The 113184-nt window shown below is 72.5% G+C and carries 101 protein-coding genes, 1 tRNA gene, 11 pseudogenes and 1 riboswitch (2 of these 114 only partly in view); of the genes and pseudogenes, 26 read left to right on the forward strand and 87 right to left on the reverse strand.

The features are described from left to right. Both G7070_RS20065 and G7070_RS16125 read left to right on the forward strand, forming a co-directional pair. Positions 1–274, forward strand: a pseudogene (locus G7070_RS20065) (DUF998 domain-containing protein) (its annotated part extends 305 nt beyond the left edge of the window); the annotation flags it as partial. A 32-nt stretch (positions 275–306) separates the two neighbouring features. After that, the gene (locus G7070_RS16125) at positions 307–582 is read left to right on the forward strand and encodes a hypothetical protein (protein ID WP_166230695.1); all 276 of its coding nucleotides are present in this window, start codon (positions 307–309) and stop codon (positions 580–582) included. Here G7070_RS16125 and G7070_RS16130 read toward each other — a convergent pair. Continuing rightward, positions 579–1253, reverse strand: coding sequence for a CatA-like O-acetyltransferase (locus G7070_RS16130; RefSeq protein WP_166234587.1), 675 nt, complete (start codon positions 1251–1253; stop codon positions 579–581). The genes G7070_RS16125 and G7070_RS16130 overlap by 4 nt on opposite strands. A gap of 244 nt (positions 1254–1497) precedes the next feature. On the opposite strand from G7070_RS16130, the gene G7070_RS16135 reads away from it, so the two are divergent. Continuing rightward, complete coding sequence (locus G7070_RS16135; RefSeq protein WP_166234588.1) at positions 1498–2727, forward strand: pentapeptide repeat-containing protein; 1230 nt, start codon at positions 1498–1500, stop codon at positions 2725–2727. Between the two features lie 65 nt (positions 2728–2792). Here the strand turns inward: G7070_RS16135 and G7070_RS16140 are convergent, their stop codons facing one another. Genes G7070_RS16140 through G7070_RS16150 form a run of 3 tightly spaced genes read right to left on the reverse strand, consistent with a single transcriptional unit; the run spans position 2793 to position 4368 of the window. Then, the gene (locus G7070_RS16140) at positions 2793–3137 is read right to left on the reverse strand and encodes a hypothetical protein (RefSeq protein WP_166234589.1); all 345 of its coding nucleotides are present in this window, start codon (positions 3135–3137) and stop codon (positions 2793–2795) included. Continuing rightward, positions 3134–3541, reverse strand: coding sequence for a hypothetical protein (locus tag G7070_RS16145; protein WP_166234590.1), 408 nt, complete (start codon positions 3539–3541; stop codon positions 3134–3136). Before G7070_RS16145 ends, G7070_RS16140 begins: the two co-directional genes overlap by 4 nt. Positions 3542–3600: 59 nt before the next feature. After that, positions 3601–4368 (reverse strand): SDR family oxidoreductase, encoded by a 768-nt coding sequence (locus G7070_RS16150; protein ID WP_166234591.1) that lies wholly within the window; start codon positions 4366–4368, stop codon positions 3601–3603. Positions 4369–4639: 271 nt separating this feature from the next. Here G7070_RS16150 and G7070_RS16155 point away from each other — a divergent pair, with 271 nt between their 5' ends. Then, entirely contained in the window at positions 4640–5101 is a 462-nt protein-coding gene (locus G7070_RS16155; RefSeq protein ID WP_166234592.1) for a hemerythrin domain-containing protein, read from the forward strand. 233 nt (positions 5102–5334) lie between these two features. On the opposite strand, the gene G7070_RS16160 is transcribed toward G7070_RS16155, so the two are convergent. Then, positions 5335–7038, reverse strand: coding sequence for a UvrD-helicase domain-containing protein (locus tag G7070_RS16160; protein WP_348981473.1), 1704 nt, complete (start codon positions 7036–7038; stop codon positions 5335–5337). Next, on the reverse strand, positions 6954–8675 hold the full coding sequence (locus G7070_RS16165; RefSeq protein ID WP_166234594.1) for an OLD family protein: 1722 nt from the start codon (positions 8673–8675) through the stop codon (positions 6954–6956). The genes G7070_RS16160 and G7070_RS16165 overlap by 85 nt, the downstream gene beginning before the upstream one ends. Positions 8676–8906: 231 nt before the next feature. Here G7070_RS16165 and G7070_RS18110 point away from each other — a divergent pair, with 231 nt between their 5' ends. Beyond that, on the forward strand, positions 8907–9146 hold the full coding sequence (locus tag G7070_RS18110; RefSeq protein WP_206080166.1) for a hypothetical protein: 240 nt from the start codon (positions 8907–8909) through the stop codon (positions 9144–9146). A gap of 72 nt (positions 9147–9218) precedes the next feature. Here G7070_RS18110 and G7070_RS16175 read toward each other — a convergent pair. Continuing rightward, a tRNA-Pro gene (locus tag G7070_RS16175) sits at positions 9219–9292 on the reverse strand. A gap of 111 nt (positions 9293–9403) precedes the next feature. Between G7070_RS16175 and G7070_RS16180 the strand changes: the two genes are divergently transcribed. Next, complete coding sequence (locus tag G7070_RS16180; RefSeq protein ID WP_166234595.1) at positions 9404–10093, forward strand: class I SAM-dependent methyltransferase; 690 nt, start codon at positions 9404–9406, stop codon at positions 10091–10093. Here the strand turns inward: G7070_RS16180 and G7070_RS16185 are convergent. The 7 genes from G7070_RS16185 to G7070_RS16215 all read right to left on the reverse strand — a co-directional run bounded on the left by G7070_RS16185 (position 10071) and on the right by G7070_RS16215 (position 16777). Then, positions 10071–10898, reverse strand: a complete 828-nt coding sequence (locus G7070_RS16185) for a DMT family transporter (protein WP_166234596.1) — start codon at positions 10896–10898, stop codon at positions 10071–10073. The genes G7070_RS16180 and G7070_RS16185 overlap by 23 nt on opposite strands. Before the next feature lie 127 nt (positions 10899–11025). Further along, on the reverse strand, positions 11026–12078 hold the full coding sequence (locus G7070_RS16190; protein ID WP_166234597.1) for an alanine racemase: 1053 nt from the start codon (positions 12076–12078) through the stop codon (positions 11026–11028). A 53-nt stretch (positions 12079–12131) separates the two neighbouring features. After that, positions 12132–13454 carry a ribosome biogenesis GTPase Der gene (gene der / locus G7070_RS16195; protein ID WP_166234598.1) on the reverse strand — a complete coding sequence of 441 codons (1323 nt, stop codon included), beginning with the start codon at positions 13452–13454 and terminating at the stop codon, positions 12132–12134. Continuing rightward, entirely contained in the window at positions 13451–14116 is a 666-nt protein-coding gene (gene cmk / locus G7070_RS16200) for a (d)CMP kinase (protein ID WP_166234599.1), read from the reverse strand. Before cmk ends, der begins: the two co-directional genes overlap by 4 nt. 59 nt (positions 14117–14175) lie before the next feature. Beyond that, complete coding sequence (locus tag G7070_RS16205; protein WP_166234600.1) at positions 14176–15243, reverse strand: prephenate dehydrogenase; 1068 nt, start codon at positions 15241–15243, stop codon at positions 14176–14178. Further along, positions 15240–15419, reverse strand: a complete 180-nt coding sequence (locus G7070_RS16210; RefSeq protein ID WP_166234601.1) for a ubiquitin-like protein Pup — start codon at positions 15417–15419, stop codon at positions 15240–15242. Before G7070_RS16210 ends, G7070_RS16205 begins: the two co-directional genes overlap by 4 nt. Then, positions 15416–16777, reverse strand: a complete 1362-nt coding sequence (locus G7070_RS16215; protein WP_166234602.1) for a proteasome accessory factor PafA2 family protein — start codon at positions 16775–16777, stop codon at positions 15416–15418. The genes G7070_RS16210 and G7070_RS16215 overlap by 4 nt, the downstream gene beginning before the upstream one ends. Before the next feature lie 81 nt (positions 16778–16858). Between G7070_RS16215 and G7070_RS16220 the strand changes: the two genes are divergently transcribed. Further along, positions 16859–17230: a DUF3054 domain-containing protein gene (locus G7070_RS16220; RefSeq protein WP_166234603.1), complete on the forward strand. Its 372-nt coding sequence runs from the start codon at positions 16859–16861 to the stop codon at positions 17228–17230. Here G7070_RS16220 and G7070_RS16225 read toward each other — a convergent pair. From G7070_RS16225 to G7070_RS16240, 4 genes are all read right to left on the reverse strand, one after another. Further along, positions 17227–17661 carry a hypothetical protein gene (locus G7070_RS16225; protein ID WP_166234604.1) on the reverse strand — a complete coding sequence of 145 codons (435 nt, stop codon included), beginning with the start codon at positions 17659–17661 and terminating at the stop codon, positions 17227–17229. The genes G7070_RS16220 and G7070_RS16225 overlap by 4 nt on opposite strands. A 216-nt stretch (positions 17662–17877) precedes the next feature. Further along, positions 17878–19182 (reverse strand): proteasome ATPase, encoded by a 1305-nt coding sequence (gene arc, locus G7070_RS16230; RefSeq protein ID WP_166234605.1) that lies wholly within the window; start codon positions 19180–19182, stop codon positions 17878–17880. Beyond that, positions 19161–19469, reverse strand: a complete 309-nt coding sequence (locus G7070_RS16235; RefSeq protein ID WP_166234606.1) for a hypothetical protein — start codon at positions 19467–19469, stop codon at positions 19161–19163. Before G7070_RS16235 ends, arc begins: the two co-directional genes overlap by 22 nt. Next, positions 19466–19861 carry a VOC family protein gene (locus tag G7070_RS16240; RefSeq protein ID WP_166234607.1) on the reverse strand — a complete coding sequence of 132 codons (396 nt, stop codon included), beginning with the start codon at positions 19859–19861 and terminating at the stop codon, positions 19466–19468. Before G7070_RS16240 ends, G7070_RS16235 begins: the two co-directional genes overlap by 4 nt. A 51-nt stretch (positions 19862–19912) precedes the next feature. On the opposite strand from G7070_RS16240, the gene G7070_RS16245 reads away from it, so the two are divergent. Further along, entirely contained in the window at positions 19913–20635 is a 723-nt protein-coding gene (locus G7070_RS16245) for an alpha/beta fold hydrolase (protein ID WP_166234608.1), read from the forward strand. Here the strand turns inward: G7070_RS16245 and G7070_RS16250 are convergent. The 4 genes and pseudogenes from G7070_RS16250 to metH all read right to left on the reverse strand — a co-directional run. After that, positions 20614–21516: pseudogene (locus G7070_RS16250) on the reverse strand (tRNA (adenine-N1)-methyltransferase); the annotation flags it as partial. The gene G7070_RS16245 and the pseudogene G7070_RS16250 sit on opposite strands and share 22 nt — an antisense overlap. A 23-nt stretch (positions 21517–21539) precedes the next feature. Next, positions 21540–22832 (reverse strand): ABC transporter substrate-binding protein, encoded by a 1293-nt coding sequence (locus tag G7070_RS19075; protein ID WP_246227170.1) that lies wholly within the window; start codon positions 22830–22832, stop codon positions 21540–21542. Between the two features lie 174 nt (positions 22833–23006). Then, complete coding sequence (locus G7070_RS16255; RefSeq protein ID WP_431977906.1) at positions 23007–23657, reverse strand: HAD family hydrolase; 651 nt, start codon at positions 23655–23657, stop codon at positions 23007–23009. Between the two features lie 65 nt (positions 23658–23722). Further along, positions 23723–27146: pseudogene (gene metH, locus G7070_RS16260) on the reverse strand (methionine synthase). Positions 27147–27310: 164 nt separating this feature from the next. On the opposite strand from metH, the gene G7070_RS16265 reads away from it, so the two are divergent. Beyond that, on the forward strand, positions 27311–28087 hold the full coding sequence (locus G7070_RS16265; RefSeq protein WP_166234609.1) for a PAC2 family protein: 777 nt from the start codon (positions 27311–27313) through the stop codon (positions 28085–28087). A 15-nt stretch (positions 28088–28102) separates the two neighbouring features. On the opposite strand, the gene G7070_RS16270 is transcribed toward G7070_RS16265, so the two are convergent. The 3 genes from G7070_RS16270 to rpe are packed head-to-tail and all read right to left on the reverse strand — an operon-like array spanning position 28103 to position 29537. Beyond that, on the reverse strand, positions 28103–28381 hold the full coding sequence (locus tag G7070_RS16270) for a lysophospholipid acyltransferase family protein (protein ID WP_166234610.1): 279 nt from the start codon (positions 28379–28381) through the stop codon (positions 28103–28105). After that, a complete protein-coding gene (locus tag G7070_RS16275; RefSeq protein WP_166234611.1) occupies positions 28378–28881 on the reverse strand; it encodes a lysophospholipid acyltransferase family protein in 504 nt (167 codons plus the stop codon). Before G7070_RS16275 ends, G7070_RS16270 begins: the two co-directional genes overlap by 4 nt. Beyond that, a complete protein-coding gene (gene rpe / locus G7070_RS16280; RefSeq protein ID WP_211198155.1) occupies positions 28866–29537 on the reverse strand; it encodes a ribulose-phosphate 3-epimerase in 672 nt (223 codons plus the stop codon). Before rpe ends, G7070_RS16275 begins: the two co-directional genes overlap by 16 nt. A 49-nt stretch (positions 29538–29586) precedes the next feature. Between rpe and G7070_RS16285 the strand changes: the two genes are divergently transcribed. After that, positions 29587–30219 (forward strand): DUF998 domain-containing protein, encoded by a 633-nt coding sequence (locus G7070_RS16285; protein WP_166234612.1) that lies wholly within the window; start codon positions 29587–29589, stop codon positions 30217–30219. Here G7070_RS16285 and G7070_RS16290 read toward each other — a convergent pair. The 24 genes and pseudogenes from G7070_RS16290 to G7070_RS16400 form a co-directional block, all read right to left on the reverse strand. After that, complete coding sequence (locus tag G7070_RS16290) at positions 30205–31545, reverse strand: RsmB/NOP family class I SAM-dependent RNA methyltransferase (RefSeq protein ID WP_431977960.1); 1341 nt, start codon at positions 31543–31545, stop codon at positions 30205–30207. The genes G7070_RS16285 and G7070_RS16290 overlap by 15 nt on opposite strands. Further along, a complete protein-coding gene (fmt, locus tag G7070_RS16295) occupies positions 31542–32450 on the reverse strand; it encodes a methionyl-tRNA formyltransferase (protein ID WP_166234614.1) in 909 nt (302 codons plus the stop codon). The genes G7070_RS16290 and fmt overlap by 4 nt, the downstream gene beginning before the upstream one ends. A 17-nt stretch (positions 32451–32467) precedes the next feature. Beyond that, entirely contained in the window at positions 32468–33955 is a 1488-nt protein-coding gene (locus G7070_RS16300) for a hypothetical protein (protein WP_246227172.1), read from the reverse strand. Then, positions 33862–34425, reverse strand: a complete 564-nt coding sequence (locus tag G7070_RS19085; protein ID WP_246227173.1) for a primosomal protein N' family DNA-binding protein — start codon at positions 34423–34425, stop codon at positions 33862–33864. The genes G7070_RS16300 and G7070_RS19085 overlap by 94 nt, the downstream gene beginning before the upstream one ends. 30 nt (positions 34426–34455) lie before the next feature. Then, entirely contained in the window at positions 34456–35646 is a 1191-nt protein-coding gene (gene metK / locus G7070_RS16305; protein WP_166234615.1) for a methionine adenosyltransferase, read from the reverse strand. A gap of 10 nt (positions 35647–35656) precedes the next feature. Beyond that, positions 35657–36877, reverse strand: a complete 1221-nt coding sequence (gene coaBC, locus G7070_RS16310) for a bifunctional phosphopantothenoylcysteine decarboxylase/phosphopantothenate--cysteine ligase CoaBC (RefSeq protein WP_166234616.1) — start codon at positions 36875–36877, stop codon at positions 35657–35659. A 10-nt stretch (positions 36878–36887) separates the two neighbouring features. Continuing rightward, positions 36888–37226, reverse strand: a complete 339-nt coding sequence (gene rpoZ / locus G7070_RS16315; protein ID WP_166234617.1) for a DNA-directed RNA polymerase subunit omega — start codon at positions 37224–37226, stop codon at positions 36888–36890. Positions 37227–37252: 26 nt separating this feature from the next. After that, on the reverse strand, positions 37253–37804 hold the full coding sequence (gmk, locus tag G7070_RS16320) for a guanylate kinase (protein WP_246227174.1): 552 nt from the start codon (positions 37802–37804) through the stop codon (positions 37253–37255). Next, complete coding sequence (mihF, locus tag G7070_RS16325) at positions 37801–38112, reverse strand: integration host factor, actinobacterial type (RefSeq protein WP_166234618.1); 312 nt, start codon at positions 38110–38112, stop codon at positions 37801–37803. Before mihF ends, gmk begins: the two co-directional genes overlap by 4 nt. A gap of 70 nt (positions 38113–38182) precedes the next feature. After that, entirely contained in the window at positions 38183–38989 is an 807-nt protein-coding gene (pyrF, locus tag G7070_RS16330; protein ID WP_166234619.1) for an orotidine-5'-phosphate decarboxylase, read from the reverse strand. Beyond that, the gene (locus tag G7070_RS16335) at positions 38986–40050 is read right to left on the reverse strand and encodes a quinone-dependent dihydroorotate dehydrogenase (protein WP_166234620.1); all 1065 of its coding nucleotides are present in this window, start codon (positions 40048–40050) and stop codon (positions 38986–38988) included. The genes pyrF and G7070_RS16335 overlap by 4 nt, the downstream gene beginning before the upstream one ends. Further along, positions 40047–43397: a carbamoyl-phosphate synthase large subunit gene (gene carB / locus G7070_RS16340; protein WP_166234621.1), complete on the reverse strand. Its 3351-nt coding sequence runs from the start codon at positions 43395–43397 to the stop codon at positions 40047–40049. Before carB ends, G7070_RS16335 begins: the two co-directional genes overlap by 4 nt. Further along, the gene (gene carA, locus G7070_RS16345) at positions 43397–44545 is read right to left on the reverse strand and encodes a glutamine-hydrolyzing carbamoyl-phosphate synthase small subunit (protein ID WP_166234622.1); all 1149 of its coding nucleotides are present in this window, start codon (positions 44543–44545) and stop codon (positions 43397–43399) included. The genes carB and carA overlap by 1 nt, the downstream gene beginning before the upstream one ends. Before the next feature lie 14 nt (positions 44546–44559). Further along, on the reverse strand, positions 44560–45162 hold the full coding sequence (gene nusB / locus G7070_RS16350; RefSeq protein ID WP_166234623.1) for a transcription antitermination factor NusB: 603 nt from the start codon (positions 45160–45162) through the stop codon (positions 44560–44562). Further along, complete coding sequence (gene efp, locus G7070_RS16355) at positions 45159–45728, reverse strand: elongation factor P (RefSeq protein WP_166234624.1); 570 nt, start codon at positions 45726–45728, stop codon at positions 45159–45161. Before efp ends, nusB begins: the two co-directional genes overlap by 4 nt. A gap of 95 nt (positions 45729–45823) precedes the next feature. Beyond that, a pseudogene (locus G7070_RS16360) lies at positions 45824–46471 on the reverse strand (FMN-binding negative transcriptional regulator); the annotation flags it as partial. A 19-nt stretch (positions 46472–46490) separates the two neighbouring features. Further along, complete coding sequence (gene aroB / locus G7070_RS16365; RefSeq protein WP_166234626.1) at positions 46491–47579, reverse strand: 3-dehydroquinate synthase; 1089 nt, start codon at positions 47577–47579, stop codon at positions 46491–46493. Then, complete coding sequence (locus tag G7070_RS16370; RefSeq protein ID WP_166234627.1) at positions 47576–48079, reverse strand: shikimate kinase; 504 nt, start codon at positions 48077–48079, stop codon at positions 47576–47578. Before G7070_RS16370 ends, aroB begins: the two co-directional genes overlap by 4 nt. Beyond that, complete coding sequence (gene aroC / locus G7070_RS16375) at positions 48076–49266, reverse strand: chorismate synthase (protein WP_166234628.1); 1191 nt, start codon at positions 49264–49266, stop codon at positions 48076–48078. Before aroC ends, G7070_RS16370 begins: the two co-directional genes overlap by 4 nt. 73 nt (positions 49267–49339) lie before the next feature. Continuing rightward, positions 49340–50491 carry an endolytic transglycosylase MltG gene (mltG, locus tag G7070_RS16380; RefSeq protein ID WP_166234629.1) on the reverse strand — a complete coding sequence of 384 codons (1152 nt, stop codon included), beginning with the start codon at positions 50489–50491 and terminating at the stop codon, positions 49340–49342. Further along, positions 50488–50949, reverse strand: coding sequence for a Holliday junction resolvase RuvX (ruvX, locus tag G7070_RS16385; protein WP_431977961.1), 462 nt, complete (start codon positions 50947–50949; stop codon positions 50488–50490). The genes mltG and ruvX overlap by 4 nt, the downstream gene beginning before the upstream one ends. A gap of 17 nt (positions 50950–50966) precedes the next feature. After that, entirely contained in the window at positions 50967–53645 is a 2679-nt protein-coding gene (gene alaS / locus G7070_RS16390; protein WP_166234631.1) for an alanine--tRNA ligase, read from the reverse strand. Beyond that, on the reverse strand, positions 53642–53893 hold the full coding sequence (locus tag G7070_RS16395) for a DUF6167 family protein (protein ID WP_166234632.1): 252 nt from the start codon (positions 53891–53893) through the stop codon (positions 53642–53644). Before G7070_RS16395 ends, alaS begins: the two co-directional genes overlap by 4 nt. Then, on the reverse strand, positions 53890–54294 hold the full coding sequence (locus G7070_RS16400) for a DUF948 domain-containing protein (RefSeq protein ID WP_166234633.1): 405 nt from the start codon (positions 54292–54294) through the stop codon (positions 53890–53892). The genes G7070_RS16395 and G7070_RS16400 overlap by 4 nt, the downstream gene beginning before the upstream one ends. A 200-nt stretch (positions 54295–54494) precedes the next feature. Between G7070_RS16400 and G7070_RS16405 the strand changes: the two genes are divergently transcribed. Beyond that, entirely contained in the window at positions 54495–55052 is a 558-nt protein-coding gene (locus G7070_RS16405; RefSeq protein WP_166234634.1) for a hypothetical protein, read from the forward strand. Between the two features lie 107 nt (positions 55053–55159). Here G7070_RS16405 and G7070_RS16410 read toward each other — a convergent pair whose 3' ends face one another. Further along, positions 55160–56545 (reverse strand): replication-associated recombination protein A, encoded by a 1386-nt coding sequence (locus tag G7070_RS16410; protein ID WP_431977907.1) that lies wholly within the window; start codon positions 56543–56545, stop codon positions 55160–55162. 339 nt (positions 56546–56884) lie between these two features. Between G7070_RS16410 and G7070_RS16415 the strand changes: the two genes are divergently transcribed. Next, on the forward strand, positions 56885–57229 hold the full coding sequence (locus tag G7070_RS16415) for a PepSY domain-containing protein (RefSeq protein ID WP_166234635.1): 345 nt from the start codon (positions 56885–56887) through the stop codon (positions 57227–57229). 27 nt (positions 57230–57256) lie between these two features. Here the strand turns inward: G7070_RS16415 and G7070_RS16420 are convergent, their stop codons facing one another. Beyond that, entirely contained in the window at positions 57257–57574 is a 318-nt protein-coding gene (locus G7070_RS16420) for a DMT family transporter (protein ID WP_284690946.1), read from the reverse strand. A gap of 12 nt (positions 57575–57586) precedes the next feature. Then, positions 57587–57652, reverse strand: a riboswitch (guanidine-III (ykkC-III) riboswitch). A gap of 178 nt (positions 57653–57830) precedes the next feature. On the opposite strand from G7070_RS16420, the gene G7070_RS16425 reads away from it, so the two are divergent. Then, on the forward strand, positions 57831–58424 hold the full coding sequence (locus G7070_RS16425; RefSeq protein ID WP_166234636.1) for a PepSY domain-containing protein: 594 nt from the start codon (positions 57831–57833) through the stop codon (positions 58422–58424). A 60-nt stretch (positions 58425–58484) separates the two neighbouring features. Here the strand turns inward: G7070_RS16425 and aspS are convergent, their stop codons facing one another. The 7 genes and pseudogenes from aspS to G7070_RS16455 all read right to left on the reverse strand — a co-directional run bounded on the left by aspS (position 58485) and on the right by G7070_RS16455 (position 68753). After that, the gene (aspS, locus tag G7070_RS16430) at positions 58485–60308 is read right to left on the reverse strand and encodes an aspartate--tRNA ligase (protein WP_166234637.1); all 1824 of its coding nucleotides are present in this window, start codon (positions 60306–60308) and stop codon (positions 58485–58487) included. Between the two features lie 561 nt (positions 60309–60869). Then, on the reverse strand, positions 60870–63338 hold the full coding sequence (locus tag G7070_RS16435; protein WP_166234638.1) for a PfkB family carbohydrate kinase: 2469 nt from the start codon (positions 63336–63338) through the stop codon (positions 60870–60872). Positions 63339–63351: 13 nt separating this feature from the next. After that, positions 63352–65085, reverse strand: coding sequence for an ABC transporter permease (locus G7070_RS16440; protein ID WP_166234639.1), 1734 nt, complete (start codon positions 65083–65085; stop codon positions 63352–63354). Next, on the reverse strand, positions 65082–65591 hold the full coding sequence (locus G7070_RS20070; RefSeq protein WP_431977962.1) for a TOBE domain-containing protein: 510 nt from the start codon (positions 65589–65591) through the stop codon (positions 65082–65084). Before G7070_RS20070 ends, G7070_RS16440 begins: the two co-directional genes overlap by 4 nt. A gap of 168 nt (positions 65592–65759) precedes the next feature. Continuing rightward, positions 65760–66184: pseudogene (locus G7070_RS20075) on the reverse strand (ABC transporter ATP-binding protein); the annotation flags it as partial. A 143-nt stretch (positions 66185–66327) separates the two neighbouring features. Continuing rightward, the gene (locus tag G7070_RS16450; protein ID WP_166234640.1) at positions 66328–67416 is read right to left on the reverse strand and encodes a substrate-binding domain-containing protein; all 1089 of its coding nucleotides are present in this window, start codon (positions 67414–67416) and stop codon (positions 66328–66330) included. Positions 67417–67517: 101 nt separating this feature from the next. Then, positions 67518–68753, reverse strand: a complete 1236-nt coding sequence (locus tag G7070_RS16455; protein WP_166234641.1) for an ROK family transcriptional regulator — start codon at positions 68751–68753, stop codon at positions 67518–67520. A 196-nt stretch (positions 68754–68949) separates the two neighbouring features. Between G7070_RS16455 and G7070_RS16460 the strand changes: the two genes are divergently transcribed. The 3 genes from G7070_RS16460 (at position 68950) to iolB (ending at position 73543) form a co-directional block, all read left to right on the forward strand. Next, on the forward strand, positions 68950–71733 hold the full coding sequence (locus G7070_RS16460) for a PIG-L family deacetylase (protein WP_166234642.1): 2784 nt from the start codon (positions 68950–68952) through the stop codon (positions 71731–71733). Between the two features lie 105 nt (positions 71734–71838). Then, positions 71839–72588 carry an N-acetyltransferase gene (locus tag G7070_RS16465; RefSeq protein WP_166234643.1) on the forward strand — a complete coding sequence of 250 codons (750 nt, stop codon included), beginning with the start codon at positions 71839–71841 and terminating at the stop codon, positions 72586–72588. Positions 72589–72853: 265 nt separating this feature from the next. Then, positions 72854–73543 carry a 5-deoxy-glucuronate isomerase gene (gene iolB / locus G7070_RS16470; protein ID WP_246228108.1) on the forward strand — a complete coding sequence of 230 codons (690 nt, stop codon included), beginning with the start codon at positions 72854–72856 and terminating at the stop codon, positions 73541–73543. A gap of 70 nt (positions 73544–73613) precedes the next feature. Here iolB and G7070_RS16475 read toward each other — a convergent pair whose 3' ends face one another. The 5 genes from G7070_RS16475 to G7070_RS16495 all read right to left on the reverse strand — a co-directional run bounded on the left by G7070_RS16475 (position 73614) and on the right by G7070_RS16495 (position 78512). Next, positions 73614–75224, reverse strand: coding sequence for an ABC-F family ATP-binding cassette domain-containing protein (locus G7070_RS16475; RefSeq protein ID WP_166234644.1), 1611 nt, complete (start codon positions 75222–75224; stop codon positions 73614–73616). A gap of 182 nt (positions 75225–75406) precedes the next feature. Beyond that, complete coding sequence (locus tag G7070_RS16480) at positions 75407–75685, reverse strand: hypothetical protein (protein WP_166234645.1); 279 nt, start codon at positions 75683–75685, stop codon at positions 75407–75409. A gap of 54 nt (positions 75686–75739) precedes the next feature. Further along, on the reverse strand, positions 75740–76498 hold the full coding sequence (locus G7070_RS16485; RefSeq protein WP_246227177.1) for an SDR family NAD(P)-dependent oxidoreductase: 759 nt from the start codon (positions 76496–76498) through the stop codon (positions 75740–75742). Positions 76499–76503: 5 nt separating this feature from the next. Further along, positions 76504–77826: a histidine--tRNA ligase gene (gene hisS / locus G7070_RS16490; RefSeq protein ID WP_166235416.1), complete on the reverse strand. Its 1323-nt coding sequence runs from the start codon at positions 77824–77826 to the stop codon at positions 76504–76506. Positions 77827–77828: 2 nt separating this feature from the next. Then, positions 77829–78512: an MBL fold metallo-hydrolase gene (locus tag G7070_RS16495; RefSeq protein ID WP_166234646.1), complete on the reverse strand. Its 684-nt coding sequence runs from the start codon at positions 78510–78512 to the stop codon at positions 77829–77831. Between the two features lie 64 nt (positions 78513–78576). On the opposite strand from G7070_RS16495, the gene G7070_RS16500 reads away from it, so the two are divergent. Further along, a complete protein-coding gene (locus tag G7070_RS16500) occupies positions 78577–79821 on the forward strand; it encodes a DUF349 domain-containing protein (protein ID WP_166234647.1) in 1245 nt (414 codons plus the stop codon). 217 nt (positions 79822–80038) lie between these two features. Here G7070_RS16500 and G7070_RS16505 read toward each other — a convergent pair whose 3' ends face one another. Together G7070_RS16505 and G7070_RS16510 are read right to left on the reverse strand one after the other, a co-directional pair. Further along, positions 80039–80656 (reverse strand): response regulator, encoded by a 618-nt coding sequence (locus G7070_RS16505; RefSeq protein ID WP_166234648.1) that lies wholly within the window; start codon positions 80654–80656, stop codon positions 80039–80041. Beyond that, a complete protein-coding gene (locus G7070_RS16510) occupies positions 80653–81864 on the reverse strand; it encodes a sensor histidine kinase (protein WP_206079840.1) in 1212 nt (403 codons plus the stop codon). Before G7070_RS16510 ends, G7070_RS16505 begins: the two co-directional genes overlap by 4 nt. A gap of 126 nt (positions 81865–81990) precedes the next feature. Here G7070_RS16510 and G7070_RS16515 point away from each other — a divergent pair, with 126 nt between their 5' ends. Both G7070_RS16515 and G7070_RS16520 read left to right on the forward strand, forming a co-directional pair. Next, positions 81991–82386 carry an HsmA family protein gene (locus G7070_RS16515; protein WP_166234649.1) on the forward strand — a complete coding sequence of 132 codons (396 nt, stop codon included), beginning with the start codon at positions 81991–81993 and terminating at the stop codon, positions 82384–82386. 1310 nt (positions 82387–83696) lie between these two features. After that, complete coding sequence (locus tag G7070_RS16520) at positions 83697–85049, forward strand: HNH endonuclease signature motif containing protein (protein ID WP_166234650.1); 1353 nt, start codon at positions 83697–83699, stop codon at positions 85047–85049. 449 nt (positions 85050–85498) lie between these two features. Here G7070_RS16520 and G7070_RS20080 read toward each other — a convergent pair whose 3' ends face one another. Further along, positions 85499–85708 (reverse strand): WYL domain-containing protein, encoded by a 210-nt coding sequence (locus G7070_RS20080; RefSeq protein WP_206079841.1) that lies wholly within the window; start codon positions 85706–85708, stop codon positions 85499–85501. Next, positions 85609–86223 carry a helix-turn-helix transcriptional regulator gene (locus tag G7070_RS16525; protein WP_206079842.1) on the reverse strand — a complete coding sequence of 205 codons (615 nt, stop codon included), beginning with the start codon at positions 86221–86223 and terminating at the stop codon, positions 85609–85611. The genes G7070_RS20080 and G7070_RS16525 overlap by 100 nt, the downstream gene beginning before the upstream one ends. A gap of 91 nt (positions 86224–86314) precedes the next feature. On the opposite strand from G7070_RS16525, the gene G7070_RS16530 reads away from it, so the two are divergent. Then, on the forward strand, positions 86315–87100 hold the full coding sequence (locus G7070_RS16530; RefSeq protein ID WP_246227178.1) for an alpha/beta hydrolase: 786 nt from the start codon (positions 86315–86317) through the stop codon (positions 87098–87100). Positions 87101–87212: 112 nt separating this feature from the next. On the opposite strand, the gene G7070_RS16535 is transcribed toward G7070_RS16530, so the two are convergent. The 10 genes and pseudogenes from G7070_RS16535 to G7070_RS16580 form a co-directional block, all read right to left on the reverse strand. Then, positions 87213–89501 carry a RelA/SpoT family protein gene (locus G7070_RS16535; RefSeq protein WP_166234651.1) on the reverse strand — a complete coding sequence of 763 codons (2289 nt, stop codon included), beginning with the start codon at positions 89499–89501 and terminating at the stop codon, positions 87213–87215. Positions 89502–89546: 45 nt separating this feature from the next. Then, the gene (locus G7070_RS16540; protein ID WP_166234652.1) at positions 89547–90614 is read right to left on the reverse strand and encodes a potassium channel family protein; all 1068 of its coding nucleotides are present in this window, start codon (positions 90612–90614) and stop codon (positions 89547–89549) included. 2 nt (positions 90615–90616) lie between these two features. Then, positions 90617–91150, reverse strand: coding sequence for an adenine phosphoribosyltransferase (locus G7070_RS16545; RefSeq protein ID WP_166234653.1), 534 nt, complete (start codon positions 91148–91150; stop codon positions 90617–90619). Continuing rightward, entirely contained in the window at positions 91147–92325 is a 1179-nt protein-coding gene (gene secF / locus G7070_RS16550) for a protein translocase subunit SecF (protein WP_166234654.1), read from the reverse strand. The genes G7070_RS16545 and secF overlap by 4 nt, the downstream gene beginning before the upstream one ends. Continuing rightward, positions 92325–93964, reverse strand: a pseudogene (gene secD / locus G7070_RS16555) (protein translocase subunit SecD). Before secD ends, secF begins: the two are co-directional and overlap by 1 nt. Before the next feature lie 279 nt (positions 93965–94243). Beyond that, positions 94244–94495, reverse strand: a pseudogene (yajC, locus tag G7070_RS16560) (preprotein translocase subunit YajC); the annotation flags it as partial. A gap of 67 nt (positions 94496–94562) precedes the next feature. Beyond that, complete coding sequence (gene ruvB, locus G7070_RS16565; RefSeq protein WP_166234655.1) at positions 94563–95606, reverse strand: Holliday junction branch migration DNA helicase RuvB; 1044 nt, start codon at positions 95604–95606, stop codon at positions 94563–94565. Then, the gene (ruvA, locus tag G7070_RS16570) at positions 95603–96214 is read right to left on the reverse strand and encodes a Holliday junction branch migration protein RuvA (protein ID WP_166234656.1); all 612 of its coding nucleotides are present in this window, start codon (positions 96212–96214) and stop codon (positions 95603–95605) included. Before ruvA ends, ruvB begins: the two co-directional genes overlap by 4 nt. A 13-nt stretch (positions 96215–96227) precedes the next feature. Beyond that, positions 96228–96780, reverse strand: a pseudogene (gene ruvC / locus G7070_RS16575) (crossover junction endodeoxyribonuclease RuvC); the annotation flags it as partial. Positions 96781–96816: 36 nt separating this feature from the next. Beyond that, the gene (locus G7070_RS16580) at positions 96817–97584 is read right to left on the reverse strand and encodes a YebC/PmpR family DNA-binding transcriptional regulator (RefSeq protein ID WP_166234658.1); all 768 of its coding nucleotides are present in this window, start codon (positions 97582–97584) and stop codon (positions 96817–96819) included. On the opposite strand from G7070_RS16580, the gene G7070_RS20085 reads away from it, so the two are divergent. Continuing rightward, positions 97573–98439: an MBL fold metallo-hydrolase gene (locus tag G7070_RS20085; protein ID WP_166234659.1), complete on the forward strand. Its 867-nt coding sequence runs from the start codon at positions 97573–97575 to the stop codon at positions 98437–98439. The genes G7070_RS16580 and G7070_RS20085 overlap by 12 nt on opposite strands. Here G7070_RS20085 and priA read toward each other — a convergent pair whose 3' ends face one another. Both priA and G7070_RS16595 read right to left on the reverse strand, forming a co-directional pair. Continuing rightward, complete coding sequence (gene priA / locus G7070_RS16590; protein ID WP_166234660.1) at positions 98440–99177, reverse strand: bifunctional 1-(5-phosphoribosyl)-5-((5-phosphoribosylamino)methylideneamino)imidazole-4-carboxamide isomerase/phosphoribosylanthranilate isomerase PriA; 738 nt, start codon at positions 99175–99177, stop codon at positions 98440–98442. It lies immediately after the preceding gene. Next, a complete protein-coding gene (locus tag G7070_RS16595) occupies positions 99170–100423 on the reverse strand; it encodes an amidohydrolase family protein (RefSeq protein ID WP_246227180.1) in 1254 nt (417 codons plus the stop codon). Before G7070_RS16595 ends, priA begins: the two co-directional genes overlap by 8 nt. Before the next feature lie 197 nt (positions 100424–100620). On the opposite strand from G7070_RS16595, the gene G7070_RS16600 reads away from it, so the two are divergent. Continuing rightward, positions 100621–101328, forward strand: coding sequence for a helix-turn-helix domain-containing protein (locus tag G7070_RS16600; RefSeq protein WP_166234661.1), 708 nt, complete (start codon positions 100621–100623; stop codon positions 101326–101328). Between the two features lie 100 nt (positions 101329–101428). Then, positions 101429–101830, forward strand: coding sequence for a VOC family protein (locus tag G7070_RS16605; protein WP_166234662.1), 402 nt, complete (start codon positions 101429–101431; stop codon positions 101828–101830). Between the two features lie 51 nt (positions 101831–101881). Here the strand turns inward: G7070_RS16605 and hisH are convergent, their stop codons facing one another. The 4 genes and pseudogenes from hisH to hisD form a co-directional block, all read right to left on the reverse strand. Beyond that, positions 101882–102490 carry an imidazole glycerol phosphate synthase subunit HisH gene (gene hisH, locus G7070_RS16610; protein WP_206080157.1) on the reverse strand — a complete coding sequence of 203 codons (609 nt, stop codon included), beginning with the start codon at positions 102488–102490 and terminating at the stop codon, positions 101882–101884. Between the two features lie 5 nt (positions 102491–102495). Next, the gene (gene hisB / locus G7070_RS16615) at positions 102496–103107 is read right to left on the reverse strand and encodes an imidazoleglycerol-phosphate dehydratase HisB (RefSeq protein ID WP_431977908.1); all 612 of its coding nucleotides are present in this window, start codon (positions 103105–103107) and stop codon (positions 102496–102498) included. A gap of 7 nt (positions 103108–103114) precedes the next feature. Beyond that, a pseudogene (locus tag G7070_RS19105) lies at positions 103115–104203 on the reverse strand (histidinol-phosphate transaminase); the annotation flags it as partial. Beyond that, positions 104197–105515, reverse strand: a pseudogene (hisD, locus tag G7070_RS19110) (histidinol dehydrogenase). The pseudogenes G7070_RS19105 and hisD, both read right to left, overlap by 7 nt. Positions 105516–105535: 20 nt before the next feature. Here hisD and G7070_RS16625 point away from each other — a divergent pair. Next, a complete protein-coding gene (locus tag G7070_RS16625) occupies positions 105536–106273 on the forward strand; it encodes a DUF554 domain-containing protein (RefSeq protein WP_166234664.1) in 738 nt (245 codons plus the stop codon). A gap of 15 nt (positions 106274–106288) precedes the next feature. Further along, a complete protein-coding gene (ybaK, locus tag G7070_RS16630) occupies positions 106289–106783 on the forward strand; it encodes a Cys-tRNA(Pro) deacylase (protein ID WP_166234665.1) in 495 nt (164 codons plus the stop codon). Between the two features lie 17 nt (positions 106784–106800). Here ybaK and G7070_RS16635 read toward each other — a convergent pair whose 3' ends face one another. The 3 genes and pseudogenes from G7070_RS16635 to dnaE form a co-directional block, all read right to left on the reverse strand. Next, positions 106801–107655 (reverse strand): CHAD domain-containing protein, encoded by an 855-nt coding sequence (locus tag G7070_RS16635; protein WP_166234666.1) that lies wholly within the window; start codon positions 107653–107655, stop codon positions 106801–106803. A 13-nt stretch (positions 107656–107668) separates the two neighbouring features. After that, entirely contained in the window at positions 107669–108211 is a 543-nt protein-coding gene (locus tag G7070_RS16640; RefSeq protein WP_166234667.1) for a hypothetical protein, read from the reverse strand. Between the two features lie 45 nt (positions 108212–108256). Further along, a pseudogene (dnaE, locus tag G7070_RS16645) lies at positions 108257–111785 on the reverse strand (DNA polymerase III subunit alpha). A gap of 219 nt (positions 111786–112004) precedes the next feature. Here dnaE and rocF point away from each other — a divergent pair. Further along, entirely contained in the window at positions 112005–112871 is an 867-nt protein-coding gene (gene rocF, locus G7070_RS16650; protein ID WP_206079843.1) for an arginase, read from the forward strand. A 51-nt stretch (positions 112872–112922) separates the two neighbouring features. Here the strand turns inward: rocF and G7070_RS16655 are convergent, their stop codons facing one another. Next, positions 112923–113184, reverse strand: the 3' portion of a protein-coding gene (locus tag G7070_RS16655) for a DUF1697 domain-containing protein (protein WP_166234668.1). 254 nt of this gene lie beyond the right edge of the window; 262 of the gene's 516 nt are visible here — the last part of the coding sequence; its start codon lies beyond the right edge, outside the window; its stop codon occupies positions 112923–112925.

Here is a 113184-nt window from a genome sequence, read left to right on the forward strand (position 1 = left end):
CGCGGCCGCGGACTTCGTCAGCGCGCTGTCGTTGGGCCCGCGCGGCTGGGTCCAGATCGCCTCGTTCCTGCTCACCGGCGCCTGCCTGATCCTGTTCGCCGCGTGGCTGCGCGCCACCTTCCCCTCCGGGCCGTCCTCGATCGCGGGGCCGCTGCTCCTGGGCCTGATCGGGGCGGGGCTGTTCGCGTCGGGCCCCCTGGTGATGGACCCGGCCGGCACACCGCTGGACGCCGCGACCTGGCACGGAATGGCGCACAACATCCTGGGCGCGCTGGTGTTCGTGCTCATGCCCGTGGCGATGTTCGTGTGGCTGCGCCGGATCCGGCGCGAGCCGCGCCTGGGGGCTTCTGGCGCACCACGCTGTTCCTGGCCCTCGTCACCGTGGTCGCGGACCTGGTGTTCTCGCTGGCGAGCAAGGTGCCGGCGTGGGCCGAGGCGACGGCGCCCTGGGCGGGCGCGCTGCAGCGCGCGGTGCTGGTCCCGTTCCTGGTGTGGGTGGCGCTGTTCGGCGCGGTGCTGCTGGGCGCCTCGCGGCGCCGCGCCGCGCGCCCGGCGCTTGCCGGGGCGGGCGCGCGTCGCTAGAGCGGCGTTGCGCGGCTGTCGACCCAGGACGGGTCGGCCAGCAGGGCGGAGAACTCCTGGATCAGGCGCGCGGTGTGGAAACCGTCCGCTGCGGCGTGGTGGATCTGGACGGCGAGCGGCAGCACCGTGGTGTCCCCGCGGCGGGCGTAGCGCCCGAGGGTGAAGATCGGCGCCAGGTGGCGCCAGGCGTTCTCGATGGCCAGGGTGTTCGACGTGAACGACACCCAGGGGATGCTCGACACGTCGAAGGTGTTGGGCGGGGGCGACCCCTGCGGGCGGAAGGCGGTGGCGTCCGCGTGCTCGGCCAGCAGCGGCGCGGCGACGGCGTGGAAGGCCGCGAAGTCGGGGTCGTACGGCGCCCAGACGGCGGCGAAGGTCTCCCGGCGCGGGTTGAACACCGTGAACGACGGGTGCAGGACCGGCCAGACCGCCGGTCGGTCGTCCGCGAGCAGGGTCATCCTGAACTCGTCGTGTCGGTTCACGACCGTCGCCAGCGCCCAGATCTGGGCGAGGTAGGTCTTGCGCGGCGAGCGGGCCAGGGCGGCGACGAACGCGCCGGCGTCCACCTCGACGGAGAGCGCGTAGCTGCACGGCACCGCCGTCAGGTAGTGCTCGAAGTGCTCGCGCCGGGGCCAGGAGGCGACGTCGAGCGGGCGCGGGGCTGCGGTCATGCGACCGATCCTGACCAGTGCGGCCGCCCGCCGCAACCGAGGCGGTGATGGGGGATCGCCTGGCTGAACGTCAGCCGCCCGCGCCGCTGGGACGCCGACGCCCGCCGTCCCGCTCGCCCTAGGATCGCCACGTGCCCACCCTCTCCCCCACGCTGCCCGACCGGAGCGGTCGGCGCCTCGACGACACCGGTCGTGCCGACCGGCCGCGCACCGACGCGGTGGCCGCGGGACGCAGGGGCCTGCGATGACGACCGCACCCGACGCGCTGCTCGCCGCCCTGGTCCCCCGCGGGTGGTCGCTGACGCCGGCGGTGGCCGACCGCACCGCCGACCTGGCGCGGCTGTCCGCGCTGGCCATCCCGGCCGACTGGGCCGCCTGCCTGCTCCGGTTCGACGCGCTCGTTGGGCCCGACGAGGACGCCTGGTTCCTCGCCCTCGACGACTACACCGGCACCTCGGACGCGGCCTTCGCCTGGGACGAGTGGCGCACCCTGTCGCTGGACGCGGCCATGGGCCCCGACGACGCAGCACGCGTCACGCGCTTCTGGGACGACGTCCTGCCCATCCTGCTGGCCGTGGGGGCGCGTACGCGTTCTGGGGCGTCAGCCGCGCCACCGGCGTCGTGGTCGGCGGCGCCGAGCCCGACTTCGAGGACGCCGACGTGGTCGCCCCGGACGTGGCCGCGCTGCTCACCGCGCTGGCGGCGGGCACCCTGGAGGTGCCGCGATGACGGCCCCCGCGGCGCAGGTCGCCCGCTGGCGGCGCCGCTGGACGCCGGAGCGGCTCGCCGACCTCAGGGCCCAGGTGGCGGCGCAGGCCCGCGACGTGCGCGGCCCGCACCGCCTGGAGACGGACTGGTCGGCCGCGGACGGGTTCCTCGACCTGCGCGGGCTGGGGCGGGCCGCGAGCCCGTCCGCCTGTCGTTCCTCACGCTGTCCCGCGTCGACCTGAGCCACGCGCGCGGCGCCGTGTCGCTCTACCGGTGCGTGATCGAGGACGGCCGCTTCGACCACGCCGCCCTCGCCACCGGGACGCGGCTGGGCCGCCGGCTCGAGCGATGCAGTTTCCGGGCAGCCCGGCTGCGCGGCGTCACCCTGGGCACCGAGGTGGTGGGGTGCGACTTCACCGGCGCCGACGCCCGCCGGCTCATCTGCGAGCCCAACACCCGCTTCGAGGACTGCACGTTCGAGGGCGTCGACCTGTCGGACGCGGCCCTGGCCGACGCGACGTTCGTCCGCTGCAGCTTCGCCGGGGCCGTCCTCGGCCCGGGCACCAGCTTCAGCCGGTGCACGTTCGTCGACACCGACCTCGACCCGGGGCCCGCGCGCCTCACGCGCTGCCGCCGCGACGGCGCCGACCTGCCGGACCGCTGGGACGGCGCGGCGGACGCCGAGGCCGACCTGCAGCGGTTCGCGGCCCGTTACGCCGCGCGGCTCGCGGCCGGGGAGACCGACCTGCCCCTGGGCGACGACTGAGGACGCCTCGGGGACGCCGGTCGCCGATCACTGCGGCGCCGGCCCAACCACCCGGCCGCCCGTGCTCACCAGGAGCCGGCGCCACCCGCCCCGGAGCCGGTCTCGGTGGTCGGCGTCACCCCGGCCAGCCGCGCCAGCAGCTCCGAGGCCCGGGCGCGTTCCACGTCCACCAGGTCGTCCTCGACGGCCGTGGCCAGCGCCTGCTTCAACAACGGGGCGGCCTCCTCGCCGCGCCCGGCCTCGACCAGCAGGTCGGCGAGCACGACGCGTCCCCGCACCTCGGCTTCGGGGTCGGCCTCGGACTCGGCCGCCGCGATCACCGCCCGCAGGGTCTCCTCGGCGCGGGCGGGCTCGCCCGCGTCCAGCAGGTGCAGTGCCTTGTTGAACTGCTGGTTCGTCTCGTCGCTCATGCTTCCACCGTCACTTCCACGACGTCGCCGTCGTCATCGAACCGGACCGCGGGCCAGTAGCCCTGCATGAAGTGTTCCCCACAGCCGTCCTCGAGGTGAAGCACCACGGCGCCGTCGTCGCGGACCTCGACCGTCTCCAGGCGCAGGTCGGCGGCCGCCTCGTCCAGGTCGGACGCCGACGGCTCGCCCTCGCTGAACGCCCGCACCACCGCGTCGGTGGCCCGCCGCGTCCAGGCCCGGGGCGCGCGGGCGAACGCGGCCAGTCGGGCCGCCAGCTCGGGGACCCTCCCCGCGGACTGTGTCGAAACGGCCAGTTCGGGGTCGCCGCCGGCGACGAAGAGGCCCGAGGTGGCCCGGGCGAACCGGCCGTAGGGGGTGTCGACGGTCTCCGCGGGGGTGCTCACGGCGCCACCGTAGCGGCCGGGGCCGTGTCGTCCCGGTCGTCTCGCGGGGCCCGGCGGAGTCAGCGTCCCGGCTGAACCGCCGACGGGTGGTCGGGGCCGTCCAGCCAGGCGTCGAAGGTCAGGGTGCCCGGCAGCGCGTCCGGGCCGCCGCGCAGGGCACCGGATGCCATCCCGGCGCCGTACCGGCCCGGCAGCCGGACGCCCAGGACCGCGCGCCGGACGCCGCCGTGCCGCAACTGGCGGCGGGCCAGGTCGACGAGTTCCTCGTCGCGGGGGCCGACGAGGTCGCGCGCGCGACCGGCCGGGCCCGCCTCGGCGACCGCGATCAGGTGCGTGCCGACCTCCCGCGCCGCGACCGGCCGGATCAGCGCCCGCGGCAGCACCGCGAGCGGCGACCGGCCGCGTCCCAGGAACATGCCGACGAACTCGTGGAACTGCGCGGCGCGGACGATCGTGGACGGCACCGGGCCGCGTTCCACCGCGCGCTCCTGGGCGAGCTTGCCGGCGTAGTAGCCGGCGTCGATCCCGTCGATGCCCACGATCGACAGCGCAACGTGGTGCCGGACGCCGACGCGCGCCCCGGCCCCCATCAGGGCGGCGGTCACGGCCTCGAAGAAGGCGCGGGCGCGGTCCGCCGAGGGCGCCGCCCTGTTCGTGACATCGATCACGACGTCCACGCCGGCCAGCGCCTCGTCGAGCCCGTGCCCGGTCAGGACGTCGACGCCCGCGTGCCGGCTGATGACGACCATCTCGTGCCCCGCCTCGCGTCCGGCGACGACGACGTGCCGCCCCACCGTGCCGGTTCCGCCCGCCACTGCGATCCTCATGTTCTCCCCCTCGGCCCTGCCGATCGTCGGCGGGGACGCGGCACCCGCCGGTCGCGACGCCTCGGGCGCGCTCGCCCCGGTCGAAGCCGGGGCCCATGATCGGTGGGTTCGCTGCGATCCCCCATCGCCGATGCTAGGTCGAGCGGGGCCGCACACAAGGGGTTCACTAGGGGTGATCCGCCCACGTGACCGCGGTACCGTGGCCCCTGTGCGTCCCGCCGAGCGGCGGGGCCCGAGCCGGAAGGTCCGCCCATGATCCCCACCTCGCGTCGTGGCTGAGCGCGACAGGCTGGTGGCCTGGAACCGCGAACTCCTCGACGCCCACGACCGGCTCCGGCGCGCGCTGCGGCTGGCTCGGGACTCCGACGACCCGCGCGACGCGGCCGCGGCCCGCTCCGACCTGCGCCTGCACTGTCTCGGGTTCTGCGCGGCGCTCGGCGGCCACCACGCTGCGGAGGACGCGGCGCTGTTCCCCGAGCTGGTCGCCCGGCGTCCCGACCTGGCCCCCACCATCGAACGGCTCGTGCAGGACCACGCGATGGTCGCCGGCCTGCTGGCCGACCTGGACGCCGCCCTCGCCTCCGACGCCGCGCCGGCTGCGCTGCGCGGCCACCTAGACGGGCTGGCCGCGATCATGGAGTCCCACTTCCGCTACGAGGAGCGCGAACTCCTCGGCATCCTGGCCACCCTCGACCTCGACGCCGACCCGCGCGCGGTGCTCGGCCCCTTGTGAGGGACGCCGAAGAGAAACAGAAGAGGCACCCTCCGGTCTCCCGAAAAGTGCCTCCGACAACGCCTCACAGCGTCGGGACGACAGGATTTGAACCTGCGACCCCTTGACCCCGGGCGCCCAAACTGCTTCTGCGCGCCCAGATTCCGCGTGATTCCGGGCGTCAGTTCATGCAGAACACGTCTCCGGATGCATGGTTGCACGATTCTGTCCCCTTCTGGTCCCCGTGTGTAACCTCAGTTCGCGGCCAGAGCCGCGAGAGGAGCTACGGCGGCGTGGAACCTGTTGCCCACGAGCAGCACGACGATCTTGTGTCTGGCTCTGGAGAAGACCACGTAGAGGAGCCGACTTGTTGCGGGGAACGGTTCTGATTCGTAGCCCATGAAGTCTCCCTCCCGCAACACCACGACGGTCGCGTCGGCCTCGCGTCCCTTCGTCTGGTAGAGGTTCATTAGCTGAACCTCTCGCGGGCTCAGCGCCGAGTCTGTGAGCGCCGCGTAACTCGCCTCACGGGCTTCTGCACAGATCGCTGCGACCATCTGATGGTCATCGCGGGCGCTGCTCGTGCGTGCGGCTCGCGCGTACATCACCGAGAGCAGGGTGGCTGCTTGCTGCCAGGCACCCGACTTCTGCGGTAGCCCAAGCGCGTCGTGTGCCGTCGCCGCTACCTCGATTACCTCCCGAAGGGACCCGGCGTCGGAGAGTCGCTCTCGAAGAGCGTTCAAGCGAGCTTGCAGGGTCGTGGGACCGGAACCGTTCATCACCTGGTATGCGATGGGGGGCGCCTTCTGCCCACGTTGCGCACTCGTCAGGAACACGGCTATCGCTTCGAGCACGATTTCCCAGGCGCCATCGCCGATGTGGAACCCTGCCATCGCAGTCTGGGCGTCGAGGGCGGCGGCGAGCGCGTCACTAAGACCGGCCACTTCATGTTCGATCCCGTCGGCTTCAAGTGCATCGGAGAGAGCCGCGAGCATATCGTTGTGGTGCGTGAATACTGCCACGCCCAAGTCCTCCGCGGCTAGCTCGCTAACGACCCGTGCAACGTGACTGGTCTCATCGGAGAGTGGTATCCCGTCTCGGATGACCAGTCTCTCGCCCTGGATGGCCGCCGCGATGGCCTCTGAGTTGAACCGGCGTCCCCTGATGGCGTTGGCCACGGCCGGGATGATCCCGGAGGGGTCTCGGAAGGAGGTTTCTGGCAGCACGATGGTGTTCTCGGCCCCAGCGGCCGAGCAGGCTTCATCGATGCGCTCCACTCTGACACCATCTTCGGCGAGGAACGTGTAGATGCACTGGTTCGGGTCACCGAGCAGTATCACCCGGCTGTCGCGAGCGATCAGTTGAAGGAGCTCTTCCTGCGCATCGCCTGTGTCCTGAAACTCGTCGACAATTACGAGGCCCCATCGGGTACGCAGGTGTTCTGCGACAGCGGGTGTGACCTGGGCGATTTCGAGTGCGAGCGGAATGAGCCTGTTGTATCCGATCTCGTGCTCAGCCAAGCCGAGTTTCTCGCGCGCAGGGCTGACGAGAACGGCATCACCACGTCCGACCAGATTCCCGAACCTCCGAACCACGGAGAACGCGAGCGAGTGGAACGTCATGATGTCCACCTGAGAGCCTCGGCGACCGAGGATATCATTTGCACGAGAGGCGATGCGTGCCACCGAGGAACGAGAGAACGAAAGGAACAGGACACGATCGTGGGGTGCGCTTCCTGCTACTCGCTCGAGATGGGCGTGAGCCGCGGCGAGCGCGCTTGTCGTCTTTCCGACACCCGCTCCGCCGAGCACGACAGCGAGTTCGGCCTGCGTAGCTACGACTCGCTCCTGCTCCGGGTTCTGCGGGACGAAAGTCATGACAGAGCGGGAATGTCGATGCGTCCGAGCGTGTCGCCGCAGACTGCTTCGATCGTGGACGCCGCTACTGGGGGCTGGCATGTCAGCGCGTGAGCCCAGGCCGCCCCTAACCCTTGCTTCTTGATCACTTTCGTCGTGATGAGGTGTTCCGCGATGTCGTCGTCACTGAGATCGTCCGGCAGGGCGGGCATGCCGAAATCCTCCAAGGTCGTGACCGTCTTGCGGAGCTGATCTCCGGGTACACCGCGAATGAGCGCCGCCTCCACGGCGGTACGCGTAGGAAGCACGACGAGTTGTTCGACCACTCCTGCAAGGACTCCGACTGCTGGGTCTTCGTGTCCTGGCTTGTCGTTGTCAACGACCGCTCGGACGTGGAATCCGAGCTCAAGGGCGATCGCGGCGATAGCAGGGAGCCGGGTGACTCCTCCGTCTGACCCTGGCGGGGCGACCAGGCGAATGCCGTTGGCAGGAAGGCTGAAGCGCTGGTTGTTCGTCTTGCGGAAGAGCCGCGACGCGAGCGCCCCGTACCCCTCGACATCGAGCGGTCCCTCCACGAGGACGACGGTTCTCGCGCTCAGCGCTGCGAAAAGCTGCTCCAGGATGAGCCTCCGGTTGACTCGGCCCGTCTTGTCCGTGACCGCAGAGAGCCGGTGCTGTCGCCTTTCGCCGTGGCTGACCGTGAGCCGAACCAGCTCACCGGGATCGAATGCTCGTACTACCTCAGGACGGCGCGTTGTAAGGATCGCTTGCCCTGCGGTTACGTGGATGAGCCGCGCCATGTGTTCAGAAGACGATGCGTCGAGGCGATCCCCGAAGTCATCGCCAATGATGACGACGCCTGATTGTGCATCTCGCGCGGCTGCGATTGCTTCAGCGGCCGAGAGTACACTTTCAACAGTCGACCCCTGGGAACGGACGGGAAGGACTCCGGCCGCACCCATCGAGATCGCCGGTTGAAGCGCTCTGAGGAGGGCAGCCATTGAGCCGTCGTCCGCCAGGAAAGTTATGTCGGCGGCGTCATTGATACCGAAGAGAGTGTGCGGTCCAGAATCAATGACCTTATCCAGAACGCAGGTGACCACCTCAGTCCTAGAGAACGACTCGGTTGCAGCATGGACAGCCGAATCCAGATTGGCGAGGGCACTGTCCAGGCCACCAGGGTCGCCGTCGGCGAGGTGTGCTCTCAGGACTCCCTCTGCCCGCAACTGGAGTGCCGGTGCACTGTCAACGAACTGGACAGGCAGGGCCTCACGCTCGATCCGGCTCGCTCTCCTATACACCCCGGCAGCGGGATCACTTCGCGCCGGGTAATCAACCCAGTGCTCGCCGATGTCTGTATCGAGATCATATCGTGCGCGATAGCACAGACGTACGCCCAGAACCGCGTCGCCCGCATTGCTTGGCGTGGCGATCTCCCCGGTCTCTTGGTCGAATGTCTCCAGATTCTCGCTGAGGAGAGTCTCGAGGTCCTTCCCGAGGTCGAGGAGAGTCACTTCTACCTCCGTCAGGGACCCTCCGTCGCCGTCGGCAGGTCGGTAGACATCGAGCGGATTCACGCGGGAACGTGTGCTGCGGGCGTCGAGGACCCGACGCAAGGCCTCGACGATGTCAGTGCGGCCCGCCTGTGGCTCACCTGCGAGCACCATGTTCTCTGGCACGACGAGCACTACATGGCGATAGCCCCGAAACCGTCCGATACGGATCCGCGCGACCCTCATTGCTACTCCTTGCATACCCTGCGATGCAGGCTAACCGTCCGGCTCGCAACGGCACGGTAAGCGTGAATCGGTGGACGTCTACCTGCCAGGACTGGCGGCTCCCGGGTCCCAGTGTCCCATGGACTTGGTACTACCAGTGCGGCGACGTAGTTTGACGATCCCATGACCACACGCGACTACAGGTCGTTAGCAGGCGTCCGAAGTGCGCTCGTGTGTCGAGGACTTCGATTGATGCGCCTCGACGTGTGTCAGCCTGATCATCGTGCCCACGATCGACACCGCAACTTGGCGCCGGACCCTGACGCGCGCGCCCGCCGTCTTGAGCCCGGCGGTGACGGACTCGAAGCGGCCACCCTGGACGGGCTGGCCGCGATCATGGAGTCCCACTTCCGCTACGAGGAGCGCGAACTCCTCGGCATCCTGGCGACCCTCGACCTCGACGCCGACCCGCGCGGTGCTCGGCCCTTGTGAGGGACGCCGAGGAGAAACAGAAGAGGCACCCTCCGGTCTCCCGAAAAGTGCCTCCGACAACGCCTCACAGCGTCGGGACGACAGGATTTGAACCTGCGACCCCTTGACCCCCAGTCAAGTGCGCTACCAAGCTGCGCCACGTCCCGATGGTGGTTCATCGCTGAGTGCCACCGAGGGACCAAGATACACGTATCGGGGTGTGGTTGTCGCATCGACACCGACCGCGGACGCCCCGTGCGCGTGCCACCATGGTGGGCATGGCGCACCATCACCACGATCACAACGGCGGACGCGGCGGGCACGGCCACGACCACCCGCACAACGGCGTCGATCCGGCCGACTTCTTCGACGAGCGGGCCCGCGACTGGGACACCCCGGAGAAGGTCGCCTCCACGCACGCGATCGCCGAGGCGATCATCGCCGCGGTCCCCCTCGACGCGTCCTGGGACGCCCTGGAGATCGGCTGCGGCACCGGCCTGCTGTCACTGGAACTCGGGCCGCGGCTGCGCCACGTGCTGCTCACCGACGTCTCCGCCGGGATGCTGGAGGTCGCCCGCGAGCGGGCCGCGGCGGACCCGGCGCGCTACGCCGTCGAGCGGCGCGACCTGAGCGCCGCTCCCCTGGCCCGCCCGGTCGACCTGATCTTCGCGTCCATGGTGCTGCACCACGTCGCCGACCTGGATGTCCTCCTGACCAGCCTGCGCGCCTCGCTGCGGCCCGGCGGGTGGATCGCCCTGGCCGACCTGGACGCCGACCCGCAGAACACCTACCACGCCGACGACTTCGCCGGGCACCACGGGATCGACCGCGACGACCTGCAGGCTCAGCTGCGCGGCCTCGGGTTCGTCGACGTCGCCGCCCGCACCGCCACCACGATCACCAAGGCCAAGGACGGCGAGGACTTCGACCACGACGTGTTCCTGATCAGCGGGCGCCTTCCGGGCTGACATCCAGGTTCGCCAGCGCGTCCCGCTGGCTGCCGGACTGCACCGCGGCCACGCCGAGCAGCAGCACGAGCCCGCCGCCGAGCTGCACCCACCCGGGCAGTTCCCCCAGCAGCAGCCACGCCCACGCGACGGCGAAGACGACCTCGGTCAGCCCCACGAAGCCCGCGACGGTCGCCCCCAGCGCCCGCGCCGCGATGAAGCCGATCACGTAGGCGGTCACCGCGGCGACCACCACCAGTTCGGCCAGCGGGACCCACCAGGGCAGCGAGACCCCGAACAGCGGCACGTCGGCGAAGCTCACCGTCAGTGGCACCAGCCCCACCAGCCCCAGGAGCAGCAGGCCGACCGCCCCCACGCCCAGGCCGGACGCGACGAACGCGACAGGCGGGATGCCGGGCGTGCCGGCCGACGTGATGAAGTAGACGGCCATCCCCAGCGAGGCCAGCGCCGCCCAGGCCAGCCCGCGCGGGTCGACGTCGGCCAGGTCGCCGGGGTTCAGCACCACCGCGAGGCCGGCGATCGCCACCACCATGCCGAGCAGCGTCAGGCCGCCCGGACGCCGCCGCGTCCGCAGCCACACCCACAGCACGACGAGCACGACCCCCAAGTACTCGATCAGCAGCGCCAGCCCGATGTCGATGTACTGGATCGCGTAGAAGTACGCCGCCTGGACGGTGAGGCCCCCGAAGATCCCGTACATCAGGATCGGCTTCCAACGCTCCCGCAGGACGCCGCGGCGGCCCCGCAGCGCGAGCGCGGCCGGGATGGCCAGCAGCAGCGCGGCGGCCCCCAGGCGCACCGCCACGGCGGCGGCCGGCGACCAGCCCGAGGCGAGCAGCGGTTTGGCGAACGCCCCGAGGTCCCGAACGCCGCGGCGGAGATCAGAGCGGCGCCGAGGCCCGCGCCGAGCCGCCCCGAGGCGCCCCGCGCCGTCACGCGTTCATGCCGCGCGCGGCGACGCCCCACGTGCCGACCAGCGCGCCGTCGTCGAAGACGGCGTACTCGTCGACGAGGTTGACCGCGTTGCAGGCATGGTTGGGCACCACCCGCACGATCGACCCCAGGGGCGGCAGATCCGCCCCGCCCAGGTCGGCGACCGCGTGGTGCTCCGACAGGATGACCAGCCGCGCGTCGGGGTGGTCGAGCAGCCGCCCGAACCCGGACGCCCACGGCGCGCGGTCGGCGCCCAGAACCTTGGAGCCGGCGTCGAGCACGAGGCGTCCGCCGGCGTGGCTGACGACGGTGGCGTGGCAGGTCAGCGCGATCTGCTCGGGGGTGCAGGCGCCGAGTTCCCACTGCTGGGCGTCGTTGAACACGTACACCCCCGGACGCGACTCGTTGAGGCCCTCGCCGGTCGCGGCGAGGCTCGGCGTGGAGCCCCCGCTGATGACGCGCGGCGCGACCCCGGCGGCGGTCAGGGCGTCGGCGGCGGTGCGCAGCGCCCGCGCCTCGTCGGCGGCCGCGGCCTCGCGACCGTCCGGGGCGTAGCTGTGGCCGGGGAAGGTGAAGACGCCCACGACGTCGAGCCCCGCGGCGACCGCGGCGGCGACGACCTCACCGGCGCGCTCCGGGGCGACCCCCGAGCGGTGATGGCCCGAATCGACCTCCAGCATCCCCGTCACCCCCAGCCCCACCAGGCGGGCGGCGGCCTCGACCGAGTCGAAGCCGACCCGCACGTCCGCCTCGACGGCGAGCCGCCGCAGCCGTTCGCGCCGGGCGTCGTCCAGCCACAGCGGGTAGGCGATGAGGAGGTCGTCGAACCCCGACTGGGCGAAGACCTCGGCCTCGCCCAGCGTCGCCACGGTGAGCCCCTGCGCGCCGGCGTCCACCTGGCGGTGGGCGATCTCGGGGCTCTTGTGCGTCTTCACGTGCGGGCGCAGCGCCAGGCCGCGCTCGTCGGCCCAGGCGGCGACTCGCTCGATGTTCGCCTCGAGGACGGGAAGATCGATCGCCAGGAAGGGCGTGCTGGGCAACTGCTGGGCCATGGCCGCAACCTATCCCAGCGGCGGGGTCCTCGCCGCCGCCGCCCAGCGACGCCTCAGCGCTTGGCGCGCTTCTGGCGCGCCCGCACCTCGACGTGGATCGGCGTCCCGACGAAGCCGAACTCCTCGCGCAGCCGCCGCTCCACGAACCGGACGTACTGCGGGTCGAGCGGGCCCGATGTGAACAGGGCGAACGTGGGCGGGCAGTTCTGCGCCTGGGTGCCGAACAGGATGCGGGCCTGCTTGCCGCTGCGCACCGGGTGCGGGTGCGCCGCGGTGATCCGGCCCAGGAAGGCGTTGAGCTGGCCGGTGGAGACGCGGGTCTCCCAGCCCTCCAGCGCGGCGTCGATCGCCTTGCGCAGCCGGTCGACGTTGCGGCCCGTCAGCGCCGAGATGTTGACGTGCGGGGCCCACGCGAACGCCTGGACGTCGCGCTCCACCTCGCGCTCGAGGTAGCGGCGGCGCTCGTCGTCGGTGAGGTCCCACTTGTTGTAGGCCACCACCAGCGCCTTGCCGGCCTCCTCGACCATGGTGAGCAGCTTGAGGTCCTGGTCGGTGATCGACTCGGACGCGTCGATCACGACGATGCAGACCTGCGCGCGTTCGATGGCCTGCTGGGTGCGCAGCGACGCATAGTACTCGTGGCCGGACGCCTCCTTCACGCGGCGGCGGATGCCGGCGGTGTCGATGAAGCGGTACACCTCGCCGTCGAGCTCGACCAGCTCATCGACCGGGTCGACCGTGGTGCCGGCCAGGTCGCTGACGACCGCCCGCTGCCGCCCGGTGATCTTGTTCAGCAGCGAGCTCTTGCCGACGTTCGGCTTGCCGATGATGGCCACGCGGGTCGGCCCGCCGATCTCCTCCTCGGGCTCCCGCGGGGCCTCGGGCAGCGCCTCGAGGATCGCGTCCAGCAGGTCGCCCGAACCACGGCCGTGCAGCGCGGAGACCGCGAACGGCTCCCCCAGCCCGAGGTTCCACATCCCGGCGGCCTCCGGCTCCAGCCGTTGGTCGTCGACCTTGTTGGCGGCCAGCACGACGGGCTTGCCGCTGCGGCGCAGCACCTTGACGACGGCCTCGTCCTCGTCGGTGGTGCCCACGGTGGCGTCCACGACGAACAGCACGGCGTCGGCCGCGCCGATCGCCAGCTCGGCCTGCTCGGCGATCTGGGCGGCCATCCCCTTGGCGTCGGAGACCCAGCCGCCGGTGTCGACGACGACGAACTCGCGGCCGTTCCAGCTCGCGTCGTAGCTCACGCGGTCGCGGGTCACGCCGGGCAGGTCCTGCACGACGGCCTCGCGGCGCCCGAGGATCCGGTTGACGAGCTGGGACTTGCCCACGTTGGGCCGGCCGACGACGGCCAGGACGGGTTTGGCGTTCACGCGATCTCCTTCGCGAGGGCGACGACGGCGCGGATGACCTCGTCGAGACTCAGGTGGGTGGTGTCGAGCAGGTGGACGCCGTCGGCGGCGTGGGTGAAGTCGACGAGCTTGGAGTCGTCGGCGTCGCGGCGCAGCACCTGGTCGCGCAGTTGTTCGGTGTTGACGCGGGCGCCGAGCTCGCCGCCGCGGCGGGCCAGGCGCGCCTGCGGGTCCGCGGTGAGCAGGACGCGCACGTCGGCGTCGGGGTAGATGACCGTCGTGACGTCGCGGCCCTCGGCCACGCAGCCGCGCGGGTCGGCGTCCATCAGGGTGCGCTGGCGCGCGACGAGGTTCTCGCGGCAGGCCGCCAGCGTGCTGACCGCCGAGACGTGCTGGGCGACGCGGGGCTCCCGGATCTCGGTGGTGACGTCGCGGCCGTTGACCCGCACCCAGCGGTCGTCGGGGTCGAGCGAGATCTGGATGTCGGCCGCGACCGTCGCCGCGATCACGCCGGCCTCGTCCTGGGGCGCCACGCCGGCGTCCAGGAAGGCCACGGCGACCGCCCGGTACATCGCGCCGGTGTCGAGGTAGGACAGGTCGAGCGCCCGGGCCACGCCGCGCGCCGTCGACGACTTGCCGGACCCGCTGGGTCCATCGATGGCGATGACGAGGCGTGAAGGCACCCGATCATCTTAGGGGAGACGGTGTCCCCCTCCGGACCTGCGGCGCCCGACGCGCTGCGTCAGGGCTTGACGGTCCAGCCCTTGGCCGTCATGACGTTCGTCAGCGACATCGCGGCGGTCGGATCCACGTGGACGCCGAGCATGCCGACGGGGCGGCTCGGGTCGTGGTCGATGGTGATGTCCTCGACATTGACCCCGGCGTCCTCGATGTCGGTGAACAGCCGGGCGAGCGCGCCGGGGGCGTCCGGGATCTCGATGACGACCTCGGCCCACTCGCTGGGCGCCGAGCCGTGCTTGCCGGGCAGCGCCCGCGTGCCGCGCCGGCCCCGGTCCAGGAAGGATTCGACCGAGTCCGGGTCGTCGATCACCTCGATGAGGCGCCCCAGGTCGGCGTGCAGTTCCTCCAGCTCGACGCGCAGCGCGCCGCTGTTGGCCGCGATGATCTGGCGCCAGAGCTTGGGGTCGCCGCCGGCGATCCGGGTGACGTCGCGGAGGCCCTGCCCGGCGAGCTGCAGGTGCTCGGCCGGCAGGTCCAGCAGCCCGCCCGCGACCAGGGCGCTGATGAGCTGCGGCACGTGGCTGACCTGGCCGACCGCCTCGTCGTGGTGCTGCGCGGCCATCGTCACCAGCCGGGCGCCGCACAGCTCGGCGAGCTTGCGGACGCTCAGCACCGACTGCGCGGCCGAGGTGTCGTGCGGCGTGATGACCCAGGTGCGGTCCACGAACAGGTCGGGCGACGCGGTGAGCGGGCCGTCCTTCTGCGACCCCGCCATGGGGTGGGACCCGCAGTAGCGGGCCAGGTCGGCGCCGGTGGCGCGCAGCTGCGCCAGCACGACGCCCTTGACGGAGCCGACGTCGGTCACGGTCGCGTTCGGGTAGGTGGCCAGCGCCTCGGCGATCACCGAGGCCAGCGCCGCCGGGGGCACCGCGACGACGACCAGCTTGTAGGCACCCGGGTCGAGCTCGGCCAGGGTGCCGGCGCCGCGGGAGGCGGCGACGACCGCGTGGCTGTAGCGGGCGTCCGACAGGTGCACCTCGACGCCGGCGCGGGTGAGCGCCTGGGCGACGGACGCGCCGACGAGCCCGGTCCCGATCACGAGGGCGGGACTCAGGGAGACCTGGATCACTGGCCACCCTTCTGCACGAAGCTCTTCACGTACTCCTCGGCGTCGGACTCCAGCACGTCGTCGATCTGGTCCAGCAGCGCGTCGATCGCGCTGACGTCGGGACGCGTGGCCGCCATCGGCGCGTCCTCGACGCGCTGCGGGGCCCGCGTCCGGGTGCGCTGGATGCGCTCGCTCATCGTGTTCTCTCCTCGTGGCTCCGGATCAGTCTATCGACGCTCGCGCCGGGCTCCGCGCCGACCGCCGTGTGGCCGAACGGGTCGAGCAGCCCGAGGCTGTGCAGGCCGCCCGCAGGGTCGCGCACCAGCAGCCCGTCCCAGCCGGCGGCGATGACCGCCTCGGGGTGCTCGCTCACCCAGCGGCCGCGGCCGAACGCGCGGGTGTCGCGGGGCGCCTCCCGGCCGGCGCGCTCCACCTCGGCGGGGTCGGCGCCGGCGCGCAAGCGTCCGGCGTCCTGCAGGACGCCCACGATCCCACCGGGCCCGAGCTGGGCCCACTTCAGGTCGACCTGGGCCAGCTTGGGATCACCCCAGGACGCCCCGCGCGCCCGGTACCCCCGGAGCAACTGGAGCTTGGCGGCCCAGTCGAGCCGGTCGGCGGCGCGGGCCGGGTCGACGCGCAGGTCGTCCAGGGTCTGGGTCCAGGCCTCGACCAGGGCGGTGGCGCCGGGGGTCTCGACCCGGCCGGCGAGCGCCGCGGCGGCGTCCCGGAACCGCTCCTGGACGCCGAGGGCCGTCTCGGCGCCCCCGCCGGCCAGGGGCAGGGGGCGGCTCAGGCTGAGGTCGCGGCTGACCGTGCGGAACGCGACGATCGGGTCGGCCAGGCGCACCAGCGGCGCCAGGCCGGACTCGATCGCGGCGACGACCAGCGCGAGCGAGCCCAGGCCGAGCCAGGTCGCGTACGGGATCCGCGTGGCGTCGCCGGCGATCACGTGCAGCCGGCGCCAGCGGCGGGGGTCGGCGTGGGGCTCGTCGCGGGTGTTGACGATGCCGCGGCGCCGGGTGGTGTCGAGGCCCGCGACGCGCTCGAAGAAGTCCGCGCGCTGGCTGAGCTGGAACCCCGGCTCCTGCGAGGCGGTTCCGAGCCCCACGCGTCCGGCGCCGGCGATCACGACGCGGCTCACCAGGAACGCGGGCAGGACGGCCTCCAGCGCCTCCCAGGGGGTCGCCCGGCCCACCAGCAGGTTCTCGTGGTAGCCGTAGCTGTTCCCCTTGCCGTCGGTGTTGTTCTTGAAGACGGTGATCGGGATCCCCAGCCGCTGCGACGCGGCCGCGGCGGCGCGCTCGACGATCAGGTCGCCGGCCAGCTCCCACAGCGTCGCGTCCGCGGCGGACGTCGTCTCGGGCGTGGCGTACTCGGGATGGCCGTGGTCGACGTAGAAGCGCGCCCCGTTGCCCAGGACGCGGTGCGACGCGTCGCCGGTCGACGCCGTCGCGGGCACGCCGCACGCGTCCACGACGGCGGCGGACAGGTCGTGGGCGTCCAGCTCGCCACCCGCCGCGTGGATGCCGTACTCGGTCTCCGTCCCCAGCAACATGCGTCCATCATCGCAGCGCGGCTACGCTGGCCGATCAGGCGGCACCGCGCCGCCGCCGACCGTCCGACCAAGGAGACACCGGTGAACCGCACCGCCGCGATCGTCCTCGACCTCGTCCTCGTGGTGGCGTTCGCCGCCCTGGGTCGCTCCAGTCACGCCGAGGCGCTCGACGTCGCCGGGCTGAGCCGCACCGCGCTGCCCTTCGTCGCGGGCGCGCTGCTGGCCTGGATCACCCTCATCATGCGGCGCGCCGACGGCACCACCCTGCGGACCGGGGCGTTCGTATGGGCGATCACGCTGATCGGCGGGATGGTGTTCCGGGTCCTCATCGGCGACACCATCGCGGTCGCCTTCGTCATCGTGGCGGCGATCACGCTCGCGGTGTTCCTGGTCGGCTGGCGGCTGATCGCGTGGCTGGTGGCGCGCCGGCGCGGCGCCACCACCGCGCACTAGCTGGACGACGAGGCGGCGTCGCTCCCCCGCGCGGGTTCGGGCGCCGGGTCGTCGGCGAACTCGGCGGCCACGACGTGCAACTGGAGCCGGGGGTCGTCCGCCGCGCACCCCAGTTCGACGAACCGGTCGCGCACGCGCCACTGCCGCCACGGCGTGCCGGTGCCCGACCGCTCGCAGGAGGGGCCCAACCGCTCGACCAACGCAGCGTGCAGCGCGGCGCCCAGGTCAGGGGTGTCGGGGCCGCCCCACAGGAACCAGCCGATCCCCGCGAGCTCGGTGCCGTCGGCGTCGTGGTGGCACGACCAGCAGATGTGGGTGTCGCCCCAGCCCGCGATGCCCGTCCCCCAGTAGTCCCAGTCCCCGACCGGACGCGTGGGGTCAGCCCCATCGAGTCGAACCAGGTGAGGCGCTGCTGTTCGGTGGTGGGCCATGGGTCGTCGACCGCGCGCAGCGCAGCGGCCAGTACCTGCCCGGGAGTGGGTTGCACACCCCGAACGTACGCAACCGACACCTGTCCATCAGTCACCCGAACGCGTGACATTCCGTTGCGTAACATATTCCGCCGCCATGCCTTGTCGGACGGTGTTTTGCATGGCAGTTGCAGACTCGCGACACGCCGTCCCACGGAGTGGTCGGGGCGCCGAAACCTACCCCGGGGAGCCGTCCCCGGGGCGTTCGACGGTGGCCGCGCCGGCCCCCGCCAACCGGCGCAGACCCACGATCGGCTCGCCGCGGCGCCCCGAGATCAGGGCCCACTCCTCCGGCTGCGCCGCGCTGGGCAGGTCCTCGTTCTGGGCGACCTCGGCCCGCACCGCGCGCCGGATGTGCTCGGTGCCGACGCCGCGCGGGCCGCCGGCGATCAGGTCCTTGATGGCGGCCTGCTTGGCGCGGGCGGCCACGTTCGCCAGCAGCGCGCCGGAGATGAAGTCGGCCACGTACAGCACCTCGCGCCGACCCGACGCGTAGGTCACCTCCACCGACGCGTTGGCGGGACGCCGCTCGAAGAGGTCCGCGACGGCGCGCTCGATCAGGGCCGACCGGAACGCCTCCGCGCCACCGGCGGCCTCGGCCTCGGCGGCGTCGAGCGGGGTGCGCGGCGACAGCGCGAGCCCCAGGATCGCGCGGGCCGAGGCCTCGTCGGGGCGGTCCAGCCGGATCTTGACGTCGAGGCGCCCGGGCCGCAGCAGCGCCGGGTCGATCAGGTCCTCGCGGTTGGTGGCGCCGATCACGATCACGTCCGACATCGCCTCCACCCCGTCCAGCTCGGCCAGCAGCTGCGGCACGATCGTCGACTCCACGTCGGAGCTCACCCCCGAGCCGCGCGTCCGGAACAACGAGTCCATCTCGTCGAAGAAGACGATGACCGGACGGCCGGCCTCCGCCTCCGCGCGGGCGCGGGCGAACGTCTGCCGGATCTGGCGCTCGGTCTCCCCCACGTACTTGTTCAGCAGCTCGGGGCCCTTCACGTTGAGGAAGGACGAGCCCGCCGCGTTGGCGACCGCTTTGGCGATCATGGTCTTCCCGCAGCCCGGCGGCCCGTACAACAGCACGCCCTTGGGCGGCTCCAGCTCGAAGTCGCGGTAGAGGCCGCGGTGCGTGAACGGGAGCTCCACGGCGTCGCGGATCTGCTGGATCTGCTCGGTCAGCCCGCCGATGTCGGCCCACGTCACGTCGGGCACCTCGTCCAGCACGAGCTCGGCGACGTCGCTGCGCGGCACCGTCGCCCACGCCAGCAGCGCGCGGTGGTCGCCCAGCAGCGACTGCCCGATCTCGAGCGGCTCGCCGGCCAGGCCGTCGGCCAGCTCGACCACGACCTCCTCGTCGTTCGCGGCGGTGACGAGGGCCGCGCGCTCCCCCAGCCGCTCGCGCAGGTGCATCAGTTCTCCGGCGGCGCGGCGTCCGGCGGGCCCGACCACGACGAGCGCCTCGTTCACCAGGACGCGATCCCCCACGGCCAGGCCCTCGGGGCGGCGTCCGGCGCCAGGGCGGCGCGCAGGAGGCGCCCGCCCAGCGACACGTCCACGACACCGTCGGCCGGGAGCGCGGTCACCAGGCCGAACTGCAGCGGCGGCGCGCCGAGGGCGTCCACCTGCTCGCGCAGCGCGCCGAGCTGGTCGCGCGCCTCCCGCAGGGTGACGTTGAGCCGATCGTTCTGCTGCGCCAGGGCGCGCGCGTCGGCCCGCGCCTGCGCCAGCCGCCGCTCGGTCAGCTCCAGCCGGCGCGCCACCTCCTCGCTCATGCGCCCACCGCCAGGACGCAGAACGGGTGGCCGTCGGGGTCGGCGAACACGTACAGCGGCTCGTCGGGGTCGGCACCGTTGTCGCGCAGCAGCGGCGCGTCGAGCCCGGCCAGGCGGGCGCGGGTCGCCTCCAGGGCCGCCGGCGAGTCGAGCAGGAAGTCCAGGTGCGCCTGCTGCGGCACCCCGGGGCGGGGCCAGGTCGCGGCGTCGAACGGGTCGGCGAGCTGCAGCGCCAGCCGCGCCCCATCCGGGCCCTGCAGGACCGCCCAGTCGGCGTCGGGCGCCGGGTCGCCGCCGCGGCACGCCCAGCCGTCGCCCAACCAGGCGAGGTAGAACGCGGCGGAGCGGCCCACGTCGGCGGTGTCCAGGACCGGCTGCAGCAAACGGGTCATGGCCGCAGCGTAGCCACCGCGGCGGACGTCGCGGCGTGTCAGGCTGGTCGCATGCACGTCACGCGCACGGGGAACGTCGACGGACCAGCGGTCCTGCTGCTGCACGGCGCCGGGGTCGCCGGCTGGATGTGGGAGCCGGTGGTGCGCCGGCTGACGGGGCTGCGGGTGAGCGTGCCCGACCTGCCCGGGCACGGGGCGAGCGCGTCCGCCCCCTTCCACGGCGTCGACGCCACGGTCGGAGCGCTGGCGCGGCTGCTGGACCGGCCCGCGGTCGTCGTCGGGTTCTCGTGGGGCGGCCAGCTCGCGGTGGCGCTGACGGCGCGGTTCCCCGAATTGGTCGCGGCGACGGTCGTCATCAGCTCGCTGGCCCGGCCCCTGGCGCTCGCGTCGCTGGTCGACCCGCTGTTCGCCGCGACGCTGCCCCTGGCCCGCTCGGCGCGCTTCGCCCGGCTGCAGGGGCGCGCCCTCGGCGTCCCGGACGCCCTGCTGGACCGCTACGTCGCGACGTCGGTGGGCGTCGACCCGGCGGCGCTGGCCGGCATCGTGGCGGCCAACAACCGGTTCACGATCCCCGCCGGCTGGGGCGAGGGCGCCGGCCCGGCGCTGCTCATCCACGGCGACGCCGAAGGGGGCGCGGTCCGCACCTCCGCCGCCGCGCTGCGCGCCGCCCGCCCGGGGAGCCGGGCCGCGGTGGTCGCCGGCGCGGCGCACGACGTGCCGTTCCGGGCGCCGGCGTGGCTCGCCGCGCAGGTTCAGTCGCTGGCGGGCTCCTGAGCCGCCACCTGCTCGGCGGTCGGGACCCACGGCGGGCGGGGGCCGTGGTAGTCGGCGCCGTACGCGCCCGGCGCGGGACGCCGACGCTTGCGCGGCGCGACCGCGCCCGGGGCGAGCCGGCGGGCGAACAGCAGGAAGCCGGTGTGGCCGCTGGTGCTGTGCCCCGGGCGGATCGCCAGCCCCTCGGCGTGCCAGTCCCGCGCGGTGTGCTCCTTCATGGCCGGCTCGGTGAAGCCGCCGTGGGTGCGCAGCGTGTCCGCGGTGCGGCCGAGCTGCGTCGTGGTGGCCACGTAGCAGCACAGCACGCCGCCGGGCACCAGTCTGTCGGCGACCGCGTCGATGCAGTCCCACGGCGCCAGCATGTCGAGGATGACCCGGTCGACCTCCTCGGGCCCGATCGCCTCGGCCAGGTCGCCGAGGCGGACCTCCCAGCAGTCGGGCTCCTCGCCGTAGAACGCGCGGACGTTGCGCCGGGCGACGTCGGCGAACTCGGGGCGCCGCTCGTAGCTGAACAGCTTCCCGGTCGGCCCGATGGCGCGCAGCATCGCGATCGACAGGGCGCCCGAGCCGACGCCCGCCTCCAGGACGCGCGCGCCCGGGAAGATGTCGGCCTGCATCAGGATGACGGCGGCGTCCTTGGGGTAGATCACCGCGGCCTCGCGCGGCATCGACACCATGATGTCGTGCATCAGCGGCCGGAAGACCAGGAACTGATCGCCGCCGATCGACGTCGCCACCGCGCCTTCGGGCCCGCCGATCAGGTCGTCGTGGCTGATGCCGCCCTTGGTGGTGTGGAACATGCCGCCGGCGCGCAGCACCACCGAGTGGCGGCGGCCCTTGGCGTCGCTGAGCGAGACGCGCTCGCCCTCGCGCAACGGTCCGGTGGTCGTGGGATAGAAGGTGCTCACGCGCGAAGGCTCCAAAGTCCGAGTTGCCAGGCAGGCCCGAACGGCTGCCCCTGCAGGCTGACGTCGGGGCCGAGAAGCATCGTCTCGGTCCCCAGCGACTGCGGCAGCACCGTCAGGTCGACGGCCGCCTGCTGCTGAATCTCCGCCAGGAGCGCCTCCCGGGTGGCGGCGTCCCCGGTCGAGCGGGCGTTGCGCACCAGCCCGTCCACCTTGGCCTGGGTCCCGGGCAGGGTGTCGTCCACGTAGGCCTGCAGCCACCCGAAGGCCGTGTTCACCCAGGCCGACCGGTCGGTGAGCACCAGGTCGGCGTCCGGGTTGTCGGGCTGCAGCAGCACCGACAGGCCCGCGCTCTCCTCGAGCCGGTCGCGGATCAGGCCGGCGAGGTCGCGCTGGCCGGGGGCCTTGGACGTGAAGCCGAGCGTCAGCCGCGGCCGCTGCCCCCCGATGTCGGGGATGGTCGCCTCGCCGCCGACCGGGAAGGACGGCACCGAGCCGGTCACCGTCGGCGGCACGATGGACGCCGCGCTGCGGTCGGCCTGCAGCGCGGCGGAGACGGCCGACCGCACCGCCTGGTCGTCGCGGTAGGGCGAGGCCGGGTTGAACACGAGCCGCTGCAGCCGGGTCTGCGGCAGCGGCACCCGCCGGAAGCCGGACTTGGTGGCGCCGCCGCCCTCGTTCATCTCGGTGGTCAGCCGCTCCATGGCGGCGGTCGACAGGCTCCGCCAGATCACGTCGGTGGTGCCCTCGACGACGGCCTGCTCGGCGGCCGCGCTGTCGGCGGCGAAGCTCAGCCGGATCTCGTCGATGGCGCCGGTCAGCGCGCCCTTGTACGCCTCGAAGCGCTCGAACACCAGGTGATCCTCGGCGGTCGTGACCAGCGCGTAGGTGCCCGAGCCGACCGCCTGGGCGTCCCGGGGGCGGACCGCGTCGGGGTCGTAGAGCTCCTCGTCGACGATGCCGGCCGCCGGGGTGGCGAGCGCGTAGCCGAACTGGGTGTCGGCGAACTTGAGCTCGAAGCGCACGGTCCGGTCGTCCACGACGTCGATGCGGTCGAGCGAGTCGAACAGCTGGATCGAGCTGCGGGGCACGTTGAGCCGGTAGGCGCGCTCGATGCTGAACTTCACGTCCGACGCCGTGAGCGCGTGCCCGTTGTGGAACGTGAGGCCGGTGGGGAGTTGGCACTCGTAGCTGGTGGGCGACGTGTAGAGGCAGTCGGTGGCCAGGTCGGGCTTGAGGTCGGCGCCGTCGGGGTGCACGACCATCAGCCGGCTGAACACGTTGAGGGCCACGATCGCGTCGGCCGCCGTGGTCGCGGCGGCGGGGTCGAAGGTCGCGGGCGCCTCGGTGGTGGTGACGGTGAAGGGCCGCTTCTCGGTCGGGGTGGGCGTGGGCGTCGGCGAGGGGGCGGCGCGGGGGTGGTGCAGCCGGCGAGCAGGACGCCGGCCAGCGCGACCGCGAGCGGTCTAGGCATCCCGCAGCTCGCGCCACAGGGCGGACGCGTCCTCCAGGCTCAGGCCGGCCAGCGTCGGCACGATGGCGCGCCGCGGGCCGGGCACGATGTCCTGCTCGAACGGGATGCCCAGCGCCGGCATCCCGGCGTTCTGCGCCGAGAGCGTCCCGGGGAAGGAGTCCTCCAGCGCCAGGCAGTCCAGGGGCGCGACCCCCAGGGCGGCGGCGGCGCGCAGGTACGGCTCGGGGTCGGGCTTGCCGCGGGCGACCTGGTCCCCGCCGACGACCACCGCGAAGCTGCCCGGCGGCAGCGACGCGACCACCGGGGTGAGCACCGAGGTGTACGACATGGACACCAGCGCGCAGGGGATGCCGGCCAGCCTGGCCTCCTCGAGCAGCTCGGCGGCGCCGGGCCGGAACGGGACGCCGTCCTCGACCATCGCCTCGAGCGCGTAGGAGTTCAGCACCTCGGCCCAGCGGGCCGCGTCGGCGTCGTCGCGTCCGGCGCGGCGCAGCAGCACCGCGGCGGCGTCGGTGAGGGCCAGCCCCACCATCTCGGCCGTCGCCGCGGCGTCCATCGGCTCGCCCCCAGCTCGGCGAGCAGCCGGGCCTCGGCGCGGTGCCAGGACGGCTCGGAGTCGACCAGGGTGCCGTCGAAGTCCCACAGCAGCGCCGCGGGGCGGGTCGGCTCCTGGGGGACGCGGGGGCGGTGAGGTGGGCGGGCGTGGCGTCAGCGGGCATTGAAGTACTTGGCCTCCGGGTGATGCACGACGAGGGCGTCGGTGGACTGTTCGGGATGCAGCTGCAGCTCCTCGCTCAGCATGACGCCGATGCGAGCGGGCTCCAGCAGCGCCACCAGCTTCGCACGATCCTCCAGGTCGGGGCAGGCGGGATAGCCGAAGCTGTACCGGGAGCCGCGGTAGGCCTGGTCGCGGATCATGGCGTCCACGTCGGCGTCCCCGGTCAGGCCGAGGTCCTCCCGGACGCGGGCGTGCCACATCTCCGCCAGCCCCTCGGTGAGCTGCACCGACAGCCCGTGCAGTTCAAGGTAGTCGCGGTAGGCGTCCGCGGCGAACAGCTTCGCGGTCTCCTGCGCGACGCGCGACCCCATGGTGACCAACTGGAACGCGATCACGTCGGGCCCCAGCTCGGCCGCCTCCTGCTCGTCGCGGAAGAAGTCGGCCAGGCACAGCCGGCGGTCGCGCGTCTGCCGCGGGAAGGTGAACCGGTGCAGCTCGCGGGCCGGATCCTCGGGCGCGCCGACGATGAGGGTGTTGCCTTCGGAGTGCACCGGCCAGTAGCCGTACGTCACCGCGAACTCGGCCAGGCCGTCGGTGGCGATCCGGTCGAGCCAGGAGCGCAGCCGCGGGATGCCCTCGGCCTCGACCAGCTCGTCGTAGGTCGCCCCGCCGCGGGAGCCGCGCAGGCCCCACTGGCCCATGAACGTGGCGCGGTGGTCGAGCCAGCCCGCGACGTCGGCCAGGGCGATGCCCTTCACGACGCGGCTGCCCCAGAACGGCGGCGTGGGCACGTCGACGCGGCGGGCCACGTCGGAGCGGGTGGTGTCCCAGATCGCCTGCTCGTCCTCGGGGGTGCGCTCCCTGGCCTTCACGCGGCGCTCGCGCGGCGCGGGCAGCGCGGCGGCGGTGCCCTTCTTGACCGCCATCACGGCGTCCATCAGCGACAGGCCCTCGAAGGCGTCGCGGGCGTAGCGGACCTCGCCGTCGAACATGCCGTTGAGGTCCTGCTCGACGTACGCGCGGGTCAGCGCGGCGCCGCCGAGCAGCACCGGCGTGTCCACCAGACCACGGGAGTTGAGTTCGGCGAGGTTGTCCCGCATCACGACCGTGGACTTCACGAGCAGCCCGGACATGCCGATCGCGTCGGCGTTGTGCGCCACCGCCGCCTCGATGATGGTGCCGACCGGCTGCTTGATGCCCAGGTTCACCACGGTGTAGCCGTTGTTGGTGAGGATGATGTCGACCAGGTTCTTGCCGATGTCGTGCACGTCGCCCTTCACCGTGGCGAGCACGATCGTGCCCTTGCCCTCGGTGTCGGACTTCTCCATGTGCGGCTCGAGGTGGGCCACCGACTTCTTCATCACCTCGGCCGAGGCGAGCACGAACGGCAGCTGCATCTGGCCCGAGCCGAACAGCTCCCCGACGGTCTTCATGCCGGCCAGCAGGTCGTCGTTGACGATGTCCAGGGCGGGTTTGAGGGTCAGCGCCTCGTCGAGGTCCTCGACCAGGCCCTTGTCGTCGGCGTCCACGATGCGGCGCTGCAGCCGCTCCCCCAGCGGCAGGGCGGCCAGCTCGGCGGCGCGCGCCTCCTTGGTGCTGGTGGTGGTGACGCCCTCGAACAGCTCCAGGAACTTCGCCAGCGGGTCGTAGCCCTCGCGGCGCCGGTCGTAGACCATGTCGAGCGCGACCTCGCGCTGCTCGTCGGGGATGCGGGCCATCGGCACGATCTTGGACGGGTGCACGATCGCGGAGCTGAGGCCCGCCTCGACGCACTCGTGCAGGAACACCGAGTTGAGCACCATCCGGGCGGCCGGGTTGAGCCCGAAGCTGACGTTGGAGACGCCGAGCGTGGTCTGCACGTCGGGGTACTTCGCCGTGATCTGCCGGATCGCCTCGATGGTCTCGATGCCGTCGCGGCGGGTCTCCTCCTGGCCGGTGCCGATCGGGAAGGTGAGGCAGTCGACGATGATGTCGGAGGTCTTCATGCCCCAGTCGTCCGTGAGCTGGCCGATGAGCCGCTCGGCGACCCGGACCTTCCACTCGGCGGTGCGGGCCTGGCCCTCCTCGTCGATGGTGAGGGCGACGACGGCGGCGCCGTGCTCCTTGACCATCGGCATCACCCGGCGGAACCGGGAGTCGGGGCCGTCGCCGTCCTCGAAGTTGACCGAGTTGATGATGCAGCGACCGGCGAAGCTCTCCAGGCCGGCCTCGATGACGGGCGGCTCGGTCGAGTCGAGCACCACCGGCAGAGTGACGGCGGTGTTGATCCGGGTGGCGAGCTCGCGCATGTCGGCCGCCCCGTCGCGTCCCACGTAGTCGACGCACAGGTCGATCAGGTGCGCGCCCTCGCGGGACTGGCCCTTGGCGATGTCGAGGCAGGCCTCCCAGTCGCCGGCGAGCATGGCCTCGCGGAACGCCTTGGAGCCGTTGGCGTTCGTGCGCTCGCCGATGCTCAGGTACGAGGTGTCCTGCCGCAGCGGGGTCTCGGCGTACAGGCTCGCGACGGTCGCGCCGCCCGACCCGGCCGTCGGGACCTCCCGGTCGGCCACCTCCCGGCCGCGGACGGCCTCGACGAGCTGCCGGATGTGCTCGGGGTGGTGCCGCAGCAGCCGCCCACGACGCTCAGGCCGAACTCGGTGGCGTAGCCCGCCATCGCGGCGGTGAAGCCCTCGGGGCCCAGCGGGTAGCGGGCGCCGTCGGCGGTGAGCTCCGGCAGGCCCGCGTTGGGCATGCAGCCGACGCCGATGCGCGCGAACCGGCTCAGGTGGCGCAGGTGCTCGCTCATCTCGGCGGGCCCGGTCGAGCAGTTGAGGCCCAGCACGTCGATGCCCAGGGGCTCCAGAGCGGCCAGAGCGGCGCCGATCTCCGAGCCCAGCAGCATCGTGCCGTTGGTCTCGATCGAGACGTTGACGAGCACCGGGACCTCGCGGCCGACCTCGGCCATCGCGCGGCGGGAGCCCTGCACGGCCGCCTTGACCTGCAGCAGGTCCTGGCAGGTCTCGATCTGAACGGCGTCGATGCCGCCCCGCAGCATGGCCGCCACCTGCGTGCCGTAGGCGGCCCGCAGCTCGCGGAAGCCGATGTGGCCCAGGCTCGGCAGCTTCGTGCCGGGCCCGACCGAGCCGAACACCCAGCGGGGGCGGTCGGGGGTCGAGGCGGCGTCGGCGGCACGGCGGGCGATCGCGGCGCCCGCCTCGGCGAGTTCGGCGATGCGCTCGGGGATGTCGTACTCCCCAGCGCCGAGAGGTTGGCGCCGAACGTGTTGGTCTCCACGGCGTCCGCGCCGGCCTCGAGGTAGGCCGTGTGGATGGCCTCCACCACGTCGGGCCGGGTCACGTTGAGCACCTCGTTGCAGCCCTCCAGGCCGTCGAAGTCCTCCAGGCTGAGGTCGAAGCCCTGCAGCATCGTCCCCATGCCGCCGTCGGTGACGATGACTCGGTGGTTCAGGGCGCTGCGCAGGTCGGGATTCACCGGGCAAGGATAGGCGATCTGGGCGGCGGCCCCGGGCGTGTGACCGGTTACCGGGCAGCGGTCGCCGCGCGCCGGGGCCGCCGCGGCACGTGGCTAGACTCGCGGGCATGTCCGCGCTCACCGATCTCCGCCGCCCGGTGGTCGTGTTCGCCTTCAGCGGGTGGAACGACGCCGGCGACGCCGCCACGGGGGTCGTCGACCACCTCAGCGACGTGTACGACACCGACTACGGCTTCTCCCTGGACGCCGACGAGTACTACGACCTCACCCAGAACCGCCCCGTGGTCGTCCGCGAGGGCGACCACCGCACGGTGCAGTGGGCCACCACCGAAGTGCTGATCGCCCACCTGGGCGAGCGCGACGTGGTGCTCGTCAACGGGCCCGAGCCGAACTTCCGGTGGCGGGGGTTCAGCGCCGCGCTGGTCTCGGCGTTCCGCTCCATCAAGCCCGAACGGGTGATCGCGATGGGCGCGATGCTCGCCGACGCCCCGCACAGCCGCGCGGTCCCGATCTCCGAGGACGGCACCGACTACGTCGGTCCCAGCGGCATCGTGGGCCTGCTGGCCTCCGCGTGCGCCGACGCCGGGCTGAACGTCACCACGCTGTGGGCGTCCGTGCCCCACTACGTGTCCGACCCGCCCAACCCCAAGGCGACGCTGGCGCTCATCAGCCGGCTGGAGGAGTTTCTCGACGAACCCGTCGACCACGGCGACCTGGCCGCCGCCGCGGCGCTGTGGGAGACCCGCGTGGACGAACTCGTCTCCGAGGACGTCGACATCGTCGAGTACGTGCGCGAGCTCGAGTCCCGCTACGACACCGCCGAGGCGACCGGCGAGGAGATCGCCCAGCAGTTCGAGCGCTACCTGCGTCGCCGGGAATCCTGACGGCCGGGGCCCGGTTCAGCGGGCCCGCGGCACCCGCTGCTTGAGCTTGTGGTCCCACACGTCGGCCGGGGCGACCTCGCCGCGCAGCCGCTCCACCAGCACCGTCACCGCCGCCATGATGCGGTCGGTCGCGATCCGCATCGCTTCGGGGTCCTCCGCCCGGCCGTAGAGGTCGCTCAGGTCGACCGGCGGACCGCTGACGACCCGCACGGTGCGCCTGGGGCGCAGCCGCGGGAAGGTGAGCCGGCGCCCGGGCATCACCTCGTGCGTCCCCCACTGTGCCACCGGGATCACGGGGCGTGCGTCGCGAGCGCCAGCCGGGCGACGCCGGTGCGGCCACGCTGCGGCCACAGCTGCGGGTCGTGCGTCCGGCCGCCCTCGGGGTAGATCGCCACCAGCTCGCCCTGGGCGAGCGCGGCCAGGGCGTGGACGAGGGCGTCCTTGGCTCGGTCGGTGCCGCGCTCGACGGGGATCTGCCGGCAGCGCCGGGCCAGCCAGGCGATCCCGGGGATCTTCCACAGCTCGGCCTTGCCGATGTAGCGCGGCCAGCGTCCCGACCAGATCAGGTAGCGGCCCACGGCGAGCACGTCGGCGTAGCTCACGTGGTTCGACACGACGATCGCGGGGCCGGTCGCGGGGATCGAGGCGGCGTCGTCCCACTCCTCGGCGACCGCCGCCCGCATCAGCGCGCCCACGAACTGGCCCAGGTGCCGGTAGGTGGGCTTCTCGCCGGGCGGCGTCGGGGTGGTCAGCGGGGCGGCGCTGCGCTCGCGCCCGGTCAGTGCGCCGGGCACCGGGCACCCGCCTGCGCCGCCAGGCCACGGACCATGGCGTCGGGGTCCTCGGCCCGGAAGACCGCCGAGCCGGCCACGAAGACGTTCGCGCCCGCATCGATGCACTGGTCCAGCGTGGACTCCGCGACGCCGCCGTCCACCTGGATCCAGATGTCCTGGCCGGTGCGCGCCACGATCTCGCGGGTGCGCCTGATCTTGGGCAGCATGTCGGCCAGGAAGGACTGGCCGCCGAAGCCGGGGTCGACGGTCATGATCAGCACCATGTCGAACTCGGTGATGAAGTCGGCCAGCGGCTCGATCGGCGTCTGCGGCCGCAGCCCCACCGCCGCCTTCGACCCCAGGCCGCGCAGGGTGCGCGCCGTCCTGATCGGGGCGTCGGAGGCCTCGATGTGGAACGTGACGGACTCGCAGCCGAGCTCCGCGTAGGCGGGGGCGAACCGGTCCGCGTCGGTGATCATCAGGTGGATGTCGAGGAACCGGTCCGGGTGCGCGGCCCGGATGCTCTCGATCACGGGCAGCCCGATGGTCAGGTTCGGGACGAAATGGTTGTCCATCACGTCCAGGTGGACGCCGTCGGCGCTGGGGATGCGGCGGATCTCGTCGTCCAGGCGCGCCAGGTCGGCGTTCAGGATGCTCGGGTGGATGCGGTGCGACACGCCGCAGACTCTAGCCGAGCGGGGGTGTCGCCAGGCAGGGTGGATCATCATGCCCGATCACCCCGCGAGCACACCCGTCCGACTCGGCGCCCTGCTGTGGCTGCTGCTGCCCCTCACCGTCGCCGCGGAGGTCGTGGCCGCCGCGGCGTGGCCGGGCTACGACCCCTTCGCCCTGACGATCAGCGACCTCGGCGCCACCACGTGCGTGACCCTGGACTACCCGGCGGGTCCCGTCGACGTCTGCTCGCCCCGGCACGCCCTGGTCAACGCGTCCTTCGTGGCGGGCGGCCTGGCGCTGGGGACCGGCGCCCTGCTGCTGCGTCCGACGCTCGGCACCGGCGGCTCCGCCACGGCGGCGCTGGTGCTGTTCCTGCTGGCCGGCGCCTCCTGGGGCGCCGCGGGCGTCGTGCCCGTGGACGCCGACCTGACCCTGCACGCGGCGCTGGCCTTCCCCGCGTTCTGCGCCCAGTCGGCCGCGCTGGTCGTCCTGGGCCGCAGCCGCGACCGCTTCGGGTTCGGGACGCTGCGGGTCGGCCTGCTCACCCTGCTGGCGACCATCGCCACCCTGGTGTTCGCGGGCTCGGGCTACCTGGGCGGCCTCGAGCGGCTGGCGCAGTACCCCGTGCTGGCCTGGCTGGCCTGGCACGGCGTCCGGACGCTGCGGGCCTCAGCCGACGCGTAGCAGGGCGCAGAACATCGCGTCGGTGCCGTGCCGGTGCGGCCACAGCTGCAGGTAGGGCCCCAGGGTGGCGTCGGGGACCCCCGGCAGGGCGGCCGGCGCGTCCAGGACGGTCACGTCGTCGCGCCCCGCGAGCACCGCGTCCAGGACGCCGACGGTCTCGGCGCGGTGCGGCGAGCAGGTGACGTAGGCCACAACGCCCCCGGGAGCCGCGCTGTCGAGCGCGGTCCGCAGCAGTGCCTGCTGCAGCGGCACGAGGTCGGCCAGATCCTTCTCGGTGCGCCGCCAGCGCGCCTCGGGTCGCCGGCGCAGCGCGCCCAGCCCGGTGCAGGGCACGTCGGCGATCACGCGGGCGAAGGCGCCGGCGGGCCAGGCCGGCCGGGTGCCGTCCGCGGCGATGACCGCCGGGGCGAGCGGGCCGGCGTAGGCGCGCAGGGCCCGCGCCACGAGCTCGGCGCGGTGCGGTTGCCGCTCGGAGGCCAGCAGCCGCGTCCCGGCCTCGATCGCCACGCCGGCGAGCAGGGCGGCCTTGCCGCCCGGGCCGGCGCACAGGTCGAGCCACGGCCCCGCCGGCGCGTCGGGGGCCGCGAGCGCGGCGACCACGAGTTGGCTGCCCTCGTCCTGGACGCCCGCCCGGCCCTGGGCCACCGCCTCGACGTCGCCGGGGTTGCCCGCGCGGCGCGCCCCCCACGGCGAGTGCGCCGTGGGTTCGCCGCCGAGTTCGGCGCGCGCCGCCAGCCCCGGACGCACGACCAGGGTGGTCACGGGCGCCACGTTGTTGGCGGCCAGCGCGGCCTCGGCCTCCGCGCCGAGCAGGTCGCGGTAGGCGGCCGCGATCCAGCGCGGGTGGTGCGTCCGCAGCGCCAGGGCGCCGAGTTCGTCCTCGCCGCGCGCCAGCTCGGCGATCCAGCCGTCGAGGTCGCGGGCGGCGACCTTGCGCAGCACGGCGTTGGTGAGCCCGGCGACCTTCTCCCCCACCTCCGCGGCGGCGAGGTCGACGGTGGCCCCGACCGCGGCGTGGGTCGGGACGCGCATCGACAGCAGTTGGTGGGCGCCCAGGCGCAGCGCGTCGGCCAGCGGCGCCTCGAAGCCGCGGCGTCCCGAGGCGGCGGCCAGCACCCGGTCGTAGGTACCGGACAGCCGGCTGGTTCCGGCGACGAGCTCGGTCACGAACGCGGCGTCGCGCGGCTCCAGGTCCGCGCCGTCGAGCGCGCGGCCGAGTTCCAGGTTGGCGTAGGCGCCGTCCTCGGCGACCGCGCGCAGGACGCGGTAGGCGATCCGGCGCGGCTGGTCGGGGCGGCGCCGGCGCAGCCTGCGGTTCGGCATCAGCCGAGCCTGGCTTCGCCGCGCAGCCCGCGGCCCCAGTCGGGCCCCGCCATCGGCTTCCTGCCCTGCGGCTGCACCGTCAGCAGTTCCAGCGCGCCGGCGCCGGTGCCCACCAGGACGCGGCGCTTCTCGGCCCGGACCGCGCCCGGCTCGAGCGCCTCGTCGACGGCGCGGGCCAGCAGCACCTTGAGCCGCTCCTGCCCCAGCATCGTCCACGCGACGGGGTTGGGGTTCGCCCCGCGGATCAGGCGGTCGAGCTCGACCGCGGGCCGGCTCCAGTCGAGCCGCACCTCGTCGGGTTCGACCTTCGGTGCCAGGGTGACGCCGGCGTCCGGCTGGGGCGTGGGCTCGGCGGTGGCCAGGGCGTCGATGGTGCGCACGAGCAGGTCCGCCCCGGACGCGGCGAGCGTGTCCAGCACCGCCCCCGCGGTCTCGGTGCCATCCAGGGGCAGCGTCACCCGCCCGAACGTCGGCCCGGCGTCCAGTTCCCGGACGAGGCGGAAGGCCGTCGCCCCGGTCTCGGCGTCGCCGGCCATGAGGGCGCGTTGGACCGGCGCGGCCCCGCGCCAGCGCGGCAGCAGCGAGAAGTGCAGGTTGATCCAGCCGTGGCGCGGGATGTCCAGGACGCGCTGGGGCACGAGCGCCCCGTAGGCGACCACCGGGCAGGCGTCGGGGGCGAGCTCGGTCAGCGCCGCGACGAAGTCCTCCTCGCGCGGGTGGGCCGGCTTGAGCACCGGCAGCCCCGCGTCCTGGGCGAACGCGCCGACGGCGCTGGGCAGCAGCCTGCTGCTGCGGCCGCGCGCGGCGTCGGGGCGGGTGACGACGGCCACCACCTCGTGCTGGGAGGCGAGCAGCGCCTCCAGGGCGGGAAGGGCGACGGCCGGGGTTCCGGCGAAGACGAGACGCACGGGGCCACCCTAGGCGATCACCCGACGGCCTGCGGATCGACCCTCAGGCGCACCGCCCCCGGCGCCTTGCGCGCCGACCGCTCGGCCAGGAGCGTCCGCATGCCGCGCACCAGCCCGGCGCCCTCGGCGGGCGGGCAGCGGACCGTGAGCCGCCACGACTCGTCGTCCAGCGGGATGGGGCCGAAGTGCTCCGCGCCGGGCACGGGGCGCCACGCCGCCTCGGCGTCCTCCAGGGCCGCGCGGGGGCCCTCCAGCACCACCAGGCGGGCCGCCGGGGGGAACCGGGTCTGCACCCGCTCGGTGAGCTCGCGCGCCGCCGCCCCCGCCGGGTCGAGCCGGACGAGGGCCTGCACGGGACGCTCCGCCGCGTCCCCGACGACCAGGACAGTGCCGCCGGTCTCGCCGGGCCGCACCAGGGACGCGGCCTCCAGCCAGCGTCGCAGCGCCTCCTCCCCGGCGCGCAGGTCGGGTCGCGCCAGCATCACGCCGGCGTCCAGCAGCACCGCTGCGGCGTAGCCCGCCTCGGGGATCGGCTCCGCGCCCGGGGTCGCGAGCACCAGCGCCGACTCGGCGCCCACTGCGTCCACCCGGCGGCCGCCCCACGACTGCACGACCCGGGTCTGCGGGAAGGCCCGCCCGAGTTCCTCGGCGGTGCGGGTGACGCCGACCTGGGGAGCGCGCAGCCGGGTGCCGCCGCACTCCGCGCAGCGCCAGGGCCCCGGCAGTGGGCCGCACGAGGGGCAGGTCAGGCGCATCTCCCCCGCCGCGCGCTCCCCGCGCAGCGGCTGGCCGCAGCGCGGGCAGTCGGCCGGGGCGCGGCAGGCCTGGCACGCGAGCCGGGGCGCGTAGCCGGCGCGCGGCACCTGCACGAGCACGGGCCCCTGGGAGAGCCCCGCGCGGATCGTGGCGAACACCTCGTGGGGCAGCCGGGCGGCGCGGGCGTTCGGGTCCCGCTCCAGGGCGCGGTCGCTGTCCACCGCCACCTTGACGGCCGGACCGATCCGCCGCGCCTGCTGCGCGGGCAGGGCGAGCGGCACCAGCCAGCCCCGGGCCAGCAGCGCCTCCACCTCGGCCGTGCGCCCGTAGCCGGCCACCAGCAGCCCGGACGCCTCGCGCGACGCCCGCAGGGCGGCCACCTCCCGGGCGTGAGGGTAGGGCGCCCGCGGCTCGGCGTAGGCGTCGTTCCCCTCGTCCCACACCGCGATCAGGCCGAGGTCGGGCAGCGGCGCGTACACCGCCGCGCGGGTGCCCAGCACCAGGCGCACGTCGCCGCGCGCGGCCGCGAGGAAGTTGCGGTACCGGGTCGCCGGCCCCAGCTCGGCGGTGAGGGTGACGAAGCTCCCGTCCCCGAACTGCTCGGTCGCGCGGGCCTCCAGCGCGGCGAGCGCCGTGGCGTCGGGCACCATCAGGATCACCGAGCGACCGCCGCCCAGGGACGCCGCGGCGGCGTCCAGCAGGCCGCCGGCCCAATCCCCGGGGGCGCGAACACCGCCACCGGGTTCCACGCCGCCCGGACGCCCTCGCCGGCGGCCAGCGCCGCCAGGAACCGCTCGCCGCCGGGGTAGCCGGGCAGCACAGGGGCGGCCCGTTCGGTGCGGGGCGCGGGCCGCGTCGGGCGGGCGGCCTTCTCGGAGGTGGCGTGCCGCGGCGGCACCGCCAGGCGCACGACGTCGGAGAAGGTGCCGCCCCAGTGGTCGGCGACGGCGCGCACGAGCCCGGCGACCGCCGGGGTGAGGACGACCTCGGGCGAGATCACCCGCTCCAGGTCGGCCGGGGCGGCGACGTCGGTCGCGTGGTCGACGGCCATCACGTAGCCGTCGCGCAGCTTGCCCGCGAACCGCACCCGCACCCGGACGCCCGGGGCGACCTCGGCGGCCTGCGCCGGGGTCACCGCGTAGTCGAAGACCCGGTCCAGGTGCGGCAACGGCACGTCGACCGCCACGTGGGCGATCAGCGGCGCGTCCGGGGTCGTCATGGCCCCGATCCTAGGAGCCGGCTCGGACGCTCAGCCCCGGACGGCCGCGGCCAGCGCCTCGGCCCGATCCGTGCGCTCCCACGTCATGGCGGGCAGCTCGCGGCCGAAGTGGCCGTAGTTGGTGATCTGGGAGTAGATCGGGCGCAGCAGGTCCAGGTCGCGGATGATGGCGGCCGGTCGCAGATCGAACGTGGCCAGCACGGCCGCGTTGATCTGCTCCAGCGGCACCTTCTCGGTCCCGAAGCACTCGGTGTAGAAGCCGACGGGGTGCGCGCGGCCGATCGCGTAGGCGACCTGCACCTCGCACCGGTCCGCCAGGCCCGCGGCCACGACGTTCTTGGCGACCCACCGCATCGCGTAGGCGGCGGAGCGGTCCACCTTGGACGGGTCCTTGCCCGAGAACGCGCCGCCGCCGTGGCGGGCCATGCCCCCGTAGGTGTCGACGATGATCTTGCGGCCGGTCACGCCGGCGTCGCCCATGGGGCCGCCGATGACGAACTTGCCGGTGGGGTTCACGAAGGTGCGGTGGCCCTCCGAGGCGATGTCGTAGCGGGCCAGCACCGGGTCGATGACGAGCCGGGTCACGGCGTCCTTGACCAGGCCCTCGCTCCAGGCCCGCTCGGTGTGCTGCGTGGAGACCACGACGGTGTCGACGCGCACGGGGCGGTCGCCGTCGTACTCGATGGTGACCTGGGTCTTGCCGTCGGGCAGCACCCAGTCGAGCTCGCCGGTCTTGCGGACCTCGGAGAGGCGCTCCGACAGCCGGTGGGCGATGTCGATCGGCAGCGGCATCAGCGTGGGGGTGTCGGTGCAGGCGTAGCCGAACATCAGGCCCTGGTCGCCGGCGCCCTGCCGGTCGAGCGCGTCGGTGCCGCCGCCCTCGCGGACCTCCTCGGCCAGGTCGACGCCCTGGGCGATGTCGGGGCTCTGGTTGCCCAGCGACACCAGGACGCCGCAGCTCTTGCCGTCGAACGACGCGCCGGCGTGGTCGTACCCGATGGACAGGATCCGCTCGCGCGCGATCCCGGAGATGTCGGCGTACGCCTCGGTGGACACCTCGCCGGCGACGACGACGGTGCCGGTGGTCACCAGGGTCTCCACCGCGACGCGGCTGTTGACGTCCTGGGCGAGCAGGGCGTCCAGCACGGCGTCGCTGACGGAGTCGGCGACCTTGTCCGGATGTCCCTCGGTGACGGATTCCGAGGTGAACAGACGGGTCACGGATTTCCTCCTACGAATGGATGCCGACGACAGCGTCCCAGATGCGGTGCGCGATCGCGGCCTTGTCTCCGCTGGCGGTCAACACCACCTGATCAGGGGCGATGATCGTCACGGAGTTGTCGGGGCTGCCGAAGACGGCACCGCCCGACACGTTGTTGAGCACGAGCAGGTCGCAGCCCTTGCGGGCGAGCTTGGCGCGTCCCAGCTCGAGCAGGTGGGCCTCGTCGTCGGCGGTCTCGGCGGCGAAGCCGACGATGACCTGCCCGGCGGGGCCGGCGCCGGACGCCGACAGTGCGGCGAGCACGTCGGTGGTCTCGGTCAGGCGGAGCTCGAGCGTGCCCGAGCCGTCCTTCTTGATCTTGCCGTCCGCCACTCGCTCGGGGGTGAAGTCCGCGGCCGCGACGGCCATGACCAGCGCGTCCGCGGTCGGCTGCAGGGCGAGCATCGCCTCGGCCAGTTCGGCGGTGGAGCCCACGCGGACGACGTCGGCGCCGCTGGGCACCGGCTCGGTGATGTGGGCGGCCACCAGCGTGACGCGCGCGCCGCGCAGGGCGGCGGTGCGGGCCAGCGCGACGCCCTGGCGTCCGCTGCTCGCGTTGCCCAGGAAGCGCACGGGGTCCAGTTGCTCGCGGGTCCCGCCGGCGCTGATGACCACGTGCCGGCCGGCCAGATCGCGCGCGCGGACCGCGGCGACGGCGTCCTCGTCCCCCAGCAGGGAGGCGACGACCGCCTGGATGTCGTGCGGCTCGGGCAGGCGTCCTGGGCCGGAGTCGGCGCCGGTGAGGCGGCCGTCGGCCGGATCCATGACGAGCGCGCCGCGCCCCCGCAGGGTCGCGACGTTCGCCTGGGTGGCGGGGTGCAGCCACATCTCGGTGTGCATCGCCGGCACGAACAGCACCGGGCAGCGCGCCGTGAGCAGCACGTTGGTGAGCAGGTCGTCGGCCCGCCCGGACGCCGCCCGCGCGAGCAGGTCGGCGGTGGCGGGGGCCACCACGACGAGGTCGGCCTGCTGGCCGATCCGGACGTGGGGCACGTCCTCGACGCCGCCGAAGACGCCGGTGCGCACCGGGTGCCCCGAGAGGGCCTCCCAGGTGGTGGCACCGACGAACTCCAGCGCGTTCGGGGTGGGCACGACCGTGACGTCGTGCCCGGACTCGCTCAGGCGCCGCAGCAACTCGCACGCCTTGTAGGCGGCGATGCCGCCGGCGACGCCCAGGACGATGCGGCTCACGCCGGCCCGCTCAGGCCAGGTCGTCGGGGGCGAAGGGGTCGACGCCGAAGTCGGGGTCGGCCTCCGCCTCGGCGCGCGCGGCGGCCTCGGCCTCGGGGTCGATCTCGTTGCACTCCAGCACGTCGGCGGAGATCTCGCGCAGCGCGATCGTCAGGGGCTTCTCCTGCACGGTCGTCTCGACCAGGGGCCCGACGTTCTCCAGCAGGCCTTCGCCCAGCTGGCTGTAGTAGGCGTTGATCTGGCGCGCCCGCTTGGCGGCGAACAGGACCAGACGGTACTTGGAATCGACCTTGCTCAGCAGATCATCGATCGGAGGGTTGGTGATCCCCTCAGGAACATGGGTGCTCAACGTCCACCTTCTGTTGCGTCTCGAGGTTACAAACTCAAGAAGTCTACCAGTTCGGCGACGGCCCTGTTCACATCGTCGTTCACGATGATCCGATCGAACTCCTCGGCCGCCGCCAGCTCGACCTTCGCGGTCTCCAGCCGGCGCTCCACCTGGTCGGGGGTCTCGGTGCCGCGGCCCTCGAGCCGCTCGACGAGGGTGTCCCAGTCGGGCGGGGCGATGAACACGAACTGCGCCGAGGGCAGGCGGTCGCGGACCTGGCGGGCGCCCTGCAGGTCGATCTCGAGGATCGCCGGGCGGCCCGCCGCCTGGGTCGCGAACACGGGCGCCGACGGCGTCCCGTAACGGTGCTTGCCGTGGACGGTCGCCCACTCCAGCAACCCGTTCTCCGCGATGAGCTGCTCGAATTCATCCACCGAGCGGAACAGGTAGTGGACGCCGTCCACCTCGCCGGGTCGGGGCGGGCGTGTCGTCGCCGACACGCTCACCCAAACCTCGGGATGGAGCTTTCGCAATTGCCGCACCACGGTTCCCTTGCCGACGCCCGCGGGCCCCGAAATAACCGTGATGCGTGCCGTCACTTGAATTCAGCCTTCAGGCCCGCCACCTGGTGACGGCCGAGGCCGCGAATGCGACGGTTCGGGGCGATGTCGAGCTTCTCCATGACGGCCGTGGCGCGCTTCTCCCCCACACGCGGGAGCGACTTGAGAAGGTCGACGACCTTCACGTGAGCGAGCACGTCATCGCCGGCGGCCTCGTCGAGAGCCTCCGAGAGGGACAGTGCCCCGGTTCGGACCTTGGCCTTCAACTCGGCTCGGACGCGCCGCGCCTGGGTGGCGGCCGCGCGGGCGGCCTGGAGTTGTTCGGTGGTCAACTGCGGAATGGACACTTATTTCTCCAACGTTCGGAGGGACTCAATACCCACCAACCAGACGGCTGGGTCTTCGAATGGTAGCAACTCAGACGGCCGCGTAGGACTTCGCTTTTGCCCGTAGCGCCTCGGAGTCCGGCCCGGCCTGAAGAATCCCGCGTCCGACCATGGGAAGCACCTTGTCGAAGGCGGGTCCGAACAATTCGGGCAGGTCCTCGAGTCGCCCACCCTGGGCGCCGATTCCTGGGACGAGGATGGACGCGTTGAACTCGGAGACGTCGCAGGCGAGCGTCCCGTGGGTGCCGCCCACGACCAGCCCGATGGCGCGGGTGCGGGCCCGCGAATTCAGTTCCTTGGCGGCGTCGATGATCTCCTGGACCACCGAGCCCTCCCGCCCCAGCGCCAGCTGGACGCTTCCGCCCTCGGGGTTGGACGTGCGGGCGAGCACGTACACGCCGCGGTCGAAGGCGATCGCGCGCTCGAAGGCGGGCATGAGGGACTCGAACCCCAGGTAGGGCGACAAGGTGACGGCGTCGCCCGCCAGGGGCGAATCGGGGGCCAGGTAGGCCTCGGCGTAGGCGGACATGGTGGATCCGATGTCGCCGCGCTTGGCGTCGATGATGCTCAGCGCACCGGCCGCGCGGATTTCAGCGATCACGGTCTCCAGGACGGCGATCCCCGCCGAGCCGTACACCTCGAAGAAGGCCGACTGGGGTTTGAAGACCGCCACGGTCTCGCCCAGGGCGTCGATGATGGTGCGGCAGTAGCGCTCCAGTCCGGCGGCCGTCAGGGGCAGGCCCCACGCCGACAGCAGCGACGCGTGCGGGTCGATCCCCACGCACAGGTTGCCCCGTTCGGCGGTCAGGGCCTTCAGACGCTGGTTGTAGGTGCTCACCGAACCTCCTCGTTGATGTCCGCGATGAGTGCGGGGCCTGCGTAGATGAAGCCAGTGTAAAGCTGGACCAGGCTCGCGCCGGCGTCCAGCAGCGCACGGGCGTCGTCCGCGGTCATCACGCCGCCCGAGCCGATGACCGGCAGGTCGGTGTGCCCGGCGACGTACGCGACCACCTCGCGGGCCCGCGCCGTGAGCGGACGGCCGGACAGCCCGCCGGCCTCGTCGGCGAGCCGCCGGTCCGCCTCGGCCAGCCCCGTCCGGCTCAGCGTCGTGTTGGTGGCGATCAGGCCCGCGGCGCCGCCGTCGGTGACCGCCTGCAGCACCTCGTCGAGCTGGGGCCAGGTCAGGTCCGGGGCGACCTTGACGAAGACCGGCAGCGGGTCGCCGGGGGCCTGCAGCGCCGCGCGGGCGGTGAGCGCGCCCACGAGCTCCCCCAGCGCGCCGCCGTCCTGCAGCGAGCGCAGGCCGGGGGTGTTGGGGCTGGAGACGTTGATCGCGATGTAGTCGGCGTGCGGCGCCAGCCGGTCGAAGGAGGTCAGGTAGTCCCCCACCGCGTCGGCCAGCGGCGTCGCCTTGGTCTTGCCCAGGGAGATCCCCAGCGGGATGCCGGCGGCGCGGTTCCCGCGCACGATCCCGGCCACGCCGAGCCGGTTGGACACCTCGACCGAGCCGCCGTTGTTGAAGCCCATCCGGTTGACCAGGGCCCCCGACGCCGGGGCGCGGAAGACCCGCGGCCGGTCGTTGCCGGGCTGCCCCTGCGCGGTGACCGTCCCGAGTTCGGCGAAGGCGAAGCCGAGGTACTGCCAGGCGAGCGCGGCGCGCGCGTCCTTGTCCATCCCGGCGGCCAGCCCCACGCGCCCGGGGAAGTCGATCCCCGCGACCGTGACCGGGTCGCCCGACGTCCGGGTGAGCAGGCCGACCAGGTCGCGCACCCCCGGCAGCGCCCCGAGCAGCGCCAGCGCCCCGATCATGTCCTCGTGGATCGATTCAGGGTCGCCGGCGTGCGCCCGGAACAGCGCCGGGCGCACCAACCGGGTGTACCCGTCGCGCACGAGGTTCATCGCCCGGCCGCCGCCTCGGTGTCGACGCGGCCCAGTTCCTCGTCCACGGCCGCGTTCCACGACTGCAGCGAGCGGACGCCCACCTCGCCGGCCTTGGCGGCCTCGATGCCCTGCACGGCGGCCGAGAGCCCCTGCACGGTCGTGATCGAGGGGATGTCGCGCAGGATCGCCGCGGACCGGATCGACCAGCCGTCGCGGCGCGGGGCGCCGTCGCGACTGGCACCCTGGGGCGTGTTGAAGATCAGGTCGATGTCGCCGCTCATGATGGCGTCCACCACGGTCGGGGCGCCGTCGGGGCCGGTGCCCTGGTGCGCCTTGCGCAGCACCTCGACCTCGACGCCGTTGCGCCGCAGCACCTGCGCGGTGCCCGCGGTCGCCACGATCCGGAAGCCCAGGTCCGCGAGCCGCTTCACCGGGAAGATCGCGTGCCGCTTGTCGCGGTTGGCGATGGAGACGAAGGCCGTCCCGCCGGTCGGCAGGCCGCCGTAGCTGCCCGTCTGGGACTTGGCGAACGCGGTCCCGAAGGTGGCGTCCAGGCCCATCACCTCGCCGGTCGACTTCATCTCCGGGCCGAGCAGCGAGTCGACGTTCTCGCCGTCGGAGGTGCGGAACCGGTTGAACGGCATCACGGCCTCCTTGACCGCGATCGGCGAGGCGTCCACGACCGCGGCGCCGTCGCCCTCGGCGCGCAGCAGCCCGGACGCGCGCAGGTCGGCGATCGACTCGCCCAGCATGACGCGGGCGCAGGCCTTGGCCAGCTGGACGCCGGTGGCCTTCGACACGAACGGCACCGTGCGCGAGGCGCGCGGGTTGGCCTCCAGCACGTAGAGCGTGTCGCCCTGCAGCGCGTACTGGATGTTGATCAGGCCGCGGACGCCGACGCCCTTGGCGATCGCCTCGGTCGACGCGCGGATGTGCTCCACGGCGTCCGCGCCCAGCGTGATCGGGGGCAGGGTGCACGCCGAGTCGCCGGAGTGGATGCCGGCCTCCTCGATGTGCTCCATGACGCCGCCGAGGTACAGCTCGGTGCCGTCGTAGAGGGCGTCCACGTCGATCTCGATGGCGTCGTCGAGGAAGCGGTCGACCAGCACCGGCTGCTGCGGGGTGATGAAGGTCGCCCGCTCGATGTAGCCGGTCAGCGCCTCGTCGTCGTAGACGATCTCCATGCCGCGCCCGCCCAGCACGTAGCTGGGACGCACGAGCACCGGGTAGCCGATCCGGTTGGCGATCTCGATCGCCTGGGCCGCGCTCTGGGCCATGCCGTAGCGGGGCGCCGGCAGCCCGGCGGCCGCGAGCACGTCGCCGAAGGCGCCGCGCTCCTCGGCCAGGTTGATCGCCTCGGGCGAGGTGCCGACGATCGGCACGCCGTTGTCCTTCAGCGCCTGGGCGAGCTTGAGCGGGGTCTGCCCGCCGAGCTGCACGATGACGCCGGCGACGGGGCCCGCGGCCTCCTCGGCGTGGTAGATCTCCAGGACGTCCTCGAGGGTGAGCGGCTCGAAGTAGAGCCGGTCGGAGGTGTCGTAGTCGGTCGAGACGGTCTCGGGGTTGCAGTTGACCATGATGGCCTCGTACCCGGCCTCGCGCAGCGTCATGGCGGCGTGCACGCACGAGTAGTCGAACTCGATGCCCTGGCCGATGCGGTTCGGTCCGGAGCCGAGGATCAGCACCGCCTCCTTGGTGCGCGGCGCGACCTCGGTCTCCTCGTCGTAGGACGAGTAGTGGTACGGCGTCCGTGCCGCGAACTCGGCGGCGCAGGTGTCGACGGTCTTGTAGACCGGGCGGATCCCCAGCGCCCACCGGACGCCGCGCACAACGTCGGCCGTGGTGTGGCGCAGCGCCGCGATCTGGGCGTCGGACAGCCCGATCCGCTTGGCGCCGAACAACAGCTCGGGCGTCAGCGCCTCGGCGTCCCGGATGCGCTCGGCGGCCTCCTTGATCTGGCAGAGCTGGTCGACGTACCACGGGTCGATCCCGGTGGCCTCGTGGACCTGTTCGATCGAGGCGCCGGCGCGCAGGGCCAGCATCACGAGCTGCAGCCGGCCGTCGTGCGGCCGCGCGGCGCGCGCCAGCAGGTCCTCGACGCTCTCGGTGACCGGCGAGGCGAAGTCGAAGGGCGCCTTGGGGTCCTCCAGCGAGCGCAGCGCCTTGTTGAGCGCCTCGGGGAAGTTGCGGCCGATCGCCATGGCCTCGCCGACGGACTTCATGTGCGTGGTGAGGGTGGACTCGGCGGTCGGGAACTTCTCGAACGCGAACCGGGGCACCTTGACCACGACGTAGTCCAGCGCGGGCTCGAACGACGCCGGGGTCTCCTCGGTGATGTCGTTGGGGATCTCGTCCAGGGTGTAGCCCACGGCCACCTTGGCGGCGATCTTGGCGATCGGGAAGCCCGTCGCCTTGGACGCCAGCGCCGAGGACCGCGACACCCGCGGGTTCATCTCGATGACGACCATGCGGCCGTCGACGGGGTTGATGGCGAACTGGATGTTGCAGCCGCCGGTGTCCACGCCGACCTCGCGGATGATCGCGATGCCGACGTCGCGCATCGCCTGGTACTCGCGGTCGGTGAGCGTCATGGCGGGGGCCACGGTGATGGAGTCGCCGGTGTGGACGCCCATCGGGTCGAGGTTCTCGATCGAGCAGATGATGACGACGTTGTCGGCCTTGTCGCGCATCACCTCCAGCTCGTACTCCTTCCAGCCGAGGATCGACTCCTCGACCAGCACCTCGGTGACGGGCGAGGCGGCCAGGCCGATGGCGGCCATCTCGCGCAGTTCCTTCTCGTCGTGGGCGAAGCCCGACCCGACGCCGCCCATCGTGAAGGAGGGCCGCAGCACCACGGGGAAGCCGAGATCCTCGGCGGCGGCCAGCACCTCCTCCATGGTGTGGGTGACGAACGAGCGCGCCGACTCCGGCTTCGCGCCGGGGATGTCGAGGCCGTCCACGATGGTCTTGAACTTCTCGCGGTCCTCGCCGCGCTGGATCGCGTCGAAGTTGGCGCCGATCATCTCGACGCCGTAGCGCTCCAGCACGCCGGACTCGTGCAGGGCGACCGCGGTGTTCAGGGCCGTCTGCCCGCCCAGCGTCGGCAGGATCGCGTCCGGGCGCTCCGCCGCGATGACCTTCTCGACCATCTCGGGGGTGATCGGCTCGATGTAGGTCGCGTCGGCGAACTCGGGGTCGGTCATGATCGTCGCCGGGTTGCTGTTGACCAGGACGACGCGGTAGCCCTCCTCGCGCAGCACGCGGCACGCCTGGGTGCCGGAGTAGTCGAACTCGCACGCCTGGCCGATGACGATCGGCCCGGAGCCGATGACCAGGATCGTGGTGATGTCGGTGCGCTTGGGCATCAGGCGTTCTCTCCCGTCGAGCGGTGGGCGTCCATGACTTCGATGAAGCGGTCGAACAGGTAGGCCGAGTCGTGCGGGCCGGCGGCCGCCTCGGGGTGGTACTGCACCGAGAAGGCGCGGATGCGGCCGTCGGCGTCCAGCAGTTCCAGGCCCTCCACGACGTCGTCGTTGAGGCACACGTGGCTGACGATCGCGTCGCCCCACGGCGTGGCGGTGGGCCGGTCGAGCGGCGCGTCGACCGCGAAGCCGTGGTTCTGCGCGGTGATCGCCACGCGTCCGGTGCGGTGATCGCGGACCGGCACGTTCAGGCCGCGGTGGCCGTACTTGAGCTTGTAGGTGCCGAAGCCCAGCGCCCGGCCGAAGATCTGGTTGCCGAAGCAGATGCCGAAGTACGGCAGCCCGGAATCCAGCACGTCGGTGAGCAGCGCGACGGCCTCGTCGGCGGTGGCCGGGTCGCCGGGGCCGTTGGAGAAGAACACCCCGTCGACGTTCAGCGCCTCGATCTGCGCCAGGGTCGTCGTCGCGGGCAGGACGTGCACCTCGATGCCGCGCGCGGCCATGAGCTCGGGCGTCATCTCCTTGATTCCCAGGTCGATCGCCGCGACGGTGTGCGTCCGCTCCCCCACGGCGGGCACCACGACGGGCTCGCCGACCGTGACCTCCTCGACCAGGTTCGCGCCCACCATCGGCGGCTGCTGCAGGACGCGCTCGAGCAGCTTGTCGGGGTCCAGCTCGGTCGTGGACAGCCCGGCCCGCATGGAGCCGCGCTCGCGCAGGTGCCGGGTCAGGGCGCGGGTGTCGATGTCGCTGATGCCGACGATCCCCTGCTCGCGCAGCGCCTCGTCCAGGCCGCGGTTGGCCCGCCAGTTGGAGGTGACGCGCGAGGCGTCGCGGACCGCGAAGCCGGCCACCCAGATGCGGCGGGACTCGTCGTCCTCGTCGTTCCAGCCGGTGTTACCGATCTGCGGGGCGGTGGCCACCACGATCTGGCGCCGGTAGGAAGGGTCGGTGAGGGTCTCCTGGTAGCCGGTCATGCCGGTGGAGAACACCGCCTCGCCGAAGGTCTCGCCCGCCGCACCGAACGACGATCCACGGAAGAATCGACCATCCTCGAGTACGAGCAGTGCGGGGCTGTCGGTGCGTTCCATGGGTGCGTCCCTTCTCATTCCTGGGCTGCGTCCCCCGTCGGGTCCTCAGCGGTGTCGGTGGCGTCCGTGCCGGAGTCGGCGGACGGCGTGTCCTGGGTGTGGCCCGCATCAGCCGCGGCGTCGTCCGCCCCGGTCTCCGGCGCCTGGTCGGCTCCGGACGCGGGCACGGATCGTCGCAGGCGGGCGGCCGCCTGGGCCAGCACCGCGTTCACGAACGCGGGCGACTCGTCGGTCGACAGCTCGGCGGCCAGGTCGACCGCCTCCTTGATCGCCACCTGGGGCGGGGTGTCGGTGTGGGCGAGCTCGAACAGCGCGATGCGCGCCAGGTTGCGGTCCACCCGGTTCATCCGCTCCAGCGTCCACCCGGGGGTGAGGCTGGCTGCGAGCAGCGCGTCGATCTCCTCGGCGTGCGCCAGGTAGCCGTTCACCAGGTCGATCGTGAACGGGCGCACCGGCGGCTCGGCCCAGCCGACCCGGTCGGCGAGCGTCTCGGTCGTGGGGCGCTCGCGCAGGTCGCTCTCGAACAGGATGTCGAGCGCCCGCTTACGGGCCTTCGTCCGGGTGGAGTTCTCGCGGTTGCGGACCCGGCCGTGGGAAGGTGTGGCGGGCTCGGTCACCCGTTGACCCGGCCGAGGTAGCTGCCGTCGCGGGTGTCGACCTTCACCTTGGTGCCCTCGTCGATGAACAGCGGCACCTGGATCTGCTTGCCGGTCTCGAGCGTGGCCGGCTTGGTGCCGGCCGAGCTGCGGTCGCCCTGCAGGCCGGGCTCGGTGTAGGTGATCACGAGCTCGACCGAGGCCGGGAGCTCGATGTAGAGGGGGTTCTCCTCGTGCAGGGCCACCAGGGCGTTCTGGTTCTCCAGCATGTAGTCCGCGGCGTCACCGACGGTGGCGGCCGGGATGTGCACCTGGTCGTAGCTGGTGGTGTCCATGAAGACGTACGCGTCGCCGTCCTGGTACAGGTACTGCATCTCGCGACGGTCGACGTTGGCGCTCTCGACCTTGGTGTCGGAGTTGAACGTCTTGTCGACGACCTTGCCGCTCAGCACGTGCTTGAGCTTGCTCCGCACAACGGTGTTGCCCTTGCCGGGCTTGTGGTGCTGGAACCAGATGACCTGCCACAGCTGGCCGTCCAGGTCGAGGACCGTTCCGTTCTTCAGATCGTTGGTCGAGATCGTGGGCATGCGCGTCCCTTTCCACGTCGAGTTCCCGACCGTCCACTCTACCGGGGGAACCCCGCCTGGTCGAAACGGCGTCCAACGGCGGACGCCGCGGGCGTTCAGGGGCGCGGGACGCCCCTGCGGCGGCGGACGTCGTCGACCAGTTCGCTCCGCGCCGCCGCGTGCGGGACGCTCACCTGCTCCATCGCGTCGGCCAGGTCGTCGCCGCCCGCCGCGCGCAGCCCGGCGATCGCGCCGGCCACGTCCTCGGGGGTGCGGTTCTGGTTGAGCTTGTCCTTGGCCTCGACCCGGGTGATCGGCAACTCGATGCCGACGATCGCCCGCAGCAGCCGGTCGTGCGCCGCCGGGTCGACGCGGCCGTCGTCGTAGCCGTGCAGCCGCGACAGTTCGCCCACCGCGTCCCGCACCCAGGCGGGATCGTCGTGGATCACCAGCGGGCCGTACGCGTGCAGCGTCACGTAATTCCACGTCGGGACGCCGGGGGTCTCGCCGTTCGAGGCGTACCAGTCGGCGTGGATGTAGCCGTCGGGGCCCGACAGGATCGCCAGCGCGTCGCCGAGGTACGGCTCGCGCCAGACCGGGTTCACGCGCGTCACGTGGAAGATCAGCGACCCGAGCCCGCCGGCGGCGTCCGGGCGCCACGTGAGCGGCAGCAGGGTCGCGACGGGGCCGGTCTCGTGCGCGGTGACCAGTTGCGCGGTGGTGGCCGAGGCGAGCAGCCCCCGGACCCGCTCGGGCGCCATCGCGAAGTGCCGGGGGTGTACATCAGCGGGCCAGTTCGGCGTAGGTGGCGCGCAGCACGTCCTCGTCGGGGGCGGTCGCCATGAAGGGCGCGCCCACGGCGTCCAGCAGGACGAAGCGGAGCGAGGCGCCGCGGGACTTCTTGTCCAGGCTCATGGTGGCCCGCAGGTCGTCGTAGGCGTCCGCCGCGTAGCTGGTGGGCAGCCCGACCGACTCCAGGACGCGCAGGTGGCGCTCGACGAAGGCGGCGTCGGCGTGCCCGAGCGCGTGCGACAGCCGCGCGGCGAAGGCCAGGCCGACCGCGACCGCGTAGCCGTGGCGCCACGTGTAGCGCTCGCGGCGCTCGATGGCGTGCCCCAGCGTGTGGCCGTAGTTGAGCAGTTCGCGGCCCACGTCGGAGCCCGTGCTGGTGGCCTCGCGCAGGTCGCCGCTCACCACGCCGGCCTTGATCCGCATCGACCGGGTGATCGCCTCGGCGAGCGCGTCCGAGCGTGGGTCGAGCATCGCGGCCGGGTCCGCCTCGAACAGTTCCAGGGTGCGCTCGTCGGCGATGAAGCCGTGCTTGATCATCTCGGCCAGGCCGCCGCGCAGGTCGTCGGGCGCCAGCGTGACGAGGTGGTCCAGGTCCGCCAGCACCCCGGCGGGCTCCCAGAAGGCGCCGACGAGGTTCTTGCCCGCGTCCAGGTTGATGCCGGTCTTGCCGCCGACCGCGGCGTCCACCATGGCCAGCAGCGTGGTCGGGATCGACACGTATCGCACGCCGCGCAGCCAGGTGGCGGCGACGAAGCCCGCCAGGTCGGTGGTGGCGCCGCCCCCGAAGCCGACCACGGCGTCCGAGCGGGTGAACCCGGCGCCCGCCAGCGCCTCCCAGCACGCCAGCAGGAAGGCGGGCGTCTTGACGCGCTCCCCGTCGGGCACGGTGAGCAGCAGCACCTCGGCGTCCAGGGTGCCGGCCAGCGCCGCCGCGGCGTCGGCGAGCTCGGCCGGGTGCAGGAGCGCGACCTTGGCGCTGCCCTCGACCAGGCCGGGCAGCAGCGCGGTCGTGCCGCGTCCCACCACGACGTCGTAGGGATGCTCCGAGGCGACCGTGATGGTCTCCCACTGCGTGGTCATCGCTCCTCCAGGGCGGCCAGCACGGCGTCGGCGAGCGCGTCGGGCTCCCGGCCGTTGGTGTCGATCTCGATGTCGGCCAGCCGCCGGTACACCGGCGTGCGGGCGTTCAGCAGCTTGATGAGCGTCGCGCGGACGCCGCCGCCGGCCAGCAGGGGGCGGCCCTCGTCCAGGCCGATGCGCTTGACGGCGTTGCGCGCGTCCACCTGCAGCCAGACCGTCGGCACGGCGGCGAGCGCGTCGGCGATCTCGGGGGTGAGCGGCGCTCCCCCGCCCAGGCTCACGACGCCGTCGCCGGCCAGCAGTTCGAGGGTGACGTCGCGCTCGAGGACGCGGAAGGCGGGCTCGCCGTCGTCGGCGAAGATGTCACGGATCTCGCGGCCCTGCCGGGACTCGATCACGGCGTCCACGTCCACGAACGGCACCCCGAGCCGGGCGGCGAGCAGCGGCCCGACGGTGGACTTGCCGCTGCCGGGCGCGCCGATCAGGGCGAGCGCCGTCACGCCAGCCGCCGCTCGGCGAGCCGGTCGAGGTAGGCGCGGTGGTTGCGGGAGGTCTCGGCGACCGAGTCCCCGCCGAACTTGGTCAGCATCAGCTCGGCGAGCACCAGCGCCACCATCGCCTCGGCCACGACGCCGGCGGCGGGGACCGCGCACACGTCGGAGCGCTGGTGGTGGGCCTGGGCCGGCTCCAGCGTGGTGGTGTCGACGGTGCGCAGCGCGCGCGGCACGGTCGCGATGGGCTTCATCGCGGCCCGGACGCGCAGCACCTCGCCGGTGCTCATCCCGCCCTCGGTGCCCCCGGAGCGGTTGGAGACCCGGGCGACGCCCGAGGCGCCCTCGGGCACCATCTCGTCGTGGGCCAGCGAGCCGCGGGTGCGGGCCAGGGTGAAGCCGTCGCCGACTTCCACGCCCTTGATGGCCTGGATGCCCATCAGGGCGCCCGCCAGCCGGGCGTCCAGGCGGGTGTCGCCCTGGGAGTGGCTGCCGACGCCCGGCGGCAGGCCGGTGACGACGACCTCGACGACGCCGCCGACGGTGTCGCCCTCGGACTTGGCGGCCTCGATCTCGGCCAGCATCCGGGCCGAGGACTCCGGGTCGAAGCAGCGCACGGGGTCGGCGTCGATCGCGTCACGGTCGGACGCCGTGGGCAGGGCCGTGCCGGTGCTGGCGACCGGCCCGATCTCGACGACGTGGCTGACGAGCTGGACGCCGTAGGCCTGGTCGAGGAAGTTGGTCGCGACCCGGCCCAGCGCCACGCGGGCGGCGGTCTCGCGGGCGGAGGCGCGCTCCAGGATCGGGCGGGCCTCGTCCCAGTCGTACTTCTGCATGCCCGCCAGGTCGGCGTGGCCGGGACGCGGCCGCGTCAGCGCGGCGTTGCGAGCCTGCCCGGCGAGCACGTCGGGGTCGACGGCGTCCGGGTTCATGACGGTCTCCCACTTGGGCCACTCGGTGTTGCCGACCATGATCGCGATCGGGGAGCCGAGCGTCTCGCCATGGCGCACGCCGGTGAGCATCGTGACCTCGTCGGCCTCGAACTTCATCCGGGCGCCGCGGCCCACCCCGAGGCGCCGGCGGCGCAGGGCGTCGGCGATGTCGTCGGTGGACACGTGGACGTGGGACGGGATGCCCTCGATCGTGGCGACCAGCGCCCGGCCGTGGGACTCCCCCGCCGTCAAGTAACGCAGCATGCCTGAAACTCTGCCACAGGCGGCGAACCGCCCCGCACCGGAGGGTGCGGGGCGGACGTCGCGGAGGCGGGGCTCAGCACTTGTCGGAGGTCTTGCAGAACTCCCGGAACTGGTTCACCGCCTGCTGGTGCTGCTCGAAGGTGTCGCTGAAGACGGTCTCGCCCGTGTCGAGGTTCACCACGACGAAGAACATCCAGTTCCCCTCGGCCGGCGTCACGGCCGCCTCGATCGCGTCCTCCGACGGCGAGGTGATCGGGGTCGGGGGCAGCTTGCCCGCGTTCTTCTGCAGGTAGGTGTTGTACGGGGAGTCGAGCTTGCGCTCCTCGGCCGTGGTCGTGACGCGTCCGGTGACGTTGTTGGCGTACGCGACCGTGGCGTCCGACTCGAGCCGCTCGCCCTTCGCGATCCGGTTGTAGAACACCCGCGCGACCTTCTGCCGGTCCTCGCTCGTCATCGCCTCCCGCTCGACGACGCTGGCCATGATGAGCGCGGTGTAGGGGTCCTTCGCCGGCGACGCCGCGGCCTGGTTGACGAAGTCGTTGCGCTCGACGACCTTGTTGAAGTTGTCGACGGTCATCTTCATGACGCCCTCGGCGGTCGGGTTGCCGCCGAGCTCGTAGGTGTCGGGGAACAGGAAGCCGTCCACGTTGCCCTTGGCCCACTCCGGCAGCCCGAGGTTGGTCGGCGCCTTGACCAGCGCCTGGAACTCCTCCACCGGCAGCTTGGACGCCTGCGCCATCGCGGCGATCTGCTCGCTGGTGCGCTGCCCCTCGCGCAGCTGCATCATGTTGCGCACGAGGTTGGCCGGGTCGAGGAGCGCGTCGAACGCGCTGATGACCGACATCTGGGTCTTCATCTTGTACTGCCCGGCCTGGACGCGGCTGGACTCGTCGGGACGCGACTGGGCGTAGCGGCGGAACGAGTCGGCCGACTTCACGACGTCCTTCTCCTCCAGCAGCTTGCCGACCGCGGTCATGGAGGCGCCCTTGGGGATCTCGATCTGGATCGGGTCGACGCCGGTGCCGATGTAGTCGTCCTTGGTGCGGAAGCCCATCCAGGCGTCCCAGGCCTTGCCGCCGACGAACCAGACGCCGCCGACCAGCACGACGAGGGCCAGGAGGACGGCGATCCACCCCTTGCTGCGGTGCCGCACCTCCCCCATGTCCCATTCGCCGGTCTCGGGGTCGCGGAGACGGTCGGGCTCGTGCGTCCGTTGCGGGCTCATCGGGTGTTCCTTCCGTCGATACGCTCCCCGACGCGGGCGAGGGCCACCCGTTCGGCGTCGAGCGCCTGGTTCAAGATTGCCACGGCCGCCGCCTGGTCGATGACCGAGCGCTGGTGGCGCGAGGAGCGGCCGGCCTCGTGCAGGTGCCGCGACGCGGTCACCGTGGTGAGCCGCTCGTCGATCAGCCGGACGTCCAGCTCGGGGAACAGGCCGGCCACCAACGCGGCCCCCTGACGCGCCATGGCGGCCGCCTCGCCCTCGGCGCCGCGCAGGTGCCGCGGCAGCCCCAGGTAGGCCGCGACGGGCTCGTACTCGGCCACGATCGCCCGCAGCCGCTCGGTCACCACCCGCCGGTCGGACGCCGGCGCGATGGTCTCGACCGGGTAGGCCAGGACGCCGGCGGCGTCGCAGGCCGCGACACCGATCCGGGCCCTGCCCCAATCGATGCCGAGCCGCACCCCCGCCGGAACCCCGCTCATGGCAGCGCCAGCGCCGCCCGGATCGCGGCCAGCGCCTCGGTGGCCTTGGACGCGTCCGCGCCGCCGCCCTGGGCAAGGTCGTCCTTGCCGCCGCCCTTGCCGCCCAGCTGGGCCGCGCCGACGCCGACCAGCGCCCCCGCCTTGGCGCCGAGTTCGCGCGCGGCCGGGGTGGTGGCGACGATCAACGCCGGCTTGGCGTCCCCGCCGACCAGCGCGATGACCGCCGGGCCGCCCGACAACTTGTCGCGCAGCGCGGTGGCCAGGGCGCGCAGGTCGTTGCCGGCCACGCCCGGCAGCTCGTGGCCGACGAATCGGAACGGGCCGGCGTCGACCGCGTCGGCGGCCAGCGCGTCGAGGTTGCCGAGCAGCTCGCGCTGGCGGAGGTCGGCGATCTGCTTCTCCGCGGTCTTGAGCTGCGCCAGCAGCCGCTCGACGCGGTCGACCAACTGGTCGGGCTGGGTCTTCAGGGTGTCGGACAGCGTGGAGACCAGCGTCCGCTCGGCCGCGAACCTGTTGAACGCGTCGGTGCTGACCAGGGCCTCGACGCGGCGGATGCCGGAGCCGACCGAGCCCTCGCCGAGCAGGTTGACCAGGCCGATCTGCGCGGTGGTGCGGACGTGGGTGCCGCCGCACAGCTCGCGCGACCACGGCCCGTTCAGCTCGACCATCCGCACCACGTCGCCGTACTTCTCGCCGAACATCGCCTGCGCGCCCAGCTCCTTGGCGGTGGCCAGCGGCAGCTCGCGGTCGGTGACCGCGAAGTCGTCGCGGATCGCCTCGTTGACGATCCCCTCGAGCTCGCTGCGCATCGCCGGCGACAGCGCCTCGTGCGCGTTGAAGTCGAAGCGCAGGTAGCCGGGCTTGTTGTAGGAGCCCGCCTGGTGCGTGGCGTCGCCGAGCATCTGGCGCAGCGCCGCGTTCACCACGTGCGTGGCGGTGTGCGCCTGCGACGCGGCGAACCGGGCCGGCGGGTCGACGGCCGCGAGCAGCTCGTCGCCCTCGGCGACGCCGCCCTCGTTCACCATCACCTTGTGCACGACCAGGCCCTGGACCGGACGCTGCACGTCCAGCACCTCGAGCTGGACGCCGTCGGCGGTCAGCATGCCCGCGTCGGCGTCCTGGCCGCCGGCCTCGGCGTAGAACGGCGTCTCCTCCAGGACGACCTCGACCACGTCGCCGGGGGCGGCGTGCGTGACGAGCTGGCCGTCGCGGACCAGCCCGCGCACGCGGCTGGGCACCGACAGGTCGGTGAAGCCGCGGAACGGCGTCTCGCCGGCGTCGCGCAGCGTCCGGTAGGCCTCGGTGTTCGCCGCGCCGCCCTTCTTGGCGCGGGCGTCCGCCTTGGCGCGGGCCTTCTGCTCGCCCATGAGCCGGGTGAACTCGTCGCGGTCGACCGCCAGGCCGGCCTCGCCGGCCATCTCCAGGGTCAGGTCGATCGGGAAGCCGTAGGTGTCGTGGAGCTGGAACGCCTGGTCGCCGGGCAGCGTCGTGACGCCGGCGTCCTTGGCCTGCCGGACGGCGACGTCGAAGATCTGCGTGCCGGCGGCCAGCGTGCGCCGGAAGGACTCCTCCTCGGCGTAGGCCGAGGTCGAGGTCCGCGCCCACTCGGTCGCCACCTCGGGGTAGGACTCCTCCATCAGCGCCTTGGAGACCGGCAGCAGCTCGGGCAGCACCGGGTCGTGGACGCCGAGCAGCCGCATCGCCCGGACGCTGCGGCGCAGCAGGCGGCGCAGCACGTAGCCGCGCGCCTCGTTGCCCGGGGTGACGCCGTCGGTCATCAGCATCAGGCCGGACCGGACGTGGTCGGCGACCACGCGCATCCGCACGTCGTCGTCGTGGTCGGCGCCGTAGCGCTTGCCCGACAGCTCGGCCGCCTTCTCGATCACCGGGAACACCTGGTCGATCTCGTACAGGTTGTCGCGACCCTGCATCAGGTAGGCGACCCGCTCCAGGCCCATGCCGGTGTCGATGTTCGGCTTGGGCAGCGGGCGCAGCACGTCGAAGTCGTCCTTGGCGCGCACCGCGGACAGTTCCTGCTGCATGAACACGAGGTTCCAGATCTCCAGGAAGCGGTCCTCGTCCACGATCGGGCCGCCGTCGGGGCCGTACGCCGCGCCGCGGTCGATGTAGATCTCCGAGCACGGGCCGCCGGGACCGGGGATGCCCATGTTCCAGTAGTTGTCCTTCAGGTCGCGGCGCTGGATGTGCTCGTCCGGCACGCCCATCGCGCGCCACAGCGCGACCGCCTCGGTGTCGCCGTCGGGAAAGTCGGGGTGGTGACCCGGCCCGAGCACCGTCACCCAGACGCGGTCGCCGTCGAACCCGAGACCGCCGGAGGCGATCGACCCGGTGACGAGCTCCCAGGCGTGCTGGATCGCGCCTTCCTTGAAGTAGTCGCCGAAGCTGAAGTTGCCGTTCATCTGGAAGAACGTGCCGTGGCGGGTCGTCTTGCCGACCTCCTCGATGTCGAGGGTGCGCACGCACTTCTGCGAGCTGGTCGCCGTCTGGAACGGCGGGGTCTCGGCGCCGGTGAAGTACGGCTTGAACGGCACCATGCCGGCGTTGACGAAGAGCAGGGTGGGGTCGTTGTAGACCAGGGACGCCGAGGGCACCAGCGTGTGCCCGGCGCGTACGAAGTGGTCGAGGAACCGGCGCCGGATCTCAGCGGTCTTCATGACAGTTGTCTTCTTTCGTCCTTGGTCAGCAGGGCGGTCAGCTCGGACCGCTTGGCGGCCCGCGCCTGGGAGTAGTGGGTGGCGAAGTCGTCGACCCAGTCCTTGGCCTGGCCGGCCGCGTCCTCAGCCCTACGCTCCAACTCCTCGGCCATCCCCGCCGGTGTCAGTCGACGAGCATACTGCCGCCCCTTCACGACGACGAAAGCCGACGCCGCCGCCCCGGCGACGAACCACAGCGCGCGGCTCATCGCTGCCCGCCGCTCACCTTGGCGCTCAGCGCCGCCCGGAAGCCGTGGAAGGAGGACGCCAGCGCGATCAGCGGCCGCCCGAACGCGGCCAGCCAGATCTGGGAGAGCGTGGCGGTGTTCTCCACCACCGTGGACGCGTGCCCGCTGACGCGCGCGACGTCGGCGGTGACCTTCTCCACCTCGGTGGTGACGCCGCCCAGGCGCGTCAGCTCGGTGTTGGCCGCCTCGACGGTGTCCTGCAGTTCGGCCAGGATCGGCGCGGTGCTGGCGTTCACGTCCTTGACGGCGCCCGTCAGCTCGTCGAGCAGCCGTCCCAGCTTGAACAGCGGGATGGCGCACATGCCGACCAGCAGCACGAAGGCGACGGCGGCGATCAGCCCGGCGATCTCTCCGACAGTCATGGGTTCGAGCCTAGTACAGGCCACTCTGCCGCCCTCCTCTCGATCAGCAACTCCACGGACTCGCCACCGGCGGTGGCTGGCAGGCTGCGACATCCCCATCGCCCACCTCGAACCGACGACGAGATCCACGAGATCCGCGAGACGAACCCGACGGCGACCAAGGCCTGCCTGCAAGACTTCGTTCGATGAGGGAGCAATGGGTGCGCGAGCTGACCGCGGCGGCGCAATGGCTGGACGGTCAGGTGGTCGTCGACTGGTGGGCCAACGAGATGGCCCTGTGGGAGGACTACAGCGGCCGGGGCCCTCGCTATGACGCCCCGGAGTTCCCGGTGCTGCAGACAACCGGTCTGGTCGCAGGCCTGGAGTGCGGGTTGGGCTGGGGACTGAAGCCCTCCCAGACCACCGAGTCCTTCGAACTCCGACCGATCAGTGAGGTGCCCGAGGCGCAGGTGATCGAGCGCCGGGAGACTTCGGTCAACGGCATCTTCCGGAGTCGACAGTTGACGGAACTACCGGTCGGACGGGTCCGCGATGTCACGGTCGGCTTCGTCCACGACATCGTGACCCTGGACGCCCGGATCGGTGGGGAGACCCTGGTTTCCGAGATCCGGTGCACCGTCGGCGGGCAACCGCTCGTCTTCCTCTCGGGCGAGGCCGAGGAGCAGCAGAACGACAGCCTCGTCTTCAAGCGCCTCGACAATGCGGTGCTGATCTTCACCGATCCGACGGCCGTCGACACCCTGCCATGGAGTCGCTGACCAGGGCGCAGCCAACCGAGTGATCGACGCGCCGGCTCGCCTGCTGCTCAAGCAGCGTGTGCTGGTGGCGGCCCACGTCGCCTCCGTCGCCGGGGCGTGCGCGACGCTCAGCCTCGACGGGGCTCGCGGCCAAGCAGGTTCCTGATCACTTCCAGGCGCTCGCCGATCTGCGCCTCGTTGCCGTGCCCGGTGGGCTCGTAGTAGCGGGTCGCGGCCAGGTCGTCGGGGAGGTACTGCTGCTCCGCCACGCCGTGCGGGAAGTCGTGCGCGTACTTGTAGCCCTTGCCGAAGCCGTGCTGCTTCGCCCCGGCGTAGTGCGCGTCGCGCAGGTGCAGCGGGACGGGGCCGCCCTTGCCCGCCGAGATGTCGGCCTGCGCGGCGCCGATCGCGGTGGTGACCGCGTTCGACTTCGGCGCGGTGGCGGCGGCGATGGTGGCGTGGGCCAGGGTGAGCCGGCCCTCGGGCATCCCGATCAGCTGGACGGCCTGCGCGGCCGCCACGCAGGTCTGCAGCACCGACGGCGCCGCCATCCCGATGTCCTCGCTGGCGGAGATGATGAGGCGGCGCGCGATGAAGCGCGGGTCCTCCCCGCCCTCCAGCATCCGGGCGAGGTAGTGCAGGGCGGCGTCCACGTCGGAGCCGCGCACCGACTTGATGAAGGCGCTGATGACGTCGTAGTGCTGGTCGCCGTCGCGGTCGTAGCGCAGCGCGGCCCGGTCGACGGCCAGCTCGACGGCCTCGGGCGTGATGGTCGTGCCGCCCAGAGCGGACGCCGACGCTGCGGCCTCCTCCAGGTAGGTCAGGCTGCGGCGGGCGTCGCCGCCCGCCAGCCGCACGATGGTGGCGCGCGCGTCGGCGTCCAGGGTGTAGTGGCCACCCTCGGGCGTCCGCAGGCCCCGCTCGTCGGCGAGCGCGCGGTCCAGCAGGGCGTCGACGTCGGCGTCCGTGAGGGGCTTGAGGGTGAGCAGGAGCGAGCGGGACAGCAGCGGCGAAATCACCGAGAACGAGGGGTTCTCCGTCGTCGCGGCGATGAGGGTGACCAGGCGGTTCTCCACGGCGGGGAGCAGGACGTCCTGCTGGGCCTTGTTGAAGCGGTGCACCTCGTCGACGAACAGCACGGTGCCGGTGCCGCGCGCCAGCTCGCGCCGGGCGGCGTCCAGCTCCGCGCGCACCTCCTTCACCCCGGCGGTGACGCCGGAGAGCTCGACGAACCGCCGGTTGGTGGCCTGGGAGACCACCGAGGCGATCGTCGTCTTGCCGACGCCGGGCGGCCCCCACAGGAAGACCGACATCGGCTGTCCCTCGGCGAGGCGCCGCAGCGGTGAGCCGGGGCCCAGCAGGTGCTGCTGGCCGACGATCTCCTCCAGGGTGCGGGGCCGCAGCCGAACGGCCAAGGGGACGGCCTCGTGACCGGCCCCCGACAGCGATCCGCCGGTGCGCGCGGCCGGGGCCGCCAAGTCGGCGGGGTCGGGGTTGCCAAACAGGTCGGTCACCCCCGGAAGCCTAGCCGTCGGCGCCGACACACCGGGGCGTGGGGGGGCGCGCGCCTCACCGCGGTGCGCGCCCGGGTGGCCTAGGTTGGAGACCATGACGTCTCGCCCACTCGTGCCCGTCCTCGTCGCTCTCGCGTCGGGGATGGTGCTGCTCGCGGGCTGCGCGACGACACCCCCCTCGCCCAGCACGCCGACCCCTTCGCCCGCCACGACCGCCGCCTCCCCACCGACACCGCAGCGACCGACCCCACGTCGGCGACCGGCGCCGAGGACGAGTCCCGCAACACCGCCGCCCGGCAGGCGATCGAGACCGCGGAGGGCGCGGTCGGCGGTCGCGCGGTGGAGCTGGAGTGGTCGGAGCAGGGCTGGAAGGCCGACGTGGTGGTCGGGGACGTCGAGCACGAGCTCCTGATCGCGCCCGCCGGCGACACGGTGACGCGGACGGACACGTCGCCGGAGAAGCTGGACGCCGACAAGCTCGACCGGCTCACCGACGCGTTCGTCACGATGCGCCAGGCCGTCGACACCGTGCTCGATCAGATCCCGGGCGACCTGCTCAAGGCCGACCTGGAGTCCGACTCCGCCCCGCTCACGGGGATGAGGTGGGACGTCACGGTGGACTTCGACGGCGACCCGGTCACGCTGACGGTGGACGCGGGCAGCGGCGACATCCGCGAGGGGTGACGCCGCCGCCTCGGCGCGCGGACGGCGTCAGTGCAGGGCCTTCAGCCCGACGACCCCGCCGACGATGGCGACCAGGCAGATGATCTTGAGCGCCGAGACGGACTCGTCGCCGGTGACCATCGCGTAGACGACCGTCAGCGTGGCGCCGATCCCCACCCACACCGCGTAGGCGGTGCCCGTGGGGAGGTCGCGCATCGCGAACGCCAGGCCGGCCATGCTCAGGATGAGGGCCACCACGAACGTGATCGAGGGCCCGAGCCGGGTGAAGCCCTCGGCCCTGCCCAGCGCGGTGGCCCACACGGCCTCCAGCACGCCGGAAATGATGAGAACGATCCATGCCAACACGGTGACCTCCGTCAAGGGCCGTCTTGTCGCACACCGGGTACGGCACCCATCGTCCGGGAGTCTCGTGTCGAGAACCTCGTTGAGGATTCTAGCAAATCCCGCACCCGTGGTGCCGCGTCCCGCCGCCCGCCGCGGTCGCATGGTGGGGGCTGCTGTCGCCCATCGCCCGCGCGGGCGTCCACGCCGATCTCGGCGTCCTCCGCGGTCAGCGCTCGCCGCTATCGCCCCGCGTGGGCGTTCCGGCTAGCGTGGACGCATGAGAAACCCCATCATCGCCCTGACGCTCGGAGTGTGCGTGGTGGCCGCGGGCTGCACCGCCGCGCCTTCCCCGTCCGCCCCGCCCGTCGCCACCGACCCGCCCACGACACCCGCCCCGAGCAGCGCCGCGCCGTCCACGCCCGGAGGCGCGACCCCGGGGCCCGAGCCGTCTCTGGACCAGGCGGCCGAGCAGCGGCTCGCCGCCGCCAGAACGGCGGTCGCGACCGCCGAGCAGGCGGTGACGGGGACCGTGACCAAGATCGAGTGGGACGACCAGCACTGGGAGGCCGAGGTGGTCGTCGGCTACCTGCAGCACGAGCTCGATCTGTCCGCCGACGGCACGCAGGTGACCCGCACCGATAGCGACCCCGACCGGCTGTCCGCCGACGAGGTCACGCGCTACGGAGAGACGAAGATCGACGTCCTGCAGGCGATCGATCGCGGGCTGCAGCTCCACCCGGGCACCCTGGTGGAGGCCGACCTGGACACCGACCGCGCTCCCGCCACCGGGACGCACTGGGAGATCAAGGTGACCGCCGGCTCGGCCGTCACCGAGTTCGTGCTCGACGGAGCCACCGGCGAGAAGCGCTGACCCCTGGTCACGACGACGGCGCGCCGCCCCTCAGGGGACGACGCGCCGTCGCGCGCTCGGTCAGGCCTGCGCAGCCTGGGGGGCGGCCGCGGGCGGCTGCCCCGGCTCCCCCTTGACGACCGGCTTGGCGTCCACGCCGGCCTCCTTGCGCTGCTGCGCGCTGATCGGGGCCGGCGCCTCGGTGAGCGGGTCGAAGCCGCCGCCCGACTTCGGGAAGGCGATGACGTCGCGGATCGTGTCGAACCCGCCCAGCAGCATGACGAGCCGGTCTAGGCCGAAGGCGATGCCGCCGTGCGGCGGGGCACCGAAGGAGAAGGCGTCCAGCAGGAAGCCGAACTTCTCCTGCGCCTCCTCCTCGCCGATGCCCATCACCGAGAAGACGCGCTCCTGCACGTCGCGGCGGTGGATACGGATCGAGCCGCCGCCGACCTCGTTGCCGTTGGCCACGAAGTCGTAGCCGTAGGACAGCGCCGAGCCCGGATCGGTGTCGAAGGTGTCCAGCGACTCAGGCTTGGGCGAGGTGAAGGCGTGGTGGACGGCCGTCCACTTCCCCTCACCCATGGCCACGTCGCCCGAGGCGACCGCGTCGGCGGTGGACTTGAACATCGGGGCGTCCACCACCCACAGCAGCGCCCAGTCCTTCGGGTCGAACAGTTCGCAGCGCCGGCCGATCTCCAGGCGCGCCGCGCCCAGCAGCTCCTGGGAGGTCTCCCGCGCGCCGGCCGCGAAGAAGATCGCGTCGCCGGGGGCGGCATCCATGGCGGCGGCGATGCCGTCGCGCTCGGCCTCGGAGATGTTCTTGGCGACCGGGCCGCCCAGCGTGCCGTCCTCACCGACCGTGATGTAGGCCAGGCCGCGGGCGCCGCGCTGCTTGGCCCACTCCTGCCAGGCGTCGAACTGGCGCCGCGGCAGCGACGCGCCGCCCGGCATGACCACGCCGCCCACGTAGGGGGCCTGGAACACGCGGAACGGCGTGTCGGCGAAGAACGAGGTGAGCTCGCGGATCTTGTTGCCGAAGCGCAGGTCGGGCTTGTCGGAGCCGTAGTCGTCCATGGCGTCGTGCCAGGTCATCCGCGGCAGCGGCAGGGCGACGTCGACGCCGATGAGCTTCCAGCAGGCGGCGATGATCTTCTCCGCGACGGCGATCACGTCGTCCTGGTCCACGAAGCTCATCTCGATGTCGAGCTGGGTGAACTCGGGCTGCCGGTCGGCGCGGAAGTCCTCGTCGCGGTAGCAGCGGGCGATCTGGTAGTACCGCTCCATGCCGGCGACCATCAGCAACTGCTTGAACAGCTGCGGGCTCTGCGGCAGGGCGTACCACTTGCCCGGGTGGAGGCGGGCAGGCACGACGAAGTCGCGGGCGCCCTCGGGCGTGGAGCGGGTCAGCGTCGGGGTCTCGACGTCGTAGAAGTCCAGCCCGTCGAGCACGTGGCGGATGGTGTGGGTCACCTTCGAGCGCAGCACGAGCGCGTCGTGCTGGCGGGGACGCCGCAGGTCGAGGTAGCGGTACTTCAGGCGGGCGTCCTCGCCGACGCCGGAGCGCTCGTCGATCTGGAACGGCAGCGGCGCGGCCGGGTTGAGCACCTCCAACTCGCGGATCGCGACCTCCACCTCGCCGGTGGGGATGTTCGGGTTGACGTTCTCGGGCGTCCGGGCGTCGACTACGCCGGTGACCTGGATGCAGTACTCGTTGCGGAGGTCGTGGATCCCGGCGGACTCCAGGTACTCGTCGCGGACGACGACCTGACAGATCCCGGAGGCGTCCCGCAGATCGATGAAGGCGACTCCCCCGTGATCGCGGCGCTTGGAGACCCAACCCGCGAGGGTGACGGTCTGGCCGACGTCGGCGGAGCGCAGCGTGCCTGCGGTGCGCGTTCGCAGCATGGCGATGTTCCTTTCTTGCCCCGCATAGACGGTGCGGGCGCGTCCTGCTGAGTCTAGGGCGTCGGGGCGTCCGGCTCCGAACCGGCCCCGCCGCCGTCACGACGAGCCCCCTTCGCTTTTGGACGGGTCGCCCGCGTTTGCGACGAGCCGCCCCTGTTTGCGACGAGCCGCCCCTGTTTGCGACGAACCGCCCCCGCTCGCGACGAGCCGCCCCCGTTCGCGACGAACCGCCCGCGCTCGCGACGAGCCGCCCCCGTTTCGGACGAGTCGCCCGCGCTTGCGACGAGTCGCCCGCGCTTGGGTCAGTTGCCCCCGTTCCTGCGTGGGCAACTGACGCAAACGGGGGCGTCTTCAACTGGTGGGTCTGCGCGCCGGCCAGACGCCCACGTTTGCGCCGAACCGCCCACGTTTGCGACGAGACGCCCACGTTTGCGACGAGTCGCCCGCGCTTGGGTCAGTTGCCCCGTTCCTGCGTGGGCAACTGACGCAAACGGGGGCGTCTTCGCCTGGTGAGTCAGCGCGCCGGCCAAGACGCCCGCGCTTGAGGCGAGCCCAAGCGCCTCAGACCGGCAGGAACCGGGCGCCTGCGTCCCGGAGGACGGCCTCGCGGTCCTCGGCGCGCGCCGCGACCAGCGCGGACGCCGTCGCCACGGCGAACTCGGCCGCGTCGTCCAGGGCGACGCCGTGCAGCAGCGCGGACAGCAGGGCGGCGTTGAACGAGTCGCCGGCGCCGGTGGTGTCGACCGGCGTGATCCGCGGCGCGCCGAGCCTCCGGACGCCGTCGGCGTCGGCCACCAGCGCACCGGACGCGCCGAGCTTGGCCACGACGGTGCAGCCGGTGCGCGCCACCAGCGCGGCCGCGGCCGCCTCGACGTCGGCCAGTTCGGCGACGCCGCACAGCTCGGCCTCGTTCGGCAGGAACAGGTCCACGTCGGCGAGCACCGCGAGGACGTCCGCGCGGGTCGCGGGCGTCCAGCCGTCGTCGGGGTCGCCGGTGTCGAGCGCGGTGCGGGCGCCGGCGTCCTTGGCGCGCCGCAGCACGGTGGAGAGCGCGTCCCGCTGCAGGCCCGGCAGCAGGAAGTAGCCGCTGCTCAGCACCACGCCGGCGCTCAGGGCGTCGGCCGGCACGTCGTCGGGGGCCAGCTCGGCCATCGCGCCGAGCGAGGACAGGAACGAGCGGTCCCGGCCGGGCGCCTCGGCGACCACGGTGAGGCCCGAGGGCGTGCCGTCGGCGACGATCAGGTCCAGGCCGAGCGGTTCGGCGGCGAGCAGGTCGCGCACGACGCCGGCGGCCGGGTCGGCACCCACCTTGGTCACGAGCCGGGTCGGGACGCCCAACTGCGCGGCCCGCTGGGCGGCGATGGCGGCCGAGCCGCCCAGGCGCACCTCGATGTCGTCGACGATCCGCTCCGTGCCGGGGGCCGGGATCTCGGTGGCGCCGTGGACGATCACGTCGAGGTTGGCGTTGCCGATCACCGTCAGCGAGCCGGCGACCCGCTCGGGGTGCGCGGACGCCGCGAGCAGCGCCGCGCGGCTGGCGTCCAGGTGGGCGCGGCGGGCGCCGAACTCCTCGCGCAGTTCGGCGATCTGGTCGCGGATGTCGGCGACCGTCGCCAGCACCGGCGCGATCCCCGGGCTGCCCGCCTGGGGTCGCTGCAGGATGCGCTCCGGCTCGCGTCCGGACGCGAGCACCAACTCGACGAGCGAGCCGTCGGGGTCGGCGATCCCGCCTGCGGCCAGCGCCTCGGCGACCTGCTCGGGCGTCCACGTGAGCGGCTCGCCGGCGCGGAACAGGCGTCCCACCAGGCCGTGCGCGGCCCGCCACGGCACCGAGCGGGTGGCCAGCGCCTCGGCGACGGCCGTGGTGGTCGCTCCCGACCGGACGATGTCGGCGGGTGTGGGGAGCTGGTCGGGCTCCAGGGCCAGCACGACGCCGTCGTAGAGCCGCAGGAACCGGATCACCCGGTCGGTGTTGCTCCACAGCGGCTTCTGCACGTCGGTGGTGGCGTTGTTGGAGTCCTCGTACCAGCCGGCCGCGATGGTGTTGTAGACCGACGCCAGCTCGGCGTTGGACGCCCCCGCCATCGAGACCATGTGCTCCAGCACCACGGGGTTCTTCTTCTGGGGCATGATCGAGGACCCCTGCGTGAACGGGGTGGGGGTGGTGACCCAGCGCAGGTTCATCCACTCCTGCAGGACGCGGGCCCAGCGGGCGCCGGTCGCGGTGATCCGCGCCTGCACCGCAGCCAGCCGCATGAAGTGCTCCGCCCCCGCGACCGCCTCGTACGACGCGGTGAACGCGGAGTCGAAGCCGAGCAGCCGGGCCTCGAGCTCGGGGTCGATCGCGATGTCGGTGCCCGTGAAGGCGGCCGAGCCCAGCGGGGAGACGTTCATCTCGGCGTAGACCCCGGCCAGGTCGTCGGCCTGGCTGAGCAGCGTCTCGGCGAGCCCGCTCAGCACGTGGCCGATCGTGGTCGGCTGCGCGGGGCGGCGGTGCGTGTTGCCGATGATCAGCGCGTCCACGGTCGCCTCCGCGCGGTCCGCGAGGTCGGCCGCCGTCTGCAGCAGCAGGTCGGCGATGTCCAGGATGCCCCGGCGCAGGATCATCCGGAACACCGCGGCGTCCAGGTCGTTGCGGCTCCGGGCGAGCTGCACGTCCAGGTCCGCGGTCTCGATGCCGCACGCCCGGGCCAGCTGCTGCTCCAGGAAGTAGTACGGGTCCTCGACCGACCCGTCGAACGCCGGCGAGGCGAGCCGCGGCGTCCAGGACGCGCGGCCGTCCTCGGGCCCCAACTCCCGCCACAGCGTCAGGAGCCCCGACAGCAGCAGGTCGGCGCGCTCGGCCGTCAACGCGCCGGTGCGCCGCAGCACCAGGACGTGGGCCAGCGACGCCTCGACCATGGCCGGGAGGTCGTGCGCGGCGGCCTGCTCGAAGGCCACGCGCAGGTGGTTGTCCCAGAAGATCGAGAGATCCTCACGCTCGCGCAGGGGGACGCGGGGACGGTTGGGGTCGGAGTTCACGTGGGTCACGTTCCTTTCGGATTCAGACGGCGAGCGGCTGGGCGGTGATCGGGGCCGCGGGGGTGAGCGCCGCGCCCTTCCTGCGGAACCGGCGCGGGTTCTCGAGCACCTCGGAGATGATCAGCACCACCAGGATGGCAAGCATCTGCAGTGATCCGTAGGCGAACGCGGAACCCAGTTCGTTGGCGTACTGCCGGTTGTAGATCTCGACCGAGAGCGGTGCGTAGCGGGCCGGGTAGATGACGACCGACGCCACGTACTCGCCGAAGCCCTGGACGAACGCCATCAGCGCGCCGGCCAGGACGCCGCGGGCCATCAGCGGCAGGGTGACGGTGCGCAGCGTCCGCCACGGCCCGGCGCCGAGGTTCTGGGCCGCCTCCTCCACCGACGGGTCGATCTGGGCGAGCGAGGCCGCCGCGTTGCGGAACACCAGCGGCACGAACCGGATGAAGTAGGCCAGCGGCAGGATCCACAGCGAGCCGATGAACACCTGCCCGAGGTTGAACGGGGTCGGCGAGGCGAACGCGGTGACGATGTTGATGCCGACGACGGTGCCGGGCAGCGCCCACGGCAGCATGATCATGACGTCGAGGACGCCGGCGCCGCGGCCCTTCCACCGGGCGACGACCCACGCGGTGAGGACGCCGACGACGACGGAGGCCACCATGGCGAGCGCGGACATCTGGGTGGACACCAGCAGGGGTCGCAGGCTCTTGGGCTCGGTGAAGATCTCCACGAAGTTCGCGACCGTGTAGGTCGGCGGCAGGATCTGGACCGTCCAGGTGCCGTCGACGGTGAACGCGAGCAGCAGGATCGTCGCGACGGGGGCGACCAGCACGAGCACGACCAGGATCGAGCCCAGCGCGGCCAGCGTGCGGGGCAGGGCGCCCTGGACGACCTTGAGCGCCTGCGGGGTGCCCTTGGAGGCGCTGCGGGTCATCCGCCGGTTCTGGTACCAGCGCATGAGCAGCAGGAACGTGATGGAGACCACCGAGAGCACCACCGACTGTGCGGCGGCCAGCTCGTAGTTGCCCGAGGTCTTGGACGCCACGATCCGCATCGTCAGCGTGTTGACGTTGTAGAACTGCGGCGCGGTGAAGGACGCCATCGAGACCATGAAGGTCAGCAGCGCTCCCGACACGATGGCGGGGGTGAGCATCGGCAGCAGCACGGTGCGCCACATGGTGGCCCGGTCTGCGCCGAGGTTCATGGCGGCCTCCTCCAGGGAGGCGTCGCTGCCGGCCAGGCCGGCGCTCACCGACAGGTAGAAGTAGGGGTACATCGTGAGGGTGTGCACGAGCAGCACGCCGGCCACGCCGTCGAAGGCGAAGGTCTCCGCCGCGGTGCCGCTGAGCGCCGAGAGCGCGCGCGGCACGATCCCCGAGGGGCCGTAGAGGTAGTAGAAGGACAGCGCTCCGATGAGCGGCGGCAGCGCCATCGGCAGCAGCGCGAACACCCGCAGCGCGCCGCGTCCGGGGAAGTCGAAGCGGGTCAGCAGGACCGCCAGTCCCCCGCCGACGATCGCCGAGGTGAGGACCGAGACCAGCGAGATGCCCACCGACAGCAGCAGTGCGCGCTGCGAGGACCCGTCGGTGAAGTCGCCGTAGGCCGCCCCGCCCTCGCCGAACGAGGTGAAGAGCGTGGCGAACATCGGGAAGACGATGTAGATGAGCAGGACCGCCACCAGCGGCAGCGCCAGCAGGTAGACGAACCGGTCGGACGCGGTGAGCGACGCGCGGTCGCTGCGGCGGCTCATCGGGCCACCATCCAGATCTTGGCCGGGTCGGGCCGGACGGCGACGACGTCGCCCACGCGGGGCAGGTCGTCGGTGTCGGGGATCGTCATGAGGAGGGAGGTGCCGTGCTCGTCGGCCAGGTCCAGGCCGATCATGCAGTGCGAGCCGGTGAACTCGATGAGGGTCACCGTGCCGTGCAGCGTCCCCTCGGCGCGGTCGGACGCGGCGGGCGCGGCCCCCAACAGCGCCAGCGACTCCGGTCGCAGCGAGACGGCGATCTCCTGCCCGGCCGTCACGTCGCCGAGGGTGGAGTCGGCGTCGACGCGGGCGCGCAGCAGCGCCCCGTCGGCCAGTCGCACTGCGGCGACGTCGCCGTCGCGGCCCTCGACGACGCCGTCGAGCACGTTGGAGCGCCCGATGAAGCGCGCCACGAAGGCGGTCGCGGGCCGGCGGTAGATCTCGCGCGGGGCACCGAGCTGGTGCAGGACGCCCGCGTTCATCACGGCGATCCGGTCCGACATCGCCATCGCCTCGGCCTGGTCGTGCGTGACGTACACGCTGGTCGTCCCGGCCTGCTGCTGGATCTGCCGGATCTGCGTGCGGGTCTCCTCGCGCAGCTTGGCGTCCAGGTTCGACAGCGGCTCGTCCAGCAGCAGGACCGACGGCCGGATCACCAGGGCGCGGGCCAGGGCGACGCGCTGCTGCTGGCCGCCGGAGAGCTGGTCGATGCGGCGCTCGGCGTAGCCGTCGAGGCCGACGACCGACAGCGCCTCGGCGACGCGGGCCGGGCGGTCAGCGCCGGGCACCTTGCGCATCTTGAGCCCGTAGGCGACGTTCTCGGCGACGTCCATGTGCGGGAACAGCGCGTAGTTCTGGAACACCATGCCGGTGTCGCGCTTGTACGGGGCGCCTTCGTCACGTCGCGGGTGTCGAAGGAGATGGTTCCGGACGTCGGGGTGATGAAGCCGGCGATCATGCGCAGCGTCGTGGACTTCCCGCAGCCCGACGGGCCGAGCAGGGTGAAGAACTCCCCCTCGGCGATGGTCAGGCTGAGCGCGTCCACGGAGGGTGCGGCGTTGCCGTAGGTCTTGGTCACGCGGTCGAGGTCGACGGTGGTCATGGCGAGGCTTCCTTCAGGGATGGCGAGGCGGGCGGGGTGGCGACGGGCGCGTCGATGCGCACCGAGCGGGGGCGGGGCGAGCGGGGGCCGGGCGAGGGCCCCGGCCGGCGAATGGGCGCCGGCCGGGGGCACGCGGGAAAGGACTAGCCCTTGTCCTTGATGTTGGCCGCCCAGTACTTGATCCAGTCGGTCTCGTTCGTGGCGATCCGGTCCCAATCGACCTTCATCTCGGTGAGGTTGAGTTCGGCGAGCCACGACGGCTCCTTGCTGAGCTTGATCGTCGGGATCTGGTACTTCTCCTCGGCGAGCTTGCCCTGCACCTCCTCGCTCATGAGGAAGGTGATGAACAGGTCGGCGCCGGCCGAGCCGGGGCCGCCCTTGACCTTGGCCAGGCCGTCGACGAGCATCGGCGCGCCGGACGCGGGGACCTTCGGGGCGAGCATCGGGAAGTCGCCGTTCTTCTGCAGCATGATGTCCTGCAGGTTCCACAGCGACAGCGGGGCCTCCTGGCGGCTGACGCGCTGGTAGAGGTCCGTCGGGTTGGCCGCGTACACCTTGGTGTTGGCGTCCAGCTTCTTGAGCCACTCGTAGCCGGCGTCGGGGCTGTTGCCCTGGGCGTAGGCCCGGTCGATCATCGAGCAGTAGATGGAGCGCATGGTGCCGGACGCCTCGACGTCGCGGATGGCCAGCTTGTCCTTCATGTCCGCCGCGATCAGGTCGTCCCAGTCCTTGGGGGCCGACTCGAGCGGCATCATCTCGGTGTTGACCATGAACAGCTCGGCGAGCTTCATCTCGCCGATCCACAGGCCGTCCTTGTCGCGGAAGTCGGCCGGCACCGCGTCGACGACGGCCTTGGGGGCCGCCTCGAGGACGCCGTCGGCCGCGCCGCGGGACAGCTGCTGGCGGGTGCCGCCCCACCAGATGTCGCCCTGCGGGTTGGACTTCTCGGCCCGCACGCGCTCGAGCGCCTCCTGCGCGCCGAGGGTGAGGATGGTGGCCTTGCCGGCCCATTCGGGGTACTTCTTCTCGAAGTCGGCCACGACCTGCTCGGCGAGCTTCTTGTCGCGGGCGGTGTAGATCGTGAACGCGACGGGCGCCGCGGCGGTGGAGCCGGCGGAACCGCTCGGGGTGGCCGCCGGCGCGGGGCTCTGGTCGAGGCCGCAGGCGGTGAGAAGGCTGACCGATCCGGCGGCCACGGCGGTGGCTGCCAGAAGGTTGCGACGCGAGATCATGTGCTGTTTCTCCTTTGAAAGGCGCGACCGCGCGGTGCGGTCAGTCCATAGGTGGTGCGGTGTGGTGGTGCGGCGGCCCCGGGCGGCCCGTCCGCGTCCGGCTAGGAATCGCCGGGCGGTGTCCCCCCTTCCGTCGCGGCGCCCTTCCCGTCGGGGGCCTGGTCGAACGGGACGTCGAGCGCGAAGACGAGTCGCGGTCGGGTCTCGATGTGGGCGATCGCACCCTGGGCGATCGCCCCCTCGCCGAGGTGGGCGAAGCGCACCTTGATGGGCGCGGGCACGGCGGCGGTCACGCGGCCCGCGAGGGCGGCGCGCGCGGCCTTGGGCAGGTGGACCGCCTCGCCGGCGAAGACCACCAGCGCGGGGTTCATGATGTAGGCGGTGACGACGGCGGCGTACGCCCAGGCCTCGACGGCGCCCTCCAGCAGCGCCCGGGCATCGGGGTCCTCGGACGCCGCGAGCTCCGCGACGACGGTGTGGTCGGTGCAGTCGATGCCGAGCTCGGCGGCGCGTGTGACGAGCGCGCCGACCGCCCAGCGCGCCTCGAGCGGGCCGACCGCGGCGGACGCCGAGGGCATGACCTTGTCCCAGGGCAGGAAGCCGACCTCGCCGGCCGAGCCGGTGGCACCGCGGTGGATGCGGCCGTCCAGCAGCAGGGCGGAGCCGATGCCGTCGCCCACGTAGATCAGCACGACGTCGCTGTGGTCGCGGGCGGCGCCCGCGGTCGACTCGCCGAGCGCGACCAGATTCACGTCGTTCTCGACGAGCACCGGCAGGCCGATCGCCTCCCCCAGCGCGTCCCGCAGCCGCACCGTCATGGACGCGCCCAGCGCGGGGGCCAGCGACACGTCGCCCTCGGCCGACATCACGCCGGGCAGCGAGACCACCACGCAGCGCGAGGCGTGCTCGGAGGCCGCGTGCAGCGCCCGCAGCGCCTCGATGATGGTGCTCAGCGGGTCGTCGTGGTTGAGGCGGCGCCGGAGCTGGGCCTCCACGGAGCCGACCAGATCGATCTGGCTGACCAGGACGTGCACGCCCTCGATCGACACCAGCGACAGGTGGACGGCGCGTCGATCGAACTGCACGATCGTGCGGCGTCGGCCGCCCGTGGACTCCTCGTGACCGGTCTCCTTCACGAAGCCGCCGGCGATCAGCTCGCGGATCGTGGCGGTCATGGACGAGCGGGAATAGCCGGTGATCTCGGCGAGCTCCGTGCGCGACAGGGGGCCGTGCGCGAGCAGAGCGGCGGCGGCGCTCTCGAGCCGAAGGGCACGCAGCGCCGCGCTCGACGTGGGGGCCTCGTTCAGGCCACTCCCGGTGTCCGTCTCCTGCGACATGCTTTCTTTATAGTGTGAAGCAACCGGCGGCGCAAGCCCCCATCCCACGCGTCGCGGCGACAAAGTTCCGCCTCAGCCGCGGGCGCCCCGCTCAGCATCGATCCGTGGACGCGGGCGTTGACACCACTTACTTTTCTCTGTGAAATAGCCCCCAACCGTCACACGGCAGTGACGATCCTGCGAAAGGACGATCGAGATGAACGATCCTCAGCTCCATCCGCCGCACTCCCTCTCCCGCCGCACCGTGCTCAAGGCCGGCGGCGGGTTGGGCCTCGCGGCGGCCATGACGGGCCTCGACTGGGCCTCGCTCACCCCCGCCGAGCAGGCGCTCGCGGCCCCCGGTGGCGCGGTGAAGCTCAACGTGCTGTTCATCGGCGCGCACCCGGACGACGAGGCCTCCACGCTGGCCGCGCTCGGGCAGTGGAACGAGTACCACGGCATGAAGGCCGGCGTCATCACGGTGACCCGCGGCGAGGGCGGCGGCAACGCGGTCGGCCTCGAGGAGGGCCCGCCGCTCGGCATGCTGCGCGAGGCCGAGGAGCGCACCGCCGTCGGCTACGCCGGCATCGAGAACATCTTCAACCTCGACGGCCTGGACTTCTACTACACCGCGAGCGCTCCCCTGTCCTACAGCGTCTGGGGCGGCGAGGCCGTGCTCAACCGCATCGTCCGCGTGGTCCGCGCGACCCGCCCCGACGTGATCATCACCATGAACCCGTCCGCCGTCGAGGGCAACCACGGCAACCACCAGCAGGCGGCGATGTTCGCGGTCGAGGCGTACGAGGCCGCCGGCGACCCCAAGCGCTTCCCCGAGCACTTCGCCGAGGGGTTCTCGACCTGGACGCCGCGTCGCCTGCTCCGCACCGGCGCCAACGGCTCGGGCCCTGCCGGCGAGGGCAGTCTCGCGACGGGGTACACGCCCACCGTCGCGTCCGATGTGGTCTTCGGGTGCTGGAACGGCACGTTCAGCGAGCGGAACGGCAAGCGCTGGTCGCAGATGCTGGACATGTCGCGCTGGGCCTACGTCTCCCAGGGCTGGGGCTCCTTCGCCCCGGGGACGACCGACCCGACGAAGATCGCCAACACCTGGTTCACCGTCATCCACTCCCGCGGCCCCGTGGTCGACCCGAAGTCGGGCAACGACGCCGCGCTGCGCGGCGCCGCCCTGGCCATCTCGGGCGGCCTGCCGCTGGGCACGCTGATCGACGTCCGCCCCGGCCACTTCGAGGCGGTCCCGACCCAGGCGGTCCCGGTGAGCGTCACCGTGACGGCGGCGTCCAAGCTCGCCGGCGGGCAGCTCACCCTGAAGGCCCCCGCGGGCTGGACGGTGAGCGGGCCCGTGTCGGTGCCGGCGCTCAAGCAGGGGGCGTCCCACACGGCCACGTTCCAGGTGACGGCCGCGGCGAATGCGACGGTCGGCACGCAGGTCCGCGTCGAGGCGACGCTGACGAGCGGCGGGGCCTCCGGCACGTCGTTCGCCCAGATGCGGGTCGCCGGCGCCGTGGAGGCCTCCGTCAAGCCGCTGCCCGAGATCCAGGAGTTCCGCAACTGGACCGCCGCGCTCGGGTTCAAGCATCTCGACGTCCTCGTGCCCGAGCTGTTCGCCGTGGGTCAGGGCCGCACGCGGGACCTGGAGATCGTGGTGGAGAACTTCTCCAACCAGTCCCAGTCCGGCGACGTGGCGATCACGATGCCGTCCGGGTTCGCCATCACGCCGCGCTCCCTGCCCTACTCCGGGCTGGCGGCCGGCAAGACGACGTCCCTGGCGTTCAAGGCGTCCAACACCGACACGTCGATCCCGACGGCGAACCGCCCGGCCAACAAGGGCAGCTGGCCCGTCGGCGTCCACGCGACCAGCTCGCTGGGTAGCGCCGACCGCAACGTGACGATGAACCTCGTCCCCACCCACGCCGTGCAGAAGGCGGCGGTGGCGCCGGTCATCAACGGCGTCCGCGGGGCCGACGAGTACCCGGGCGAGCCGATCCTCGTCGACACGATCTGGGACGGCTCCCCGATGGGCGGCACCAACCCGACGATCAGCTGCAAGACGTGGATCACCCACGACGACGCCAACCTCTACCTGTTCCTGCAGGTGAAGGACGACATCCGCGGCACGATCCTGCCCAAGGAGGACAACAAGCGGCAGCGGCGCACCGACTCGGTCGAGATCTACGTCGACCCGCGCGGCACCGCGGGCAACACCGCGCAGACCTTCATCGGCGGCATCTTCCCGTCGATGGACTCCATGACCGGCGCTCCCGGCGTGGGGCGCGACCGCGACAACTGGCAGGGCGAGGCGCACATCACGGCCCCGGGCATGCAGGTCGCGGTCGTGATGGCGGACACCACCGAGGCCTACACGGGCTACGACATGGAGGTGAAGATCCCGTTCTCGGTGCTGCCGGACAACCTGGATCCCCAGCACGTCGGGTTCAACGTCGTCGTCAATGACTCCGACACCCAGAACAAGGCCGCGCAGAACCGCGTGGGCTGGTCGACGTTCCCGGGCATGCGGGCCGACCCGTGGCGCTGGGGCATCATCACCCTCGACGTCGCGGACAAGGGCGCCAAGCCCAAGGCGCCGACGCTGCCCGACACCGCCGCCCGCTCGGTGGAGTCGCCGCAGTCGATCCTGCAGTCGGCGGCGGACCAGGTGCCGCTGGGCGGTTTCGCGCCCGCCAAGCACGACCTGAAGATCCTGTCGAGCTCGATCTCGGGCGGCTCGGTCCGGGTCGCGCTGCAGACCCCGCGCGCGGGAACGGCGCGGGTCTACCTGTGGGACGGCTCCAAGGTGCTGGGCAGCAAGGTCGTGAAGGTGTCCTCGGGTCGGACCGACATCACGTTCCTGGCGGTCACGAACGCCACGGGCAAGGGCAAGGGCGACCTGAACGGTTCCCCGACGGCCCCCGTGCTGGCGGCGTCCTTCGAGGCCGCCGACGGCGTGACGGCGACGCGGGCCCTCCTGGGCGGCCGCTCCTGACGCACCGGTGAGCCGCGGGGGTGGGGTCGACGCTGGTCGGCCCCACCCCCGCGGTCGTCCCACCCCTGGACGCCCACCGGATCGGCGCCCGGCTAGCATCGCGGCATGGATCTGCGCATCGTGTCCACGGCGGAGCGGCCGGAGCTCTCCTCCAACTTCCCCGAGACCGACCCGTGGCCCGAGTTCATGAACCAGGACACGGTGGGCCTGCTCTACTACAGCGACAACCGGATCGCCCACCCCGAGTTCGGGCTGGTGGCCTACGACGCCGCCGAACCCGACCGGGCGATCGCGCGGGCGTACATGGTCCCGTTCGCCTGGGACGGTGACCCCGCCGCCGGCGAGCTTCCCCTGGACGGCTGGGACGGCGTCATCTGGCGGTCGGCCCGCGACCGTCAGCTCGGCCGCGAGCGCAACCTGGTCTCCGCGCTGGAGATCACGGTCTCCACCGCGCACCAGCGCCAGGGGCTCTCGGCGCGCATGCTGGACGCGATGCGGGAGCGGGCCGCCCGGCTGGGCTTCGCGGACCTGGTGGCGCCGGTGCGCCCGTCCGGCAAGCACCTCGTACCCGAGGTGCCGATGAGCGAGTACGCGGCCCGGGTGCGGCCCGACGGCCTGCCCGAGGACGCCTGGCTGCGGGTGCACGTCCGCGCGGGCGGGCGCATCGTCGGGGTCGCCCCGCGCGCGATGGCGATCCCGGGCACCCTCGCCCAGTGGCGCGAGTGGACCAGGCTGCCGTTCGATCGCACCGGCCCGGTCGTCGTGCCGGAGGCGCTGGTCCCGGTGCAGTGCGTCGTCGAGCATGACTACGCCGTCTACGTGGAGCCCAACGTGTGGGTCCACCACCCGCTCTGACCTCACGACGGACGGCCGACACCGCCGGGAGGGTATCGCCTGCGCCGCGGCGGGAGCGGCACGTATCCTGCCCGGACACGAGAGAAGGGTTTCCTGCGATGACCGAACACTTCCTGCCGGCCGGCAGCGCCGCGGACGAGGGCTTCGACGTCTTCCTGCCGCCCGAGCGGGCCGGCTGGGACCAGAGCGGCCTCCGCGTCCTGTCCCTTGACCCGGGGCCGGGGCGGAACTGGCCACCGCTGAGGAGGAGTGGCTCGCGATCCCGCTGGCCGGGGCGTTCGACATCGCCGTCGACGGCCAGGAGCATCACCTGCGCGGGCGGCGCGACGTCTTCGACGGCCCCACCGACACCCTCTACCTGCCGCCCGCCTCCACGTTCAGCATCACCGCCCCGGACGGCGGGCGCGTCGCCTTCACCTCCGCGCGGGCGAGCGGGCAGTACCCGGTCCAGTTCCTGGCCGCTGAGGACGCGCCGATCGCGCGCCGCGGCGCGGGCACCATGAGTCGGATGGCGCACGAGTACCTGATGCGCACCGGGACGCTGCGCTCGGAGAAGCTGATGGCGCTGGAGGTCTACACCCCCGGCGGGAACTGGTCCTCCTACCCGCCGCACAAGCACGACGTCGACTCCGAGGACGAGACCCAGCTCGAGGAGGTCTACTACTTCGAGCTCGAGGGCGAGGGTGAGCGTCCGGCCGCCGCCTACCAGCGGGTGTTCTCCTCCGACGACCGCCCGATCGACGTGCTGGCCGAAATCCACTCCGGCGACGTCGTGCTGGTGCCGTACGGCTGGCACGGCCCCGCGGTCGCGCCGCCCGGCAACGACCTGTACTACCTCAACGTGATGGCCGGCAACGGCGACCTGAACAACTGGAAGTTCACCGACCTGCCCTCGGCCGCCTGGGTGCGCACCTCGTGGGAGGGCATGCCGTTCGACCCGCGCATCGCCGAGTGACGCGCCCCTGACCCGGCGACGCGCCCGCTCGGGGCGCCGCCGCGGCCCTCGTGGCCGTCGGGCCCCCCGATCAGGCGGCGTCGCGGTCGGTGAGCCCGCCGTCGGCGTCCAGCTCCAGCACCCGGGTCAGCCCGAGCCGGCGCAGGAACGCCCGGTCGTGGCTGACCACCAGCAGGCCGCCGCGGTAGGCGTCCAGGGCCCCGACCAGGGCCTCGACGGTGTCCAGGTCGAGGTTGTTGGTCGGCTCGTCCAGCACCAGCAGCTGGTTGGCCGGCTCGGCGAGCAGCAGGGCGGCCAGCGCCACCCGGAACCGCTCCCCGCCCGACAGCGCCCCGATGGGCCGGGTCGCCAGCGGGCCGGGCAGGGAGAAGCTGGCCAGGGCGTTGCGCAGCTCCCGGTCGGGGACGTGCGGGGCCCGGGCGGTGAGCTCCTGCAGCGGCGTGCGGTCCGCGCGCAGGCCGTCGAGGCGCTGGGGCAGGTAGCCGATGCGGTCGGTGAGCGCGACCGCGTCCGCGGGCAGGTGCGACGGCTCCCCCGCGACCAGGGCGCGCAACAGCGTGGTCTTGCCCACCCCGTTCGGCCCGACGAGCCCGACCCGCTCGGGGCCGGCGATCACGACGCTGCGGTCGGTGCCGCGCAGTTCGGCGAGCCGTCGCCCCGAGCCGACCTGCGGGTCGGGCAGGGTGAGCGTGAGCCGGTCGTCGTCGCGGACGCGGGCCTCGGCGTCGGCCAGACCCGCCCGCGCCGCGGCCTCGCGCGCCGCGTGCATCGCCCGGTCGTCGGCCTGGGACTTCTCGGCGCGGTTCTGCCGGAAGTCCAACACGACCTTCACGTCGCCCTTGTCCCGGGCCGCTCGGCCCTGCCGGGTGGAGCGCGCCTGCCTGGTCTGGGCCTCCATCCGGCTGCGGTGCTCAGCCTTCACCCGCTGCTCGGCGGTCCGGACGGCCTGGCGCGCCGCCTCCTGCTCCACGGCCAGCGCCTCGGCGTAGGCGGAGTACGGCCCGCCGTACACGGTCAGGGCGCCGTACCGCAGTTCGGCGGTGGCGTCCAGTCGCTCCAGCAGGTCCAGGTCGTGGCTGGCGATCAGCAGGGTGCCGCGCCAGCCGTCCACGAGCGCGTACAGACGGTCGCGCGCGGCGGCGTCCAGGTTGTTGGTGGGCTCGTCCAGCAGGACGACCGGGGTGCGGGCCAGTTCCAGCCCGACCAGCGCGGTCAGGATGGTCTCGCCACCCGACAGCCTGGCGACCCTGCGGCGCAGGTCCCCGGGCTCGCCGAGGGTGCCGACGACGGCCGACAGCCGGGCCAGCGCCCGTTCGCCGGCGTCCCAGCGGTCGCCGATCGCGTCGAAGTGCGCCGGGTCGGCGTCCCCGGCCTCGAGCGCGTCGAGCGCGTCCAGGATCGGACGGATGCCGAGCAGGTCGGCGACTTGGGCGTCCGTGCGCAGGGTGAGGTTCTGCGGCAGGTATCCGACCTCGGCGTTCCCGGCCACGGTGAGGGTGCCCGACGTGGGGGTCAGTTCGCCGGCGATCAGCCGGAACAGGGTGGTCTTCCCGGTGCCGTTGGCCCCGATCAGGCCGGTGCGTCCTGCAGCGAAGGACGCGGTGAGCCCGTCCAGGACGGGCTCGTCCCCGGGGAAGGCGAAGGTGAGGCGATCGAGCACGATCGCGGACTGGATGGACATGATGCTCCCGACGGTTCAGCGGTTGGAGGCGCTGCACCGGAGCGTGGCTCGACGGTCAGCGCGGGTCAGCGGCTGGTGTCGAGATCAGTCATCTCAGGTCCGTTCGTCGGGAATGTGACTCCCCCATGCTGCCCCGGCGGGCGACAGTGGGGCAAATCGACGCCGGCAGAGGCGCCGGTCGCTCAGGCCCCGCGCAGCATCTGCTCGGCGAGGTGGCGGACGCCGCTCAGGACCAGGCCCACCCCGAGCAGCACGATCCCCAGCACCACGAGGCCGCCCCCGATCAGGAGTTGCCACTCGACCCAGGTCACTCGCCCGGGGTGGCCACCGCCTCCGGCGTACCGGCTGGCGTTGAGGAAGAGCATGCCGCCGAAGCCGGCCGTGATCGGGGCGAGCAGGTAGCAGTAAAAAGCGAGCTGGGGCAGGTGGAGCGGCCGGCGCGCGGGGGTCTGTGCGGTCACCGGACCCATGGTAGGTGAGGCACGGTCCGGTCCCCTCGGTCAGATCGTGCGTGGTCAGTGGACGCTGAAGCCACCGTCGACGGCCAGCAGCGCGCCGGTGACGTAGCCGGCCGCCCGGGACGCCAGGAACACCACGGCAGGCTCGAAGTCCTGCGGGACGCCGTTGCGTCCGACCATGCTGCGCGCGGCGAGCGCCTCGGCCCTACCCGGGATCGCGAGCGTCGCCGCCGTCATGGGCGTGGCCACGAAGCCGGGGAGGAGCGTGTTGGCGGTCACGCCGTGCGCCGACCACGCCTCGGCCTGCGATCGCGTCAGGCCCGCGAGCCCGGCCTTGCCCATCCCGTAGACCCCCGAGTTCCCGAAGGCGCTGATGCTCTGCTGGGAGCCCACGTTGATGATCCGCCCGAAACCACGCTCGGCCATGGCGGGGCCGGCTGCCTGCCCGAGCCGGAAGGGCGCGAGCAGGTTGACCGCGAGCACCTCCGCGAGTTCAGGTTCCGTCGTCTCGGCGAGCGGCGGGCGCGGGTTCACCCCGGCGCAGTTCACCAGGATGTCGGATTCGCGAGCGTCCCCGGCGACGCGGTCCAGGTCCGCCGCAACCCCCAGGTCCGCGCGCACGGTCACCGCCGGGACCCCGAGGGCGGCGAGCCGGGCCTCGGCGTCGGCGAGACGGGCCGGGTCGCGCCCGACGATCGTGACGGCCGCACCGGCCCCGCCGAGGGCGCGCGCCAGCGCGAAGCCGATGCCGGAGGAGCCGCCCGTGACCAGCGCGCGCAGGCCGGCCAGCGAGAACAGATCGTCGAGGTAGCCCACGCGCCTCAGCCCCGGGCGATGCTCGGCGTCAGGTCCTCGGCCGGCGGCGTCCAGGTGTCGGGGTCGGCCGGGCTCTGGTCGCCGGTGCGGATGTCCTTGACCGTGTCGCCGAACCACACGAACGGGATCCCGCGCCGGTCGGCGTAGCGGATCTGCTTGCCGTACTTGTCCGCCTTGGGCGCCACCTCGGTGGGGATGCCACGCGCGCGCAGCCGGGCGGCGACGTCGTTGGACGCCACGCGGGTGTCCTCGGCGTCCACGGCCACGAGGACGCACGTCGGCACCGAGCGGGACGCGACGAACTCCCCCTTGCCGATGAGCGGGGCGAGGATGCGGGAGACGCCGATCGAGATGCCCACGCCCGGCCAGGTGCGCTTGCCGTCGGTCGCGAGCGAGTCGTAGCGGCCGCCGGAGCAGATCGAGCCCAGCGACTCGAAGCCGGTCAGCTCGGTCTCGTACACGGTGCCGGTGTAGTAGTCCAGGCCCCGGGCGATCTTGAGGTCGGCGACGAGCCGGCCGGGGACGGCCTTCGCGGCGGCGTCCACCACCTCGGCGAGCGCGGCCAGGCCCTCGTCGAGCAGCGGGTTTTCGACGCCCAGGGCGCGCACCTGCTCGACGAAGGAGGTGTCGGCCGTCTGGATGGTGGCCAGTTCCAGGCACTTCGCGGCGGCCTCGGGGCTTATGCCCAGGTCGTCGACCAGGAGCTTCGCCACGGCGTCCGGACCGATCTTGTCGAGCTTGTCGACGCGCTGCAGCACGGCAAGGTGATCCTCGACGCCCAGCCCGCGGTAGAAGCCCTCGGCGAGCTTGCGGTTGTTGACGTGCATGACCACCGGCGGCAGCCCGAAGCGGGTGTGCAGCCGCTCGAAGGCCTCCAGCATCACCAGGGCGACCTCGACGTCGTGGTGCGCAGCGAGGGTGTTGTCGCCGACGATGTCGATGTCGGCCTGGGTGAACTCGCGGTAGCGCCCCTCCTGGGGCCGCTCGCCGCGCCAGACCTTCTGGATCTGGTAGCGCCGGAACGGGAACGCGAGGTGGCCGGCGAACTCCTGCACGTAGCGGGCGAACGGCACGGTCAGGTCGAAGTGCAGCCCCAGATCGTCCTTAGGCGCCTCTCCCTCGACGGCGTGCAGCCGGCGGACGGTGTAGACCTCCTTGGTGATCTCCCCCTTGCGGGTGAGCGCGTCCATGGTCTCGACGGCGCGGGTCTCGATCGGCGCGAACCCGTGGAGCTCGAACGTCTCGCGCAGGGTGTCCAGCACGGCCAGTTCGGCGATGCGACCGGCGGGGAGGAACTCGGGGAAGCCGGACAGCGGCTTGGTGCGCATGCTCACGTCAGGTACGCCTCTTGAAGGTAGGGATTGGTGGTGCGTTCGTGGTTCATGGTGGTGGTCGGGCCGTGACCGGGCAACAACGCGGCGGCGTCGGGCAGCGGCAGGACCACGTCGCGCAGCGTGGCGCGCATCACCGCGTCGTCGCCGCCGGGCAGGTCCGTGCGTCCGATGGAGCCGGCGAACACGACGTCGCCGGTGAAGATCAGCTCGTCCAGGTCGCCCTCGAGCGGCTCGTCGGGCCGGACGCGGAACAGCACGCAGCCGGGCCGATGCCCCGGCGCATGGACCACGTCGAAGTCGGCGCCCGCCGCGTGCAGCGTCTCGCCGCCCTCGATCAGGCGCAGGTCGGCGGGCTCGCGCACCTCGACGCCGAGCTGGGCGATCATCTGCTGCATCTGCTCGCGTCCCGAACTCGGGTCGGTCAGCAGTTCCCGGTCGGCGCCGTGCAGCCAGGCCGGGACGCCGAAGTGGTCGGCGACCTGCGCGGCCTCGGCGACGTGGTCGATGTGGCCGTGGGTCAGCAGGACGGCGTCCACGGTGAGGTCGTGCTCCTCGACGGCCCGCCGCACGGTTTCGGCGGCGTCCACGCCCGGATCCACGACGACCACGTGCCCGTCCGTCAGCCCGAACAGGTAGCAGTTGGCCTGCCACGGGCCTGCCGGGAACGACGCGAGGAACATGGTTCCCACCTTATCGGGGTGGGCAGCACGCGAAGTCCGCCCGTTTTCGGGCAAGATGGAGTTCATGAGTGACTCCGCAGGACCGGCGAGCTTCGGTCGCGTCGAGGAAGACGGCACCGTCTATGTGACCACCGCTGACGGCGAACGCGCCGTCGGGCAGGTGCCAGACGTGTCCACCGAGGAGGCCCTGGCCTTCTTCGTGCGCCGCTTCGAGGCCCTCGATCTCGAGATCACCCTGTTGGAACAACGGCTCGCGTCCGGGGCCGTGTCGCCCGACGACGCCCGGCACTCGATCAAGACGCTGCGGTCGTCGGTGAGCGACGCGAACGCGGTCGGCGACCTGGCGAGCCTCACGACCCGCCTCGAGGCGATGGCCCCCAAGCTGGCGGAGGCGGCCGAGGCCCGCAAGGCCGAGCGCGCCAAGCAGCACGAGGCGACCCGCGAGGCCAAGGAGGCCATGGTCGCCGAGGCGGAGAAGCTGGCGGGCGGCAACGACTGGCGCGGTGGCGTCAACCGGTTCCGGCAGCTGCTGGAGGAGTGGAAGGCGCTCCCCCGCATCGACCGCGCCACCGACGACGCGCTGTGGCACCGGTTCAGCTCGGCGCGCACCACGTACACGCGCCGTCGCAAGGCGCAGTTCGCCCAGCAGTCGGCGAAGTGGACCGAGGCCAAGGCGATCAAGGAGCAGATCATCGAGGAGGCCCGCGGCCTGGCCGACTCGACCGAGTGGGGCCCGACCTCGGGCGCGTTCCGCGACCTGATGGCGCGCTGGAAGGCGGCCGGCTCCGCCCAGCGCGACGCCGACGACAAGCTGTGGGCGGAGTTCCGCGGAATCCAGGATCAGTTCTTCAACGCCCGCTCCGAGGCGCAGAACGCGCAGGACGCGGAGTTCGGCGGCAACCTGACGGCCAAGCAGGCGCTCCTGGACAAGGCCGAGGCCGAGATCCTCCCCGTCTCCGACCCCAACGAGGGCCGGGCGGCCTACCGCTCCTTCATCGAGGAGTACAACGCCCTGGGCAAGGTGCCGCGGGACGCGATGCGGGGCCTGGACAACCGGGTGCGCGCGATCGAGAACGCGGTGAAGCAGGCCGAGGCCGAGGAGTGGAAGCGCACCGACCCCGAGGCGCGGCACCGCGCCGAGGAGACCGTGGCCATGCTCTCGGCGGAGATCGAGAAGCTGCAGACCAAGATCGAGAAGGCGGAGGCCCGCTCCGACGCCAAGGCGGTCAAGAAGGCGCAGGACTCCATCGCCACCTACACCGTCTGGCTCGACCAGGCCAAGGCGACGCTGGCGGACTTCACCCGCTGATCGGTTCATCGCGAGGCCCGTGGGACGCCGTCCCGCGGGCCTCGCGCCGTCTGGGCCCGGTCAGGGCGCGCGGCCGTCGGACCGCGGCGCGATGGGCACGGCTCGCCCTCGTGGCCCCCAGCAGCCCGCCCTGGTGGCATTCACAGTGCGGCAGGCCCTGCGTCGTCGGCAGGCAACGGCCCTCGTCGCTGACAGGGCAGCATGCCTCTGGTCGCGGTCAGCGCAGGAGGCCCTGCTCGCGGGCGGCGGCCACCGCGGCCGTCCGGTTGTCGACGTTCAGCTTGGTGAAGATGTGGACCAGGTGCGTCTTCACGGTCGCCTCGGACAGGAACAGTTGCTTGGCGATCTGCCGGTTGGTGAGGCCCTGGGCGAGCAGCGCGACCACTTCGCGCTCCCGTTCTGTGAGCTCGTCGGGCGGCGCGATCACGCGGCGGGCGAGGCGTCCGGCCACGGCGGGCGCGAACACGGTCTCGCCGCGGGCCGCCGCCTCGACGGCCGCGCCGAGGGCGTCCGGGGAGGCGTCCTTGAGCAGGTAGCCCACCGCGCCGGCCTCGATGGCGTTCACGATGTCGGCGTCGGTGTCGTAGGTGGTGAGGATGAGGACGCGGGCGTGCGGGTCGCGCTCTCGGAGCCGGCGCGTGGCGGAGACGCCGTCGTCGGCGCCGAGTTGCAGGTCCATGAGGACGACGTCGGGGCGCTCGCGTCCGAACGCCGACAGTGCCTCGGCCTGCGTGCCGGCCTGCCCGACCACCTCGATGCCGGGCCGGGTGCTCAGCAGCGCGACGAGCCCGGCGCGGACGACGGGGTGGTCGTCCACCACGAGGACGGTCGTCATCGGCCGCCGCCGTCCAGGGGGATCGAGGCGGCGACCGCCGCGCCCTCCCCGGGGCGCGACTCGACCGAGAGCCGCCCACCGAGCTGGGCGACGCGCTCGCGCAGGGCGCGCAGGCCGAAGCCCCCGGCGTCCCCGGCCAGCGGCGGGACCGCGGGGTCGAAGCCGACGCCGTCGTCCACGACGTCGATGAGCAGTTCGGTGGGCTCGTAGGCCAGCGACACGACGACGCGGTCGGCGTCCGCGTGCTGCCGGACGTTGGCCAGCGCGCCCTGGACGAGCCGGAGCACGGCGACGTCGACGCTCATGGAGGAGAGCCGCGGATCCCCGGAGACCTCGAGGTCGGCGCGGATCCCCGACTCGGCGGCGAGCCGGTCCAGGAGCCGGCGGACGGCCTGCGGCAGCGGCGCCTCGTCCAGCTGGGCCGGGCTGAGCGCGTGCACGACGCGGCGCGCCTCCACGAGGTTCTCCCCCGCCAGCTGCTCGATCTGGGCGAGCAGGGCGGCGTTGGGGGGCTCGGTGGCGAGCTCGGCGCGGCTCAGGAGCAGGATCGAGGAGTACCCCTGCGCCAGGGTGTCGTGGATGTCGCGCGCCAGGCGGGCGCGCTCGGCCAGCGCGCCGGCGTCCCGCTGGGCGGTGGCGAGTTCCTCCTGCACCGCGACCAGGTCGGCCTGGGCGGCCGAGAGTTCCTCCAGCAGTTGGCCGCGGGCCGCCGACTCCTTGAGGATCATCGAGTACCCGACCGTGATCCCCAGCGTCACGAACGCGCCGATGACGGGTCCGAGCACGGCCGAGACGGGGCTGGACGCCGTGGGCCACAGCACGATGATGGCCATGCCTGTGACCATGAATACGGTGATCACCCCGGGGACCCACGGCAGCAGGTGCAGCGCCAGCAGGCACAGGGCGAACGCGAGCCACGCCAGGGACGGCGCGTGGATCGCGGCGGCGACCCAGAGCGCGGCCAGCACCGCGAACCACAGCGGCGCGACCCAGCGCTTGGGCATCCGGGCGGCGAACACCGCGCCCAGGACGTACCAGACCGTGAAGGCGGCGACGAGCCCGATCAGCGGGCCGGTGAGGTCGCCGTTCGCCGCCGCCTGCGTCACCCCGATGAACAGCAGCAGCGCGAACAGCGCGTGCTCGCCGAACTGCAGCGCGCGGGCGGCTGCCGAGGGTGCGCCGGGCGGCACCGGGTGACGGTCGAACACGTGCGTCACGTTACCCCGCCGCGTCCTTGGCCGCCGTGCGGCGCCGGCCGGGTCAACCGAACGATGGAGCGGAGTCGCATCCGTTGGGCGATGGGCGTCGGGGCGGGCGTCCGTAGCGTCGAAGACATGCTGATCCCCGCCATTGTGCTCATCACCGCCGCGCTCCTGCTCTACACCGCGGGGGTGTGGGGCGAGCGTCGCAGCGGCACCCTGCGGCCGCTGCACGTCGCCCTGTTCGCCGGAGGTTTCCTGTGCGACGCCGGTGGGACGTGGCTGATGTCCCAGATCGCCGGCTCGGGCACGTACACCACCACCGGGGCGGCGTCCGTGCTGACCACGCTGATGGCCGTGACCGGCGGGCTGGCGCTCATCCTGATGGGCATCCACCTCGCCTGGGCGATCGGCGTTCTGGCGAAGGGTTCCCCGGCTGCGCGGGCCACCTTCCACCGGTTCTCCGTACTCGTGTGGGCGATCTGGCTGGTGCCCTACTTCACCGGCATGGCCAGCGCGATGATCCGCTGACGCGCTCCGCGTCCGCATCGATGGTGGAGGCCGATGGGGGTTCCTGCTCTCCCCCGGACTCGGCCTGAGCGGCACCTGGCAGGCCGTATCCGGAGGTTCCGGGCCCAACGTGCTCGCCGTCAGGTGCTCAGGGCCGCCGCGGGACATCGATCCTGCATCACTGACGGGGACCAGCGCCCGGTCGGTTCCAAGAGTCTGCGGATGTGCAAACTCAATTTTCGCGCAGTCACCGACTCGCGGAAGCGCATCGCCCCTAGTCGGCGTCCCCGGGCGCAGGCGCGACTGCGCGATTCTTGATTTTCCGCCGTCGGAACCCACCCGCCACGAGCGGGTCACCGATCCGCCTCTCAGACCAAGCCAAGCACTCGCTCACCACGACGGCCGATCCAGCTCTCACACCCCAGCCACGCACCCGGGTCACGCTCGCCCGATCCAGCTCTCGCACCCACGGTCCGTGTGGCCGGGGACGGTGCCGCTGGCCGGTTACGGTGCGCCCAGCATGCGATAGCTCCAACCACCGGCGCGCCGCCGAGTAGATCACCAACCCAACTCACACCGGCAACGAAGGGACCACCGCGCTGGGGAATGACCCTGAGTCCCCTCGGTGCGCTCACACGCGCGCCTGCGGCTTGGCAAGCGAGACTGCTCCGGCGATCTCCGCCGCTCGCGCGTCGACAATCGGTGAACGAGGCACTCGCGACGCTGGAGCCCGAGGATCGCTATACGTGCCGCGGGGCAGCAGCGAGCAGCGGGACGCAGGACAGGGCCGCTCCCACGCAGTTCAGAGAATGCCGGGATGGCCCGAGGACAGCGGGCGTGCGTCCAACCGAAGCCCCCATCGCCCCTGTTGGGTTGGCAGCCAGACCGTCCGTGTGGCCGGGGACGGTGCCGCTGGCCGGTTACGGTGCGCCCAGCTTGCGATCCTGGCGATCGCAGGGCTGATGGGGCGCCCCGCGCGCCGCCGATGTCGGCGCCGCCGTGCAGGTGGCAGTCGCACACGGCCAGCTTCGTCCCAGCAGTCAGATCAGCCTGAACACCGACCTCGATCGAGACCGTTCGGCTCAACGGCGAACCCGAAGCAGGTCCGCGACCGATCCCAGGGCCCTGCGACCTGGAAAACTCAATTTTCACGCAGTCACCGACTCGCGGGAGCGCATCGCCCCTAGTCGGCATCGCCGGGCCCAGATGCGATTGCGCGATTCTTGATTTTTCGCCGCCGATACCCACCCGCCCGGAACATGACAGGAGACATCAACTCTTTGGGCGCAAGTATCCCCGAGAATGTCGGAGGCGACTCGTACAGTGTTTTCATGGAGACGTTGATCCGGACGCAGAGTGAGGCATTCCTGGAGAATGTCCTCACCGGTCTGGACGACCTCGACCCCAACGGTCTGGACCGGGCGCTGCTCACCGATTCTGAGCGGGTTGGGTTGGCCGAGCAGGCGCTCGCCGCGGCGGGTCGTCTGCAGGCGTTGGCCGGGGTGTTGGTTGCTGAGGCGGATCGGGTCGCGGCCCCGCAGGCGGTGGTGGGGGTGGGGACGTTGTCGTGGCTGCACGACGCCCAGCGGATGACCCGACGCGAAGCCGGCCGACTGCTGGCCTCAGCCCAGGAACTGTCGAGCCGGCCCGTCCTGCGGGAAGCGACCCTCACCGGGGCGGCCACACCCTTGCAGGCCCGCGCGGTCACCCGCGTCCTGGCCCAACTGCCCGAGGATCTGCCCGACCAGAAGGTACGGGACGCTGAGGCGATGATGGTGGGGTTCTGTGCCCAGTTCGACTCCCACGAACTGAGCCGGCTGGCCCGGCATCTCCTCGAAGTCATCGCCCCCGAAGTCGCCGAGGAGTCGTTGGCGCGCCGCTTGGAGCGGGAGGCGCGGCACGCCCACGCGGTGCGGCACCTTTCCTTCACCCCTGATGGGATGGGGTCGGTCCTGATCAAAGGCAGCCTGCCGACGGTCGAGGCGGAACTGTTGCGGGCGCAGGTCGAGGCGATCGCGCACCTGCACCACCGCCGCGCCCTGGACTGCGCCGACCCGCTCGTCGAGAAGGCCACCCCGACCCAGCGTCGGGCTGATGCCCTGGTCGAGCTCGCCCGCGCCGCCGGGGTGCACCAGGACGCCCCCAACCACGGCGGCGACCGGCCCCGGATCATGGTGCTGATCGACCACGATCGCCTGGTCGATGACTGCCGCAAGGCGCAGTTGCTTGACTCGGGTGCGGACCTGACGCCCACGCAACTGCGGGTGCTGGCCTGCGACGCCGGCATCCTGCCCGTGGTGATGAACGGTGCCGGGGAAGTCTTGGACGTGGGGCGGGCGAACCGGCTGGTCACCCCCTCCATCCGCGCCGCACTCGTCGCCCGCGACCGGGGCTGCGTGTTCCCCGGCTGCGACCGCACCGCCGCCGCGTGCGACGCCCACCACATCACCCCCTGGCAACGCGGCGGACCGACCTCGCTTCCGAATCTGGTGCTCCTGTGCCGGCACCATCACAACACGGTCGAACCCGACCACCGCCATCCCGACACCCGCTGGCAGATCCGACTCGACCACGGCATCCCCGTCGTCATCCCACCAACCAGAGTCGACCCCCAACAACGACCCCGCCGCAACCAGCGCCACCATCACCGCCCACCACCCGCCCCGGACGACTCCGCCTCCTGACGAGCAGGGCCCACGGCCCCGGTGACCTGTCAGCCCTCGCGCGACGATTCAGCCGCAGAGATTCATACGGTCGGCTCGGCCTGACCCTCCTTAACGCCCCTAGCCCGGATCGATCGAGGGCTTCCCCGACCCAGGGACCGGATCACTGCTGCGTGCCGGACCTCCTGGTGGTGCAGCCCTGGAACGATCCTCGGGACGCCGCGGTGGGAGCGACCTGTGCAGGACGCCGCGGTGGGAGCGACCTACGGGTCCAAAACGCCGCGGAGAGAGCGACCTACGGGTCCAGAACGCCGCGGGGAGAGCGACCTCGGCGCCACCCCGACGTCCGCGTCCTGGCGGGCCAGAACGTCGCGGTGAGAGCGACCTACGGGTCCAGAACGCCGCGCTGGGAGCGACCTGCGGGTGCACAGCGCCTCGGTGGGAGCGACCTGCAGGCGCACGACACCCCCTCACCGGCCGGGGACGCCGTGGGAAGGTGGCGATGGGCGGGTCCCATGCACCGGACGCGAACCCTCGGGCGGCTCCCCCACCTCCTCGATGGTGTGCCCCGTGCACGGCGTCACCGTGACCGCGGCGCCCCGGATCCGCTCCAGGGCGAACCAGCGCATGCCCTCCCGCAGCCGGCACCACCCCACGAGGTACCAGGTCCCCGCGCGCATGCGAAGATCACGGGTTCGACGTCGCGGCTGGTCCGGGTCCCGTCCCGGGCCTCGTAGCGCAACCGCACCACACGCTGGTCCGTCATGGCCTCCTCGACCGCCGACATGACCGTCCGGTCGGTGGCGGGCACGTTCACCCAGACGCGGCCCGCGAGGTCCAGCGCCCGGGCGCGCGTCGCCGGATCCAGGACATCGACGATCTTGTTCACCCCGGCCCACGCGAGGTCGGCGTAGGGGGCCTGCGCGGCCGCCGACACCGCCGCGAGCAGCGCCACCGCCTGGGCCGGCGTCAGGCTCACCGGAGGCAGCGAACCCGACCCGGCGAGGCCGTAGCCGCCTCCCGGCCCCGGACGCGACCACACCGGTGCCCCGCTGTTCGCCAGCGCGGCCAGGTCGCGCTTGACGGTCCGCGCCGACACCCCGAACTCGGACGCCAACCGCTCGGCCGAGCACCCCCGGCTCCCCTGGCGCCGCAGCATCTCCGCCGTCGCGATCAGACGCTCGGACCGCCTCATCCCACCTCCACCGATCCCCACGCAGCACGCACAGAATCCATGCCAGAAATGGTGACACACCGCTGTCCGGTCGGGGTGTCACGGTGAAGCCATGAACGCCGACAGCGCCCACGGCACCGCCCACGTCCACAGCACGGACGCCTCCGACGCCTCCGAAACCACCGAGCCGACCATCCTCCTGATAGCCGGGCATTGGCTGGGCGCCTGGGCCTGGGACGCGGTCGCGGACGCCCTCCGCACCCTCGGGCGCCGCCCCCTGCCCCTGACGCTGCCCGGCCTCGACCCGCACGATCCGCAGCGGGCGTCGCGGACCCTGGAGGACCAGGCCTCGGCGATCGTCCTGGCTCTGCTGGACGCCGACGCGGCACAGCGTCCGGCCGTCGTCGTCGCTCACAGCGGCGCCAACGCGCCCGTCAGCATGGTGCTCGACCGGCGTCCGGACCTCGTGGGGCACGTGGTCTGGGTCGACAGCGGCCCGGTCGCCCCGGGGACGGTCTTCCTGCCGGACGCGCCCTCCGACCTGGCCGAACTGCCCCTGCCCGACTTCGAGACGCTCGGGGGCCAGGCGAGCCTCGACGGGCTCACCCCGGCGGACCTCGACCGGTTCCGGCGGTGCGCCGTCCCCGAACCGGGCCCGGTGCTGACCCGGCCGGTGCCGTTGACCGGCGACGGCCGCCGGGACGTCCCCACCACGCTCGTGTGCTGCTCGATCCCGAGCGCGCAGGTCGTCGACGCCGCCCGGGGCGGGCACCCGATGTTCGCCGAGGTGGCCGCGCTGCGTCAGGTCGGGTTCGTGGACCTGCCCACCGGGCACTGGCCGATGTGGAGCCGCCCCACCGACCTCGCCGCCGTCATCGCCGGAGTGGGCCTCGCCTGACCCGCGCGCGTCGGCCGACCTCCGTCGGCCAGGGCCGCCCAACCGCGCACCGCCCGACAGAGATGCCGCCGGTCGAGACCCGGCGAGCGCGACCTCCACGCGACCCGTCGCGTCAGCCCGGCTTGACCCGGCTGACCTCGTAGACACCCGGGACGCGCTGCAGGCCGCGCAGCACGGTCTCCAGGTGGCGCGGGTCCGGCGTCTGGAACGTGAGCCGCATGGTGAACACGTGATCCTTCGACGCGTTCGCGGACACCGAGACGATCGACATGTGCATCTCGGACAGCACCTTGGTCAGGTCGTTGAGCATCCCCGCCCGGTCGATGCCCTCCACCTGCACCGCGACGAGGAACGCCGCGTCGGCGGTGGGCGCCCACGACACCGGCACGATCCGCTCGGGCATCTGGCGCAGGGACGCGACGTTGGTGCAGTCCGTGCGGTGCACCGAGATCCCCTCGCTGCGCGTCACGAAGCCCATGATGGGGTCGCCCGGCACGGGCAGGCAGCACTTGGCGAGCTTGGTGTAGAGGTCGGGGTCGCCGTCCACGACGACGCCGGAGTGGTTGCGGGGCAGCTTGTGCGGGCCCCGCACCAGCACCGCCTCGTCGACCAGGGACGCCTCCGCGGCGGCCTCGTCGCCGCCCACCACGCTGACCAGCTGCGTGATGACGGCCTGGGCGCTGGTGCTGCCCTCGCCGATCGCGGCCCACAGGCTGGGCACGTCCGAGACGTGGAAGTGCTGGGTGAGGTGCGCCATCACCTCGGGGGTGAGAAGGCGCGCGGCCAGGTGGCTGCGGCGCATCTGCTTGGCCAGGATCTCCTTGCCCTGCTCGATCGCCTCGTCGCGGCGCTCGCGGGAGAAGTGCTGCCGGATCTTGGAACGGGCCCGCGGCGTCTTGACGAAGTTGAGCCAGTCGCGGCTGGGGCCCGCGTTCTGCGCCTTCGAGGTGAGGATGTCGATCGACATGCCCATCTCGAGGGTCGAGTCCAGCGGCACGAGGCGTCCGTTGACGCGCGCGCCGATGCAGCGGTGCCCCACCTCGGTGTGGATGGCGTAGGCGAAGTCGACCGGCGTGGAACCCGCGGGCAGCGCGATGACGTCGCCCTTGGGGCTGAACACGAAGACCTCGTTCTTGGCGATCTCCTCGGTGAAGGTGTCGAGGAACTCCCCGGAGTCCTCGGTCTCCTTCTGCCACTCCGAGATCGAGTGCACCCAGTTGATCTCGTCGCCGGCGCTCTTGCCCTCCTTGTACCGCCAGTGCGCCGCGACGCCGTACTCGGCCTGCTTGTGCATCTCGTTGGTGCGGATCTGCAGCTCGACCGGCTTGCCGCCGGGGCCCAGCACCGTCGTGTGCAGCGACTGGTACAGGTTGAACTTCGGCATCGCGATGTAGTCCTTGAAGCGCCCCGGCAGCGGACGCCACCGGGCGTGCAGGACGCCGAGCACGTCGTAACACTCGCGCTTGGTGTCGACCAGGACCCGCAACCCGACCAGATCGTAGATGTCGTAGAAGTCGCGGCCGCGGACCATCATCTTCTGGTAGATCGAGTAGTAGTGCTTGGGGCGGCCGTACACCGTCGCCTTGATCTTGTTGTCGGCCAGGTCCTGCTTCACCTGCTCGATCACGGTGCTCAGGTACTGGTCACGCAGCGGCGCGCGCTCGGCGACGAGCTTCACGATCTCGGAGTAGATCTTCGGCTCGATCACCGAGAACGACAGGTCCTCCAGCTCCCACTTGATCGCGTTCATGCCCAGGCGGTGCGCCAGCGGCGCGTAGATCTCGAGGGTGTCCTTGGCGATGCGGATCTGCTTGTCGGGACGCAGCGAGCTGATCGTGCGCATGTTGTGCAGCCGGTCGGCCAGCTTGATGATGAGGACGCGGATGTCGCGGCTCATCGCGATGACCATCTTGCGGATGGTCTCGGCCTTGGCGGACTCGCCGTAGACCATCTTGTCCAGCTTGGTGACGCCGTCGACCATCGTGGCGATCTCGTCGCCGAAGTCGTTCGTCAGCTGCGCCAGCGTGTAGCCGGTGTCCTCGACAGTGTCGTGCAGCAGCGCCGCGCAGATGGTGGGCTCGTTCAGCCCGAGGCTGGCCAGGATGGTCGCGACGGCCAGCGGGTGCGTGATGTAGGCGTCGCCGCTCTTGCGCATCTGGCCGTCGTGGAAGTGCTCCGCCGTCCGGTAGGCGCGCTCGATGAGCCCCGTGTCGACCTTCTGATGGTGCTGCCGCATCGCCGCGAACAGCGGGTCGAGCGCCGCGTTGCCCGACGTCTTCTGGCTGCCGAGCATGGCCAGCATGCGGCGCATGCTGCGCCGGGGCTGCTCGGGAACGACGACGGGGGCCGGTTGGGGCGCCTCGATCTCCGCGCCGGACTGGCGACTGGTCGTCTCGCTCATCACACACCTCCCTCACGTGGGGTCGAGTGTAGCGCCGGGGCCGCCTCAGGCCGTCGGGGGTGTCCGATCGCGCTTCTTCTCGCTCGGCCGGACGATCACGAGCTCGTCGCCGGTCTTGAGCAGGGCCACGCTGGGGTCGAAGAAGTGCCGCAGCAGCCCGCCGCGCACGACGCCCAGCACCCGCTCCCCGGCGATCTCGGAGGAGCTCTTGCCGACCTCGCTGGGCGTCACGAGCCGCTGCGCGATGTCGATGCCCTCGCCGTAGTTGAGCAGGTCCTCCATGGTCGCGCCGAGCTCCGGGCTGACGGCCGACAGGCCGATGAGCCGGCCGACGGCGTCCGAACTCGTGACGACGCCGTCGGCGCCGGACTGACGCAGCAGCGACACGTTGTCGGCCTCGCGGACCGAGACGACCAGGTGGGCGTGCGGGTTGAGCTGCCGCGCGGTGAGCGTGGTCAGGATGGCGGTGTCGTCGCGGTTGACCGTGACGATGATGTGTTTCGCCTTGGGCACCTCAGCGCGCCGCAGCAGGTCGCGGGACGTGCAGTCGCCCAGGAACGCGGCGAGCCCGTTGCGGTTCGCGGTGTCGACCGCGGCCTGGCTGGAGTCGACGACGACGATCTTGTCGCTGTCGGCGCCGTTGCGCAGCAGGGTGGTCAGGGCGCTGCGGCCCATGGTGCCGTAGCCGAGCACGACGGTGTGGTTGCGCATCTTCTTCCTCCAACGGGCGTCCGACATGGCGCGGCGCCCCTCGTTCGCCAGCACCTCGAGCGTCGTGCCGACCAGCAGGATCAGGAACGCGATGCGCAGCGGGGTCACGAGCAGCGCGTTCAGCAGCCGGGCGTGCTGCGACACCGGGGTGATGTCGCCGTAGCCGGTGGTGGTCACGGTGACGGTGGCGTAGTAGATCGCGTCGATGAGGGTCAGCCCGTCGCCGGCGACGTTGTCGCTGTAGCTGTCGCGATCCAGCCAGACGATCAGCGAGTTGACCGCGATGATGCCGAGCGCGAGCAGCGCCCGCCGGGTGAGCTCCTTGACGGGGCTCTCCGCGACGGACGGCAGGCGCACCAGCGCTTGATAACCCCACCTCGAGGTGGAGGACCCGTTGGCCATGATCAGACGGTCACCACGGCCGACAGGGTGTCGACACCGGCCTTCGCCAGGCGCTCACGCCCACCCAGGAACCCGAGCTCCATCAGGACGGCCACGTGCACGAGCTCGGCCCCCTGCCGCTTGATGAGCTCGGCGGTGGCGCCGATGGTGCCGCCGGTGGCGAGGACGTCGTCGATCACCATCACGCGGGCCCCCTGCCACAGGGCGTCGCTGTGGATCGCGAGCGTCTCGTGGCCGTACTCCAGGGCGAAGCTCTGCTCGTCGACCTGGCCGGGCAGCTTGCCCGGCTTGCGGACGGGCACGAACCCGGCGCCCAGCTTGAGCGCGACCGGCGCGGCGAAGATGAAGCCGCGCGCCTCCATGCCCACCACGATGTCGATGGGGCCCGGCGCCAGGGCGACGAGTTCCTCGATCGCGGCCGCGAACCCGGCCGGGTCGGCCAGCAGCGGCGTGATGTCCTTGAACACGACCCCGGCCTTGGGCCAGTCCGGGACGTCGCGGATCAGTTCCACGATACGACGCTGGTTGGGGTTCATCGGGCGTCCTTCTTCCGTGCGGCGCGGGTGCTGCGCTGGGGCTGGGAACGGGGCAGGTCGACGCCGCGGACCGTTCCGAGGCGGACGGGGTCCACGGGCGTCCCGCTGGCCGACAGGACCGGCTCGGACGACACGCCGCTGACCGTCGCGGCGGCCTCCTCGACGGTCTCGGCCGGCTCGTCCGCGGCGCGCTTGGTGCGCTTGGCGCCCCGCTCGATGCGGCGCCGGTGGGCGGCCAGTTCGGGCTCCCGCTCCCGCATCTGCACGTACAGCGGGGCGGCCAGGAACAGCGACGAGTAGGCGCCGGCGATCATGCCGACGAACAGCGCCAAGCCCAGATCCTTGAGCGGCCCGGTGCCCAGCACGAAGACGCCGGTGAACAGCAGCGCCGCAACCGGCAGCACGCCGATGATCGTGGTGTTGATCGAGCGGACCAGCACCTGGTTGACGGCGAGGTTCGCCGCCGCCGCGAACGTGCGGTTCTGCTGCGTGATGTCGCGGGTGTTGTCACGGATCTTGTCGAAGACCACCACCGTGTCGTACAGCGAGTAGCCCAGGATCGTCAGCATGCCGATCAGGGTCGCCGGGGTGAACGCGAACTGCAGGATCGAGTAGATGCCGGCCGTCACGATGAGGTCGTGCACGAGGGCGAGGATCGCCGCCGCGGACATCTTCCAGTTGCGGAAGTACGCCCAGATCATCAGCGACACCAGCGCCATGAACACCACCAGGGCGATCAGGCCCTGCTGGGTGATCTGCTGGCCCCAGGACGCGCCGATCAGGTTGTTGGTGACCTGCTCGGTCGGGACGCCCGCCTTCGCCGCCAGCAGCGCGGTGACGTCGTTGATCTCCTCGGCGGTCAGCGCCCGCACCTGGACGCGGACCTGGTTGTCCCCGACCGTGTTGACCTTGATCTCGCCGAGGTCGGGAACCGTGCTGTCCTGGACGACCTCGCGGTAGTCGTCCACGGTGGTCTGGGTGACCTGGGTGGGCACGACGAACTCGGAGCCGCCGGTGAAGTCGATCGACAGGTTGAGCTGCCGGAAGCCGAGGCTGGCCAGGCAGATCGCCAGGATGACGGCCGAGACGATGTAGAACCGCTTGGCGTTGCCGATGAAGTCGTAGCTGATCTCGCCGGTGTAGAGCCGGTGCGCCAGACCGTTGCGCTTGCTCATCACGCCTCCTGGGGTGCCGTCGCGCGCAGGCGGCGGATCGGGGACTTGCGGGGCGCGGCCCCCAGGTGCTCGGCGTCGAAGCCGGAGAACTTGCGGCCCTCCCCGAAGTACCGGGTGCGGCCCAGCAGGGTGACCATGGGCTTGGTGAACCAGAACACGATCGCGATGTCGATCAGCGTGGTGAGGCCCAGCGTGAACGCGAAGCCCTTCACCGACCCGATCGCCAGGATGAACAGCACCGCCGCCGACAGCAGCGACACGGCGTCCGCGATCAGGATGGTCTTCCGCGAGCCGATCCAGCCGGTCTCGATGGCCGTGCGCAGCGAGCGTCCCTCGCGCACCTCGTCGCGGATCCGCTCGAAGTAGATGATGAAGGAGTCCGCGGTCATGCCGATGGCGACGATCGCGCCGGCGATGCCGGGCAGGTTCAGCGCGAAGCCCATCGACTGCCCCAGCAGCACCATCAACTGGTAGGTGATCGTGGCCGCGAGCGCGAGCGACGCGATCACCACGATCGCCAGCGCCCGGTAGTACACGACCGAGTACAGGATCACCAGCGCGAGGCCGATCAGGCCGGCGATGATGCCCGCCTGCAACTGCTCGCCGCCCAGCGTCGGGGAGACGTTGGACACCTCCGACAGGTCGAACGCCAGCGGCAGCGAGCCGTACTTGAGCACGTTGGCCAGATCGGTGGCGCTCTGCTGGGTGAAGGTGCCGGAGATCTCGGCCTTACCGCCCGGGATCGCCGAGGTCAGTCGCGGGTAGGTCACGACCTTGCCGTCGAGCACGATCGCGAAGGTGTTCTGCGGCTCGGTCTTCTTGGCCAGTTCGCCGGTGACCTGCTCGAAGATCCGGGCGCCCTCGGGGTTGAGGTCGAGCGTCACGATCCAGTTGACCTGGTTCTGTGGCACGCCGGCCATGGCGTTGGTGAGCTGGTCGCCGCTGATGACCGCCGGGTAGAGCAGGAACTTGGTGGTCCCCTCCCGGTCACAGGTGATGAGCGGCTGGTCCGGCACGTCGGGGAACGCGTCACCGCACTGGAAGTTGGTGAACTCCTCCTGGTCCTGCTCGGTGGGCGTCCACGCCAGCGCCTGCTCGGTCGTGAGCGGGGTGCCGGGGGTGGTGGGCCGCGGCGTCGCGGGCGCCGTCGGCAGCCCGGGAGCCGGACGCCGGTTCACGGTCTCGGTCGGCGTCGCGCCGGGCGCGGGGACCGCGGTGGCCCCCTCGGTCGGCGCCGGGGTGGCGCCGGGCTCGCCCGTCGGGGTCGGCTCGGCGGTCGGGACGACCGTGGGCGGGCCGGCCTGCGCGACCGCGTACACCGGCCGGAAGTAGAGCTGGGCGGTGGTGCCGACCATCTCCTGCAATTGCGCCGGGGCCACGTTGGGCACCGACACGGTGATCTGGTTGTTCCCGACCGTGGCGACCTCGGACTCGCCGACCCGATGGAGTCGACGCGCTGCTGGATGATCGCGCGCGCCTGCTCGAGGCTGTCGGCGCTCACACCACCCTGGCCGGTCGTGTTGCGGGCTGTCAGAGTGATCGTCGTGCCGCCGCGCAGATCGAGGCCCAGCTTGGGGGCCCAGCTGTTCGACAGCGCCATGATGCCGAACAGGGCGGCGATGACGCTGAACAGGATGATCAGGGTGCGCAGGGGGTGCGACCGGTACTGGCTGGTGGTGGCCACGGGCTGGAACTCCGGGAAGGTCGGGAACGAGGGGTCAGTTGCTCTTGTGCTCGGTGTCGCCGGGTTGCTCGAAGTCGGGCGTCCCCTCGGGGCCGGCGCCGTGTCGGTGCCGTAGTCGATGACGGTGGCCTCCTCGACGGTCGGCTCGACCAGCGTGCCGTCGGTCGGGGTCACGGCGGCGCTGGAGTCGTCGTCGTACTCGAACTCCTCCTCGGCGGGCTCCACCACGCGGACGATCGCCTGCTTGAGGACGGTCATCTCGACGCCGGGCGAGACCTCGACGATGGCCTGCTTCTCGCCGCTGTGGAGGATGGTGCCGAAGACGCCGCTGCTCAGCATGACGCGCGAGCCCTCGCCGAGCTGGCTCACCATCTGTTGCTGTTGCTTCTGCTTCTTCTGGGCAGGACGGATCAGGAGCAGCCAGAAGGCCGCCACCATCAGGACCACCATGACGATGGTCGACATCAGGGAGTTGTCAGCAGGCATTTCTCACACTCTCGCGCAGGGAACGGGGACCACCGTACGGCGCCCCACCAAGGATGAAGCGTACCGGTTAGCCGTCCGCGTCGCTGAACAGGTCGGCCCGCGAGGCGGGAACCTTCAGCCCCAGATGCTGCCAGGCGCGCTGGGTGGCGACCCGGCCCCGCGGCGTCCGCATCAGGAAGCCCTGGCGGATCAGGAAGGGCTCGGCGACCTCCTCGACCGTCTCGGCCTCCTCCCCCACGCTCATCGCGAGCGTCCCGAGCCCGACGGGTCCGCCGGCGAACCGCACGCACAGCGCCTCCAGCACGGACCGGTCGAGGCGGTCCAGCCCCAGGGCGTCCACCTCGTACAGCTCCAGCGCCGCCGCCGCCACGTCGGGGTCGATCCGGCCGGACGCCTTGACCAGCGCGAAGTCCCGGACGCGGCGCAGCAGCCGGTTCGCGATGCGCGGGGTGCCACGGCTGCGGCCGGCGATCACGGACGCCGACGCGCGGTCCACGGCGATGTCGAGCAGGGACGCCGACCGCTGCACGATCCCCACCAGGTCGGCGGCGTCGTAGTAGTCGAGCTGGCCGGTGAAGCCGAACCGGTCGCGCAGCGGCCCGGGCAGCAGCCCGGCGCGCGTGGTGGCACCCACCAGGACGAACGGCGGGATCTCCAGCGGGATCTCGGTGGCGCCGGGCCCCTTGCCGACGATGACGTCGACGCGGAAGTCCTCCATCGCCATGTAGAGCATCTCCTCGGCGGGCCGGCTCATCCGGTGGATCTCGTCGAGGAAGAACACCTCGCCCTCGGTCAGGCCCGACAGGATGGCCGCGAGGTCGCCGGCGTGCTGGATCGCGGGGCCCGAGCTGATCCGCAGCGGGGCGCCGAGCTCGTGGGCGATGATCATCGCCAGCGTGGTCTTGCCCAGCCCGGGCGGCCCGGACAGCAGCACGTGGTCGGGCACCGCGTTGCGGTGCTGCGCGGCCGCGAGCACGAGGCCGAGCTGCTCGGCCACGCGGGGCTGGCCCTTGAACTCGTCCAGGCTGGGCGGGCGCAGCGCCCCGTCGACGGCGATCTCGTCGGTGCGGCCGTGCGGGTCGAGTGGGTCGTCGGCGATGCGCGGCGTCATCGGGCGAGGCTCCGCAGCGCCGCCCGCATCAGCTCGCCGATGCCGAGCGCCGGGTCCTGCTCGCGCAGCGGCGCGACGCCCTCGACCGCCGCGGCGGCGTCCTTGGCGGACCAGCCGAGCGACTCGAGCCCGGACGCCACCTGCTCGCGCCACTCGTCGGCGGCGGGGCGGGCGGCGCCGGTCGTGGACAGGGCGGGGATCGCGCCGAGCGCGTTGACCTTGTCCTTGAGCTCGATCACCATCTTCTGCGCGCCCTTGCGCCCGATGCCGGGCACCTTGCACAGCGCCACGAGGTTCTCGGTCATGATCGCGGTCCGCAGTTCGTCGGGCGGCAGCACCGACACGATCGCCTGCGCGAGTTTGGGGCCGATCCCCGAGGCGGTCTGGACGAGCTCGAAGGCGTCCCGCTCGTCGGCGTCGGTGAATCCGTAGAGGGTGAGGGAGTCCTCGCGCACGACCAGCGACGTGTGCAGGCTGGCGCTCTCCCCCACCGTCACGGCGGCGACGGTGGCGGGGGTGGCGAGGGCGCGGACGCCGAACCCGCCGAGGTCGAGCACCACCCAGGTGCCGCCGACCTGGCTGACGGTCCCGTTGACGTGGGCGATCACGCGAGCTTCCTCCTGTTCGCGGCGCGGGCGCGCGCCGCCGCTTGGGCCTGGACGAGTTCCCGGCGCACCTGCGCCTGACGGATGCGGGCGATGGCGGGGGCGCGCCACAGGTGACACACGGCCAGCGCCACCGCGTCGGCGGCGTCGGCGGGCTTGGGTGGGGCGTCCAGCTTGAGGATCCGCATCACCATCTGCCCGACCTGGGCCTTGTCCGCGCGGCCGTTCCCCGTGATGGCGGCCTTGACCTCGCTGGGGGTGTGCTGCGCGACCTGCAGGCCCGCCCGGGTGCCGACCAGCAGCACCACCCCGGACGCCTGCGCGGTCCCGATGATGGTGCTGACGTCGCGGCGGGCGAACACCCGCTCGACGGCGATCGCGTCGGGCCGGTACTCGGCCACGTACTGAACCAGGGAGCGCTCCAGGTCGGCCAGCCGCTGCCCGATGTCGGCGTCGGACGCCGTCCGCACGACGTCGGCGAGCAGCAGTCGGGGCGGGCGCCCGGGGTCGCCCTCGATGACGCCCACCCCGCACCGGGTCAGGCCGGGGTCGATCCCGAGCACGCGCATGGCATCCCTTTCCGAACGTTTGTTCGGATTCTAGGCTCAGCCCTCCAGGGACTCGAGGATTTCGTCCGGCACGTCCTCGTTGCTGTAGACGTTCTGCACGTCGTCGACGTCCTCGATCGCGTCCAGCAGCTTGAACAGCTTCTCGGCCGCGTCGGCGGAGTCGACCGCCTGCTCGTACTGCGCACGGAACTCGACGTCGGCGGAGTCGTAGTCCAGGCCCGCCGCCTGGACGGCCTTGCGGACCTCGACCAGCTGGGCCGGGTCGCACACGATCTCGAAGGTCTCGCCCAGATCGGTGATGTCCTCCGGCTCGGCGTCCAGGGTCGCCTCGAGGAGGTCGTCCTCGGAGACGTCCTTGCCGTCCTGCTTCTTGGTGACCACGACGACGCCCTTGCGGTCGTAGATCCGGCTCACCGAGCCGACGTCGGCGACCGTGCCGCCGTTGCGGGTGATCGCGACCTTGACGTCGGACGCCGAGCGGTTGCGGTTGTCGGTCAGCACCTCGATGAGGATCGCGACGCCCGCGGCGCCGTACGCCTCGTACATGATCTCGGTGTAGTCGACGGCCTCGCCGCCGACGCCGGAGCCGCGCTTGACGGCGCGGTCGATGTTGTCGTTGGGGACCGAGTTCTTCTTCGCCTTGACGATGGCGTCGTACAGCGTCGGGTTTCCGCCGGGGTCACCGCCACCCACGCGCGCCGAGACCTCGATCTTCTTGATGAGGTTGGCGAACAGCTTGCCGCGCTTCGCGTCGATCACGGCCTTCTTGTGCTTGGTGGTGGCCCACTTGGAATGACCGCTCATGGGTCTCCTTCGCTCGTTTCCGTCTCTGGTCCAGCGTTCAGCCTACCCGAGCCGACGCCGCCGCTCGGCTGTGGTCGGGGGTGGCGCTGCGCGCCCTGGCGCAGCGACCCAAGCGGGTCCCGACCCCCTTCGTCGTCGAGGGGTTGTTCCGGCCCGGGCGCAGCGCGATCGGCTACACGACGTTCGTGCTCGACCACCCCGCGCGCGCCTGCTCGTCGACCCCGCGATCAGCGCGGCGTCGGTCGCTCGGCTGGGCCTGGCCGCGCTGCGGAACCGATCCACAACGCGCTGCGGCCGCCGCCGGGGACGCTCACCACGCTGGAGGGCCTGGAACGGGCCGGGGTGGCCCCGGACATGCTCGACGCCGCGCTGGTGACGCACCTGCATTCGGACCACGTGCAGGGGCTGGAGGATCTGCCCGGCACGGAGCTGTGGGTGCACGGACCCGACCTGGCGTGGGCCCGCGCGGAGCGGCCCCGGGGCGTGGGGGCGGCGCTGCTCGACCGTCCGATCCGCGAGCTGAGCCTGCCGGGCGGCCCGGTGTTCACCTTCGAGCGGAGCCTGGACCTGCTCGGCGACGGGTCGGTGGTGCTGGTCGACCTGGCCGGCCACACCCCAGGCAGCGTCGGCGTGCTGGCGCACACCGCGTCCGGCTGGGTGCTGCTGGCCGGCGATGCCGCCTGGAACCACGCCCAGGTGGACGCCGTGCGGCAGAAGCCGGCGGTGCCCGGCGAGGTGGTCGACACCGATCGGGACGCCTCGTTCGCGACCCTGCACCGGCTGCACGCCGCGCGGTCGCGGGTCGCGGTCGTCCCGGCCCACGACCACGCGCTCACCGCGGGTCGCGCCTGGTGATCAGGCCCCGTCGCGCTCGGCGACGGCCAGCGCCTCGGTGAGGGTGAAGTTCCCCACGTAGAGCGCGGTGCCGATGATCGCCCCGGTGACGCCGGAGGGGACCAGGGTGCGCAGCGCGCGCAGGTCGTCCAGGGTCGCGATGCCGCCCGAGGCGATCACCTCGGCGTCGGTCCGGGACGCGACGTCGCGCAGCAGGTCGAGATTGGGGCCGGTCAGCATGCCGTCGGCGTTCACGTCGGTCACGACGAACGTGCGGCAGCCGGCTGCGCTGAGCCGGTCGACGGCCTCGGCCCAGTCGCCGCCCTCGCGCACCCAGCCGCGCGCGGCGAGCTTGGTGCCGCGGACGTCCAGCGCGATGCCGATCCGGTCGCCGTGCTCGGCGATCACCTTCTCGCACCATTCGGGGTTCTCCATGGCCGCGGTGCCGATGTTGACCCGGCGGCAGCCGGTGGCCAGCGCCCGGGCGAGGCTCTCGTCGTCGCGCAGCCCGCCGGAGAGTTCGACGTTGAGGCCCATCTTCTCGGTGATGCCGGCGATCAGGTCCGCGTTGGAGCCGCGCCCGAAGGCGGCGTCCAGGTCGACCAGGTGCAGCCAGGACGCCCCCGCGTCCTGCCACCGCTGGGCGGCGGCGAGCGGGTCGCCGAAGGTCTTCTCCGACCCGGCGATGCCTTGGGTCAGCTGGACGGCCTGGCCGCCCTGGACGTCGACGGCGGGCAGCAGGGTCAGGGCATCAGTCACGGTCAGCCACCCTAGCGTCGTGCAGCACCCGGCCGGCGCCGATGACCACCTGGCGGGGCGGGGTGCGGACGAGCGCGTCCATCGGGTTCTCGGCGTCGGTCAGGAACAGGTGCGCGGCCGCGCCGACCGCGATGTCGTGGTCGGGACGGCCCGCGTAGACCCCCGCCTCGCTGGTGGCGGCGCGCAGGACGCGGGTGAGGTCCTCATCGGTCACCACCGAGGACGCCCGCGCGAACTGCCAGGCGATGCCCAAGGTGTCGCCGGTGCCGTAGGGGCTCCACAGGTCGCGGATGCCGTCGGTGCCGAAGGCGAAGCCGACGCCGGCGGCGTCCAGCTCGCGCCAGGGCAGCTGCGGCAGCCGCAGCGGGGCGACCGTGGTGAAGGTGATCCGCAGTTCGCCCATCCGGGCCAGCAACTCGGCGCGGCGGCCGGCGTCCACCTGGGCGAGGGCGAAGCCGTGGGCGATGTTCACCCTGCCGGCAAGCCCGAGCGCCTCGGTCCGGTCGCAGATCAGGTCGAGCTGGAAGGCGCCCAGCTCGCCCGGGTCGTGCAGGTGGATGTCGAGGCCGCAGCCGCGGCGCTCCATGATCGCGAACAGGCCGTCGAGCTGGCCGACGGGGTCGCGGTCGATGCTGGCCGGGTCGAGGCCGCCGATGTGCTCGGCGCCGTGGGCGGCGGCGTCGTCGAGCAGGTCCAGGACGCCGGGTCGGCGCAGGACGCCGTCCTGGGGGAACGCCACGATCTCCATCTCGATGGCCCCGTCGAAGGACGCCACGGCCTCGCGGACGATCTCGATGCCGCGCTGCCCCAGCCCCGGGTCGACGTCGACATGGCTGCGGAACAGCGTGGTGCCGTGCGTGACCATCTCGGTCAGGACGCGGGTGGTGATGTCGACGCCCGGGATGCCGAGCTCGTCGCGGCGGGCCCGCTCGTGCCGGATCCGGCCGTCGGTGCCGCCCTCGCCGCCGTAGGACTGCCAGGGCAGGCCCCACCACGACTTGTCGACGTGGGCGTGCGCGTTGACGATCGACGGCAGCGCGAGCAGGCCCGCGCCGTCGAGGTCGGTCTCGGCCCAGGTCCCCCGCTCCGCGGGCTCGACGATGCCGGCGATCACCCCGTCGGCGAGGAGGATGTCGGCGCGGTCGCCGCCCCAGGGGCGGACGTCACGCAGCGCGGTGGGGTGGCCGGCGCGCTGGGGTGCGTAGCCGCCGTGCCGTCCGGGATTGGGTGGTCGATGCGTCGTCATGGGGAGCCTCCTAGCCGGGCCTCCAGCATAGGGACGCCCCTCACCCCGGCCTGGTCCGCGGGCTGGGCGGACGGGCGCCGTCTCGGAGCGAGCCTGCGCCGGGCGGGCGCTCCGGCCGGTGGGCGCTCCGGGCCAGTGGGTCGCGCCGTGCAGCCCGGCCCTTGACGCCGGGTGCTCGCGGCGCGTGTCCTGGGAGCATGCAGTCCGTCACCCCCGTCGCCGATCGCCTCCGCGGCCTGGTCGAGTCGTGCGTGGCGTTCGACGTCGCCACCGACCCGGACGCGACCCATCACGGGCTGCCCTCCCCCGCCGCCACCGTCATCGCCGCGTTCGGCGACCCGCTGGACTGCGGCTGGCCCGACGGCGGGCAGCGGGGCAGGTGGCGACTGCTGGTGGCCGGACTGCACCGTGGACCGGCGCTCGTGCACACCCACGGGCGGGTGCGCGGCGTGCAGGTCGCCCTGACGCCCCTCGGCGTCCGGGCGTTGTTCGGGGTACCGATCGGCGCGCTGGCCGGGGTGATCGTGGAGGCCGAGGACCTGCCCCGGGGACCCGCCGCGGCCCCGCTCGACGCGCTGGCCCGCCTCCCCCGGTGGGCGCAACCGGCCGCCGTCCAGGCGTGGCTGCTCGGGGCGCTGGGGCAGCCGGCCGCCCCGGCGCCCGAACTCGTCGAGGCGTGGCGCCGGATCCGGCGGGACGCGGGCGACGCCCGGATCGAGGGCCTCGCCGAGCACGTCGGGTGGTCGCGCCGGCGGCTGACGCGGCGGTTCACCGCCGAGTTCGGCGTCAGCCCCAAGCAGGCGGCCGGGATCGTCCGCTTCGACCGGGCGCGCCGCCTGTCGGCGCAGGGCGTGGGACTCGCCGAGGCGTCGGCCCGCGCGGGTACGCCGACCAGTCCCACATGACGCGCGCCTGGCGCGGGTTCGCCGGCGACACCCCCGTGGCGACGCTGCGGGAGACCCGAACGTTCAAGACCGCCGCCGACGCCGAGGGGATGATCGACCCATGACCACACCACAGTTGTACGCCTGCCTCACCTACACCGACGCGGACGCCGGCCTGGCGTTCCTCACCACCCTGGGGTTCACCGAGGTGCTGGTGGTCCGCGACCAGAATGACCCCACCCGGATCGTGCACGCCCAGCTGCGCTGGCGCGACAACGGCGGCCTGATGTTCGGCAGCCACCGCATGGACGACCTCGCCGACGTCCTGACGCCGGGCGGCGCGGTGGTGAACCTGGTCGTGGCGTCCGACGCGGACGTCCAGGCCACCGTCGACCGTGCCGTCGCCGCCGGTGCGACGCTGGTGCAGGAGCCGCACCGCCCGCCGCACGGCGGCGTGAGCGCCCTGATCGGCGACCCGGAGGGGAACTACTTCAACATCGACTCCTACCCCGGCGAGGACTGACGCGGACCCCGGGGCGGCTGCCGAACGGACCCGGCGGCCGGTTCAGGCCGTTCAGGCGAGCGTGTCGACCCAGTTGCGGAGCAGCCTGGCGCCCGCGGCGCCGGACTTCTCCGGGTGGAACTGGGTGCTGCTCAGCACGCCGCGCTCGACCGCCGCGACGACCCGGTCGCCGCCGTGCTCGACCCACGTCACCGACACGTCGTCGGGGAACGGGCCGGCGTGCACGCCGTAACTGTGCACGAAGTAGAACCGCTCGTCGGCCACCCCCGCGAACAGCACGGAGCCCTGCGGCGCCTCGACGGTGTTCCAGCCCATGTGCGGCAGGCGGGTCGAGCTGAGCTCGGCCACCCGGCCGGGCAGGACCCCGACGCCGGGGGTGAGCACGCCGTGCTCGTCGCCCTCGGTGAACAGCACCTGGTGGCCGACGCAGATGCCCAGGACGGGGCGGCCCAGCCGCAGCCGTTCCCGGATCAGCGCGGGGCCGCCGACGGCCTCCAGGCCCGCCATGCAGGCCGCGAAGGCGCCCACGCCGGGCACGACGAGGCCGTCCGCGGCCAGGGCCACGTCGACGTCCGCGGTGAGGACGACCTCGGCGCCGGTCGCGGCGAGCGCGCGCGTCGCCGAGTGGAGGTTGCCCGACCCGTAGTCGAGCACGGCCACCAGGGTCACAGGGCGCCCTTGGTGGAGGGGATCTGGTCGGCCATCCGCGCGTCGGGCTCGACGGCGGTGCGCAGCGCGCGGGCCAGCGCCTTGAACTGGGCCTCCACGATGTGGTGCGGGTCGCGGCCGCGGACCAGGTCGAGGTGGACGCACAGCCCGGCGTTGATCGCCAGGGACTCCACCACGTGGTAGGTCATCGACCCGGCGTACGGGACGCCCGAGCCGCCGATGAGCGCGTACACCTGGGCGTCCGGCTCCCCGGCGCACACCACGTAGGGCCGGCCCGCGACGTCGACGACGCACCGGGCCAGCGCCTCGTCCAACGGCACGAGCGCGTCGCCGTAGCGGCGGATGCCGCGCTTGTCGCCCAAGGCCTCCTTCAGGGCCTGCCCGATGACGATGGCGGTGTCCTCCACGACGTGGTGGCCGTCGATGTGCACGTCGCCGGTCGCCTCGACGGTCAGGTCGATGAGGGAGTGCTTGCTCAGGGCGGTGAGCATGTGGTCGTAGAACCCCACCCCGGTGCTGATGTGCGAGGTGCCCGTCCCGTCGAGGTTCAGCTCGACGGTGATCGTGGACTCGCTCGTGGTCCGCTCGATGCGCGCGGTGCGTGCCATCACTCCCCATCCTCGGGGCGTCCACGCGGGCCAGGGCCGCGTAGAACGCCTCCATCTCGTCCGGGGTCCCGGCGCTGACGCGCAGGAAACCCTCGGGTCCGGTCTCGCGGACCAGGACGCCCTGGTCCAGCAGTTGCTGCCACGCGGCGTGCCGGTCGGCCCACCGCCCGATCAGCACGAAGTTCGCGTCCGAGTCGACCACCTCGAAGCCCAGCTCGGGGCCGCGGCGCAGCAGCTCGTCGCGGGCCGCGCGGAGGTCGTCCACGCGGGCCAGCATCTCATCGGCGTGCCGCAGCGCGACCGAGGCCACCGCCTGCGTCTGGGCCGAGAGGTGGTAGGGCAGCCGGACGATGCGGCAGGCGTCCACGATCGCGGGCGCGGCGGCCAGGTAGCCCAGGCGTCCGCCGGCGAAGGCGAACGCCTTGCTCATGGTGCGGCTGACCACGAGGTTGCCGAACCGCGGCAGCAGGGTCAGGGCGGTGTCCTGCGGCATCCGGGCGAACTCCTGGTAGGCCTCGTCCACCACCACGATCGCGTCCGTTCCGGCCAGCACCTTCTCGATCTCGGCCAGCGGGGTCGACGTGCCGGTGGGGTTGTTCGGCGTGGTGATCAGCACCACCGCCGGGTCGTACTCGGCGATCGCGGCCAGCACCAGGTCGGCGTCCAGGGTGTGGTCGGCGTGCCGGGGCGCGGCGACGTAGTCGGTGTGGGTGTTGCGCGCGTACTCGGGGTACATCGAGTACGTGGGCGTGAACGACAGGACGCGCCGACCCGGCCCGCCGAACGCGCCCAGGATGTGCGTCATCACCTCGTTGGAGCCGTTCGCGGCCCACACGTTCGCCACGCCGAGCCCGTGACCCAGGTAGTCGGCGAGCTGGCCGCGCAGCGCGGTGAACTCCCGATCCGGGTAGCGGTGGAACGCGCCCGCGCGGATCGCCTCGGCCATCTCGGCGAGCGTCTCCTCCGAGGGCGGGTAGGGGTTCTCGTTGACGTTGAGGCAGACGGGCACGTCCAGCTGGGGGGCGCCGTAGGGCTCCTCGCCCACCAACTCGGGACGCAGCGGCAGGTCGGCCAGCGCCGGGTTCGGCTTCACCAGCGATCCCCCGCCTCGCGCTCGGTGCGCACCGTGATCGCCGCGGCGTGGCCGGGCAGCCGCTCCTCGGTGGCGAAGGTGACGACGGTGGGGCCGACCTCGCGCAGCGCGGCCTCGTCGTAGTGGATCAGGTGGACCGTCTTGGTGAAGCTGCGCACCGTCAGCCCCGAGCCGAAGCGGGCGTTGCCGGCCGTGGGCAGCACGTGGGTCGAGCCGGCGGAGTAGTCCCCGAGCGGCACCGGGGACCACGGGCCGACGAAGATCGCCCCGGCGTTGCGGACGCGGTGGGCCACCTCGTAGGCGTCGCGGGTGTGCACCTCGAGGTGCTCGGCCGCGTAGGCGTCCACGACGGCCAGGCCCTGCTCGAGGTCGTCCACGAGCACGACGGCGGACTGCGGCCCGGTCAGGGCGGTCCCGATCCGCTCGCTGGTGCCCAGGGCCGCCGTCCGGTCGGCCAGGAGCGCGTTCACGGCGTCCGCCAGCGCGGGCGAGTCGGTGACCAGCACCGAGCCCGCCATGGGGTCGTGCTCGGCCTGGCTGATCAGGTCGGCGGCGACGAACGCCGGATCGGCGGTGTCGTCGGCCAGGACCGCGATCTCGGTGGGGCCGGCCTCGGAGTCGATGCCGACGATGCCGCGCAGCAGCCGCTTGGCGGCCACCACGTAGATGTTGCCCGGGCCGGTGACCAGGTCCACCGGGTCGCACAGGCCGGGGACGCCGTGGGCGAACATCGCGATCGCCTGCGCGCCGCCGACGGCGTACACCTCGTCCACGCCCAGCAGGTGGCATAACCCGAGGATCGAGGGGTGCGGGTAGCCGCCGAACTCGGCGCTCGGCGGGGTCGCGACGGCCAGGGACTCCACGCCGGCGACCTGGGCGGGCACCACGTTCATCAGCACGCTGGACGCCAGCGGCGCCAGGCCGCCGGGGACGTACAGCCCGACGCGTCCGACGGGGACGGTCTTGGTCTCCACGACCGCACCCTCGGCGACCTCGACGGTCGCCAGCGTCGGCGTCCCCTCGGTCTCGGCGACGGCGCGGCGGCGGCGGATCGACTCGACGAACGCGGCCCGCACCTCCGGGTCGAGGGCGTCGGCGCAGCGGGCGAGTTCCTCGACCGGGACGCGGATCTGGGCCGGCACGACGTGGTCGAACTGCTCGGCGAACGCGCGCAGCGCCACCTCGCCGCGCTCGGCGACGGCGTCACAGATGGGGCGCACCACATCGAGGGCGTGCTCGACGTCGAAAGCCCCCGCGGCACCACCGTGCGGTAATCGGGGTTTGTTCCTCGGACATCGATCAGACGTAGCTCCACGGGGGTGATTGTATGGCGCCATGTTCATCGGGCTCGGCACGGTCGCGAACGTGGTCACCGTCGCCGCGGGGGCCGGCCTGGGGTTGCTGCTCGGCGACCGCATCCCGGAGCGCACCCGCCACACCATCACCGACGTGCTCGGCCTCATCACCATGGTGCTGGGGATCAGCTCGGCGCTGACGGTGTCCTCGGCGGCCATGGCGGACGCCGTGGGCCCGGGCGCGCCGATGCTGATCGTGCTGGGGTCGCTGCTCTTCGGCGCCGTCGTGGGCTCCGGGCTGCGCCTGGAGGACCGGCTCGAGGGCGCCGCCGAGCACCTGCGCCGCCGCTTCGCGGGCGCGGGCGAGGCGGGGACGTTCGTCTCGGCGGTCGTCACCCCGACCCTGCTGTTCTGCGTGGGGCCGCTCACCATCCTCGGCTCGCTCTCCGACGGGCTCGGCCGCGGCGCCGATCAGCTGCTGGTGAAGTCGGTGCTGGACGGCTTCGCGGCCATCGCGTTCGCCAGTTCGCTCGGCTGGGGCGTGCTGTTCTCGGCGGTGGCGGTCGGCGTCCTGCAGGGCGGGCTGACGCTGGCGGCGTTCCTGCTCGGCGACCTGTTCTCCGCCGCCCAGATCGACGCGCTCACCGCGACCGGCGGGGTGATCCTGATCGGGCTCGGCCTGCGGCTGTTGAACGTCAAGAGCATCCCCGTGGGCGACCTGCTACCGGCCCTCGTCGTCGCCCCCATCCTCATCGAGGTCGTCGCCGCGCTGCGGTGAGAACGAAGGAGACCCATGGCCAGGAAGAAGGCGCCCGGCGCCACCCCCGCGCTCGCGGCGCTCGCCGCGGCCGGCGTCCCGTTCACCGCGGTCGAGTACACCCACCACGACGACAGCCACGACTTCGGCGCGGAGGCCGCCCGCGAGACCGGCATCCACCCCGACCGGATCTACAAGACCCTCATCGTGTCCGTCGCTCCCGGCCGGCTCGCGGTGGGCGTCGTGCCGGTGAGCGGGCGGCTCGACCTGAAGCGGATCGCGGCCGCGCTCGGGGGCAAGAAGGCGGAGATGGCCGACCCCCGGGCCGCGGAGCGCAGCTCGGGCTACGTGCTGGGCGGGGTCTCGCCGCTCGGGCAGCGCACGCCCCTGCCGACCGTCATCGACGCCTCCGCCCGTGGCTGGGACGTGATGTACGTCTCGGGCGGCAAGCGGGGGCTGCAGCTCGGCCTGGCGCCCGACGACCTGGCGCGCCTCACCGGCGCCACGTTCGCCGCCATCGCCGGCTCCTGACCCCCGGCCCCGGCGGCTCAGGCGCCCGCCGGCGGCGTGCGCGCCTCCTGCTCCAGCGCAGCGGTCAGCGCCTCGGCGCCCGCCCGCAGGGCTCCCTTCGAGCGGTCCTGCTCGGCCTGGAGCAGCAGGCCCCACGTCCCCTCGGCCGACGGGGCCAGGTCGCGCAGCAGGGCCTGCGACACCGTCGCGTCCTGCAGTTCGCCCAGCGCCTCGGTGACCGCCTCCCACGCGGGCGCCCGCCCGGGGTGGGCGCCGACCGCGCCGGCCAGCTCGTAGCCGTACCGGACGGCCTTGGCGGCCTTGCGGGCGTCGTGCCAGGCGTCGGGCTCCTCGGGCCGCGCTCCCGCCCGGGCCGCCGCCCGCGCGGCGCGCGTCACGGCGGTGGCCAGCGGCACCGACAGGGCGAGCGTCGCGGGCAGGTCGGCGTCCGGATGCAGCCCAGGGGCGGCGCGCCACGCCGCCAGCCGTTCCCGGACGCCGTCGGCCCAGGCGCCGTCCCAGACCTGCGCCAGGGCGGCGCCAGCCGCGGCGCGCCGGGAGGCGGCCGCGGCGAGCACCGCGTCCCTGCTGTCGGGGTCGGCGTCGGCACCCAACTCGGCCAGCACCTCGGCGACATGTTCGGCCCAGACGTCGGCGTCCCGGACCTCGCCGAGCGCGAGGCCGAGGTCACGCAGGTCGCGCCGCAGCCCCGGGTCCTGGGCCAGCAGCCCGGCGAACGTGGTGAACAGGACGCGCAGCCGGCGCACGGCGACGCGGGAACGGTGCACCGCCTCGACCGAGCCCGCCGCGACCCCCGCGCGGTTCGCAGCCAAGGTCGCCGCCTGGGCGTCCGCCCAGGCCAGCAGCGCCGCGCGCCCGGTCGCCGACGGCACAGGCGCGGGGGCGTCAGGTTTCGATGAGCGCGGCGGGTTCGAGGTCATCGTCGGTCACGTCCGCGGTGCCGCGGCCGCGGCGTCGGGGTTCCGCGTCGGGGTCGGCGTCCATCTCGGGCCCCAGCGAGGCCGCGAACAGGGGGATCGCCACCGCGGCGAACACCCAGATCGCGAGCGCGGACGGGGTGGTGAGTTCGAGCGCCATCCGGACCGACTCCCCCGCCTTCGCCGAGGCCATCCGCTGCGCGAACTGGCCCGGGCCGATCAGGGAACCCAGCCCCCAGCAGGTGACGCCGCCGAGCAGGCTCAGCAGGGCCGTCAGCAGCGCGACTGGCCAGCCGACCATGCGCAGCAGGATCCAGGTGGCCACGCCGATCGCCGCCCCGCCCAGCACCGCCAGCACCGAGAACCAGAAGTCGGCCGAGAACGCCTCGGCCAGATCGCCGTCGCTGATGACGGCGTGGCCGTCGGTCTGCACCACGTACGACGGGAGCACGGCCAGGTTCGCCCACACCAGGGCGCACACCGCGCCCACGAGGATCGCAAGGATCGCCATGGTGCCGGTGCGGAACGCCGCCGTCTTCAGGGCATGGCATCCATGCTAAGCGTTCACGCACGAGGGCCCGAGCAGCGCCTTCAGGTCGGCCACCAGGGACCCCGACTGCTGGACGCGCAGCCGGTCGTCCAGCCGCCACACGGTGGCCCGCTGCGGGCTGACCAGCCGGACGCGCACCTCCTGGGTGCCGGGGTGCTGGCGCAGCGTGAACTTCAGCTGCTCGACCACCTCCGGCGTGCAGCGCGCGGTGGGCAGCGAGATCGTCACGGGACCCGCCTGGGCGGTGCTGACGTCGGGGAAGGAGACCTCCTGCGCCGTCAACTCGACCGACTCGTCGCGCTCGCGGAGGCGTCCGCGGATCCGCACCACCACGTCGGTGCCCAGCGACATCGCGACCGGGGCGTAGGCCTTGTTGAAGACCATCACCTCGATCGGCGCCTCGAGGTCCTCGACCGTGAGGATCGCCCAGATCTTGCCGTCCTTGGTCTGCTTGCGCTGGATCCCGGTGATCATGCCGCAGATCGTGACCATGCCCTCCTTGGGGCCGTCCTCGGCGTTCAGCGCCGCGATACCGAGGTCGCGGTTGGCGGCCAGCACGTGCTCGAGGCCCTGCAGGGGGTGGTCGGAGACGTAGAGGCCGAGCATCTCGCGCTCGAACGCCAACCGCGTCATCTTCTCCCACTCGGGCAGGTCGGGCACCGGGCTGGACGCCAACGCGCCCGCCCCCTCGCCGTCGTCGCCGAAGAAGTCGCCGAACAGGTCGTCCTGGCCGTTGGCCTGGTTGCGCTTGAGGTCGACGACCTCGTCGACCTTCTGCTCGAACACCTCCATGAGGCCCCGGCGGGTGTGGCCCATCGAGTCGAACGCGCCTGCCTTGATGAGCGACTCGATGACGCGCTTGTTGCAGACCACGGCGGGCACCTGGTCCAGGAAGCCGTTGAAGTCCTTGGCGCGCCCGCTCTCCTCGCGGGCCTCGAGGATGCCCGCCACGACGTTGTTGCCGACGTTGCGGATGGCGCCCAGCCCGAAGCGGACGTCGGTCCCGACCGGGGTGAACCGGCCCTGGGACTCGTTCACGTCGGGCGGCAGCACCTTGATGCCCATGCGGCGGCACTCGGCCAGGTAGATGGCGGACTTGTCCTTGTCGTCGCGCACCGACTCCAGCAGCGCGGCCATGTACTCGGCCGGGTAGTGCGCCTTGAGGTAGGCCGTCCAGTAGGACACGACCCCGTAGGCGGCGGCGTGGGACTTGTTGAAGCCGTAGGCCGAGAACGGCACCATCGTCTCCCACAGCGCCGCGATGGCGGCGTCGGAGTAGCCGTTGGCCTTCATGCCGGCCTCGAAGTTGACGAACTCGGCGTCCAGCACCGACTTCTTCTTCTTGCCCATGGCGCGGCGCAGCAGGTCGGCGGCGCCGAGGCTGTACCCGGCCAACTCCTGCGCGATCTGCATGACCTGCTCCTGGTACACCAGCAGGCCGTACGTCTCCCCAGCAGCCGCTCCAGCGGCTCGGACAGTTCCGGGTGGATGTGCGTGACCGGCTGCTGGCCGTTCTTGCGCATCGCGTAGTTGACGTGGGTGTTGGTGCCCATCGGCCCGGGACGGTACAGGGCGCCCAGGGCGGTGATGTCGGCGAACTGATCGGGCCGCATGAGGCGGCACAGGGCGCGGTAGCCCGAGCCGTCGAACTGGAACACGCCCAGGGTGTCGCCCCGGGCCAGCAGCTCGTAGGTCGCGGTGTCGTCAGGGGTGCGCGCCAGGGCGTCGAGGTCCAGTTCGACGCCCGCGTTGATCTGCACGTTCTTGACGGCGTCGTCGAGGATGGTCAGGTTGCGCAGCCCCAGGAAGTCCATCTTGACCAGACCCAGCGTCTCGCACGTCGGGTAGTCGAACTGGGTGATGATCTGGCCGTCCTGCTCGCGCTTCATCACCGGGATGACGTCGAGCAGGTTCTTGGACGACATGATGACGCCGGCGGCGTGGACGCCCCACTGCCTCTTCAGGCCCTCGATGCCGCGCGCGGTGTCGACCACCTCGCGGACGTCGGGGTCGTTCTCGTACATCTCCCGGAACTCGGTGCCCTCGCCGTAGCGCTCGTGCTTGGGGTCGAACACCTGCGCGATCGAGACGTCGGAGCCCTGCACCGGCGGGGTGTACGCCTTGGTGATCTGCTCCCCCAGCGCGTACGGCTTGCCCAGCACGCGGCCGGAGTCCTTGATCGCCTGCTTGGCCTTGATGGTGCCGTAGGTGACGATCTGGCAGACCTTGTCGTCGCCGTACTTCTCCGTGACGTACTTGATGACCTCGCCGCGACGACGCTCGTCGAAGTCGACGTCGAAGTCGGGCATCGAGGGGCGTTCCGGGTTGAGGAAGCGCTCGAAGATCAGCCCGTGCGGGTGCGGGTCGAGGTCGGTGATCTTCATCGCGAAGGCGCACATCGAGCCGGCGCCCGAGCCACGGCCCGGGCCGACCCGGATGCCGTTCTCCTTGGCCCACTTGATGTAGTCGGCCACGACCAGGAAGTACCCGGCGTAGCCCTTGCCGACGATGACGCCCTCTTCGTACTCGGCCTGCCGGTAGGCGTAGTCGGGCACGCCGTCGGGAAGCGCTCGTGCAGCCCGCGGTCGACCTCCTTGTGGAACCAGGACTCCTCGGTCTCCCCGTCCGGGACCGGGAACGCCGGCATGTAGATGCCGGTGCCCTCGTCGAAGTCGGTCGTGCAACGCTCGGCGATCGCGAGGGTGTTGTCGCAGGCCTCGGGCAGGTTGCTGAACAGCTGCCGCATCTCAGCGGGGCTCTTGAGGTAGTAGCCCGACCCGTCGAACTTGAACCGGTTCGGGGTGTCCTTGTTCGCGCCGGCGCTGACGCACAGCAGCGTGTCGTGGTCGGCCGCGTCGTCCGCATGCACGTAGTGCAGGTCGTTGGTGGCCACCAGCGGGAGGTCGAGTTGCTTGGCCAGACGCAGCAGGTCCTGGCGGACGCGGGTCTCGATGTCGAGCCCGTGGTCCATCAGCTCGACGTAGAAGTTGCCCTTGCCGAAGATGTCGCGGAACTCGGCGGCCGACTCGACCGCCTGGTCGTACTGCCCGAGCCGCAGGTAGGTCTGCACCTCGCCCGAGGGGCACCCCGTCGTGGCGATCAGCCCCTCGTGGAAGCGGTTCAGCAGCTCCCGGTCGGCGCGCGGCTTGTAGAAGAAGCCCTCCAGCGACGACAGCGAGGACAGCCGGAACAGGTTGTGCATGCCGGCCTTGTCGGCGGCCCACATGGTCATGTGGGTGTAGGCGCCCTTGGACGCCACGTCGTCGCCGGTGCCGTCCCCGAACTGGACGCGCTTGCGCTCGCTGCGGTGCGTCTTCGGCGTCAGGTACGCCTCCAGCCCGATGATCGGCTTGACCGAGCTCCCCTTGGCGGTGGCGTACCACTCGTGGGCCCCGAACAGGTTGCCGTGATCGGTGACCGCGAGCGCGCGCATGCCCATCTGCTCGCAGCCCTTGACCAGGTCTTTCAGACGCGCCGCACCGTCCAGCATCGAGAACTCCGAGTGACAGTGCAGGTGAACGAATTCGTCGCCCATAAGTGTGGTTGTACCTCCCAGGGGCCCAACCCTAGCCGGTGCCCGCGACAATCCCGGGCCGACCGGCCGGGGGTTGCCCGGGGGGGCTCGACGCCTTGCGCGCGGACCGCGCGACCTGAACACTGCCTGCAGGCAACCGCGCCTCCGCACGCCAAGGAGTCGAACCATGGACATCTCGATCATCGGAGCCCCCACCGATGTGGGCGCGAGCGTCCTGGGGTGCCGGCTGGGACCCGGCGGGCTGCGGATCGCCGGCATCGGCACCGCGCTCACCGCGCTCGGTCACGACGTGCGCGACGTCGGCGACGTGTCGGGGCCCCCGAACCCCGCGAGGAGCCCGTCGACGGCTACAAGCACCTCCCCGAGGTCATCGCGTGGAACACGGCCGTACGGGACGCCGTCGCCGCCGAACTGGCCGACGGCCGGCTCCCGATCATGCTCGGCGGCGACCACAGCCTGGCGATCGGCTCGGTGTCCGCCGTCGCGGCGCACTGCCGCGCCCGCGGCAGGAAGCTGCTGGTGGTCTGGGTGGACGCCCACGCCGACATCAACACCGCCGACATGACGCCCTCGGGCAACATCCACGGCATGCCGGTGGCCTGCCTGCTGGGCTTCGGGCCCGACGAGCTCACCGGCATGTCGGACGTGGTCCCGGCGCTGTCGCCGGACCAGGTGCACCAGGTGGGACTGCGCAGCGTGGACGCCGGGGAGAAGCGGTTCCTCGTCGAGCAGGGCCTCATGGTGTTCGACATGCGCTACATCGACGAGGTGGGCATGCGCGAGGCCCTGTCCACCGCGCTCGACGCGCTGGATCCCGACACGCACCTGCACCTGTCGCTCGACGTCGACTTCGTCGACCCCAGCGTGGCGCCCGGGGTCGGGACGCCCGTCGTCGGCGGGCCGACCTACCGCGAGGCCCAGCTCGTCATGGAGATGATCGCCGACACCGGCCGGCTCGGCTCGCTCGACCTCGTCGAGGTCAACCCGGCCCTCGACGTCCGCAACGCCACCTCCGAACTGGCGGTCGATCTGGTGGAGTCGCTGTTCGGCAAGAGCACGCTGCTCCGCGTCACGCCGCTGCCCTGACCGCCGGACGCCTCGGGGCCGCCTGTACCCGGACGGTACGGGCGACCGCCCTCAGGCGACGGTGAGCTTGCGCGACGTCGCGAGGTTGCGCACCGTGACGACCAGCGGCGCCAGGGCGCGCGGGATGCCCGCGGCCAGCTTCGAGGTCGCCTGCCCGGCGCCGAAGCTGAGGTAGGCCACCGTGCCGGCGACGTCCACCGTCTCCGCCGCGGTCGCCAGCCCCGCGAGCCGGGCCTGCGCGTCGGCGTCGATCGGACCCGAGCAGAAGGCGATGGCGGCACCCGGCGCCTCGGGCCGGGGGTGCGCCGCCACC

Source organism: Propioniciclava coleopterorum (genome assembly GCF_011393335.1).
Taxonomy (GTDB): Bacteria; Actinomycetota; Actinomycetes; order Propionibacteriales; family Propionibacteriaceae; genus Propioniciclava; species Propioniciclava coleopterorum.

Coding starts and splice junctions, on each gene's coding strand:
- G7070_RS16130 (WP_166234587.1), bottom strand. CDS start 1,253: ATGACCGCAGCCCCGCGCCCGCTCGACGTCGCCTCCTGGCCCCGGCGC.
- G7070_RS16135 (WP_166234588.1), top strand. CDS start 1,498: ATGACGACCGCACCCGACGCGCTGCTCGCCGCCCTGGTCCCCCGCGGG.
- G7070_RS16140 (WP_166234589.1), bottom strand. CDS start 3,137: ATGAGCGACGAGACGAACCAGCAGTTCAACAAGGCACTGCACCTGCTG.
- G7070_RS16150 (WP_166234591.1), bottom strand. CDS start 4,368: ATGAGGATCGCAGTGGCGGGCGGAACCGGCACGGTGGGGCGGCACGTC.
- G7070_RS16160 (WP_348981473.1), bottom strand. CDS start 7,038: ATGCCAGCCCCCAGTAGCGGCGTCCACGATCGAAGCAGTCTGCGGCGA.
- G7070_RS16165 (WP_166234594.1), bottom strand. CDS start 8,675: ATGAGGGTCGCGCGGATCCGTATCGGACGGTTTCGGGGCTATCGCCAT.
- G7070_RS18110 (WP_206080166.1), top strand. CDS start 8,907: ATGCGCCTCGACGTGTGTCAGCCTGATCATCGTGCCCACGATCGACAC.
- G7070_RS16180 (WP_166234595.1), top strand. CDS start 9,404: ATGGCGCACCATCACCACGATCACAACGGCGGACGCGGCGGGCACGGC.
- G7070_RS16190 (WP_166234597.1), bottom strand. CDS start 12,078: ATGGCCCAGCAGTTGCCCAGCACGCCCTTCCTGGCGATCGATCTTCCC.
- G7070_RS16210 (WP_166234601.1), bottom strand. CDS start 15,419: ATGAGCGAGCGCATCCAGCGCACCCGGACGCGGGCCCCGCAGCGCGTC.
- G7070_RS16215 (WP_166234602.1), bottom strand. CDS start 16,777: ATGTTGCTGGGGACGGAGACCGAGTACGGCATCCACGCGGCGGGTGGC.
- G7070_RS16225 (WP_166234604.1), bottom strand. CDS start 17,661: ATGGCCCACCACCGAACAGCAGCGCCTCACCTGGTTCGACTCGATGGG.
- G7070_RS16235 (WP_166234606.1), bottom strand. CDS start 19,469: ATGAGCGAGGAGGTGGCGCGCCGGCTGGAGCTGACCGAGCGGCGGCTG.
- G7070_RS16240 (WP_166234607.1), bottom strand. CDS start 19,861: ATGACCCGTTTGCTGCAGCCGGTCCTGGACACCGCCGACGTGGGCCGC.
- G7070_RS16245 (WP_166234608.1), top strand. CDS start 19,913: ATGCACGTCACGCGCACGGGGAACGTCGACGGACCAGCGGTCCTGCTG.
- G7070_RS16265 (WP_166234609.1), top strand. CDS start 27,311: ATGTCCGCGCTCACCGATCTCCGCCGCCCGGTGGTCGTGTTCGCCTTC.
- G7070_RS16285 (WP_166234612.1), top strand. CDS start 29,587: ATGCCCGATCACCCCGCGAGCACACCCGTCCGACTCGGCGCCCTGCTG.
- G7070_RS19085 (WP_246227173.1), bottom strand. CDS start 34,425: ATGACGACCCCGGACGCGCCGCTGATCGCCCACGTGGCGGTCGACGTG.
- G7070_RS16335 (WP_166234620.1), bottom strand. CDS start 40,050: ATGAACCTCGTGCGCGACGGGTACACCCGGTTGGTGCGCCCGGCGCTG.
- carB (WP_166234621.1), bottom strand. CDS start 43,397: ATGCCCAAGCGCACCGACATCACCACGATCCTGGTCATCGGCTCCGGG.
- carA (WP_166234622.1), bottom strand. CDS start 44,545: ATGGAACGCACCGACAGCCCCGCACTGCTCGTACTCGAGGATGGTCGA.
- efp (WP_166234624.1), bottom strand. CDS start 45,728: ATGCCCACGATCTCGACCAACGATCTGAAGAACGGAACGGTCCTCGAC.
- aroB (WP_166234626.1), bottom strand. CDS start 47,579: ATGACCACGCAGTGGGAGACCATCACGGTCGCCTCGGAGCATCCCTAC.
- aroC (WP_166234628.1), bottom strand. CDS start 49,266: ATGCTGCGTTACTTGACGGCGGGGGAGTCCCACGGCCGGGCGCTGGTC.
- mltG (WP_166234629.1), bottom strand. CDS start 50,491: ATGAGCCCGCAACGGACGCACGAGCCCGACCGTCTCCGCGACCCCGAG.
- alaS (WP_166234631.1), bottom strand. CDS start 53,645: ATGAAGACCGCTGAGATCCGGCGCCGGTTCCTCGACCACTTCGTACGC.
- G7070_RS16395 (WP_166234632.1), bottom strand. CDS start 53,893: ATGAGCCGCGCGCTGTGGTTCGTCGCCGGGGCGGCGGCGTCGGCTTTC.
- G7070_RS16400 (WP_166234633.1), bottom strand. CDS start 54,294: ATGACTGTCGGAGAGATCGCCGGGCTGATCGCCGCCGTCGCCTTCGTG.
- G7070_RS16425 (WP_166234636.1), top strand. CDS start 57,831: ATGAGAAACCCCATCATCGCCCTGACGCTCGGAGTGTGCGTGGTGGCC.
- aspS (WP_166234637.1), bottom strand. CDS start 60,308: ATGCTGCGAACGCGCACCGCAGGCACGCTGCGCTCCGCCGACGTCGGC.
- G7070_RS16440 (WP_166234639.1), bottom strand. CDS start 65,085: ATGAGCCGCCGCAGCGACCGCGCGTCGCTCACCGCGTCCGACCGGTTC.
- G7070_RS20070 (WP_431977962.1), bottom strand. CDS start 65,591: ATGGCGATGTCGGACCGGATCGCCGTGATGAACGCGGGCGTCCTGCAC.
- G7070_RS16450 (WP_166234640.1), bottom strand. CDS start 67,416: ATGATCTCGCGTCGCAACCTTCTGGCAGCCACCGCCGTGGCCGCCGGA.
- G7070_RS16455 (WP_166234641.1), bottom strand. CDS start 68,753: ATGTCGCAGGAGACGGACACCGGGAGTGGCCTGAACGAGGCCCCCACG.
- G7070_RS16460 (WP_166234642.1), top strand. CDS start 68,950: ATGAACGATCCTCAGCTCCATCCGCCGCACTCCCTCTCCCGCCGCACC.
- G7070_RS16465 (WP_166234643.1), top strand. CDS start 71,839: ATGGATCTGCGCATCGTGTCCACGGCGGAGCGGCCGGAGCTCTCCTCC.
- G7070_RS16475 (WP_166234644.1), bottom strand. CDS start 75,224: ATGTCCATCCAGTCCGCGATCGTGCTCGATCGCCTCACCTTCGCCTTC.
- hisS (WP_166235416.1), bottom strand. CDS start 77,826: ATGCGCACCAAGCCGCTGTCCGGCTTCCCCGAGTTCCTCCCCGCCGGT.
- G7070_RS16495 (WP_166234646.1), bottom strand. CDS start 78,512: ATGTTCCTCGCGTCGTTCCCGGCAGGCCCGTGGCAGGCCAACTGCTAC.
- G7070_RS16500 (WP_166234647.1), top strand. CDS start 78,577: ATGAGTGACTCCGCAGGACCGGCGAGCTTCGGTCGCGTCGAGGAAGAC.
- G7070_RS16505 (WP_166234648.1), bottom strand. CDS start 80,656: ATGACGACCGTCCTCGTGGTGGACGACCACCCCGTCGTCCGCGCCGGG.
- G7070_RS16515 (WP_166234649.1), top strand. CDS start 81,991: ATGCTGATCCCCGCCATTGTGCTCATCACCGCCGCGCTCCTGCTCTAC.
- G7070_RS16520 (WP_166234650.1), top strand. CDS start 83,697: ATGGAGACGTTGATCCGGACGCAGAGTGAGGCATTCCTGGAGAATGTC.
- G7070_RS20080 (WP_206079841.1), bottom strand. CDS start 85,708: ATGCGCGCGGGGACCTGGTACCTCGTGGGGTGGTGCCGGCTGCGGGAG.
- G7070_RS16525 (WP_206079842.1), bottom strand. CDS start 86,223: ATGAGGCGGTCCGAGCGTCTGATCGCGACGGCGGAGATGCTGCGGCGC.
- G7070_RS16530 (WP_246227178.1), top strand. CDS start 86,315: ATGAACGCCGACAGCGCCCACGGCACCGCCCACGTCCACAGCACGGAC.
- G7070_RS16535 (WP_166234651.1), bottom strand. CDS start 89,501: ATGAGCGAGACGACCAGTCGCCAGTCCGGCGCGGAGATCGAGGCGCCC.
- G7070_RS16540 (WP_166234652.1), bottom strand. CDS start 90,614: ATGGCCAACGGGTCCTCCACCTCGAGGTGGGGTTATCAAGCGCTGGTG.
- G7070_RS16545 (WP_166234653.1), bottom strand. CDS start 91,150: ATGAACCCCAACCAGCGTCGTATCGTGGAACTGATCCGCGACGTCCCG.
- secF (WP_166234654.1), bottom strand. CDS start 92,325: ATGAGCAAGCGCAACGGTCTGGCGCACCGGCTCTACACCGGCGAGATC.
- ruvB (WP_166234655.1), bottom strand. CDS start 95,606: ATGACGCCGCGCATCGCCGACGACCCACTCGACCCGCACGGCCGCACC.
- G7070_RS20085 (WP_166234659.1), top strand. CDS start 97,573: ATGACCGCTCATGGGTCTCCTTCGCTCGTTTCCGTCTCTGGTCCAGCG.
- G7070_RS16580 (WP_166234658.1), bottom strand. CDS start 97,584: ATGAGCGGTCATTCCAAGTGGGCCACCACCAAGCACAAGAAGGCCGTG.
- G7070_RS16595 (WP_246227180.1), bottom strand. CDS start 100,423: ATGACGACGCATCGACCACCCAATCCCGGACGGCACGGCGGCTACGCA.
- G7070_RS16600 (WP_166234661.1), top strand. CDS start 100,621: ATGCAGTCCGTCACCCCCGTCGCCGATCGCCTCCGCGGCCTGGTCGAG.
- G7070_RS16605 (WP_166234662.1), top strand. CDS start 101,429: ATGACCACACCACAGTTGTACGCCTGCCTCACCTACACCGACGCGGAC.
- hisB (WP_431977908.1), bottom strand. CDS start 103,107: ATGGCACGCACCGCGCGCATCGAGCGGACCACGAGCGAGTCCACGATC.
- G7070_RS16625 (WP_166234664.1), top strand. CDS start 105,536: ATGTTCATCGGGCTCGGCACGGTCGCGAACGTGGTCACCGTCGCCGCG.
- ybaK (WP_166234665.1), top strand. CDS start 106,289: ATGGCCAGGAAGAAGGCGCCCGGCGCCACCCCCGCGCTCGCGGCGCTC.
- G7070_RS16640 (WP_166234667.1), bottom strand. CDS start 108,211: ATGGCGATCCTTGCGATCCTCGTGGGCGCGGTGTGCGCCCTGGTGTGG.